This is a genomic window from Clostridium sp. 'White wine YQ' (genome assembly GCF_028728205.1).
Taxonomy (GTDB): domain Bacteria; phylum Bacillota; class Clostridia; order Clostridiales; family Clostridiaceae; genus Clostridium_T.
Window position 1 is genome coordinate 173,014 of record NZ_JAQYUU010000001.1, and the last position, 115,343, is coordinate 288,356.

Annotated in this window: 97 protein-coding genes, 1 riboswitch and 3 other annotated features (1 of these 101 running past the window's edge); of the genes, 80 read left to right on the forward strand and 17 right to left on the reverse strand. The window is 30.3% G+C overall.

The genetic code is table 11. The features are described from left to right. The 4 genes from PTZ02_RS00870 to PTZ02_RS00885 all read left to right on the forward strand — a co-directional run. Positions 1–1,956, forward strand: the 3' portion of a protein-coding gene (locus tag PTZ02_RS00870) for an AAA family ATPase (protein ID WP_274225947.1). It extends 813 nt beyond the left edge of the window; 1,956 of the gene's 2,769 nt are visible here — the last part of the coding sequence; the start codon falls outside the window, past its left edge; the stop codon is at positions 1,954–1,956. 395 nt (positions 1,957–2,351) lie between these two features. Further along, positions 2,352–2,909, forward strand: coding sequence for a rubrerythrin family protein (locus PTZ02_RS00875; protein ID WP_274225948.1), 558 nt, complete (start codon positions 2,352–2,354; stop codon positions 2,907–2,909). 18 nt (positions 2,910–2,927) lie between these two features. Beyond that, a complete protein-coding gene (locus tag PTZ02_RS00880; protein WP_274225949.1) occupies positions 2,928–3,101 on the forward strand; it encodes a hypothetical protein in 174 nt (57 codons plus the stop codon). Between the two features lie 77 nt (positions 3,102–3,178). Then, a complete protein-coding gene (locus PTZ02_RS00885) occupies positions 3,179–3,637 on the forward strand; it encodes a hypothetical protein (protein ID WP_274225950.1) in 459 nt (152 codons plus the stop codon). 64 nt (positions 3,638–3,701) lie between these two features. On the opposite strand, the gene pssA is transcribed toward PTZ02_RS00885, so the two are convergent. Next, positions 3,702–4,223 (reverse strand): CDP-diacylglycerol--serine O-phosphatidyltransferase, encoded by a 522-nt coding sequence (gene pssA / locus PTZ02_RS00890; RefSeq protein WP_274225951.1) that lies wholly within the window; start codon positions 4,221–4,223, stop codon positions 3,702–3,704. Positions 4,224–4,521: 298 nt separating this feature from the next. Here pssA and PTZ02_RS00895 point away from each other — a divergent pair, with 298 nt between their 5' ends. From PTZ02_RS00895 to PTZ02_RS00905, 3 genes are all read left to right on the forward strand, one after another. Continuing rightward, positions 4,522–5,400, forward strand: a complete 879-nt coding sequence (locus tag PTZ02_RS00895) for a YegS/Rv2252/BmrU family lipid kinase (RefSeq protein WP_274225952.1) — start codon at positions 4,522–4,524, stop codon at positions 5,398–5,400. A 49-nt stretch (positions 5,401–5,449) separates the two neighbouring features. Then, the gene (locus PTZ02_RS00900; RefSeq protein WP_274225953.1) at positions 5,450–6,136 is read left to right on the forward strand and encodes a hypothetical protein; all 687 of its coding nucleotides are present in this window, start codon (positions 5,450–5,452) and stop codon (positions 6,134–6,136) included. Between the two features lie 105 nt (positions 6,137–6,241). Continuing rightward, positions 6,242–8,581, forward strand: a complete 2,340-nt coding sequence (locus PTZ02_RS00905) for an HAD-IC family P-type ATPase (RefSeq protein ID WP_274225954.1) — start codon at positions 6,242–6,244, stop codon at positions 8,579–8,581. 31 nt (positions 8,582–8,612) lie between these two features. Here the strand turns inward: PTZ02_RS00905 and PTZ02_RS00910 are convergent, their stop codons facing one another. Continuing rightward, a complete protein-coding gene (locus tag PTZ02_RS00910; RefSeq protein ID WP_274225955.1) occupies positions 8,613–10,493 on the reverse strand; it encodes a YgiQ family radical SAM protein in 1,881 nt (626 codons plus the stop codon). 311 nt (positions 10,494–10,804) lie between these two features. Between PTZ02_RS00910 and PTZ02_RS00915 the strand changes: the two genes are divergently transcribed. The 27 genes from PTZ02_RS00915 to PTZ02_RS01045 all read left to right on the forward strand — a co-directional run bounded on the left by PTZ02_RS00915 (position 10,805) and on the right by PTZ02_RS01045 (position 43,181). Next, positions 10,805–12,070, forward strand: a complete 1,266-nt coding sequence (locus PTZ02_RS00915; protein WP_274225956.1) for a magnesium transporter — start codon at positions 10,805–10,807, stop codon at positions 12,068–12,070. Positions 12,071–12,357: 287 nt separating this feature from the next. Beyond that, positions 12,358–12,631: a binding site (T-box leader), on the forward strand. Between the two features lie 88 nt (positions 12,632–12,719). Then, on the forward strand, positions 12,720–13,631 hold the full coding sequence (cysK, locus tag PTZ02_RS00920; protein ID WP_274225957.1) for a cysteine synthase A: 912 nt from the start codon (positions 12,720–12,722) through the stop codon (positions 13,629–13,631). A gap of 21 nt (positions 13,632–13,652) precedes the next feature. Continuing rightward, complete coding sequence (epsC, locus tag PTZ02_RS00925; RefSeq protein WP_274225958.1) at positions 13,653–14,237, forward strand: serine O-acetyltransferase EpsC; 585 nt, start codon at positions 13,653–13,655, stop codon at positions 14,235–14,237. A gap of 4 nt (positions 14,238–14,241) precedes the next feature. Beyond that, entirely contained in the window at positions 14,242–15,243 is a 1,002-nt protein-coding gene (gene queG, locus PTZ02_RS00930) for a tRNA epoxyqueuosine(34) reductase QueG (protein ID WP_274225959.1), read from the forward strand. Positions 15,244–15,419: 176 nt separating this feature from the next. Continuing rightward, positions 15,420–16,124, forward strand: a complete 705-nt coding sequence (locus PTZ02_RS00935) for a lysophospholipid acyltransferase family protein (protein WP_274225960.1) — start codon at positions 15,420–15,422, stop codon at positions 16,122–16,124. A 90-nt stretch (positions 16,125–16,214) separates the two neighbouring features. Continuing rightward, positions 16,215–16,850, forward strand: a complete 636-nt coding sequence (nth, locus tag PTZ02_RS00940; protein WP_274225961.1) for an endonuclease III — start codon at positions 16,215–16,217, stop codon at positions 16,848–16,850. Positions 16,851–17,049: 199 nt separating this feature from the next. Continuing rightward, positions 17,050–17,955 (forward strand): D-alanine--D-alanine ligase, encoded by a 906-nt coding sequence (locus tag PTZ02_RS00945; protein WP_274225962.1) that lies wholly within the window; start codon positions 17,050–17,052, stop codon positions 17,953–17,955. A 486-nt stretch (positions 17,956–18,441) separates the two neighbouring features. Then, positions 18,442–19,089, forward strand: coding sequence for a phosphatase PAP2 family protein (locus tag PTZ02_RS00950; RefSeq protein ID WP_274225963.1), 648 nt, complete (start codon positions 18,442–18,444; stop codon positions 19,087–19,089). Further along, positions 19,061–19,783: a response regulator transcription factor gene (locus PTZ02_RS00955; RefSeq protein ID WP_274225964.1), complete on the forward strand. Its 723-nt coding sequence runs from the start codon at positions 19,061–19,063 to the stop codon at positions 19,781–19,783. Before PTZ02_RS00950 ends, PTZ02_RS00955 begins: the two co-directional genes overlap by 29 nt. Continuing rightward, positions 19,773–21,260, forward strand: coding sequence for a sensor histidine kinase (locus tag PTZ02_RS00960; protein WP_274225965.1), 1,488 nt, complete (start codon positions 19,773–19,775; stop codon positions 21,258–21,260). Before PTZ02_RS00955 ends, PTZ02_RS00960 begins: the two co-directional genes overlap by 11 nt. Positions 21,261–21,322: 62 nt before the next feature. Then, positions 21,323–22,336 carry a glycoside hydrolase family 25 protein gene (locus PTZ02_RS00965; protein WP_274225966.1) on the forward strand — a complete coding sequence of 338 codons (1,014 nt, stop codon included), beginning with the start codon at positions 21,323–21,325 and terminating at the stop codon, positions 22,334–22,336. Between the two features lie 199 nt (positions 22,337–22,535). Further along, positions 22,536–23,963 (forward strand): VanW family protein, encoded by a 1,428-nt coding sequence (locus PTZ02_RS00970; protein ID WP_274225967.1) that lies wholly within the window; start codon positions 22,536–22,538, stop codon positions 23,961–23,963. A gap of 161 nt (positions 23,964–24,124) precedes the next feature. Next, positions 24,125–25,060 (forward strand): AAA family ATPase, encoded by a 936-nt coding sequence (locus PTZ02_RS00975; RefSeq protein WP_274225968.1) that lies wholly within the window; start codon positions 24,125–24,127, stop codon positions 25,058–25,060. A gap of 1 nt (position 25,061) precedes the next feature. Then, positions 25,062–26,153 carry a DUF58 domain-containing protein gene (locus PTZ02_RS00980; RefSeq protein ID WP_274225969.1) on the forward strand — a complete coding sequence of 364 codons (1,092 nt, stop codon included), beginning with the start codon at positions 25,062–25,064 and terminating at the stop codon, positions 26,151–26,153. Positions 26,154–26,176: 23 nt separating this feature from the next. After that, positions 26,177–28,393, forward strand: coding sequence for a transglutaminase-like domain-containing protein (locus PTZ02_RS00985; protein WP_274225970.1), 2,217 nt, complete (start codon positions 26,177–26,179; stop codon positions 28,391–28,393). 4 nt (positions 28,394–28,397) lie between these two features. Further along, positions 28,398–29,237 carry a Cof-type HAD-IIB family hydrolase gene (locus PTZ02_RS00990; RefSeq protein ID WP_274225971.1) on the forward strand — a complete coding sequence of 280 codons (840 nt, stop codon included), beginning with the start codon at positions 28,398–28,400 and terminating at the stop codon, positions 29,235–29,237. Positions 29,238–29,390: 153 nt separating this feature from the next. Then, the gene (locus PTZ02_RS00995) at positions 29,391–29,852 is read left to right on the forward strand and encodes a tRNA (cytidine(34)-2'-O)-methyltransferase (protein ID WP_274225972.1); all 462 of its coding nucleotides are present in this window, start codon (positions 29,391–29,393) and stop codon (positions 29,850–29,852) included. A 13-nt stretch (positions 29,853–29,865) separates the two neighbouring features. Then, the gene (locus tag PTZ02_RS01000; protein WP_274225973.1) at positions 29,866–30,708 is read left to right on the forward strand and encodes a DegV family protein; all 843 of its coding nucleotides are present in this window, start codon (positions 29,866–29,868) and stop codon (positions 30,706–30,708) included. Positions 30,709–31,006: 298 nt separating this feature from the next. Further along, positions 31,007–32,035 (forward strand): BMP family lipoprotein, encoded by a 1,029-nt coding sequence (locus tag PTZ02_RS01005; RefSeq protein WP_274225974.1) that lies wholly within the window; start codon positions 31,007–31,009, stop codon positions 32,033–32,035. Between the two features lie 132 nt (positions 32,036–32,167). Further along, entirely contained in the window at positions 32,168–33,535 is a 1,368-nt protein-coding gene (gene rpoN, locus PTZ02_RS01010) for an RNA polymerase factor sigma-54 (RefSeq protein WP_274228046.1), read from the forward strand. A gap of 158 nt (positions 33,536–33,693) precedes the next feature. After that, a complete protein-coding gene (locus PTZ02_RS01015) occupies positions 33,694–34,728 on the forward strand; it encodes a sugar-binding transcriptional regulator (protein ID WP_274225975.1) in 1,035 nt (344 codons plus the stop codon). A gap of 89 nt (positions 34,729–34,817) precedes the next feature. Next, positions 34,818–35,822, forward strand: coding sequence for a type I glyceraldehyde-3-phosphate dehydrogenase (gene gap, locus PTZ02_RS01020; protein WP_202767891.1), 1,005 nt, complete (start codon positions 34,818–34,820; stop codon positions 35,820–35,822). 116 nt (positions 35,823–35,938) lie between these two features. Next, on the forward strand, positions 35,939–37,117 hold the full coding sequence (locus tag PTZ02_RS01025; protein ID WP_274225976.1) for a phosphoglycerate kinase: 1,179 nt from the start codon (positions 35,939–35,941) through the stop codon (positions 37,115–37,117). An 87-nt stretch (positions 37,118–37,204) separates the two neighbouring features. Continuing rightward, on the forward strand, positions 37,205–37,951 hold the full coding sequence (gene tpiA, locus PTZ02_RS01030; RefSeq protein WP_274225977.1) for a triose-phosphate isomerase: 747 nt from the start codon (positions 37,205–37,207) through the stop codon (positions 37,949–37,951). A gap of 150 nt (positions 37,952–38,101) precedes the next feature. Continuing rightward, a complete protein-coding gene (gene gpmI, locus PTZ02_RS01035; RefSeq protein ID WP_274225978.1) occupies positions 38,102–39,637 on the forward strand; it encodes a 2,3-bisphosphoglycerate-independent phosphoglycerate mutase in 1,536 nt (511 codons plus the stop codon). A gap of 266 nt (positions 39,638–39,903) precedes the next feature. Beyond that, on the forward strand, positions 39,904–42,429 hold the full coding sequence (locus PTZ02_RS01040) for a cation-translocating P-type ATPase (RefSeq protein ID WP_274225979.1): 2,526 nt from the start codon (positions 39,904–39,906) through the stop codon (positions 42,427–42,429). A 170-nt stretch (positions 42,430–42,599) separates the two neighbouring features. Next, the gene (locus PTZ02_RS01045) at positions 42,600–43,181 is read left to right on the forward strand and encodes a protein kinase (protein WP_274225980.1); all 582 of its coding nucleotides are present in this window, start codon (positions 42,600–42,602) and stop codon (positions 43,179–43,181) included. Positions 43,182–43,231: 50 nt separating this feature from the next. Here PTZ02_RS01045 and PTZ02_RS01050 read toward each other — a convergent pair whose 3' ends face one another. Continuing rightward, on the reverse strand, positions 43,232–43,765 hold the full coding sequence (locus PTZ02_RS01050; protein WP_274225981.1) for a nitroreductase family protein: 534 nt from the start codon (positions 43,763–43,765) through the stop codon (positions 43,232–43,234). A gap of 122 nt (positions 43,766–43,887) precedes the next feature. Between PTZ02_RS01050 and PTZ02_RS01055 the strand changes: the two genes are divergently transcribed. Together PTZ02_RS01055 and larE are read left to right on the forward strand one after the other, a co-directional pair. Then, complete coding sequence (locus tag PTZ02_RS01055; protein WP_274225982.1) at positions 43,888–44,211, forward strand: winged helix-turn-helix transcriptional regulator; 324 nt, start codon at positions 43,888–43,890, stop codon at positions 44,209–44,211. Between the two features lie 183 nt (positions 44,212–44,394). Continuing rightward, positions 44,395–45,231, forward strand: a complete 837-nt coding sequence (gene larE / locus PTZ02_RS01060) for an ATP-dependent sacrificial sulfur transferase LarE (protein ID WP_274225983.1) — start codon at positions 44,395–44,397, stop codon at positions 45,229–45,231. Between the two features lie 60 nt (positions 45,232–45,291). Here larE and PTZ02_RS01065 read toward each other — a convergent pair whose 3' ends face one another. Beyond that, complete coding sequence (locus tag PTZ02_RS01065) at positions 45,292–45,696, reverse strand: winged helix-turn-helix transcriptional regulator (RefSeq protein WP_207753627.1); 405 nt, start codon at positions 45,694–45,696, stop codon at positions 45,292–45,294. A 310-nt stretch (positions 45,697–46,006) separates the two neighbouring features. Between PTZ02_RS01065 and PTZ02_RS01070 the strand changes: the two genes are divergently transcribed. From PTZ02_RS01070 to secG, 13 genes are all read left to right on the forward strand, one after another. Continuing rightward, on the forward strand, positions 46,007–47,185 hold the full coding sequence (locus PTZ02_RS01070) for an iron-containing alcohol dehydrogenase (RefSeq protein WP_274225984.1): 1,179 nt from the start codon (positions 46,007–46,009) through the stop codon (positions 47,183–47,185). A gap of 28 nt (positions 47,186–47,213) precedes the next feature. Continuing rightward, a complete protein-coding gene (locus PTZ02_RS01075) occupies positions 47,214–48,371 on the forward strand; it encodes an aldo/keto reductase (protein ID WP_274225985.1) in 1,158 nt (385 codons plus the stop codon). A 71-nt stretch (positions 48,372–48,442) separates the two neighbouring features. Beyond that, a complete protein-coding gene (cbiM, locus tag PTZ02_RS01080; protein WP_274225986.1) occupies positions 48,443–49,426 on the forward strand; it encodes a cobalt transporter CbiM in 984 nt (327 codons plus the stop codon). Continuing rightward, the gene (locus tag PTZ02_RS01085; RefSeq protein WP_274225987.1) at positions 49,423–50,223 is read left to right on the forward strand and encodes an energy-coupling factor transporter transmembrane component T; all 801 of its coding nucleotides are present in this window, start codon (positions 49,423–49,425) and stop codon (positions 50,221–50,223) included. Before cbiM ends, PTZ02_RS01085 begins: the two co-directional genes overlap by 4 nt. Before the next feature lie 12 nt (positions 50,224–50,235). Then, positions 50,236–50,961, forward strand: a complete 726-nt coding sequence (locus tag PTZ02_RS01090; RefSeq protein ID WP_274225988.1) for an energy-coupling factor ABC transporter ATP-binding protein — start codon at positions 50,236–50,238, stop codon at positions 50,959–50,961. Positions 50,962–51,081: 120 nt separating this feature from the next. Beyond that, positions 51,082–52,371, forward strand: coding sequence for a nickel pincer cofactor biosynthesis protein LarC (gene larC, locus PTZ02_RS01095; RefSeq protein ID WP_274225989.1), 1,290 nt, complete (start codon positions 51,082–51,084; stop codon positions 52,369–52,371). After that, entirely contained in the window at positions 52,364–53,110 is a 747-nt protein-coding gene (gene larB / locus PTZ02_RS01100; protein ID WP_274225990.1) for a nickel pincer cofactor biosynthesis protein LarB, read from the forward strand. Before larC ends, larB begins: the two co-directional genes overlap by 8 nt. A 123-nt stretch (positions 53,111–53,233) precedes the next feature. Continuing rightward, complete coding sequence (locus PTZ02_RS01105; protein ID WP_274225991.1) at positions 53,234–54,145, forward strand: aldo/keto reductase; 912 nt, start codon at positions 53,234–53,236, stop codon at positions 54,143–54,145. A gap of 100 nt (positions 54,146–54,245) precedes the next feature. Then, complete coding sequence (locus PTZ02_RS01110; protein WP_274225992.1) at positions 54,246–55,334, forward strand: iron-containing alcohol dehydrogenase family protein; 1,089 nt, start codon at positions 54,246–54,248, stop codon at positions 55,332–55,334. 110 nt (positions 55,335–55,444) lie between these two features. After that, positions 55,445–56,065: a hypothetical protein gene (locus PTZ02_RS01115; RefSeq protein WP_274225993.1), complete on the forward strand. Its 621-nt coding sequence runs from the start codon at positions 55,445–55,447 to the stop codon at positions 56,063–56,065. A 188-nt stretch (positions 56,066–56,253) separates the two neighbouring features. Further along, positions 56,254–57,552 carry a phosphopyruvate hydratase gene (eno, locus tag PTZ02_RS01120; protein ID WP_274225994.1) on the forward strand — a complete coding sequence of 433 codons (1,299 nt, stop codon included), beginning with the start codon at positions 56,254–56,256 and terminating at the stop codon, positions 57,550–57,552. Between the two features lie 413 nt (positions 57,553–57,965). Continuing rightward, the gene (locus PTZ02_RS01125) at positions 57,966–58,199 is read left to right on the forward strand and encodes a hypothetical protein (protein ID WP_274225995.1); all 234 of its coding nucleotides are present in this window, start codon (positions 57,966–57,968) and stop codon (positions 58,197–58,199) included. 217 nt (positions 58,200–58,416) lie between these two features. Continuing rightward, a complete protein-coding gene (gene secG, locus PTZ02_RS01130; protein ID WP_274225996.1) occupies positions 58,417–58,647 on the forward strand; it encodes a preprotein translocase subunit SecG in 231 nt (76 codons plus the stop codon). Between the two features lie 43 nt (positions 58,648–58,690). Here the strand turns inward: secG and metA are convergent, their stop codons facing one another. The 4 genes from metA to uvsE all read right to left on the reverse strand — a co-directional run bounded on the left by metA (position 58,691) and on the right by uvsE (position 62,979). Further along, positions 58,691–59,608 (reverse strand): homoserine O-acetyltransferase MetA, encoded by a 918-nt coding sequence (metA, locus tag PTZ02_RS01135; protein ID WP_274225997.1) that lies wholly within the window; start codon positions 59,606–59,608, stop codon positions 58,691–58,693. Positions 59,609–59,773: 165 nt separating this feature from the next. Then, positions 59,774–61,129 (reverse strand): PFL family protein, encoded by a 1,356-nt coding sequence (locus PTZ02_RS01140; protein WP_202767872.1) that lies wholly within the window; start codon positions 61,127–61,129, stop codon positions 59,774–59,776. A 14-nt stretch (positions 61,130–61,143) separates the two neighbouring features. Further along, the gene (locus tag PTZ02_RS01145) at positions 61,144–61,413 is read right to left on the reverse strand and encodes an ACT domain-containing protein (RefSeq protein ID WP_202767871.1); all 270 of its coding nucleotides are present in this window, start codon (positions 61,411–61,413) and stop codon (positions 61,144–61,146) included. 48 nt (positions 61,414–61,461) lie between these two features. Then, positions 61,462–61,625, reverse strand: a binding site (T-box leader). Between the two features lie 106 nt (positions 61,626–61,731). Continuing rightward, on the reverse strand, positions 61,732–62,979 hold the full coding sequence (gene uvsE, locus PTZ02_RS01150) for a UV DNA damage repair endonuclease UvsE (protein WP_274225998.1): 1,248 nt from the start codon (positions 62,977–62,979) through the stop codon (positions 61,732–61,734). A gap of 95 nt (positions 62,980–63,074) precedes the next feature. On the opposite strand from uvsE, the gene msrA reads away from it, so the two are divergent. The 14 genes from msrA (at position 63,075) to PTZ02_RS01220 (ending at position 82,841) form a co-directional block, all read left to right on the forward strand. Beyond that, on the forward strand, positions 63,075–63,551 hold the full coding sequence (msrA, locus tag PTZ02_RS01155; RefSeq protein ID WP_274225999.1) for a peptide-methionine (S)-S-oxide reductase MsrA: 477 nt from the start codon (positions 63,075–63,077) through the stop codon (positions 63,549–63,551). A 187-nt stretch (positions 63,552–63,738) separates the two neighbouring features. Then, positions 63,739–64,722, forward strand: coding sequence for a DHH family phosphoesterase (locus PTZ02_RS01160; RefSeq protein ID WP_274226000.1), 984 nt, complete (start codon positions 63,739–63,741; stop codon positions 64,720–64,722). Between the two features lie 88 nt (positions 64,723–64,810). After that, entirely contained in the window at positions 64,811–65,077 is a 267-nt protein-coding gene (locus PTZ02_RS01165) for a DUF1294 domain-containing protein (protein WP_274226001.1), read from the forward strand. A gap of 110 nt (positions 65,078–65,187) precedes the next feature. Continuing rightward, positions 65,188–66,576, forward strand: a complete 1,389-nt coding sequence (locus PTZ02_RS01170; protein ID WP_274226002.1) for a glycosyltransferase family 2 protein — start codon at positions 65,188–65,190, stop codon at positions 66,574–66,576. 273 nt (positions 66,577–66,849) lie between these two features. Then, positions 66,850–68,799, forward strand: a complete 1,950-nt coding sequence (locus tag PTZ02_RS01175) for a DNA gyrase/topoisomerase IV subunit B (protein ID WP_274228047.1) — start codon at positions 66,850–66,852, stop codon at positions 68,797–68,799. Positions 68,800–68,815: 16 nt separating this feature from the next. Next, positions 68,816–71,722, forward strand: a complete 2,907-nt coding sequence (locus PTZ02_RS01180) for a DNA topoisomerase IV subunit A (RefSeq protein WP_274226003.1) — start codon at positions 68,816–68,818, stop codon at positions 71,720–71,722. A gap of 13 nt (positions 71,723–71,735) precedes the next feature. Next, positions 71,736–72,296: a DJ-1 family glyoxalase III gene (locus PTZ02_RS01185; RefSeq protein ID WP_274226004.1), complete on the forward strand. Its 561-nt coding sequence runs from the start codon at positions 71,736–71,738 to the stop codon at positions 72,294–72,296. 126 nt (positions 72,297–72,422) lie between these two features. Then, complete coding sequence (locus tag PTZ02_RS01190; RefSeq protein WP_274226005.1) at positions 72,423–73,631, forward strand: M16 family metallopeptidase; 1,209 nt, start codon at positions 72,423–72,425, stop codon at positions 73,629–73,631. A 9-nt stretch (positions 73,632–73,640) separates the two neighbouring features. Then, positions 73,641–75,413 carry a single-stranded-DNA-specific exonuclease RecJ gene (gene recJ / locus PTZ02_RS01195; RefSeq protein WP_274226006.1) on the forward strand — a complete coding sequence of 591 codons (1,773 nt, stop codon included), beginning with the start codon at positions 73,641–73,643 and terminating at the stop codon, positions 75,411–75,413. A 119-nt stretch (positions 75,414–75,532) separates the two neighbouring features. Continuing rightward, positions 75,533–76,585, forward strand: coding sequence for an undecaprenyldiphospho-muramoylpentapeptide beta-N-acetylglucosaminyltransferase (locus tag PTZ02_RS01200; RefSeq protein WP_274228048.1), 1,053 nt, complete (start codon positions 75,533–75,535; stop codon positions 76,583–76,585). 284 nt (positions 76,586–76,869) lie between these two features. Continuing rightward, the gene (locus PTZ02_RS01205; RefSeq protein ID WP_274226007.1) at positions 76,870–77,295 is read left to right on the forward strand and encodes a flavodoxin; all 426 of its coding nucleotides are present in this window, start codon (positions 76,870–76,872) and stop codon (positions 77,293–77,295) included. A gap of 92 nt (positions 77,296–77,387) precedes the next feature. Next, positions 77,388–80,894: a pyruvate:ferredoxin (flavodoxin) oxidoreductase gene (gene nifJ / locus PTZ02_RS01210; RefSeq protein WP_274226008.1), complete on the forward strand. Its 3,507-nt coding sequence runs from the start codon at positions 77,388–77,390 to the stop codon at positions 80,892–80,894. A 329-nt stretch (positions 80,895–81,223) separates the two neighbouring features. Beyond that, a complete protein-coding gene (locus PTZ02_RS01215; protein WP_274226009.1) occupies positions 81,224–81,847 on the forward strand; it encodes a DUF47 domain-containing protein in 624 nt (207 codons plus the stop codon). Next, positions 81,840–82,841: an inorganic phosphate transporter gene (locus PTZ02_RS01220; protein WP_274226010.1), complete on the forward strand. Its 1,002-nt coding sequence runs from the start codon at positions 81,840–81,842 to the stop codon at positions 82,839–82,841. The genes PTZ02_RS01215 and PTZ02_RS01220 overlap by 8 nt, the downstream gene beginning before the upstream one ends. A gap of 32 nt (positions 82,842–82,873) precedes the next feature. Here PTZ02_RS01220 and PTZ02_RS01225 read toward each other — a convergent pair whose 3' ends face one another. Further along, positions 82,874–83,344, reverse strand: a complete 471-nt coding sequence (locus PTZ02_RS01225; RefSeq protein ID WP_274226011.1) for a flavodoxin family protein — start codon at positions 83,342–83,344, stop codon at positions 82,874–82,876. A gap of 142 nt (positions 83,345–83,486) precedes the next feature. Here PTZ02_RS01225 and fabV point away from each other — a divergent pair, with 142 nt between their 5' ends. Together fabV and PTZ02_RS01235 are read left to right on the forward strand one after the other, a co-directional pair. After that, entirely contained in the window at positions 83,487–84,650 is a 1,164-nt protein-coding gene (gene fabV, locus PTZ02_RS01230; protein WP_274226012.1) for an enoyl-ACP reductase FabV, read from the forward strand. 43 nt (positions 84,651–84,693) lie between these two features. Next, a riboswitch (purine riboswitch) is annotated at positions 84,694–84,794 on the forward strand. Between the two features lie 92 nt (positions 84,795–84,886). Beyond that, complete coding sequence (locus PTZ02_RS01235; protein ID WP_274226013.1) at positions 84,887–85,459, forward strand: xanthine phosphoribosyltransferase; 573 nt, start codon at positions 84,887–84,889, stop codon at positions 85,457–85,459. A 342-nt stretch (positions 85,460–85,801) separates the two neighbouring features. Here the strand turns inward: PTZ02_RS01235 and PTZ02_RS01240 are convergent, their stop codons facing one another. Both PTZ02_RS01240 and PTZ02_RS01245 read right to left on the reverse strand, forming a co-directional pair. Next, a complete protein-coding gene (locus PTZ02_RS01240; RefSeq protein WP_274226014.1) occupies positions 85,802–86,617 on the reverse strand; it encodes an N-acetylmuramoyl-L-alanine amidase family protein in 816 nt (271 codons plus the stop codon). Next, positions 86,617–88,020 (reverse strand): YARHG domain-containing protein, encoded by a 1,404-nt coding sequence (locus tag PTZ02_RS01245; protein WP_274226015.1) that lies wholly within the window; start codon positions 88,018–88,020, stop codon positions 86,617–86,619. Before PTZ02_RS01245 ends, PTZ02_RS01240 begins: the two co-directional genes overlap by 1 nt. A 240-nt stretch (positions 88,021–88,260) precedes the next feature. On the opposite strand from PTZ02_RS01245, the gene adhE reads away from it, so the two are divergent. The 5 genes from adhE to PTZ02_RS01270 all read left to right on the forward strand — a co-directional run bounded on the left by adhE (position 88,261) and on the right by PTZ02_RS01270 (position 96,030). After that, on the forward strand, positions 88,261–90,855 hold the full coding sequence (adhE, locus tag PTZ02_RS01250; protein WP_274226016.1) for a bifunctional acetaldehyde-CoA/alcohol dehydrogenase: 2,595 nt from the start codon (positions 88,261–88,263) through the stop codon (positions 90,853–90,855). Between the two features lie 285 nt (positions 90,856–91,140). Continuing rightward, entirely contained in the window at positions 91,141–92,772 is a 1,632-nt protein-coding gene (gene hcp / locus PTZ02_RS01255; RefSeq protein ID WP_274228049.1) for a hydroxylamine reductase, read from the forward strand. 162 nt (positions 92,773–92,934) lie between these two features. Next, positions 92,935–93,170, forward strand: a binding site (T-box leader). 149 nt (positions 93,171–93,319) lie between these two features. Beyond that, on the forward strand, positions 93,320–93,943 hold the full coding sequence (locus tag PTZ02_RS01260) for a class I SAM-dependent methyltransferase (protein WP_274228050.1): 624 nt from the start codon (positions 93,320–93,322) through the stop codon (positions 93,941–93,943). Positions 93,944–93,968: 25 nt separating this feature from the next. Then, complete coding sequence (locus PTZ02_RS01265) at positions 93,969–95,117, forward strand: trans-sulfuration enzyme family protein (protein WP_274226017.1); 1,149 nt, start codon at positions 93,969–93,971, stop codon at positions 95,115–95,117. Position 95,118: 1 nt separating this feature from the next. Then, a complete protein-coding gene (locus tag PTZ02_RS01270; RefSeq protein WP_274226018.1) occupies positions 95,119–96,030 on the forward strand; it encodes a PLP-dependent cysteine synthase family protein in 912 nt (303 codons plus the stop codon). Positions 96,031–96,079: 49 nt separating this feature from the next. Here PTZ02_RS01270 and PTZ02_RS01275 read toward each other — a convergent pair whose 3' ends face one another. The 6 genes from PTZ02_RS01275 to rbr form a co-directional block, all read right to left on the reverse strand. Further along, entirely contained in the window at positions 96,080–97,171 is a 1,092-nt protein-coding gene (locus PTZ02_RS01275; protein ID WP_274226019.1) for a GerAB/ArcD/ProY family transporter, read from the reverse strand. Positions 97,172–97,186: 15 nt separating this feature from the next. Further along, positions 97,187–97,402, reverse strand: coding sequence for a hypothetical protein (locus PTZ02_RS01280; RefSeq protein ID WP_274226020.1), 216 nt, complete (start codon positions 97,400–97,402; stop codon positions 97,187–97,189). Position 97,403: 1 nt separating this feature from the next. Next, complete coding sequence (locus PTZ02_RS01285) at positions 97,404–98,570, reverse strand: Ger(x)C family spore germination protein (RefSeq protein WP_274226021.1); 1,167 nt, start codon at positions 98,568–98,570, stop codon at positions 97,404–97,406. Beyond that, positions 98,557–100,077 (reverse strand): spore germination protein, encoded by a 1,521-nt coding sequence (locus PTZ02_RS01290; protein ID WP_274226022.1) that lies wholly within the window; start codon positions 100,075–100,077, stop codon positions 98,557–98,559. Before PTZ02_RS01290 ends, PTZ02_RS01285 begins: the two co-directional genes overlap by 14 nt. Positions 100,078–100,186: 109 nt before the next feature. After that, positions 100,187–101,023, reverse strand: a complete 837-nt coding sequence (locus tag PTZ02_RS01295) for a methyl-accepting chemotaxis protein (RefSeq protein WP_274226023.1) — start codon at positions 101,021–101,023, stop codon at positions 100,187–100,189. 72 nt (positions 101,024–101,095) lie between these two features. Beyond that, positions 101,096–101,680 carry a rubrerythrin gene (gene rbr, locus PTZ02_RS01300; protein ID WP_238882423.1) on the reverse strand — a complete coding sequence of 195 codons (585 nt, stop codon included), beginning with the start codon at positions 101,678–101,680 and terminating at the stop codon, positions 101,096–101,098. Positions 101,681–101,877: 197 nt separating this feature from the next. On the opposite strand from rbr, the gene PTZ02_RS01305 reads away from it, so the two are divergent. From PTZ02_RS01305 to PTZ02_RS01350, 10 genes are all read left to right on the forward strand, one after another. Next, positions 101,878–102,525 (forward strand): restriction endonuclease, encoded by a 648-nt coding sequence (locus tag PTZ02_RS01305; RefSeq protein ID WP_274226024.1) that lies wholly within the window; start codon positions 101,878–101,880, stop codon positions 102,523–102,525. A gap of 16 nt (positions 102,526–102,541) precedes the next feature. After that, positions 102,542–102,718 carry a hypothetical protein gene (locus PTZ02_RS01310; protein ID WP_274226025.1) on the forward strand — a complete coding sequence of 59 codons (177 nt, stop codon included), beginning with the start codon at positions 102,542–102,544 and terminating at the stop codon, positions 102,716–102,718. A 178-nt stretch (positions 102,719–102,896) separates the two neighbouring features. Continuing rightward, on the forward strand, positions 102,897–105,257 hold the full coding sequence (locus PTZ02_RS01315) for a hypothetical protein (RefSeq protein WP_274226026.1): 2,361 nt from the start codon (positions 102,897–102,899) through the stop codon (positions 105,255–105,257). Further along, entirely contained in the window at positions 105,257–106,201 is a 945-nt protein-coding gene (locus PTZ02_RS01320) for an ABC transporter ATP-binding protein (protein WP_274226027.1), read from the forward strand. Before PTZ02_RS01315 ends, PTZ02_RS01320 begins: the two co-directional genes overlap by 1 nt. Then, positions 106,191–107,048, forward strand: coding sequence for an ABC transporter permease (locus tag PTZ02_RS01325; RefSeq protein ID WP_274226028.1), 858 nt, complete (start codon positions 106,191–106,193; stop codon positions 107,046–107,048). Before PTZ02_RS01320 ends, PTZ02_RS01325 begins: the two co-directional genes overlap by 11 nt. Next, positions 107,048–108,607 carry a hypothetical protein gene (locus PTZ02_RS01330; RefSeq protein ID WP_274226029.1) on the forward strand — a complete coding sequence of 520 codons (1,560 nt, stop codon included), beginning with the start codon at positions 107,048–107,050 and terminating at the stop codon, positions 108,605–108,607. Before PTZ02_RS01325 ends, PTZ02_RS01330 begins: the two co-directional genes overlap by 1 nt. A gap of 11 nt (positions 108,608–108,618) precedes the next feature. Continuing rightward, positions 108,619–109,596, forward strand: coding sequence for an AAA family ATPase (locus tag PTZ02_RS01335; protein ID WP_274226030.1), 978 nt, complete (start codon positions 108,619–108,621; stop codon positions 109,594–109,596). 1 nt (position 109,597) lies between these two features. Further along, positions 109,598–110,482 carry a DUF58 domain-containing protein gene (locus PTZ02_RS01340; protein ID WP_274226031.1) on the forward strand — a complete coding sequence of 295 codons (885 nt, stop codon included), beginning with the start codon at positions 109,598–109,600 and terminating at the stop codon, positions 110,480–110,482. Between the two features lie 10 nt (positions 110,483–110,492). After that, entirely contained in the window at positions 110,493–112,292 is a 1,800-nt protein-coding gene (locus tag PTZ02_RS01345; RefSeq protein ID WP_274226032.1) for a vWA domain-containing protein, read from the forward strand. Between the two features lie 11 nt (positions 112,293–112,303). Then, the gene (locus PTZ02_RS01350; protein ID WP_274226033.1) at positions 112,304–115,069 is read left to right on the forward strand and encodes a VWA domain-containing protein; all 2,766 of its coding nucleotides are present in this window, start codon (positions 112,304–112,306) and stop codon (positions 115,067–115,069) included. The last annotated feature ends 274 nt before the right edge of the window (positions 115,070–115,343 follow it).

Genomic DNA, 115,343 nt, shown 5'->3' on the forward strand with positions numbered 1-115,343 from the left:
AAAAAGTTAGCAGAAGGCATTGAAGGAGAACTCAAATCAGAAGAAGGCTTATTAGATAGAGAAAAAGTTGAGGCTATAAAAGAAGATGTAGCAGTATTATTAAGTTTTAATGAGGTTATTGAAAGTAAATTAGAAGAAGAACAAGAGATAGAAAAGGAAAGAAAAAGCATAGAAGAAATACTAGAAGACAATAAAATTATAATAGAATTAGGAAACGACTTAGAGGAAAAAACATTAAAGTTATATAAGGAAATAGAAGTTAATAAAAGTAAGATCCTAGTATATGAAGAGAATATAAAAGAGATTGATGGGTTAAAAAGCCGTTTGAATGAAATTAAACTTTCATTAGGTAAAGGGGTTAATATTGAAGGTTATGAAGATGACATAGATAGTACTATTAAAGAGTATGAAGAATTGCTTTTTATGTTAAAAGATAAAATCAATTATAGACATAAAGAGGATTTAACTAAGGAAATTAAGAAAAAAAAGAATAGTAATTTTATCATTACTTTGTTGATTATTTTGGGTATTACTTCTTCAATTGCGCTAGCATTTGTTAAACCAAGCTTTTCTATAATACCTCTATTTTTTGTTGGCTTTCTTTTAAATATAAGATTTAAGTTATCAAAAGACATTGAGAACTTAACAGATGATAAATATAGTAAAGAAAGATTAAAAGAGATAGAGGAGAAAATTATAGATAAAGAAAATAAGTTAAATGAATATGTAAACATGCTTAAGTTTTCCTCACTAGAGGAATTAGGTGTGTCTTTAAGAAAATATAAAAGGCATAAAGAAGAAATAAGAGTACTAGGTGACTTAATAAAAGAGAGAGAAGAAAAAAGTTATAATGGGGAGATAAGTGAAATAAGAACTAGATATTTAGAAGATAATAAGATGCTAAATACTATTTTTGGTTATGCAGGGTGTGATAGCTTAGAAGCGCTACTATTAAAGATTAAAGACTTAAAGGAAGTCTTATCTAGAGAAAAAATTGTGAATGCAAGGTGGAAAGATTATAGTGAAAATCTAAAATCTCTTAATAATGAAAAAGAGAGAAAAGAGAAAAATTTATACGATAAGTTAGAGGTGATAGGTTTTCAAGACATTCCACTAAATAATTTAAATTTAGAATTAGATAAGATATTAGATAAATTAAAAGAAAAAGATCAGGTACAAGCCTCGCTAAAATCAGTAGAAGAAACATATAAGGTTCTTCTTAAGGATAGGGATTTAGAAAATATAAATAAAGAGCTTGAGTATATTATTAATGACAATTTAGATTATTCCTTTGAGACAGAAGAAGAGGTTGATTTTGAAATTAAACAAACAAATTTAAAACTTATAAATATTGAGAAGGAGCTTAAAGATGTAGAAAACTCAATATATAATAGGTTTTTAGGTAAGAGAAGTTTAATTACCATAGAGGGAGATTTACAGGAAACACTAGATAATATTAACGAACTTTCATTAAGATTGAAGGGAGTAGAGCTATCTATTGAATTATTAGAGGAATCCTTTAAAGAACTTCAGAAAAATATGGGACCTGTATTAAATGAGAAGGTATCTTATTATTTTTCGAAGTTAACATCAGGTAAATACAAAGAAGTAAAGGTATCACAGAATTATGAACTTGTAGTTGTTCAGGATAAAGGCGATATCTTAAGTGGAGAATTATTAAGTAATGGAGCTTGGGATCAAGTATATCTCTCATTAAGATTAGCGCTTGTTGATATGCTTTTTAAAGAAGAAAAGGTACCTTTAATTTTTGATGATGCTTTTGTTCAATATGATGATAATAGACTTAAGAATGTGCTTGAGGTATTAAGTGAAATTAGTTATAAAAGACAGATAATTTTATTTAGCTGCCAAAAGAGAGAAGTAGAGATATTAAAAAACATGGCACCTAAAATAGAGACATTAAATACCGAAATGCAAGTGATAGAACTGATATAGAGTTTTTTATAGGAAACTTAATTTATTCTTGTTTGAAAATGTCGGTTTCTGGTCATTTTCAGGCATGAATGAATTATTAGTTGACCTTAAAACTCTATATAGAGTTTTTTATAGGAAACTTAATTTATTCTTGATTGAAAATGTCGGTTTCTGGACATTTTCAGGCATGAATGAATTATTAGTTGAACTTAAAACTCTATATAGAGTTTTTTATAGGAAACTTAATTTATAAAGGGAATCTTAAATATAGATATATATTTAAGATTCCCTTTATTTTATTAATAATTAGCATGTTGTACATAGAAGTTATGAAATTGATAACTGTAAATGTAACATTAGGAAAAATATTGAATATTTTAATAAGAGAGTAGTATTAATAAAATTAAGGAGAAATCATGGATTTAAGGGGAAGCAAAACTGAAAGAAACTTACTTAAAACTTTTGCTGGGGAGTCTAGAGCCAACACAAAATATACAATTTATTCTGAAATAGCAATACAAGAAGAATTATTGTGGATAGCAGAGATATTTAAAGAAACTGCTCATAATGAATTGGCACATGCCAGAGAAGTATATAGGAGATACTTAGAACTAGCTAAAGATACAAAAAGTAATTTATTAGATGCAATAGGAGGAGAAACAGAAGAAACTAAAAGTCTTTATAAAGAATTTGAAAAAGATGCAAGAGAAGAAGGCTTTGATAGAGTAGCTGATTTCTATAAAGAGCTTAGAGAAGTTGAAGCAAGTCATCAGAAGAGATATACAGAACTTTATAACCAGCTTAATTCTGATAATTTTTTTGAAGCGGATGGAGATAAGTTATGGAAATGCATGAATTGCGGATATATTCACGAAGGCAATGAAGCTCCAAGAGTTTGTCCACTATGTAAATATCCTCAAGGATACTTTAAGCTATATTGTGATCCTTTGTCAGAAAATGAGTATAAAGATTAATTTTAAGAGGTGAAAAGTATGTATTTTAACTATCCAGAAGAATATTTTCTTCCTGTTATTAGAGAAGAAATAATAGATATAGAGGATGGTATAATTTCTAACGGAGCAAGGGAAATTAATACTAAGACAAATATTTATTGTGATATAGATGAAGAGTATGTGGACAATTTTCTAAAATCATATACATTATAAATTGAAAATAGTATATATAAGCATAAAATCCCTTAGCATTAATATAAATTATAGAAAGCAGTACAAATGGTGATGGTATGGGATATAATGAAATAATAGGCTCCTATTATCAAGAAATTACTAATCTAGTTATATTAATGGAGAAGTACGTAAATTCATATAGATTATTAGTAGGAGCAGCAGGTGAATTAAATAATATTGCACTTGCAAAAAAAACTGATGTAAGGAAAGCACTTAAAAGAGCAGATAAGTTAGGAGATTTAATAGATGAAATATTAAAAATTCTAGAATGTACTGAATACACATACTTAAATTTTGTGAAGATTAAGAGTGATATATTGGTAATGAAAACGGAAAAAGATCTTATACTAACTGAGATAGATAATGAACTTTTATTTCAAAATAGTAAAAGATTTGATGGAAAAGATGGTAAATTTGATAGAAAATTAGACGAGGAATTTAGAGAAGAAGAGAGAACAGATTTTGATGGTGAATTTCCTACAGGATTTATTGAAGAAATAAAAGATAAAGAGTAGTAAGTTTAGGTAAGTATTAAAAGGGATCCAGTTTATACTGAATCCCTTTTAATATAAGATAAAATTATACTTTTTTTAGCTTAAACGTACTAATCATTAAGTAAGATAAAATAATCATTATTACAACTGGTATAAATACCGAAGTTTTATTATTTACAGTTACTAAAACAAAAAGTGCAACTACTGCTCCAGCAATTGTTATTGGAACCCCTGTAAAAACCCCATCAAATGTTGAGGCATTATATCTTGCTAATCTAAATGCTCCACATATAGGGAATAAAATAACGCATATATAACCTAATACTCCATAAGGACCTAAGTCTTGGAATCCATATAATACGAAAGTAAGTATTGAAGGTGCTACACCAAAGGAAACTAAATCAGCCAATGAATCTAATTCCTTGCCAAGGTCAGAAGAAACATTTAAAAAACGAGCAATCCTTCCATCATATCTATCTATTAAACCAGCAACAATTATAAAAATGGCTGCTAAAAAATAGTTATCGTTATATGTTGCAATAATTGATAGTAATCCAAAAGCAAGGTTAGCAAAAGTAAACAAGTTAGGTATGCTGCTTTTTCTCATATAATCACTCCTAAAAAAAATAATTCACTAAAATATATAATCTAGAATATATAGACCAATATTTATTATACTCTATGAAATCTAAAAAATTAAGAGGAAAATATAGATTATTTGCATAATTAATGTATTTATAAGGTAAATTTAAGAATACATTCGTAATATGACGCAAATAATTGGTTAAAATATTAGAAATTTAGATTACATATATTTGTTTGAACTGGAGATTATCTCGACAACATTTGGTAATAGTGGTATAATCATTTTTGTTTCTCGTATAAATTAAGAGGAGGATATTTTCATGAAAAAGGTTAAATTTATTTACAATCCCTTTTCAGGAGAAAATTTAATTCTTTCAGAATTAGATAAAGTTATTTCAATACATCAAGAATTTGGTTACCAAGTTGTACCTTTTAGAATTGAAAAAGGGATTACTATAGATGAAGCATTAAATGATATTGATGAATCTTTCTACTATATATTAGTAGCAGGCGGTGATGGAACTGTTGATTCATTGGTAAATGCCATGAAAGAAAGGAATATCGATATTCCTTTGGGAATTCTCCCAGTAGGAACAGCAAATGATTTTGCAAGATTTTTAGGATTACCACAGGATGTATCTACTTGTGTAAGACAAATATTATCTTCAAAACCAAAGGGTGTTGATATAGGAAAGATAAATAATAAATATTTTGTAAATGTTGCAAGTACAGGATTATTTACAGATGTATCTCAAAAAACTGATTTAAATCTTAAAAACACAATTGGTAAGCTTGCCTATTATCTTAAGGGATTAGAGCAGCTACCTAATTTTAGAAAGTTAAAGGTTAATATTAAGTCAAAGGAAGTTGAATATGATGGATATATGTATCTATTATTAGTGTTCAATGGACAAACAGCAGGAAGTTTTAACCTAGCAACAAGTGCAGATATAATGGATGGATATTTGGATGTAATAATGTTCAAGGCTATAACAATTATAGATTTAATTCCGCTGTTCATAAAAGTATTGAGAGGGGAACATTTAGATAGCCCAAATGTTCTTTACTTTAAGACTGATAATCTTATAATTGAATCACCTGAGGATATAGTAACAGATATTGATGGTGAAAGAGGTCCAGATTTTCCTCTAAATATTCAGTGTATAAAAAATGGAATTCAAGTTTTAGGAATAAAATAATAAGAAACATAATAATTATAAGTAGTAGTAATAAACATTGGGAGAAGGTATGCCAGAAGAATTTTTTCATTACTTAATATTGCTATTTATAATTATTTTTTTGTTTAGAATTCTTATGAAAATAAGAACTTCATGTCCAAGAAAACTTAAGATATATATGATTGTTTCATGCGTTTTTGCGTTATTATCTTTTGTTTCACAGTTTTATATAGCATTAGGAAATAATCAGCAGTTTATAATTTATTTTAAATCATTAATATACTTAGATAATCTAGCTACAATCCTTTTTTCTATCTTGATTTTGTATATATTACTTAGAAAGGAAAAGCTAGAGTTTAACTTTGCATATGTTTTATTATCTTTATTCACTCTTTCATATATAGTCTATATGTATATGGTAAAAGCATATGTGAAGGTAGATAATGATTATGGATTCATGGTGGTTTTGACTACAGATTTCATATATAGGATTACTTATGTATTGCTAATGCTTATATTATCTTCAAGTATAATTATTTTTTTAGACTATAAGTATGCTGTAAGGGTTCCATTAATTTTATTATTAAGTATAACAATAGGAGTAATATTAGAAAATATCTTATATTTATCTAATATACGGTTTTTTGCATATCCTATTATTAGCGAATTATTAGTGATTTTATTATTAAATTATTCTTTAAGTTTGTTTAAAGGACAAATAAAAGCAACAGGTACGCTTTTAAGGAAAAATCTTTAATTAACATTGTTAAATATGTTCGATAATGGAGAGTATATATAGTGAGTATATATACTCTCCATTTTTTATTAAGTTTCTATCAGGATGACTAAAGAAGGTGAAATTATGGAAGAAACAGATAATAAATTAGGATTGACAAAAACAGAAGTGGAACAAAGAAAAAAAGCTGGGTTAGTTAATGTTGTTGTAAGTCCTCCATCAAGAACATGGCTTCAGATAATTAGAGCAAATGTATTTACAAGATTTAGTGCGATAAATCTAGTGTTAGCAGCAATGGTGATCGTTGCAGGATCACCTAAAAATGCATTATTTGCCTTTGTGATAATAACAAATTCTATTATAGGGATATTCCAAGAAACTAGAGCGAAAAAAACAATTGAAGAACTTTCTCTCTTGAGTAAGTCTAAGGTTAAGGTTGTTAGAGATGGTATAGATGTGTTGATTAATTCAGAAGAAATAGTCCTTGATGATGTTATTATTTTAGAACCAGGTATTCAATTAGTTACGGATTCAGTTTTATTACCAATGGGAGACGTAGAAGTTGATGAATCAATGCTTACTGGTGAATCAGATTATATTGGGAAAAAGAAAGAAGACAACCTTTTATCAGGAAGTTTTATTGTTTCAGGTTATGGTTATGGGAAAGTAATAAAGGTAGGAGAAGATACCTATGCAGCTAAATTATCCAAAGAAGCTAAAAAATTTAAAGTTATTAATTCTGAAATGCAAGGAGCTATTAATAAAATATTAAAGTATATTATGTGGCTTATAGTACCAATAGGAACACTTTTAATTGTAACACAGATATTATTTACAAAATCCACTTGGCAAGAGGCATTTATAAGTGCAGTGGCAGGAGTAGTGGGAATGGTTCCAGAAGGCTTAGTTCTATTGACAAGTGCTACTTTTCTAGTAGGAGTAATTAGACTTTCAAAATATAAAACCTTAGTGCAAGAACTTCCTGCAACTGAAGTGTTAGCTAGAGTAGACACTATGTGCATAGATAAAACAGGAACCATAACAGAGGGGAAACTTAAGATAGTAGATATAATTCCCTGGAAGGAGAATGATATCAAAGATATAAAAGAGATTTTAGGAACCTTTATTAAAAGTTTCCCTGGAGGTAATGCGACTTTTGATGCTTTAAGAAAGGAAATACCTATATCTAACAAATACATAGTTAAACATATGGAACCCTTTGATTCAACAAAAAAGTGGAGCGGAATAGAAGTTGAAGGGATAGGAAGCTTTGTTTTGGGAGCACCTGAAATGATTGTGAAGAATGACTATATAGAAGTTAGAAGTATAGTAGAACAGGAGGCTGAAAAAGGAAGAAGAGTATTAATTTTAGCACATTTTAAACATAAAAATTTAAATGAAAATTTACCAGAAGATATTGAGCCAATGGCAATACTTTTGATGGAGGATGTTATAAGGAAAGATGCTAGCGAAACCCTTGCTTATTTTAGAAAACAGGGAGTGAATATTAAGATAATTTCGGGAGATAATCCTATTACTGTGGCATCAGTTTCCAAGAAAGTAGGAGTTGAAAACTCACATAAATATATAGATGCTAGAAACTTACCAGAGGATATAGAAGAACTTTCTAAAGTAATAGAGGAGAATGTTATTTTTGGCAGAGTGACTCCATATCAGAAACAAAAACTAGTAAAAGCTTTGCAGGCTAGTGGAAGAATAGTTGCAATGACTGGAGATGGAATTAATGATGTTTTGGCACTCAAGGAATCAGATTGCGGAATCGCTATGGCCTCAGGAAGTGATGCTACTAAAGCAGTAGCTCAGTTAGTTCTATTGGAATCAAATTTTGATGCATTACCAAGGGTAGTAGAAGAGGGAAGAAAGATGATAAATAATTTAGAGAGAGTATCAGAACTATATTTGTCTAAGACTGTATATTCAATTCTGCTTTCACTTATTTTTGCTCTTATTTTCTTGCCTTTTCCATATGATCCTATACAGTTAAGTTTAGTAGGTTCAATAGGCATTGGATTTCCATCGATGTTTTTAGCCTTGATTCCTAATAAGGCGTTGGTTCATAGAGGATTTTTAAAACGGATTTTATCTATATCAATACCAAATGGAATAAGCATCAGCTTAGGGACTCTTCTGGTATATCTTATTGCATATTATCAAGGAAGGCCAATTGAAGAGTTAAGGACCTTAAGTATATTAGTATCAGGATGTATTAGCCTATTAATTTTACTCAATGTTTCTAAGCCATTAAACTTATTTAAAGGAACCTTGGTTGCGCTAATGGCAATTGTGTTTTTCTTGTCTTTTGTAGTTAAGATATCAGCTGAATTCTTTGGCTTTAGTATAATTAATATTTTTGATGTAATATTAATTATTGCTGTAGTTGCAGTAAGCTGGGCAATGAATAATGTTTTTATAAAAATAGAAAAAAATATAAATAGACATCCATAATAGGATGAACTATTTATATTTTTTATTAAATTTAATGATTTTTTTTCTTTTTAAAGTTTTTATTGTTTGTTGAATGAGCTTTATTATTTTCTTTTCCAGCCTTAACCTTTGGAGGTGTAGGAGGAATTAAGCATTTAGGGCCAAAACCTATGAGATCTTCCCTACCAGCTTTTGTTAAAGCTTTTTTTACTAAATTATAATTCTTAGGAACTCTAAATTGTATTAAAGCTCTTTGCATATCCTTTTCTTCTTGAGTCTTTGGAGTATATATTTTTTCTCCTGTTAGTGGATGAATTCCTGTGTAAAAAATGGTAGTGGAAAGTGACCCAGGTGTTGGATAAAAATCTTGAATTTGCTCTGGATTATATCCCATTTCTTTAACGTATAAAGCGAGTTCTATAGCAGAATTTAAATCTGACCCTGGATGAGAGCTCATTAAATAAGGAACCAGAAATTGTTTTTTTCCTATTGATTTATTTATATCAAAGTATTTCTTTACGAATTTATCGTAAACATCTCGACCAGGTTTTCCCATTTGCTTTAATACCTTAGGAGCAACATGTTCAGGAGCAACCTTAAGTTGACCACTTATGTGATGTTCGCATAACTCTCTAAAAAACTCAGTGTTTTTATCGTGAATTAGGTAATCATATCTTATACCTGAACGAACAAATACTTTTTTTATACCAGGCAAACTTCTAACTTTCCTTAATACACCAAGATATTCAGTATGATCTATTATTAAGTTGCTGCAAGGTTTTGGAAACATACATTGTTTGTCTCTACAGGTTCCATGCTCTTCTTGCTTTTTACATGATTTGTGTCTGAAATTAGCAGTAGGACCTCCAATGTCATGAATATAACCTTTGAAATCATCTAACGTAGTTAAGATCTTAGCTTCATCTACTATAGATTCAGAACTTCTATTTTGGATGATTCTTCCTTGATGGAAGGTTAGCGCACAGAAAGAGCAAGAACCATAACATCCTCTATGTGAAGTTATAGAAAACTTAACTTCTGTTATTGCAGGAATACCCCCTTCAGAATCATAAATAGGATGAGGCTTTCTGGTATAAGGAAGATTATATGTAAAATCCATTTCTTCTTGAGTTAATGGAGCTTGAGGAATATTCTGAACTAAAAATCTATCACCATGAGGTTGAATAATAGTTTTTCCTCTAATTGGATCTTGTTCATAAAACTCAATACTATAACTTTCATTATATGCTAATTTGTCTGTTGACACTTCTTCAAAAGAAGGGACTAATATATAATTTTTTAAGCTTGAAATATCCTTAGTCAAGTAACAAGTTCCATTAACACTTGTAAGTTTTGATATATCTAATCCATAGCGTAATAAATCAGCTATTTGAACAACTGGTTTTTCACCCATTCCATATATTAAAAGATCGGCCTTTGAATCTAATAAAATACTTCTTCTTACTTTATTATCCCAATAATCATAGTGTGCAAATCTTCTCAAAGAAGCTTCTATTCCACCAATAATGATTGGAACATCCTTATAGGCTTCTTTAATTCTATTACAATATACAATTACTGCTCTATCAGGTCTATGACCAGATTTTCCTCCAGGAGAATATAAATCATCACTTCTTCTTCTTTTAGCAGTAGTATAGTGGTTAACCATGGAGTCTATATTTCCTGAATTAACTAGGAAGGCATACTTAGGCTTACCTAGTTTTTTAAAGTCGTCAGCGTTATTCCAATTAGGTTGAGCTATAATTCCTACAGTATATCCTTGAGCCTCTAAGGTTCTTCCTATAATAGCAGTTCCAAATGAGGGATGGTCTACATAAGCATCACCAGTAACAATAATAAAATCTAATTGCTCTATATTTCTCTTTATTAAATCCTGTTTATTTATGGGTAAAAATTCTTTAACTAAATTCATTAGAAAATCGACCTTTCCATTTCAGTTTCATAATCAATATATGATAACACATCATTAGAAATAATAGCAACTTAAATGCCTTAAAACTTAGTTTTTTTGTTGCTTTTTTACCTAGATATAATATAATGAATTAGGAATTAAATTATTTTGAAATGAAAGGGTGAAAAAAGTGGAGGCAGGACCGGAAGGTAGTTCGATATACAAAGTTATAACAAATGAATACATGGAAGGAATTGGTCTTCATACCCTAAGAGTATAAACATGCCTATTCCTTCTTATAAAAAGTAAAAATTAAATAAGGAGGAGTAGGCGTGAAAAAGTTAAATGTGTTTCTATACAGCTCAATTCTGAATAAAAAGGTATATGACGAATTTGATGATGTACTTGGAATTTTAAAGGATGCATATGTTACGACTGAAGAGGGATACCCACGTATTATTGGATATAGGGTGAAAAAAGGAAATGTAATGTATGAATTTGAATTTAGAAATATAGATTTTTATTTAAATGATAATAGTAAAATTGTTATTAAAACAAGAGGTAGCAAAGAAATTCTTCCTAGGAGTTATAGTTATCTACTATCTCAAAATCTATTAGATAAAAACATAGTAGATATAAATGGAAAGCAAGTAGTAAGAGTAAATGATCTTAGAATAGTTGAGATTGCAGGTGAGTATAGAGTTGTAGCAGTTGAAACAGGAACATTAGCTATCTATAGAAGAAAAGGCATTGAGAAAATGGTACAGCCTATAATGAAATTATTTCATAAAGATATAGATGAGCAAGCTATTATGTGGGATGATGTTGAATCCTTAGAATTAGTTAATGATTCACTACAGATTACAGACCCTTATCAAAAGCTATCAAAGCTACATCCAGCAGATTTAGCAGATATATTAGAAGACTTGGATTCTCAATATAGAAAAAAAATATTTGAAACACTAGATGAAGATTTAATGGCAGATACTTTAGAGGAAATGGAACCAGAATACAAGGGGACAGTAATCAAAGAGTTATCTGAACTTAAGCAGGCAGAAGTATTGGAAAACCTACCTAATGATGAAATTGCTGATATCTTGGATGAATTAGACGATGAATCAAGAGAAAAAATACTTATTTCATTAGAAAAAGGTGATGCAGAAGAAGTTAAAGAACTTCTTTCATATGAAGATGAAACTGCAGGAAGTATAATGAATAAAGATTTTATTGCTTTAAATATAGATATTACAGTAAGGGAAGCAATAGAAATATTTAGAGAAACTAAGCCGGATGATGAAGTAATGTATTCCATATATATTACTGATGGGGAAGGAAAGTTACTTGGTTCAGTTGCGTTAAAAGATCTAATTATGAATGAGGATAATGTGAAACTTTCTGAAATAATGAATGATAAAGTTGAGAAGGTAACACATAATGATTCATTAGATGAATTGGTAGAAAAGGAAAGTAAATATGACCTTTTATCCATTCCTGTAGTAGATGATGAAAATAAGCTGTTAGGAATTGTTTTAATGCACGACTTAGTAGATGAAATATTGTTGCCGTTTTGGAGAAAGAAAAATAGAAAAGCAGTTTAATTAAAGTATAAAATAAATATTATTTATAAATATAGAGGAATAACTTAAAAATGATTATTTAAACAATAATATCATTTGTAAGTTATTCCTCAAATGCTTTGAATGTAAAATATTAGAACGAGTGTGAAAATAATAAGTTTCTTCATACATTATTATTAAATTAATAAGGAATAATAGAAAAAGGTAAGGATTCAAAAAAAATAAAAATAAAAGTTTGAAAAAACTTGTTGACTTTTAGAATAAAGAGCATATAATTAAGTATATAAACCATATCAAAATAGTGGGAATTAAAAGTTGTGAAAAAGAAGAGTAACTTAGAGGAAAAGTTAAGATAACTAATTTAAGGGGATAATTTAAATTCGGTTAATCCGTTAGTTATCTAGAAAGAGAGAAGGCGGTGGTGGAAAGCCTTTACTTAAATCTTTGTGAAGTGCGCTTTGGAGCTGATATCCTGAAAAATTACTTTAGTAGGGTTATCCGGATTTCATCCGTTAAAATGATTTTAAGGTGAAGCGTTATGTGCTTAATTAGAGTGGAACCGCGGGTTATCTCGTCTCTATAATTTATTAGAGATTGGGATTTTTTTTTACCCTTTAGGAATTTACAAAATTTTAAAAAATTAATATAAAGATACATGGAGGTATATAGTATGATTTATGAAAATGCGTTACAATTAGTAGGAAACACACCCGTATTAAAGGTAAAGACTTTAACTGATGAGAATTCAGCAGAAGTTTATGTTAAACTTGAAAAGTTTAATCCAGGTGGAAGTGTAAAAGATAGAGCTGCACTTGGAATGATTGAAAAAGCAGAAGAATTAGGTTTATTAAAACCAGGATCAACAATAGTTGAACCAACTTCTGGTAACACTGGAATAGCAATTGCTATGATAGGAAAACTTAAAGGCTATAGAGTAGTTATAACTATGCCTGAAACAATGAGTAAAGAAAGAAGAGACCTTTTAAAAGCTTATGGTGCTGAATTAATATTAACTGAAGGTGCTAAAGGTATGAAAGGAGCAATAGCTAAAGCTACAGAATTAGTTGAGCAAGAAGGATACTTTATGCCACAACAATTTACTAATTTAGCTAATCCAGAAAAACACTATGAAACTACAGCAGAAGAAATATATAAGGATATTCCAGATTTAGATGCTTTTGTATCAGGAGTTGGTACTGGCGGTACTGTAACTGGAGTTGGTAAGAACTTAAAGAATAACCATAAATCTGATGTTAAAGTCATAGCTGTTGAGCCAGCAAAATCACCTGTATTATCAGGCGGAAATCCAGGACCACATAAAATACAAGGTATTGGAGCAGGTTTCGTTCCAGATATATACGATGCAAGCGTTATTGATGAAATAATTCAAGTAACTGAAGAAGATGCATTTAAAACTGCAAAAGACTTTGCTACAAAAGAAGGAGTTCTAATAGGAATTTCAGCTGGTGGAGCATTATATGCAGCACTTCAAGTTGCTAAAAAGCTTGGACAAGGTAAAAAAGTATTAGTAATAGCTCCAGATGGAGGAGAAAAATACATTTCTATGGGCCTATATGATTAATTAATGTAGGATGTGGTAAGCTTGTTTAAAAATCTAAGATATGATGTTAATAGTGTCATGAAAAATGACCCAGCTGCAAGAAGTTTTATTGAAGTACTATTGCTTTATCCTGGGATACATGCTTTGATTGCATATAGAATATCACATTATTTCTATACAAAAAAAATGTTTTTCTTAGCCAGACTTATTTCTCAGATTGCTAGATTTCTCACTGGAATTGAAATTCACCCTGGAGCTAAAATAGGCAGAGGTTTAGTAATAGACCATGGAATGGGTGTTGTAATTGGTGAGACAGCAGAAATTGGTAATGACGTTTTAATATATCATGGTGTAACATTAGGTGGAACTGGTAAGCAAAAAGGGAAAAGGCATCCTACGATTGGAAGTAATGTAGTAATAGGAAGTGGTGCAAAGGTTCTAGGACCTATTGAGGTTTCTGATGGTGCCAAAATAGGCGCAAATTCAGTAGTTTTAAAAGATGTTCCCAAAGATGCTACAGCAGTTGGTGCTCCAGCAAGGAATATTGTTAAGACTTCAGCAACTATTATTGAAATTACTGATGTCAGAGGAAAAATGAGAAAAATGTTTAATGAAATGGTGATTTGATTATATGAAAAAGAACGTTAAGGATAAGATTTTAGAGCACTGTAATTCATTAGGACTAGATTTAGTTGGATTTACGGAGTGTAGAGTTTTTGATGAGCTTAGAGGTTTTTATGAAAGTAGGAAAGAACTTTCTCTTGAAAATGAGTTTGAAGAGAAGGACATAAATAAAAGAGTGAATCCTAACCATTACTATAATAAGGGGAAGACTATAGTTTCTATAGCTTTCCCTTATCTTCATGCATGTGAATATGTTGATAATGGATTTTCTGTTTATACACGAGGGAATGACTATCACAAGGTTGTTTTAGAATACCTAGAAAAAATTGCAGGTTTTATTAGGGAGTTAGGAGGAGAAGCTTATTGTTTCGTTGATTCTAACACTTTACCTGAAAGATACATAGCATATCTAGCAGGCATAGGATTTATAGGGAAAAACAATATGCTTATAACTGAGAAATATGGTTCATATGTTTTTTTAGGCGAAATAATAACTGATCTTGAAGTAGAAAATTCTACGAACTTAACATTTGAGAGTTTAAATAAATTTATTAATTGTGGAGAGTGTAGTATATGTTATAATGAATGCCCAACAAAAGCAATTAATAGCAAAAGAAAAAATCCTAATATATGTTTATCTTATATCACTCAAAAGAAAGATATTGGGGATATCTGGTTTGATAAATTGGAAGGAAGGATTTTTGGATGTGATAGTTGTCAAAAACTATGTCCATATAATGAAAAAGCAAAAAGTAGTAGTTTGAAGGAATTCTATCCTTTAGACTTTATGAATGAGGAAGATAGCAAAAAACTAATTTACATAAATAATGAAGAGTTTAAGAATAAGTTAAAGATAACCTCCTGTGGTTGGAGAGGGAAAAACGTCATAATTAGAAACTCACTAATAAGGAATTATGAGAAAAATAAAAAGGAATTTGAAGATATTAAATTTCAATCACCATACTTAAAAGACTATTTGAATAGACTTTATGAGAAAAGTAATTTATAATTGGGGTAGAAAATTCATAATATAGGGTTTTTTATAGGAAACTTAATTTACTCTTGTTTGAAAATGTCGGCTTCTGGACATTTTCAGGCATGAATAAATTATTAGTTGAACTTAAAACCCCAATATATGTTTAAATTATGAATTTAAAACCATTTATTTAGTGAGGGGAAAAGAAAATGATATCAAAGTCTTTAGCAAAAGTTATAAATGTACTGCCTGAAAAGTGGTTCATAATCATAGCAAGAAAATTAGCAAATGGGTATATAAGCAGATATGCTCAATTAAATGTAGAAGGATTTGAAAATATTGATAGAGCTAAGGGAGCTAAGATATTTATATGCAATCATTTAAGTAATTCAGATGGATTGATTTTAAATAAACTTCTAAAGGAAAAATATGATCCGTTCTTTATTGCTGGTGTCAAATTGTCTAATGACCCAGTAACTAACTTAGGAGCAAAGATAGTTAAGACTATTAATATAAAACCTAATTCAGCAGATAAAGATGCCATTATGAATATTGTAAAGACCGTTAGAGCAGGAAATAATATTTTAATATTTCCAGAAGGAACAAGAAGTAGGACTGGTTCCATGATCGAAGCTAAAAAAGGTATTCTATTAATTGCAAGATTAACTAAAGCCGAGATAGTGCCAATTGGTATGGAGGGTAGTGAAATATTATTACCTATAAATAAAGATGGTGAAATGGCAAAAGAAAAATGGAATCACTCAAAAGTTACTGTGAAATTTGGAGAACCATTTACACTTCCATTAAAAGAGATGGATGAGGATAAACATCAATACGATGATAGAGTTTTGGTATACATTATGAAAAATATAGCTAAACTATTACCAGAAAAGTATAGAGGATTTTATTCTTAAATTTATATTATATATAATGCATTAAAGGGTTTACATGTATTACCATGAGATGTAATATGGTTTTTGTATTATATAAGTAAAGGAGGAGCTATGAAAAAAAGTACTGGAAAAATTTTAGAACTTTTAAAAGAAGCATATCCAGATGCAAAGTGTGAATTAGACCATAACTCACCTTTTCAACTTCTAGTAGCGACCATACTTTCTGCACAGACAACGGATAAGAAAGTTAATGAGGTTACAGAGAGTTTGTTTAAAGAGTATCCTGACTTAGATAGCTTTCTAACTTTAACCCATGAAGAATTGGAAAATAGAATAAAACAAATAGGTTTATATAGAAATAAAGCAAAAAATATTTACTTAATGTGTAGACAATTAAAAGAAAAATTTAATGGTGAAGTTCCTAATACTATGGAAGGAATTACATCATTAGCAGGGGCAGGTCGTAAGACTGCTAATGTTGTATTGTCAAATGCATTTGGAGTGCCTGCTATAGCAGTAGATACTCATGTTTTTAGAGTTTCAAATAGAATTGGTTTAGCAAAGGCAAATAATGTAGAAAAAACTGAAGAACAATTGATGAAGGAAATACCTAAAAATCAGTGGTCTCATGCTCACCATTTACTAATATTTCATGGTAGAAGATGTTGTACTGCGAGAAAACCAAATTGTGAAGGCTGCATTATTAACAAGTATTGTGATTACTTCAAAACTATAAATAAAGATTAGATTTTTTATGAAAGATTTCTTGAGAGTAGAGGCTTAATACTTCTACTTTTTTATTTTGTCGTAATCTATTGTATGTGAAATTTCACAATAAACAGGATTTTTTATAAATAATATAGTTTAATTAGCATACTTGTTAATTGCCAATTAAGCTTTAAAGGTTTATAATAAACAAAGATTTTATTATTTGGAGGGTTCATTAATGAAAGTTGGAGTAATTATGGGTGGTGTTTCTTCTGAAAGAGACATATCTATAGCTAGTGGTAATTCTGTAGTAGAAAATCTTGATAAAAATAAATATGAAGTAGTACCAATACTTTTGAATAGTAAAGAAGAATTAGTGGAAAAAGTAAAAGGGATAGATTTTGCATTACTTGCACTACATGGTAAATTCGGTGAAGATGGCGCTGTACAGGCTGTTCTTGAAACATTAGGAATTCCATATTCAGGATGTGGAATAATGAGTTCTTCTGTTTGTATGGACAAAGATATGACTAAAAAAGTATTAAAAGCTTGCGACATCAGAACTGCAAGATGGTTTAATGTTTCATCAATTGAAGAAATTAATTATGAAGTTATAGAGGAATTTGGATATCCAGTTGTAGTTAAACCTAATTCTGGAGGATCTTCTGTAGCAACATTTGTTGTAAATGATAAAGATAGTATTGAAGGCTGTGTAGCAGAAGCACTTAAATGGGATTCTGAAGTAATGATAGAAGAATACATTAAAGGCGATGAAATAACATGTCCAGTTATTGATGGAAAACTATATCCTATCATTGCAATAAAACCTAAATCTTCGTTCTTTGATTATGCATCAAAATATTCAGATGGCGGAGCAGATGAATTTGTGGTTGAATTAGAAGAAGAGCTTTATACAGAAGTACAGAAAATGGCATTCGCAACCTATAAGGCATTGAAATGTTCAGTTTATGCTAGAGTAGATATGATTGTTAAAGAAGGCGTTCCTTATATTTTAGAAGTGAACACATTACCAGGAATGACTAAGAATTCCCTTATACCTAAGAGTGCAGCAGGAATAAATATTGAATTTAATGAACTTTTAGATATTATTATAGATAAATCATTAAAGGTTTCAAGAAATTAAGAACTATAAATTATAACAGAGGTGTCTAAAATATTAGGCACCTCTTATATTTTTTTATTCTTTAGGAATTTATAATATTTTAAAGTTGTGGATAACATTATAAGTTTGAATTATAATCTAAGGATTTACTATAGGGTTTTAAGTTTAACTAAAAATTTATTCATGCCTGAAAAGGTCCAGAAACCGACTTTTCAAACAAGAATAAAAAATAGAATTAGTCGCCTGCCAAAGTTTCCTCACATGCGTTTGGAAAGGAAGATGCGAGAAAAAAATCGACGGCTCATAATCGCCTTGACGATTTTTTATAAGATATTAATATAATTATGGTAAAAGATAATAATAAATAAAGGAAAAGTTAGTTGTCTAAAGAAGCAATTAAGCATTTATGAGTATAATGTAATTAAGGAAATATTAAGAATTTATACTTTGTTTTCTAAAGAATTTCATATTAAAATATAATTATAAAACTACGAAGGATGGGGATTTATGGATAAGGTTAAAGATAATATTAAGCACATTTGGTTATTTGGAATATATGGAATAATAGGCTCTTTATATGGGGTTTTTAATAAACCTTGGAATGAAGTTAGTAACCTTACAACAATATTTGATATGAAGATACCCTTCCTAAAAATATTTATAATACCCTACTACAGTTGGTATGTATTTTTAGTGGGCGGAGTTTTGTTTTTGATGTTTAATGATAAAAAGAGTTATTATAAAGCTGTATACTCTTTGTGTATAGGAGTTGCTGTATGTTATGTAATATATTTATTATTCCAAACTACGTTAGTAAGACCTGTAGTAGTGGGAAATGATTTCCTATCTAGGTTAGTTAAATACACATATCAGAATGATAATCCATTTAATTTGTTTCCAAGTATACATGTTTATACAACTACTGTAATTGGGTATTTCTTATTAGGACTGAAAAATCTTAAAGCTTATCAAAAATCAATGATATTAACTTTAGCTATATCAATAATCTTATCAACAGTTTTTGTTAAACAACATCTTATTTTAGATGTAATTTCAGCATTAGGATTAGGTTACTTTGTAATAAATGGAATAAATTTATTAGAGGAAAGGATAGGGGCTTCGAAGGATGAGGAAAGAGAAGGTACTTATAGTTGATGATGAAAAGGAAATAAGGGATTTGGTAGATATATATTTAAAGGGAGAAGGCTTTGAAACTATAAAAGCTGGCGATGGAGAAGAAGCGCTTAAGATACTAAGTGATGAAGAGGTTGATCTTGTTATACTTGATATAATGATGCCTAAGGTTGATGGGATAGAAGCTTGCCTTAAAATAAGGGAAGAAAAAAATATTCCGATTATAATGCTTTCAGCAAAAACACAAGATATAGATAAAATCCTTGGATTAAACACAGGAGCAGACGATTATGTTACTAAACCATTTAATCCATTAGAATTGATTGCTAGAGTAAAATCACAATTAAGAAGATTTAAGAGACTAAATCAAGCGATTATAAATGAGGAAACCGGTTTTAAGGTAAAAGAAAATTCTAATGTTATACAGGCTGATGAATTAGTTATTAATTTAGAAAGTCATCAAATATTTTTAAATGACGAAGAAGTAAAGTTAACACCGATAGAATTCGATATACTTGCTCTTCTTGCAAAAAACAAAGGAAAAGTATTTTCTATTGAAAATATATACGAAAGTGTATGGAATGAACAATTTATACAATCCGATAATACAGTAATGGTTCATATAAGAAAAATAAGAGAAAAACTAGAGGAAAATCCAAGAAACCCTAAATATATAAAGACAGTATGGGGAGTAGGTTATAAAATTGATAAATAAAATTAATAGAAGATTAAATAGAATACTAAATATGAAGATTATGAAGCCTATAAAGATAATTTATAGGCTTTTTAACGAAAGAATGGAGAAAAGCATAAGATTTGAACTGGTTGTTGTATTCGGAATATGTTTTCTTCTTGCATTTTTTTCATATGGAGTATTTAATAAGATGTTCTCTAGAACTATAACATCCGAATACATTGAATACTATTTTAATTATGGCGAAGAATATTATCAGAACTTTGTATATGAAATAAACAAAAGTAATGTGGACATAAAAAATAAGCAGCAGATGGATACTTTCTTTGCAAAAAAAGATTTACATAATTCAAGTTTGGCAATTGTTAATGCTGACGGGAAGATATACTATAAGATGAATTACACTGCAAGTGATCAGGTGGATTTACAAGAGATATTTAAGAGTACACTTAACAATGGAGCAAATGAAAGTGAAAAAGCTTATGTATATCCAGCAAAAGTTAAAGGTGAAAATGTATTTTTAATTTTTGATGTTAAGGCTGAAAATAGGATAAATTATAAACACTACACCGTGAATAATAGTTTCTTTGCCCTGTTAGGCTCTTTAGTGGTATTCGTATTTGCATTTATTAGAATTACAAATGATAAAATGAAATATATTGAAGAGATATCTAGAGATTTAAAGATTATAGCAGAAGGAGACTTAAAACATAGGATTAATGAAAAAGGTAATGATGAACTTAAAATTTTAGCAGAGAATATTAACTATATGGCTAATAAAATAAATACAAACATTGAGAAAGAAAGAACAATTGAAAAAACTAAAAATGATTTAGTTACAAATGTATCTCATGATTTAAGAACTCCATTAACTTCAGTAATGGGATACTTAGGATTAGTTAAAGAAGGTAAATATGAAAGCGAAGAGCAAATGCACGAGTATTTAAACATTGCTTTTTCAAAGGCTGAGAGATTAAAAATATTAATTGAAGACTTGTTTGAATTTACAAAACTAACAAATGAGGGAATAAAACTTAATCCGATAGACGTTAATATAGTGGAATTCTTATCTCAGATTACGGATGAAATGATGCCTTTGTTTGAAGAAAGTGAATTGAATGTTATTCAGTCCTATCCGAATGAAAAGATCATGGTTTCATTAGATCCAGATAAAATGGTAAGGGTTTTCGAAAATCTATTAACCAATACTATAAAATATTCTTATAAGAATTCAGATGTAAAGGTATCTATCTGGAGAATAAAAGATAAGGTGTTTATAGCTGTGAAAAATAAAGGTTCTAGAATAGAGAGAGAAAAGCTAAATCAAATATTTGAAAGATTTTACAGAATGGATGAGGCAAGAACAAGTACAACCTCAGGTAGCGGCCTAGGTTTAGCCATAGCTAAAAATATTGTTTACATGCATGAGGGAGAAATATGGGCAGAATCATTAGGTGATAATATAAGCTTTATTATAAGATTAAATTGTAAAAACTAAATGTAACTTTTTAACTACTACTTGGATATCTTATTATAGAAGAAATTATTTGGAGGCAAAGGATGCAGGATAAGAATCCTCGTAGTCTTTTCGGACTAGATATTAATGAGTATACTCAAGGGGTGAATTTTCAAGTAATAGCTAGAAGTTATGATTTTTTATACTTAAGAGCATCTGGTTCATCAACAGGAACTTTTAGGGTAGATAAAAAGTTTATTGATTTTGCAAAATCATCTAGGAATTATGGAATTCCAGTAGGAGCCTATCATTATGCACTTCCATCATATGATTTAACCACAGCAGACAGTCAATGCGATAATTTTATAAATACACTTCAGCTCGGATTTGGGAATCGTGATTATGGAGATTTATTTCCAGTACTTGATGTGGAGGCACCACAAGATAAGTCAATTTCTACAGCTGGTCTTATTAATTGGGTAGATAGATTCAGAAAGAGGTTTGAAAAAAAGACTAATCGTAGACTAATGCTATATACAGGGACATTCTTTATAGATATCTACAACAATTTTTATATACCTGGTAGAGGATATCCGTTAAGTGATATGCCACTATGGATTGCAATGTATAGAGAAATCCCAGGAAATCCTCCAATTCCACCGAATGTAGGAGGATGGACTAGGTGGAGAATATGGCAATATACAGAAAAAGGAGTAGCAAAAGGAGCAAACCCACCTAATGATTTAAACTGGGGGCCAGATAATATAGCATACCTAATGCCACCGGCAATAGTTCAAGGATTATTTGCAACTATGGATAGTAATAACATATATGTTACCTGGAAACCTAACACAGAACCAGACCTTAATGGATATAACATCTTCGTAAATGGTGAATATTATACTACTACAGATAAAAATCAAAATAGAGTTGTTATACCAATAAGAAAATTAAATATCCCTCAAAATCAATCCATTAAAATAGAAATTCATGCTTTTGATAAAGACAGAGAAATATCTAAGCGAAGAAGTGCTTATATATTAAACCCATTAAGTAGAGAAAGTAAAGTTGATAATAATCAGATATATTTTAGTGGAGAGTATTTATTTTTCACTTAAACAAAAAGTAATTTTTCATGTGGATGCAACTCAAAGCATCCACTTTTTATTATGTTACAAATTTCTACAACGATTTAAATTTATTAATATTAAAGTAAAAATTCTTAAGAAAAATATAAATTTTTTGTTAGAATAAATTAGTTTATTGTATAAGTAATTTGTAGTATAATAGATTTGCGTATGTAGAGAGGAGAATATGATGAAAAAGGACTCAAAGGAAAATAAATTTAGAATAAATAAAAAAGTAGTTGTTCCAATACTAGTTATAATAGCCGTAATTTTATCCGGAACCTCAGCTTATGCATTATTTACTAATAGTAAGATAAAAGCCTGGTCAGATCAAGTATACCCAGGAGTTAAAGTTCAAGGCGTGGACTTATCTGGAAAAACAAAAGAGCAAGTACTACAAATTCTAAAAGATAATTTTGTAGATAAAATTAAAGATAAAAAGATTAACCTGAAGGTTAATGAGACAAGTTTTTCATTAGGTTATTCAGAGCTTTCTACTGAGTTTGATGTTGAAAAGACTGCAAATGATGCATTAGCAGTAGGTAAGGATTCTAGTTTTTTAGGTAAAAAAGCATGGATTGATGGTAAAAATAATAAGAACTTATCTATAGATTTTAAATATGATGAAAAAAAATTAGATGCTTTTAAACAAAAAATTACTAGTGAAATGAATAAACCTGCAAAAGCGGCATCCATTTCTGTAAGTAATGGAAATATATCAATTACACCAGAACAAAATGGTGTAAAGATAAATGAAGATGAATTAACATCTAAACTTAAAGAATCAATTAATGGTGAAATTGGTAAAGATACTGAAATTGCTATGACAACAGTTGAGGACAAACCTTCCATTACAAAGGATCAGCTTTCTAAGATAACTGGAAAAATGTCATCATATCAAACAAGTTATGCTACATCTAATCCTGGAAGATCTACAAATGTAGAATTAGCAACAAGTCATATTAATGGTAAGTTATTAATGCCGGGTGATGTTTTTAGCTATAATGAAACTGTTGGGGAAAGAACCTACGCAAGAGGATTTAAAGATGCAGCAATTTTTGTAGGAGATAAAGTGGAAGATGGTCTAGGTGGCGGAATATGTCAGGTATCAACAACTCTTTATAGAGCTGTTATGGCTGCAAACTTAAGATCCGTTGAAAGAACAAACCATTCCATGCCAACAAGTTATTCTCAACCTGGTTTAGATGCGACAGTTGTATGGGGAGTATTGGATTATAAATTTAAAAATACTTATGATTTCCCAGTTTATATTGAAGCTTTCACAGCAAGTAGAAATGTATATGTTAATATATATGGAAATGTTGAAAGCATGCAAGGAAAAACTTATCAATTAGTTGCAGAAACCTTAGAGACAATTCAACCAACAACAACTACTGTTGATGATTCTACTTTACCAGAAGGAGAAACTTCGTGGGATAAAAAACCTGTAGTAGGTTATAAAGTAAGAAGTTATCAAGTAACTTATCAAGGTGGCAAGGAAATAAATAGAGAAGCTATTGCAACAGATACCTATAAGAAGGTTGATGGAGTTTTAAAAAGAGGAACTAAAAAGGTTGAACAACCTAAGGCTCCAGCTGATACTAACAAAACATCTTAATATCTTAGCGATTAACATAAGGTTATAGATAGTAAATTAATTACTAGCTATAACCTTATTTGTTTATAAAAGTTTCCTTGTGGTAAAAATTAAAGAGGGTTATTATTGTGGAATATTATGTTAAAATATTTATATGCAATTACAGTTATAGGAGAATTAATATGAACTATAGTTATATTACAAAAATTAAAAACAACTTAAATAAAGTAATATTAGGTAAGGAAAAGGAAATAAATGATTTGTTAAAAGGAGTTATATCTGGAGGACATATACTTATTGAAGATTTGCCTGGACTAGGTAAAACTACCTTAGTTAAGGCTTTAGCTAAGAGTTTGGACTTGGATTTTTCAAGAATACAATGTACTCCAGATTCATTACCAAGTGATATATTAGGTGTATCTATTTATAATCAACATACTGGTGAGTTTGAATTTAGAAAGGGACCAATATTCTCAAACATATTATTAGCAGATGAATTAAATAGAACTTCTCCTAAAACACAAAGTGCACTTTTAGAAGCAATGGAAGAAAAACAAATAACTGAATGGAGAAATAGCTATAAATTAGAATCCCCATTTATTGTTATTGCAACACAAAATCCATTAGAGTATATAAGTACATCAATACTTCCTCAAGCTCAATTGGACAGATTTTCAATAAGAATTTCCTTAGGGTATCCTACAGAAGAAAGTGAGGAGGAGATTCTTAAAATGCAAAATAATCTAAAGCCACTAGATGAAGCCCAAAAAGTAATTAATAAAAGCGAATTCTTTGAAATAATTAAAGAAGTTGATTCTATAAGCATTCACGAAGAAATCATAAAATATATAGTAGCAATAGCTAATAAGACGAGGGAGGATGATAGGCTTTTACTAGGAGTTAGTACAAGAGCAGCATTAACATTGCAAAAAATTGCAAAAGCAAGTGCTTATCTAAATGAAAGAGAATTCGTTATACCAGAAGATATTAAAGAAAATATCTTTTTGGTTTTTAATCATAGGGTTATACCTAGCTATAGTGGAAAAAATAAAGAAGAGTATATTAATGAGATAATGAAAGATATATTAAATAGCGTTGCTATACCAAAGGTAATTTAACATGGTTAAGGTTGATTTAAAGTATTTATTATTAATAATAATTAGTGCCTTTTTAGTGTATATAGAGGGTGGAATTGTTTTTTCAAGTATATTGTATATGCTTCTAATAGCTCTTTTCTTTTCTATAATATATATTGCAGTTATGTATAAGGTTATGGATATATCTATAGAGTTAGATAAACTTGAAGTAACTACTGAAGAGAATATTAAAGCTACAACAGAGATAAAATCAAAAATTCCATTATATTTACCAATTGTAAAAATAGAAAATGAAGAAATGAGTTATATTGTGAAAAGCTATCAGGGTCATGTCTTTTCTTTCTGGAGAGAATTAAAATTGCAAGAGGAAATCGTCCCATATATTAGAGGAATTTATGATTTTGGCAGATTAAATATCACACTTATAGATCCATTAGGAATAATAAAAATGAAGTTTAAAACACACCATAAATCCATATTAAAAGTTTATGTTAAAAGGGATACAAACCTTGAAGTAAAGAAAAGTCATCATAAAATTCCAGAGATAAATAAGAATGAAGGAAATAATTTTAATAGTATGGATGAATTAAAAGAATTAAGGGAATATAGGCAAGGAGATAGTTTGAAAAGGGTACATTGGAGATTGCTTTGTAAAAGGCAGGAACTTTATGTGAAAGAGTATGAATGTAATCAAGGAAAATCAGAAATATTAATATTAGATATGAACAAAAAAATTATGGACATTGACCCTACTGGTAGAAAAGAAGAGGAATTGATTGAATTTGCTTTTAATTATATATTAAAAAAAGTCAGAGAAGGATATTCAATTAATTTATTTATAAATAATAAGAGCAGTAAAAATTTATTTATATATGACTATTTGGGAATGAAATTATTAGAAGAATACTTTCTAACTAATTTTAGTTTTGGAGATGTGGACATAAATGATTATTTGCTAAATGCAGACATAAATTCTTCTGTTACAACTCCTATTATTGTAGTACCTTTTTATGAAGATATAGATATAAGTAGAATTGAAAAAAAGTATTATATCGAAGAATGTTTATTCTACACATTTTCTAAATATAACAAAGATAATATTATTAATATTTAATATTTTACGAGGTAATTCTTTTTATGAAATGGATAAGACATCATAGATTAAATTTATTCCTGATAACCTTGAATGTAGTATATATTTTATTTTTACTAAAAAAGGCTTATAGGGTCGAAAATATAGATTATGGAAATATAGTAGGAACAATAGTCATATCAATTCTGTTAACATGGACTATATTGGGAGAAGAAGTATCGGATAAGATAACAATTCCTATGAGTATAGCTATATTTGGATGCTTGTTTTTTATTTTCTTTATCTCTAGAGGTGCGAACAATTCTATTGAAATTATAAACAGTAATTTATCCAGTGGAAAATCTACTGATTTTAAAGAATATAGGTATTTTATAATAACTATTGTCCCATTTATATATATGTGGGGAGCATATTTATCTAAAATAGGATCATTAGGAATACTTACATATTTAGATATATCCATAGTAACTATTTTATGGTTCTTAGGTTATAAAGAAGAGATAATTTATACAATGCCATTTTTACTAGCAACAATATTATTAACATTTGGCGCAAATAATTTGAAGCACTTTCTTATAAAGGAAAGTTTGGATTTTGAAGAGTGTAAAATCACTAAGTGGAAGTTAGTCTTATTTTCAATAGGGTTAACTGCTATTTTAATAGGAATATCAACTAAACTCCCATACAGAAAAGCTGGTGCATACTCTACTAAGATTAAAGCTAATTTATCTATAAATAAAACAAAATATAATGATGTTTCTGATGAGAGTTTCATAGGGTATAATGAAGGGAGAGCAGGCTTTTCGCAGGCTCAAGATAAGTTAGGCGGAAAATTGAAGCTGAATGACAAAGAAGCTTTCAAAATTACTTTTTTACAGGGAGAGATAAATAAGCAATATTATTTTAGGGGAAACGTGAGAGATACTTATATAGGGGATAGATGGGTAAGTAATCATCAACAAATTGTTTCAGATGATGCGGAAACAAGTAGTGATAATTTAGTAAGTGAAATAAAAGGCTTAGGCGGAAAAGTCATAGAAGTAAAAATATCTCCTGATATTAAAAATGAAAGTTATTACGCTCCAAAGTATTCAACAGATATTCAAGAAGAAAATAACCAAAGAATATATAAAGATGTGTTTAGCAATATATTTTTTTCTAAAGATCTAATTAATACTCCTTATATTGTTAAATTTTTAGATGATGATTTTTTAGAACAATCTATTGTTGATAATAAATTATTAAAAATTGCAACCGACGGCAAGGTAAGCAGCGAAGTTCCAGATTTTTATTTACAAATACCTAATTCTGTTACACTAAGGACCTTTGATTTAGTGAGGGAAATTACTAAAGATAAAGTTAGTCCAAAAGATAAGGTTGAGGCAATAAAAAAGTATTTGGAGTCTAATTACAAGTATTCCTTGGATGTTTCAGAAATACCACAAGGACAAGATTTCTTAGATTATTTTCTTTTTACAGAAAAAAAAGGATATTGTGAGTATTTTGCAACGGCTATGACAATGATGTGTAGAATTTCAGGAGTACCTGCAAGGTATGTGGAAGGATTTAAACTTTCAGACAAAAGAGATAATGATGGAAACTACATAGTTACTAATATGGATGCACATGCTTGGTGTGAAGTAAACTATAAGTTAGATGAAGATAGCTCTAAAATAAAACAAGATAATATATGGCTGGAGGCAGATGCTTCTCCCACTGCGTATGAATTTAGTGAAAAAGATTCTATAAGTAATTTTGCTGCAAATAGTAGCAGTAATGTTAATGCTGCAGGAAAAGTGGAGAGAACCAAATCGCAAAAAAGTGAAGATAGTAATTCAGTTAATATAGCAAACAGTAATAAATTTAAAATAGAGAATGATAAGCTCTTTAAGATTGTTGGAATTCTTTTAATATTTATGATTGTTCTAAGGATTTTGCAAATAAAGAGAAAGTATAAATACCTTAGAAAAGAAACTTCAGCAAAAAAAATATTTTTATATTATGAAAAAGGCTTGAGTTCAATTGATATACTTAAAAAAAACTATGAAACATATGGAGAATTTATTGATAGAATAGAGGATGTAACTCTAAGTAATAATCTTAAAAAGTTAATTCAATTAGTTTATTTAGAACGTTATGGAAATGAAGTTAAGTTAGTAAATGGAGAAGAGTATGTAGATTATTTTGAGGATTATCTAAAGAAAAAAGATGGAAACATGATCTATTTAATAAAAAAATTCTTCTCATTAAGAAAGGGTTAATTAGATGAAATATAAACTTATATGCATAGATATGGATGGAACACTGCTAAACAGTAGAAAAAAGATAAGTAATGAAAATAAAGAATGTATAAAAAAAGCTAAAGAGAAAGGTGTTGTAGTAGCTATTTCAACCGGAAGAATATATAATAATGCTGCTTTTTATGCTGATTATATTGACTTAAAGGCACCTATTATAGCTGCGAATGGAGCTATAATAATAGATAAGGATGGAGGAGAAATATTTAAAGGAGTTATAGGATATGATACTTCACTAAAAATACTCGATATACTTAAAAAATATAAGCTTACGCCTCACTTTCATACTCGTAATGCAATATACAGTGGAAGTGCATTTCAAAAATTATTGGGATACGTATTTTCAGCTAGAGGAATTCCAGTAGACTATAAAATTTCTCTAAAAAGTATTGTTGGAATTAATAAGTGGAAAAAGTTACTTAATGAAAAGGAAGAAGAAATACTAAAATGTATAACATTTAGTTTAAGTTTAAGAAAAATAAATAGAGCTAAAGAGGAATTAAGAAAAATTCCTGAAATAGAAGTGACGAGCTCATATCCATTTAATATTGAAATTAATGCAGCAAAAGTTTCAAAAGGAAATGGAGTAAAAATTCTAAGTGAGCATTTAGGAATTAAAAGAGAAGAAGTTATATGCGTTGGGGATAATGAAAATGATATTTCCATGATTGAATATGCAGGTTTAGGAGTAGCAATGGGTAATGCATCAACTAGTATTAAAGAAAAAGCAGATTTTGTAACCACTAGTAATGATAATAGTGGCGTTGGCTATGCCATTAGAAAGTTTATTTTAGAGGAAAAAATATAAAATTGAATTTTGACTATAAGTTAGTTATAGTGTAATATTATTTCTAGTATTTTATTTAAAAATAGAAAGTTTTTAAAAGTTTATTATAACTATTGGTATGGATTTATCTAAATAATAGTGAAAGCATCATCAGTATAAATGGAGGGAAAAAGTTTGAATATTAATATAGTATTGTATCAGCCGGAGATTCCACAAAACACTGGAAATATTGCTAGGACCTGTGTTTTAACAAACTCAAAATTGCATTTGATAAAGCCGCTTGGGTTTTCAATAGACGAAAAAAGTGTAAGAAGGGCTGGATTAGATTATTGGAAAGATCTTGATTTAGAGATTCACGAAAGTTTTGATGCCTTTATGGAGAAATACGGAACATCAAGGATTTTCTTATCAACAACTCACGCTCAAGAATATTATGATGAAATAAAATTTCAAGAAGGAGATTTTATCATGTTTGGAAGAGAAACTTCTGGTGTGCCGGAAGAAGTACATAATAAAGTACGAGGAATGAGAATTCCAATGATAAATACATCCACTAGAAGTTTAAATTTATCAAACACTGTTGCAATTGTAGCATATGAAGCATTAAGACAACTGAATTTCCCAAGTATGAAGTAAAGGAGAGTTATTAATGGAAAAAATTAAAATAATAACGGATTCCACAGCGGATTTGTCTAAAGATATATTAGAAGAAAGAAAAATAGAGTCATTGCCTCTGCTTATTAATTTTGGGGAAGAAAGTTATTTAGATGGAGTAGAGATAGATACGGCGACTTTATTCCAAAGGGTAAAGGAAGGGACTATATTCCCAACAACAGCACAAGTAACGCCACAAAGATTTTATGATTGCTACAAGAAATATTTAAGTGAAGGATACAAGATTATATCTATTCACCTATCATCAAAAATGAGTGGAACTTATCAATCAGCCTGCATAGCAAAAGAGATGCTAGAAAGTGACGATATATATGTGATTGATTCGCAAAATGTTACCTCAGGGTTAGGATTATTAGTGCTTAAAGCAGCTAAACTTATAGAAGATGGATTAGAGATTGAAAAAATAGTTGATGAAATAGAAAAAATGAAATTAGTAATTAAAAGTTCATTAGCATTTGAATCATTAGAACATTTAGTAAAAGGCGGTAGATTGTCAAAAACAGCAGGTGTAATTGGAAGTGTTCTAGGAATACGTCTTATATTAGAAGTTAATAATGGAGAAATGGTAGTAAAGGAAAAGATTAGAGGAACTAAAAAAGTAATTAAAAAGATCATTGATGATTTAATAAGTGCTGAAATAGATACAGAGGAACCTTTATTATTATTAAATTCATCAGGGGATGAAATATATTATAAATTGAAAGAATACCTAGATGACAATAAAATTGAGTATATTAAAGCAGAAGTTGGGTGTACTGTAGGAATACATGCTGGACCTGGTGCAGCAGGAATTTTCTTTATACCTAAAAATAAATAGATATAATAATGTAAAAAACTTGGACAAGCCAAGTTTTTTTGCTTTTAGGAAGTATAGGGTTTTAAGTTCAACTAATAATTTATTTATGTAAGAATAAATTAAGTTTCCTATAAAAAACCCATTTGAATCCAAATAAACCTTTAAAAAGTCCTAGGTAAATAGTGGGAGCATATTTAAAGAATTATTTATAATGCCTATATTATAATACTTCATTATAATATGTATTTTTTTTGCAAGATTTACAGCTTGAATTACAATAAAAATAGTGGAAAAACTAATGTTAAAAGGAGGTAGAGATATGAAAAGAATTGCACTCTTTCTATTATTGTCAACAAACCTTTTGGGGTATAATGACATCTATATGGAACCTTTTAATAATAATAATCAAGTTAGTTTTCTAGCTAACAATGACATAATTATGGATCATGGACGTAATGAAGGTGCATATAATGGTCTAATAAAAGCTAGCAAAGAATTTGATATTAAGATAAATGTGAAAGAAAATAAACCAAATGAAATTGATTATAAAGAGCTAGAAAAATTATATAATGACAGTGTGTTAGTTATGACAATTGGACCAAATATGAAGAAGAGTTTAGATAGGGCATCTCTAGATTTAAGTGATAAGTATTTTACCTTGATTGATGGGAAAAGTGATAATCAAAATGTAAAGTCTATTGAATTTAAAGATGAGGAAGGGGCTTTTTTAGTAGGCTTGGTGGCAGGGAGATTGACTAAAACTAATAGCGTAGGCTTTATATCCCTTAACAATCAGGAAAAAGAAAATAAATATTTATCTGGTTTAGTAGCAGGACTTAAGATCTCGAATCCTATTGCAGCAGAGAAATTAATAAATGGACAAAATACACGCAGATGGCAAAAGGAACTAAGTATAGATGAAGCTTTCTATAATGCAACAGAATTATATAACAGAGGATGCGATATTATATTTGAAACCTTAGACAAGGAAGCAGAAGGCGTCTTTAAGGCCGCAAAGGATGAAAAGAAATATGTCATCGCAACGGGAGTGAACATGGGGAAAAAGTTTCCAGAGTACTCATCACAAATACTCGGAAGCTTAATAAGAAACATTGACAAAGTTACTTATGATGCATGCAAAGAATTGGCTACAGGTACCTTCAAAAGCGGGGTAAGTAATATGAAAACTTTGGGAATAAAGGACTTAGCAATTGATTTTGAATTTACTAATCCTAAAATAATACCTGCTAATATTAGAAATGAAGTAGAAGGCTATAGAAATAAAATAACGACTGAGTTAATTAAAATTCCTAATAGCATTAATGAAGCTCGAGAATTTAAAGGTTAAACTTAAACTATTGGAATAAAATATGAATACTTTATTGTTTTTTGAAGGGTTTAAAGTTACAATAATTAATAGACGTAAATAAGATTTTAAACTATAAAAGATAAAATGTAGTATAAGGGTGATGGCATGAATATGAATTTTAATATGACATTGACTCAAGAGCAAAAGCTTGTAATGACTCAGCAAATGCAATTATCCGTTAAGCTCTTACAAATGTCATCAAATGAATTATTAGAATATATAAATAAAGAATATGCAGAAAATCCTGTAATCGATGCTAATTATGAAAAGGATTTAGAAGAAGTAAAGATGCAGGATAAGTATGATTATAAAGAGATGATAAAGTATTTTGAGTTTGATAACTATGGAAATCAGAGTTTCGGAAGTTATGACCAAGATGAAGTATCTCCATTTACTTTTATTTCTACAGAAAAAACACTAAAGGATTTTTTGTTAGAACAAATTATGGAGTTATCAATTGATGAATTCCAAAGAACAATATGTAAGTATATAATTGAGAGTTTAGATGCAAGGGGATACTTAGATATATCACTTGAAGATATTTTGGAAGAACTAAATATTTCCCAAGAAGTTGGAGAGGAAGCATTGGAGCTTGTGCAAAGCTTAGAACCTACAGGTATTGGTGCTAGAAATCTAATAGAATGTCTAGAAATCCAGCTTACTAAGCGAGGGTATGGCAACGAAAAACTTTATACAATTGTTGAAGATCATTTAGAGGACATTGCCGAGAATAGATATGCTCAAATTGCGAAGGCACTAAATATAACTCCAAAAGAGGCACAAGAATATGGAGATATAATAAAGACATTAGAGCCTAAGCCTTCAAGAGGTTTTTATACTGGAGAAGAAGTAAAGTTTATTATTCCTGATGCAACTATAAGGAAAATTGATGGAGAATATTTTATCATAATGAATGAAGGCGTCTTACCTAAGCTATCCATTAACCCAATGTATAAAGAAATATTAAATGAATCAAAGGATAATTTAGCAAAAGATTATGTGAAACAAAAAATAAGCGGAGCAATGTTCTTAATTAAAAGTATTGAGCAAAGAAAAAGCACGTTATATAGAGTTTTAGAAAAGATATTAGAAAAACAAAAAGAGTATTTTGAAAAGGGAGAAAATTACCTTAAACCCATGACATTAAAAGAGATATCAGAAGCTCTTGATGTTCATGAATCAACTGTAAGCAGAGCTATTAGGGATAAATTTATATTGATAGATAGAGGAACTATAAAAATAAAAGATTTATTTACAACTGGAATTGCTGGAGATAATGGGGAAGAGGATATTAACACAATAAAAGTTAAGAATGAGATCAAGAAGCTCGTTGATTCTGAAAGTAAAGAAAAGCCTTTATCTGATCAGATTATTTGCAATGAGCTTAATAATAATGGGTTTAATATATCAAGAAGAACAGTTGCAAAATATAGAGAAGAAATGGGAATAAAGTCATCAAGCAAGAGAAAAAGATTTTAACATTAAGTTAAAATTAGGAAAAAACAAAGTAAATATAATAACTTTTTAGAAAAAATTTCACAAAATGTCTTTTAAAAATTACTAGAGTGTTTTATAATAATAGATGTGGGACGTAAAAGTTGCAAGTGGGACATTAGTGTACCAAAGGAGTGTTGACATTGCAGAATATTCTAAGATTGCTTAAAAATATTGTTCCTGAGTTAGTTGATGTCTTAGAAAAAAGATATAATATCTTGAGAACCATATATTATTATCAACCAATAGGAAGAAGAATTTTAGCAAATAAGCTAAACTTAAGCGAAAGAATAGTAAGAACAGAAGTGAATTTTCTAAAAGCTCAAAATTTAATTCAAATAAGCACTCCTGGAATGAGCGTTACCACCCAGGGAGAAAAGGTAGTTGAGGAATTAAAAGACTTCATTCATGAAATTAAAGGCTTGGCTGATGTAGAACAAAAGTTAAGTGAAATTCTTGGACTAAGAAAAGTAATAGTAGTACCTGGAGATATAGAAGCTGATCCTTCTATTATTAAAGAGTTAGGTAAAGCAGCAGCAAACTACGCAAGAGAGATTATAAAAAACAGAGATGTAGTTGCTATTACAGGAGGAAGCACCATTAAAGAGGTGGTAGAGAATTTCCCTAAGGTGTCGAATGTCCATGATGTATTGGTAGTTCCAGCTAGAGGTGGTATGGGTAAAAAAGTTGAAACCCAAGCTAGTACTTTAGCGGCAGAATTAGCTTATAAACTAAATGGAAGTTATAAGATGCTTCATGTACCAGATAACTTAAGTGGAAATGCTTTAGATACACTCTTAAAAGAAAGAGAAATAAAAGAAATTATTGATAGTATTCATAAGTCAAATGTACTTATATATGGAATAGGAATAGCAGAAGAAATGGCTGAAAAAAGAGGTCTTACTGAAGCTGAAAAGCAGAAAATACGAGAGTTAAAAGCAGTAGGAGAAGCTTTTGGATGTTATTTTAATAAAGAGGGAGAAGTAGTTTTTATTTCTAACTCAATTGGAATTACTTATGATGTTGCTAAAAAAATAGGAACTCATATTGCTGTGGCTGGTGGGAAAAATAAAGTTGAAGCAATCTTAGCTACAGAAAATACAAACGAATATGGAGTACTTGTAACTGATGAAGGTGCTGCCACAAACATAATAAAATATTTTGAAAGTAATGAATAAATATTACTTTCACTAAGCAAACTTAAATGTGTATATAAATATTTTTGAATATTTTATATAATTAAATATCTTTTTAGGAGGTTTTTTCAATGACAAAAGTAGCTATTAATGGATTTGGAAGAATAGGTAGATTAGCATTAAGAAAGATGATGGAACATTCAGAATTAGAGGTTGTTGCAATCAACGATTTAACTGATGCTAAAACATTAGCACACTTATTCAAATATGATTCAGCTCAAGGTAGATTCAATGGAGAAATAACAGTTAAGGAAGATGCTTTCGTTGTAAACGGAAAAGAAATCAAAATAACTGCTCAAAGAAATCCTGCTGATTTACCATGGAAAGAATTAGGAGTAGACATAGTATTAGAATGTACTGGATTCTTTACTTCTAAAGAAAAAGCTGAAGCTCATATCCAAGCTGGTGCAAAGAAAGTTGTTATATCAGCTCCTGCAACTGGAGATATGAAGACAGTTGTATTCAATGTTAACCATGATATATTAGATGGAACAGAAACAGTTATTTCTGGTGCTTCATGTACTACTAACTGCTTAGCTCCAATGGCTAAAGTTTTAAATGACAAATTTGAAATCAAATATGGTTCAATGACTACAATCCATGCATACACTAATGACCAAAATACATTAGATGGTCCTCACGCTAAAGGTGACTTAAGAAGAGCTAGAGCTGCTGCTGCAAGCATCATTCCTAACTCAACTGGAGCTGCTAAAGCTATAGGATTAGTTATTCCTGAATTAAAAGGAAAATTAGATGGAGGCGCTCAAAGAGTTCCAACTATAACTGGTTCATTAACTGAGTTAGTAGTTATTCTTGGAAAAACTACAACTGTTGAAGAAATAAATGCTGCTATGAAAGCTGCTGCTACTGAATCTTTCGGATACACTGAAGATGAAATAGTTTCTTCTGACGTAATCGGAATCAGCTACGGTTCATTATTTGATGCAACTCAAACTAAGATCATCCAAGTTGGAGATAACCAAATGGTTAAAGTTGCTTCATGGTATGATAACGAAATGTCATACACATCTCAATTAATCAGAACTTTATCTTACTTTGCTAAACTTGCAAAATAATTTAAGTAATAGATTAGATATTTAGAACGTAGACAATTATAAGAGGTCTGGTTTTGTAGTTAAAAGTCTATAAGGCCAGGCCTTTTTTAACAAATATTATATTATGAGGTGAAGATATGAGTTACAATAAAAAGACTGTTGAAGATATCCAAGTAAAAGGTAAAAGAGTGCTAGTAAGATGTGATTTTAACGTTCCACTAAAAGATGGAGTTATTACTGACATAAATAGATTAACAGGAGCACTTCCAACAATAAAATACTTAGTTGAAAATGGAGCTAAGGTTATACTTTGCTCACATTTAGGAAAAGATGCTTCAAAATCATTAGCACCAGTTGCTGTAAAGTTAACTGAAATGTTAGGAAAAGAAGTTGTTTTCGCAAGAGATGAAGAAGTTGTTGGAGAAAACGCTAAAAAAGCTGTTGCAGAAATGAAAGACGGCGATATCGTATTACTTGAAAACACAAGATGCAGAAAAGAAGAAACTAAAAATGTAGAAACATTCTCAAAAGAATTAGCTTCATTAGCTGATGTATTTGTAAATGATGCATTTGGAACAGCTCACAGAGCTCACTGTTCAACAGTTGGAGTAACTGAGTTTGTTGATACAGCTGTATGTGGATATTTAATTCAAAAAGAATTAAAGTTCTTAGGAGAAGCTGTTAATAACCCAGTAAGACCATTCGTTGCAATATTAGGTGGAGCTAAGGTTTCAGATAAAATAGCTGTTATAAATAACCTATTAGAAAAAGTAGATACTTTAATTATAGGTGGAGGAATGGCGTATACATTCTTAAAAGCTCAAGGATATGAAATCGGAACTTCTTTAGTTGAAGCTGATAGAGTTGAATACGCTAAAGAAATGATAGAAAAGGCTGCTGCAAAAGGAGTTAAATTCTTATTACCAGTAGACCACAGAGTTGCTACAGAATTCAAAGATGTTGAAGCTGTTGTTACTGAAGATCAAAATATTCCAGCAGGACATATGGGATTAGATATAGGACCAAAGACAGATGCTCTTTATGCTGATGCTATAAAAGATGCTAAGACAGTAATCTGGAATGGACCAATGGGAGTATTTGAATTTGAAAACTTCAACAAAGGAACAATTGCAGTTGCTAAAGCTATGGCAGATGCAGATGCAACAACAGTAATCGGAGGAGGAGACTCAGCTGCTGCTGTTAATATCTTAGGATTTGGTGATAAAATGACTCACATCTCTACAGGTGGTGGAGCTTCATTAGAATTCCTTGAAGGAAAAGAATTACCAGGAATAGTTGCTTTAAACGATAAATAATTTTAAATATTATGCATTAAAGGTTTTTAGCTTTATATAAATTATATAGCTAAAAACCTTAATTCAAATTTTTATGAGGTGAAAATAATGAGAAAAGCTATAATTGCAGGAAACTGGAAAATGCATTACACTCCAGCTGAAGCTGTAAAAGTTGTAGAAGAATTAAAACCATTAGTAAAGGATGCTGCTTGTGATGTAGTAGTATGCCCTACTTTTGTTTGTTTAGATGCAGTATTAAAAGCAGTAGAAGGTTCAAACATAAAAGTTGCTGCACAAAACATGCACTTTGAAGAAAAAGGAGCTTTCACAGGAGAAATTGCTCCAAGAATGTTAGAAGCTATGGGAGTTAGCTATGTTGTTTTAGGACATAGTGAAAGAAGAGAATATTTCAATGAAACTGATGAAGCTTTAAATAAAAAAGTAAAAGCTGCATTTGCTCACAATTTAACTCCAATACTTTGCTGTGGAGAATCTTTAGAGCAAAGAGAAAATGGAACTACTAATGCAGTTGTTGGAGCTCAAATTAAAGCTGATTTAGAAGGTTTATCAACAGATTTAGCAGAAAAAGTTGTTATTGCTTACGAACCAATCTGGGCTATAGGAACTGGAAAAACTGCTACAGACGAACAAGCAAATGAAACAATAATGGCTATAAGAAACGTTGTTAGTGAAATGTTCGGAAAAGAAGTTGCTGATAAAGTTAGAATACAATATGGTGGATCTGTTAAACCTAATACAATAAAAGCACAAATGGCTCAATCTGATATAGATGGTGCTTTAGTAGGTGGAGCTAGTTTAGTTGCTACTGACTTTGCTGCAATAGTAAATTACTAATCCATTTTAAATTTATGCAATAGCAATAAGCAACGTTAAAAGAGTGTTTGTTGCTATTGTTTTTTTATTAACGGTAGAATATAATTAACTAGTAAAATAAAGAGAAGGTTGTTTCTTTTTATAATAATAAGTATTATTTTGGAGGTAATTATGGCAAAGAAGCCCGTTTTATTAATGATATTAGATGGTTTTGGAATAGCTCCAAAGTCAGATGGAAATGCTGTTGAAGCTGCAAATAAACCAAATTATGATAGATTATTCAATGAGTATCCTCATACCCAAATCCAAGCATCAGGATTAGATGTAGGTTTACCAACTGGTCAAATGGGAAATTCAGAGGTAGGACATTTAAATATCGGTGCAGGAAGAATAATATATCAAGAGTTAACAAGAATAACTAAAGAAATCGAAGAAGGTAATTTCTTTAAAAATGAAGCATTATTAAAAGCAGTTAAAAATGCAAAAGATAATAATTCATCATTACATTTATTAGGTTTATTATCAGATGGTGGAGTTCATTCTCACATAGATCATTTAAAAGGACTACTAAAATTAGCAAAGGATAACGGTTTAACAAAAGTATATCTACATGCGTTTATGGATGGAAGAGACGTTCCTCCATCATCAGGAAAAGATTTCGTTTTAGAAATTGAAGATTATATGAAAGCAAATTCTATAGGAAAAGTAGCTACAATAAGTGGAAGATACTATGCTATGGATAGAGATAATAGATGGGAAAGAGTTCAATTAGCGTATGATGCTATGGTTAATGGTAAAGGTGAAACTGCAAATTCAGCAGTAGAAGCTATGGAAAATTCATACCATGATAACAAAACTGATGAATTCGTATTACCAACAGTTGTATTAGAAGATGGTCATGCAACAGGAACAATTAAAAATGGTGATTCAGTTATATTCTTTAATTTTAGACCAGATAGAGCTAGAGAAATAACTAGAGCTATAAATGATAAAGTATTTGAAGGATTTAAGAGAGAAACTCTTAACCTTACATATGTAACTATGACTCAATATGATAAAACACTAGAAGGTGTAGAAGTTGCGTATAGAGCTGAAGGAATTAATAATACTTTAGGTGAATATGTAAGTAACAAAGGATTAAATCAATTAAGAATTGCTGAAACAGAAAAGTATGCTCATGTAACATTCTTCTTCAATGGTGGAGTAGAAAAACCATATGAAAATGAAGATAGAGCACTTATAAACTCACCAAAGGTTGCAACATATGATCTTAAACCAGAAATGAGTGCTTATGAAGTTACTGATGAACTTATAAATAGATTAGATTCAGATAAATATGACATGATAATATTGAACTATGCAAATCCTGATATGGTAGGTCATACTGGAGTTGTTGAAGCAGCAGAAAAAGCAATTCAAACAGTAGATACATGTTTAGATAGAGTAGTTTCTAAGGTTTTAGAAAAGGATGGTACTGTATTCGTAACTGCAGACCATGGAAATGCTGAAACTATGATTGATTTCTCAACAGGAGCTCCATTTACTGCACATACTACAAATCCAGTACCATTCCTTTGGATTAGTAATGAAGCAAAAGGAAGAGAACTTAAAGAAGGTGGAAGACTTTCAGATATAGCTCCAACTATGCTTGAAGTTATGGATTTAGAGAAACCAGCAGAAATGACAGGAAATAGTTTAATTAAGTAGTAACAAGTTTATAAAAAAGTGAAGGATAGCCTTCGCTTTTTTTTATTTTTGAGGCAAGTTTTGAGAAGGTAGGGAATGTTTATTAATTGGAATATATTAACTCTTATTATAGACTATTATTATCAATTGAAAATAAATATACTTTGGAAATCATTGACATAATCAGATTAAAAGCGTATATTTATAATTAATTCATTATCAATTGAAACAAATTGTGATGGTTAGCATATATTAAATTGAGAATGAAAATTTTATGGGGTGATATGATGAAGGATAATTGTATGAGAGGATTATCTTCAAAAGAGGTCTTAGAGTTAAGAAATAAATACGGGCTTAATGAAGTTACTAATAATGAAAAAACCAGTCCAATAAAAAAGTTTATTGGAGTTTTTAAGGAACCTATGTTTTTGCTTTTACTTGGGACTGCGACAATATATCTTATCCTAGGAGATATTAAGGAAGCATTGATAATGCTTATTTTCGTAGGATTCGTAGCATCTATAACATTTATTCAAGAATGGAAGACAGAGAAAACTTTAAATGCTTTAAAGGAATTAACGGCCCCAAATGTCAAAGCAATTAGAGACGGGAAAAAAGTAATAATAAAAAGCTTTGAACTAGTGCCGGGAGATATTGTCTTATTAAGTGAAGGAGATAGAATACCAGCTGACTGTTCTATTTTAGAAGTATCAAACTTTTCAGTAGATGAATCCATTCTTACTGGAGAAGCTGAACCAGTATTTAAAAATATCACCAAAAATGAGCAAGTTAACGAAGAATATTGGAAGAAAGATAAATTATATGCTGGAACACTTTCAGTAGTTGGAACATGCACTGCAAAGGTTGAGTTTACAGGTTATAATACTGAATATGGAAAGATAGCAAAAGTTATAAGTGAAACAAAAGAAGAACTTACTCCATTGCAAAATAAGATACAGACCTTAGTTAAGAACTTGGCCATTGTTGGGCTGATATTATGCATAACACTTATTATAGTGACATATTTTTATAATCATGACATAATCAAAAGTATACTTTCAGGAATAACTCTTGCAATGGCAATAATTCCAGAAGAATTTCCTGTTGTATTAACAGTATTTCTTTCTTTAGGAGCATTTCGTTTAGCACGAAAAAATGCTCTAATGAGAAAAATATCTGCAGTTGAAACCCTAGGTTCAGCTACAATTTTAGCAGTTGATAAAACTGGCACAATCACAAAAAATGATATGGAAGTTAAGGGCATTTTTGACGGTAGTTATGTTGATATTAATGATTTTAAGGATGAATATTTAAGTAGGTTGATGCTTTTTGCTTGTGAGAAGGATCCCTATGATCCAATGGAAAAGTCTATAATTAAAATGGCAAATGAAAGAATCAACGATACCTACATTAAAAATTTTGATTTGGCATTAAATATTCCATTTAATTCAGAAACAAAGAGAATGGCAAATATATATAGAAAAGATGATAAATTTTATGTAGCTGTAAAAGGTTCCCATGAAGCATTGCTTCATCTATGCAAAATGGATGAAATAGAAAAACAAAGAATCCTTAAAGAAGTTGATTTCATGGCAAATAAAGGATTGAGGGTTATTACAATATGTGACTGTGATGCTGAGGAGTTATACGAAGATATTGAAAAGTATGAGCTGACCTTTAGGGGATTAATTGGGCTTCAAGACCCTCCTAAGGAAGGAGTAAAAGAAGCAATTAAACTATGCAAGCAAGCTGGAATAAGAGTTGTAATGATAACAGGTGATTATAATAAAACAGCTATGGCCATAGGAAATGAGATAGGGCTGCAATTTAAGGATAGAGCAATTACTGGAAATGAGATAGATAATATGAGTGATGAGGAGTTATGCAGAGAAGTAACTAATTGTGATATATTTTCTAGAGTTATTCCAGGTCATAAAATGAGAATTGTTAAGGCATTGAAGGCATCAGGAGAAATAGTGGCTATGACTGGAGATGGGGTTAATGATGCACCTGCATTGAAGGTTGCAGACATAGGTATAGCTATGGGAAAAAGAGGGACAGAGGTAGCAAAAGAAGCAGCTCATATGGTATTAATGGATGACAATTTCACAACAATAGTGAGTTCTGTAAAAGATGGAAGAAGGATATTTGATAATATCAGAAAAGCTATGGTATATATTATGGTTATCCATATACCAATAATATGTTTATCACTATTTTCACCTTTATTTAATCTTCCTCAGATTCTATTACCAGTACACATTGTTTTACTGGAACTTATAATTGATCCAACTTGTTCAATAATATTTGAAGGGGAAGAGGCTGAACCTAATATTATGGATAAGCCACCAAGGAATCCAAAAGAGCCATTATTAACTAGAATGTTAACTTTTAAAGTTATATTGCAAGGGATATCAATGTTTGCTGCAGCTTTTATTCCATTTCATTACATGGTGGATTTAGGGCTTAATGTAGATTATGCTAGAAGTTTTGCATTGGTAGTTTTAATTGTATCTAACGTTATATTAGTTCTAGTAAATAGATCTAACACTCAATATATAATAAATATATTTAAAGAAAAGCAAAGTAAAGCAAGATTGCTTATTAATAGTCTTGCACTAATTATGGTATTTCTAATAGTGTATATACCATTTTTGAATGGAATTTTTGGAACTTCAGGGTTAGAAATAGATATGTTATTATTAGCAATAGTCATAGGTATAATATCATCAATATGGTGGGAAGTAATAAAAATAATAGGGAACAATAAGAATACAGATATTAAACTTAATATATCAGAATTTAAGCAGTGATAACTATCGTGAATATCGAGAATGAATTATAGAGTATAGAAAATTTAAATCTATACTCTATAATTATAAATCAAAATATATAAATTATTTCCCGGAAAATATTTAGTCGGTTATAGCAAAATATTTTTGAATGCATATTATGGTATAAAGTAATTTTTATGGATAATATTATGGATAAAAAGTATGATGTTAGTTTGGAACTAGATGATGAGGTAGAGGGTTTACTTAAAGAAGGAGAATATTTAGGAAGAGGACATAATGGGATTGTTTATTTATTACCAGGGAAAAAAATAATTAAAATATTTTATGATAAAAAAATATGCTTAAAAGAAGCACAAGTTTTTAAACGAGCAAAGGGTTCTAAATATTTTCCCAAGATAATAAAACATGGAGATAAATATATAATTCGTGAATTGGTTGAAGGAGTTAGATTAGATAAATATATAAAAGACAACGGATTAACTAAAGAATTGACTAAAGAATTATATAAGGTTATAAAAGAATTTAAAAAATTGCAGTTTACAAAATTAGATATTAGATGTAGAGATGTTTATGTAGATGGGAAAGGTAATATTAAGATTATTGATCCTAAGAATAGTTATACTAGAAAAAAATCATATCCAAGACATTTAATGAAGGGATTAGAAAAATTAGATGTTTTAGAAGTCTTTGTGGAAAATTTAAAAAAGACAGATACCAGAGTTGCAAAGGAATGGATGGATAAATTCAAAAAGTATTTTAAATTGAAGTAAATAAAGGATTGTAAAAATGACTCATGTGCATTTTTACAATCCTTTTTACTTTAAAGTGTTTCAAAAAATACTGTTTCAGATAAGGGTTTTCTCCTAGTATCGTGTCTATTTGGAGAAGCATTCTCAGAAGCATCCTCTTCAGGTTTTGCATATCCAATGGCTAAAATGTTAATTGGCTCAAAATTATCTGGTAATTTAAACTCTTCTCTAAGAATAGTAGGCTCAAAATGACAAATCCATACTGAACCTAAGCCTAGCTCAGTAGCTTGTAGGATCATATGAGTTGTAACTATACTTGCATCTATATCTGCAGTATCTTTATCGTCGTATCTTCGCTTCCAAGAAGTATTGTGATCTGAGCATATAATTATTGCTAAAGGTGCACCTTTAATATCTGCACTTTTCTTTAGTTTGGTTAGTCCTTCTTCTTTTTGAACTACGATTAAACGTTGAGGTTGAAAATTAGCAGCAGTAGGAGCAATTCTACCAGACTCTAATATTTTTGTTAGTTTTTCTTCTTCTACGCTTTTAGTCTCGTATTTTCTTACGGAATATCTTTTTTTAGCTAAATCCAAAAAATCCATTTGAATTTCCTCCAATAAAATTATTTCTCATGTTGACAAGTATAACACCATAACTATAAAATTGGAAGTGGTTACATTTATGACATATGATTACCTAAAAGGAACTATAGGAGTGAATTAGTGTGAGAGAAGAATTTGAAAATAATGATAAAACAATATGCTGCGTGGAAAAAGCTTTGAATGTTTTAGATGGAAAGTGGTCATTCTTAGTTATTAAAAACCTTTTTGATGGAACAAAAAGATTTGGTGAACTAAGAAAATCTCTACATAACATAAGTCCTAAAACATTAACATTAAGACTTAGGGAATTAGAACAATGCGGAGTAGTGCAGAGGAAGGTTTATCCTACTATTCCTCCAGCAGTAGAATATTCATTGACTGAAAAGGGACAAGACTTAAGAAATATAATTGATGAAATGAATATATGGGGAAAAAAGTGGTGTTAACCTAAAGTCTATGTAAATATTTAATACAGTATCATTTAGGATACTATATTTCAATAAAGTGCATTCTTGTATATAGGATTGACACTAATTATACTATAGATATGTATAGGGTTTTTGATAGGAAACTTAACTTAAAACCCTATAATATAGACAAGCCATATATATAAATTAGGAGGAGAAAATATGCTACTTAAAGAAAAATATGAATCGCTCAAAAATATAATAAAAGAACATGGCAGTGCTGCAATAGCTTTTTCGGGAGGTGTTGATAGTACATTTCTAATGAAGGTAGCACATGAAGTTTTAGGAGATAAATTGATAGCAGTTACAGCAACCTCATCAACTTATCCTGAAAGAGAATTAAATGAAGCTATAAAGTATGCAAAGGATATGGGTGTTAAGCATATTATAATTTCTTCAGAAGAATTAGATATAGAAGGCTTTGCAAGTAATCCTAAAAATAGATGTTATTATTGTAAAAAAGAATTATTTACTAAGATTGGGGAGGTAGCCTTAGAAAATGGAGTAGAATTTGTTTTTGATGGTTCTAATCTTGATGATACTGGAGATTTTAGACCAGGAATGCAAGCAGCAAAAGAGCTTGCTGTAGTAAGCCCACTTAAACTTGCTAACCTTACTAAAAAAGATATAAGAGATTTATCTAAGGAGCTTCAATTACCTACCTGGAATAAACCATCTTTTGCATGTTTATCCTCAAGATTTCCTTATGGAAACAAGATTACTATAGATAAATTAAAAATGGTTGAGAAGGCTGAGCAATTCCTACTTGATATGGGAATAACACAAGTTAGAGTTAGACATCATGGAGAAATAGCAAGAATAGAAGTGGAACCTTCTGAGAGAGAAAAGTTCTTTAGCATAGAAGTTATGGATAACATAGGAAATGAATTTAAGAAAATTGGTTTCACATATGTAACACTAGATATGTTAGGATATAGAACTGGAAGCATGAATGAAGTCCTTACAGAAAATGAGAAGAAATTAGTTCTAAAAAAATAAAAAAGGTGATAATAATAGCTAATCTAAGCTATTATTATCACCTTTCTTTAATAATGAGCATTAAATATCATTGGCATATAGTGATAAAGTGTTTTTTATATTTTCTCCGCATAAATCATATTTTAAATCATAATTAAAATAATTGTTTTTATAAGCCCAATCGCACATCATTTCAAGAATAGGTAAAACTTCCTTGCCATTCTCTGTAATAGAATATTCAACTTTAGGCGGAATTTCTGGATAAACTTTTCGTTCAATTAGTCCATTTTCTTCAAGATCCCTTAATTGTTTTGTTAGTATTTTATGTGTAATATCAGGTATTAAATGTTTAAGTTGCCCAAAACGCAAAGTGTTAATTTCACCTAAATACCATAATATGAGTGGTTTCCACTTTCCACCGATTACTTCAAATGTTACTTCAATCTCACAAGTAGCTTCCTTCAATTTAGTTATTTTCTCTTCCATGAAGTATCCTCCTAGAATAGTATGAATTTTATTGTATCTTAAAGCCCTATAGTATCTAAAAGTCATTTTATACTAGAATTATTATACTACAAATATAATATCAAAGCTATTTTATAGAAGTTAAGTTAAATTAGCAAGTTTAAAGGTTTATAGCTCAACTAATAAATTAAGTTTCCAATAAAAACCTTATAACATATGAAACACAGTATCATATTGGATACTATGTTTCAATAAAGTACAGTCTTGTAGGAAAAATTCCAAATGATATACTATATATATATACTTTTGCTAATTAATAGGAGGTCTTGTGATGAATTTTAATTATCATATACCAACAAAAGTTTTATTTGGTGCAGGCAAATTAAATGAACTTTTAAATGAGAACTTGCCAGGAAAAAAGGCATTAATTGTAACAACAGGTGGAAACTCAGTAAAAAAGTATGGATATTTAAACAGACTGGAAAGTATTCTTACTGAGAAAAAAATCGAATATGTTTTATTTGATAAAATATTACCTAATCCTATAAAGAGTCATGTTATGGAAGGGGCTGCTCTAGCCAAAAAGGAAAACTGTGATTTCATAATAGGACTTGGTGGGGGAAGTAGTATAGACTCGGCGAAAAGCATAGCTGTTATGGTGAATAATCCTGGGGACTACTGGGATTATATTGTGGGAGGTTCAGGAAAAGGATTACCTGTTAAAGAAAATGTACTTCCTATCGTAGCAATTACAACAACTGCTGGAACAGGTACTGAAGCAGATCCTTGGACAGTTATAACGAAGGAAGATACTAAAGAAAAAATTGGTTTTGGGAATGAACATACATTTCCTACTCTATCAGTAGTAGATCCTGAACTTATGCTTACAGTTCCGCCAAATCTTACAGCTTATCAAGGCTTTGATGCACTTTTTCATTCAACTGAAGGATATATAGCTAATATAGCTACGCCTATTAGTGATGCATATGCGCTTAAAAGTATTGAATTAATAGCAAAATATCTGTCTAAAGCTGTTAAGGATGGAAATGATTTAGAAGCTAGAACACAAGTTGCACTGGCAAATACTCTTTCAGGTTTAGTAGAATCTACATCCAGCTGTACATCAGAACATTCAATGGAACATGCACTAAGTGCTAATCATCCAGAACTTCCCCATGGAGCTGGACTTATTATGCTTTCAGAGACATATTACACATTTTTTGCAGAAAAATCTCCTGAAAGATTTGTAAATATGGCGAGAGCTATGGGTGTTGATGTTAATTCAATAAGTGAAAATGAGAGACCTATGGCCTTTGTAAAAGCCTTAGTAAAGTTACAAGAAGAATGCGGTGTAAGAGAACTAAAAATGTCAAGTTATAATATTACTAAAGAAGAAATTCCTAGTCTAGCCCTAAATGCCCGAGAAACAATGGGAGGACTATTTGAATTAGATCCATATAAATTATCAATTGATGAGACAATTGAAATTATGCTAAAAGCATATAAGTAAGAAATATAATTTTTGAGGGGGAATTACTTTGTTATACAGAACTTATGGAAAAACAAATGAAAAAGTTTCAGAACTTGGATTTGGGTGTATGAGACTGCCTATTATTAATGGAGATAGTACTAAAATAGATGAAGAAAAAGCTACTGAAATGATTCGTCATGCAATAGATAATGGAGTTAATTATATTGATACAGCTTTTCCATACCACGGTACAGGAATGGGAAATGGAGGAGAGAGTGAACCTTTCGTGGGAAGAGCTCTTAAAGATGGGTATAGAGAAAAAGTAAATTTAGCAACAAAGCTACCTAGCTGGTTAATAAAGACTAGAGAGGATATGGATAAATATTTAAATGCTCAATTAGAGCGCTTACAAACAGATAGAATAGATTTTTATTTAGTTCATGCTCTTAATGAAGGAGTATGGGAAAATCTTAAGAAACTAGGTATAGATGAATTCTTAGATTCTGCCATAAAAGATGGAAGAATAAGATATGCAGGATTTTCTTTCCATGATAAACTAGAAGTATTTAAAGGTATAGTTGATTATTATGATTGGTCATTCTGCCAAATACAATATAACTATCTAGATGAAAATTATCAAGCAGGTAAAGAAGGCTTGCAATATGCAGCTAGTAAGGGGTTAGGTGTAGCTATCATGGAGCCACTTAGAGGCGGAAAGATAGTTAAAAATCTACCAGAAGAAGCAATGAAAGCGTTCGATGAATATGAAGTTAAAAGATCACCAGCTGAATGGGCTCTAAGATGGGTATGGAATCACCCAGAAGTTTCAGTAGTATTAAGTGGAATGAATGATATGGATAATATCAATGAAAATATAAGAACAGCTAGTGATGCAGCTCCAAACTCTTTGTCAGAAAAAGAGTTAGAAATTATGGATAAAGTTAAAAATGTATATAAAGAAAGAGTGAAGGTTAATTGTACAGCATGTGAATATTGTATGCCATGTCCAAAAGGCGTAAATATACCAAAGAACTTCACTTATTATAATGAATATAGTTTATTTGTTACTCCAGGTACAGAAAAAGAACTAAAAGCTAGATATAGTGGAGTTAAACCTGAGGAAAGAGCAATAAATTGTGTAGAATGCGGTAAATGCGAAAGTCATTGTCCACAATCAATTAAAATTCGCCAAGAATTAAAGAATGTAACTGCATTATTTGCATAAGTTTATATTGTCATAAAAGCTTTTGCTTTTATGACAATATTTGTATTTGAATTCAAAGGAGTGTTCAACTAGTGCATATACCGGATAATTATTTAAGTCCATCAACTTGTGCTACATTTGGTGCAGCAATGATTCCAATTTGGAGAAGGGCGAGCATTAAGATTAAAAAAGAAGTAACAAGACAAAAAATGCCTTTACTTGGGGTTTCGGCAGCCTTTTCATTTTTGACTATGATGTTTAATATACCTCTTCCAGGTGGGACGACTGGACATGCAGTTGGTGGAGCTTTGGCAGCTATATTACTTGGTCCATATAGTGCTGTAATAGCTGTAACTATTTCACTTGTAATTCAGGCATTGTTCTTTGGAGATGGAGGGGTGCTGGCTCTAGGTGTGAATTGTTTTAATATGGCATTTATAATGCCATTTACAGCATATTATATTTTTAATTTTATAAAAAAAGTAGTTCCCGGAAAGAAAGCAGAGTATATTGGAGCTCTAGCTAGTGGATATATATCAGTGAATTTTGCAGCTTTATTTGCAGCAATAGAATTCGGAGTACAACCTCTTTTATTTAAAGATGGAAGTGGATTGCCTTTATATAGTCCCTATGGATTAAATGTTTCTATACCAGCTATGATAATTCCTCATTTATTAGTGGTTGGGGTTTTGGAAGCAATAATTACAGCTGGTGTGTATGGTTATGTGAGAAAAGTTTCTCCAGAAGTAATATACAAGGGTAGCGTTAGTAAGATAAGAGGGATATTTATAATAGCGTTAGTGATTATTTTAGCAACCCCTTTAGGATTATTAGCATCTGGAACTGCTTGGGGAGAATGGGATACAAGCGAGATAAGCAAGACACTAGGTTTTACACCAAAAGGGATGGAACAAGGAGTTAATTTTAATGCACCTATGCAAGGCTATGGTGTAAGTGGAATAAAAGAAAATATAGGGTATATATTATCAGCTATAGCTGGGGTAATACTAATCATAATTCTATTTAAGATTATTTCCAAAATAAATTTAAAAAAACGCACGAAAGGTGAAGAATGATAGAAGAATGGCTTTTAGTAAAAGATAGTTACGTACCAAAAGATGAAAAAAATTCATATATAGAAAAAAGTATTTTCTCCATAATTAGGATTATAGCTATAATAAGACAAAATAAGAATAGAGATGAAATTATTTATTCAATAAATCCTACAATTAAGGTTATTGCCTCAATATTAAGTGTAATTTTGATATCAATAACAAGAAGTTTTATTTTTTTATCTATATTTGATATATATTTATTACTAACTCTTTTTCTTATGGATAGTAAAGAAAGAAAAAGAATATTACTATCAAGTATGGTTTTCCCAATTATAACTTTAGTTGCATTAATACCATCTATGTTATATGGAAACATATATAATAGTTTATTACTTTGCCAAAAGATTGTAACAACAATAGTCATAATGAATTTACTGTCTCATAATACTAAATGGAGTGAAATTAGTAAGTCACTAAAATTATTATTTGTACCAGATATATTTATATGGATATTAGAGATAACAATTAAATATATTGTACTTCTAGGTGAGTATTCAATAAACTTACTATATGCGTTTAAACTTAGATCAGTTGGAATTAATAATGATAAATATAATTCCATTTCAAAAATTATTGGGAATCTATTTCTTAAATCTTATAAGATGAGTGAAGAAATGTCCTATGCTATGGAATGCAGAGGTTTCATAGGGGAGTATAAAACACCAATAAAATTTAACTTGGGAAAATTTGATTATATCTATATAATAATAAATATATTATTATTTACTATTTTTATATTTGAATTTATAGCAAGTTAAGGAGATTAATAAATGATAAAACTAGAGCATGCTTCATTTACTTACAAAAGTAAACAAGCTCTTGAGGATATTAACATTCATATAAAAGAAGGAGAAGCAATAGCAATTATAGGTCCGAACGGAAGTGGAAAATCAACTTTTTTGAAGTTATTGAATGGAATTATATCTCCAAGTGAAGGTAAGTATATTTTTGATGGAACTGAAATTAATGAAAATAAATTAAAAGATAATAAATTTTTGAAGTTATTTCATAAAAGAGTTGGATTCGTTTTTCAAAATTCAGATACTCAGCTTTTTTGCTCAACAGTATTTGAAGAAATAGCCTTTGGCCCCATTCAAATGGGATTAAGAGAAGATGAAATAAATAAGAGAGTTAATGATTGTCTTAAAATGCTTAATATTGAAAAAATAAAAGATGAGCACCCATATAATTTAAGCGGTGGAGAGAAAAAAAGAGTTGCAATTGCTAGTGTTTTGGCCTTAAACCCAGAAGTATTAACATTAGATGAGCCTATGAGTGGAATAGATCCCAAAGGTAAAAGATTCCTAAGAGATTTATTGATTGCACTAAATAAGAGTGGAAAAACGATACTTTGTGCAACTCACGACTTTCAATATGTTGATGGAGTGTTTGAAAGAGCAATTGTATTTTCAGAGAATCATAAAATTATAAGAGATGATAAATATTATAACATTATAGAGGATGAAGAATTTTTAAAGGAATATAACATAATATAGGGTTTTTATAGGAAACTTAGTTTATTCTTGTTAGAAAATATCGGTTTCTGGATATTTTCAGGCATGAATAAATTTTAAAACCCTAAATAATCTTTAAAAAAAAGTAATGGAGAGATAAATATGAGAGTATTATACTATGATTGTTTTTGCGGAATAAGCGGAGATATGAATTTAGCTGCTTTGATAGATTTAGGAGTTCCAAGAGAATATTTAATTAAAGAAATTTCAAAATTAGGGTTGGATTCAGAATATGAAATAAAATTTGAAACTTCGGCGAAAAAAGGAATAACGGGAACAAGAGTTGATGTAATACTTAAAAATGAACATACACATCATGAGCACTCAGAAGAACAGCATAATCACAGTCATATTCATGACCATAGTCATGGGCATATACATGGTCACAACCATGAAAATATTAATAAAATAGATCATGAACACCAACATAGAAATTTAAAAGATATTGAAGAAATAATTAACTCTAGTACCCTAGATGATAATATTAAAAAAATGAGTATAGAAATGTTTATGAAAGTAGCAGTAGCTGAAGCTAAAGTTCATGGGAAATCGCTTAATGAAGTACATTTTCACGAGGTGGGGGCCACTGATTCAATAGTAGATATTGTAGGAGCGGCTATAGCTATAGACTATTTAAAAGTAGATAAGATAATGGCATCTACTGTTCAAGTAGGTGGTGGATTTGTTAAATGTGCACATGGTTTAATGCCAGTACCTGCACCAGCAACAGCAGAAATACTAAAAAATATTCCAATGAATACAGGAATAGTGCAATTTGAGACAACTACCCCAACTGGAGCAGCAATTTTATCAGCTAACGTTAAAGAATTTACTGATAAAATAGATTTTTCAATAGAGAAAATTGGGTACGGCATTGGCCATAGAGACTTAGATATACCCAATATATTAAGAGTTTATATAGGGGTAAAAGAAGAACATGAAGAAATACAGGAACAATATATCATAGAAACAAATATTGATGATATGAATCCAGAATTATATGGATATATTGAGGAAAAACTTTTTGAAATAGGAGCTTTAGATGTTTATAAAACACCTATATTTATGAAAAAGGGAAGACCAGCTATAAAGTTAAGTATATTAGTTAATAATAACTGCGAAAAAGAAGTACTAGATGTAATTTTTAAAGAAAGTACTTCCATAGGAGTAAGAAAATATAAGGTTGAAAAAATAATGCTAACCAGAGAATTTTCTAAAGTTAAAACTAAATATGGAGAGGTAACTATTAAAAGCTCTTTTTATAAAGGTGAATTGGTTAAGTATAAGGCAGAATATGAAGATTGCAGAAATATAGCAATAGAAAATAATATACCAATAGAAAAAGTTTATAAAGAAGTTAATAAAACACTTCAGGAGAATGTCAATGGATAAAGAAGATATAAAGGAATTATTGGAATCAGTAAAAAATAATAAAATAGATGTAGAAGAGGCACTAGGAAAGCTTGAGGACTTACCATTTAAGGAGTTAGGCTTTGCAAAGATAGATAATCATAGAGAGCTTAGGGTAGGTTATCCAGAAGTCATATATTGTGAGGGTAAAACTGTAGAACAAGTAAGAGATATAGTAAAGTTTATGCTAACAAAAGATAACAATATATTAGGAACTAGAGCTTCATATGAGATGTACTTGGCAGTAAAAGAACTATGTAATGAGGCAGAGTATAACTCTCTAGGTAGAACAATAACTATTAAAAAGAAGAAACAAGATGTTGCTGATAGTTATATTGCTATAGTTTCAGCAGGAACATCAGATTTACCTGTAGTAGAAGAGGCTGTAGAAACAGCTAAAATACTTGGAAATAGAGTGGAAAAAATTACTGATGTAGGAGTTGCAGGGATTCATAGGCTTTTTTCTAGATTAGATATAATCAGAGGCGCAAAGGTAGTAATAGTAGTTGCAGGAATGGAAGGGGCTCTAGCCAGTGTAATAGGCGGCCTTGTAAATAAACCAGTTATTGCAGTTCCTACAAGTGTTGGCTATGGAGCAAACTTTGGTGGGCTTTCCGCACTTTTATCAATGCTAAATAGCTGTGCCAGCGGTGTGAGTGTAGTTAATATTGACAATGGATTTGGAGCAGCTTATAATGCTAGCATCATCAATAAATTGTAAATTTATATCACTGTAATAGAATTTATTAGAACTTTTAGGAGGTGATATAAAGATATAATTGTAATCGATATATATAATGTAAAAAAATAATAAATAATATAAATAAATTTGGAGGGTAATAAAATGAAACAAATTAATTTGGGTAATAGTGGACTTATGGCATCGGAAATAGTATTAGGTTGTATGAGAATAGATAAATTTTCAGTAGATGAAGTTAAAGATCTTATTAATACTGCTGTTGAATGTGGGATTGATTTCTTTGATCATGCTGATATTTATGGAGGAGGAAAGAGTGAAGAACTTTTTGGTGAGGCACTTACTCCAGCTCTAAGAGATAAAATAAAGATTCAAACAAAGTGCAGTATTAGAAAAGGATTTTATGATTTTTCAAAGGAACATATTTTATCATCAGTAGATGCAAGTTTAAAACGTCTAAAAACTGATTATGTTGATACATTACTACTTCATAGACCAGATACATTAATGGAACCAGAAGAAGTAGCAGAAGCTTTTAATGAATTATATAAGAGCGGAAAAGTAAAAAGCTTTGGCGTAAGTAACCATAATCCAATGCAAATAGAATTACTTCAAAAATATACAGAGCACAAACTTATAATAAATCAATTACAACTTAGTATTACTAACACTGGAATGATTGATTCTGGAATTAATGTAAATACAAAATTCCCAGGAGCAATAGATCGTGATGGAAGTGTTCTTGAGTATTCTAGATTAAAGGATATTACAATTCAAGCTTGGTCACCATTCCAATATGGATTCTTTGAAGGTGTTTTCTTAAACAATGATAAGTTCCCTGAACTAAATAAAGTATTAGATAAGATCGCTGCAGAAAAGAATATATCAACTTCTGCACTAGCAGTTGCGTGGATTTTAAGACATCCAGCAAAAATTCAAACAATTGTTGGAACAACTAATAAAGATAGATTAAGAGATATATGCACCGCTTCGGATGTTTTATTAACAAGAGAAGAATGGTATGAAATTTATAGAGCAGCAGGTAATGAACTACCATAATAGCTTTAAAGGCGGATTCAGAGGAATCCGCTTTTGTTATATATTTTCATAATAGGAAATTGGTATTATACTATAATTAAAAATGCAAAGGAGAATTATAATGAACAGTTTTTATATGCCAACAAAGATACTTTCAGGAGAAAATGTAATTCAAGAAAATTATAAGGAATTTGCTAAGCTAGGTAAAAAGGCTTTAATAGTTACAGGTAGGGGATCATCAAAGAAAAATGGTTCTTTAAAAGATGTTGAAGAAGCATTAAAGAAAGCTTCAATTGAATATATTATTTTTGATGAGGTGGAGGAAAACCCTTCCCTAGAAACTATTGAGAAAGCAGGAGAACTAGGGAGAAAAGAAAAAATTGATTTTATAGTAGGTATAGGTGGAGGGTCTCCGCTGGATTCTTCAAAGGTAATAGGAATATTAGTAAAAAACGCCTCAATAAGTGGGGAGGATGTATTTATAAAATCAAATCTTAAATCTGTGGATATAGTAGCAGTGCCAACAACTTCAGGTACTGGTAGTGAAGTTACACAGTATGCTATAGTAACTATTCATAAAGAAAAAACAAAAAAGAATTACGGACAGAGCATATTTCCTGTAATATCTTTCTTAGATCCAAGATATACTTTAGAGGCTCCATTAAAAATAACAGTAAATACCGCAGTAGATGCATTTTCACATCTAGTTGAGGGATATTTAAATAGAAATGCAAGTATTTTAACAGATGCTATTGCTGAAGCTGGCATGAGAATATGGGGAGAATGCATTGAGTCTTTAATATCAGGAGATTTAGATATTAAGATTAGAGAAAAACTAATGTTTGCTTCGACTTTAGGTGGAATACTAATTGCACAAACAGGAACATCTTTGCCTCATGGCATGGGATATGCACTTACCTACAATAAAGGTATACCTCATGGCCTTGCAAATGGTGTATTATACGTGGAATACTTAAGGGTATTTAAGCATAGAGAAAAGGTTGATAAAATTCCTAAAATATTAGGAATTGATAGCTATGAAAAATTTGAAAAAATATTAAGAGATCTTACAAAGATTGAAATAAATCTAACTAATGTAGAAATTGAGGAATATGCTAAAGGAATATTTGAAAATAAAGGGAAGCTCGCAAATCATCCGGAAGAAATTACTTATGAAGAATTACTAAATATATATAAAAGAAGTTTATAATAATAGGCTTAAGAAAATGATACCCAACTAAAAATCTTACTCCTATGGATATTAATATTATGCAAGGCATATATTATAGATTATGAGTTTGATTTTTGGATGTGGTTATATTGAAGAAGCGTAGTATTAATAATTTGTTTAATCTCACAAGTATTTTTATATCACTATTAGGGATAGCTATAATTGTTGAAGTTTTTTCAGGTTATCCAAATAAGATTGGTAATACTTTATTTGCATTAGCAGTGTTATTATGCAGCTGGTTTCTTCTACAGAAAAGCAGATTTATGTTACCAAGAACTATATATAATTTAATAGTTATTTTTATTTTCTTAGCCATGTTCTTAGGTAAAGTGTGTGGATTTTACAAGACATTTTATTATTGGGATAAGTTTTTACATTTGATTTCAGGAATGATTTTAGCCTGCATAGGATACTTAATTTTCTATAAACTTACCAGAGAAATAGATAGAAAAAGTTTGAATCCTCTGCTGGGTGTATTATTTTCATTGTTTTTCTCAATTACTATGGCTGGGGTATGGGAAATATATGAGTTTACAACTGATCAGCTATTTGGATTGGATTCTCAAAGATATAGTTTAATAGATACAATGGGTGATATCATCGCAGGAGCAATAGGGGGAATTTTAGTTACCTTAAGAATATATTTTTTTCAAAAGGGTAATGAATTAAGATTTATACAGAAGCTACTAAATGAAATAGATGATAAATAAATGATACTTATTATCAAATGGTTGAAATTATCAAATAAGTGGAGTATAATGTAAGCATAAAAGGAAAATAATAATAACACAAGTAAATTTTAGGTTACATAAATTAAGTAAAACTAAAAACTAGTATTATTAATTGATTATCTAGAAATAATAATAAGGCTAGTTATTTTATAAGGAGGGTATAATTAATGAAACAATATGTAGAAATTGTTGACGTAATAGGAAGACAAATATTAGATTCAAGAAGTTTTCCAACAGTAGAAGTTGAGGTAGTACTTGAAGATGGAACTACTGGTAGAGCAGCTGTACCATCAGGAGCTTCAACAGGAATTTATGAAGCCGTAGAATTAAGGGACGGTGAAAAAGCTCTATATAATGGAAAAGGAGTACTTAAAGCAGTTGAAAATGTAAATGAAGAAATAGCAACAGAACTAATTGGAATGAATGTTTTTGATCAAACTTACATCGACAAGGTATTAATTCAATTAGATGGAACTGAAAATAAAGGTAAACTAGGTGCTAATGCAATACTTGGAGTTTCACTTGCAGTAGCTCAAGCAGCAGCTAATTATTTAGGTCTTTCACTTTATCAGTATATCGGAGGAGTAAATGCAAAAGTTCTTCCAGTTCCTATGATGAACATAATTAATGGAGGTTCACATGCTGATAATTCAGTTGATTTACAAGAATTTATGATTATGCCTGTTGGTGCAGCAACATTTAGTGATGCTGTAAGAATTTCTTCAGAAGTATACCATGCATTAAAGTCAACTTTAAATGAAAAAAATTACTCAACTGGAGTTGGTGATGAAGGTGGATTTGCACCAAATCTTAAGAGTAATGAAGAAGCAATCACAGTAATATTAGAAGCAATACAAAAAGCTGGATATGAAGCAGGTAAAGATGTATTTATTGCAATTGATGCTGCATCTTCAGAATTCTATAAAGATGGTAAGTATGAATTAAAACATGAAGGAAAAACATTAACTGCAGCAGAATTAGTTGATTTCTATGCAAATTGGGTTGAAAAATATCCAATAATCTCAATAGAAGATGGTGTTGCAGAAGAAGATTGGGAAGGTTGGAAGATACTTACTGATAGATTAGGTGGAAAAATTCAATTAGTTGGTGATGATTTATTTGTTACAAATACAAGTAGATTAAATACTGGAATTCAAAAGGGAGTTGCAAACTCAATTCTTATAAAACTTAACCAAATTGGTACATTAACAGAAACACTTAATGCTATTGAAATGGCTAATAGAGCAGGATATACAGCTGTTGTATCTCATAGAAGTGGAGAAACAGAAGACACTACTATTGCTGATTTAGTTGTTGCTGTAAATGCAGGTCAAATTAAGACCGGTGCACCTTGCAGATCTGAAAGAGTTGCTAAGTATAATCAATTACTTAGAATAGAAGAAGAATTAGGAGATGTTGCAGAATATAGAGGAATAGATGCTTTCTTCAATATAAAGAAGCAATAGATATTATTTAGTTCAAAGTGCTAAAGGAGAAGTTGCAAAACTATTAAATAAATAGTTTAGCGCATCTCCTTTTTTATTTTTTAAGTATAACATTCAATTAATATTCAATCTTGAAGTAGCTTTATTTATCTACTACTGAAGAATGCGTCTTGTAAAGTTCACTAGAATTTAATCACTTAAATAATTCAGTATGATACATAATCCATTAGCATTTTTAAATATAAAATGTATCATATGAGTTTAATTCATATGCATGAATAAATATGATATACTAGTGTTGGTATGCAAATTATAAAGTAAGGGATGGATATTATATGCAATATAGTAGTGATTCTAGTATTTTTCAAGAGCAGATTGGTTAGAAGGAGCAAATGAATTTGATGCTATTTCATTTGACTTAGAAAATAATATTTTTGTTGAAAGAAGTTCCATCATACGCTATAGTTGTGGGTAATAAAGCTGAAGTAATTAAGATGAGATTTTCAGATGAAATAATAAGCGACTTACTTGAGTTAAAATGGTGGACACTTCCCCATGAAGTAATTATGAAGTTGCCATATAAAGATATTAAAGAATGTGTAAGTAAGTTGAAGGAAATACGAAAGTATCCAGGAAATTTAATGGATATTTTAAAAGATACAATATAATAATAAGTATGAAGAGCAATACATTATTTAGATTACATAAGTACATAAAGATATAATACTACTAACTATAAACATAACTATATTGAAGGAGTATAAATAATAAACTTATTGTAATAAGTTTCTAAATATGATATCATATTAAAAGGTGTTTTATACTAAGTTTTGAGGTGTTGGGAATAGTATAGCTTAGTATTAAGTTGTAATCAGGAGGTTAGGGATGAAAACAGCATTAATAATATTAGAGACAATATTAGGATTGGCAGTAATAATTTCTGTAATGCTTCAACCAGGTAAAACTGATGGATTAAGTGGATTAATTCAAGGAAGAAGTGAAACCTTTTTTGCTAAAAATAAAGGCAGAACAAAAGAAGCTATGTTAGCAAAATTAACAGCAGCAGCAATGGCTCTATTTGCGATAAATACAGTAATTTTAAATTTAGTTAAATAGAAATAACTCAGCGGATGCTGAGTTATTTTTTTTGTATATTTTATTAGTCTAATTCATTTAAATTATAAGGCGTATTTTGATAAACAAAATAATTTAGCCAATTTGAGAATATAATATTAGCGGCAGATCTCCAAGTTACATAAGGTGTTTTGGATGGATCATTATGAGGAAAATAGTTTTCTGGTATTTTAATATTAAGACCTTTAGATAAATCTCTTTCATATTCATCTTGTAAGGTAGTTCTATCATACTCTAAATGACCAGTAATAAAAACATCTCTTCCTGATTTTGAAGTTACTATAAAGACTCCAGCCTCATCAGATTCGGCTAATATTTGCAAATCACAAACCTTTTCAATATCTTCTCTTAATACCTCAGTATGTCTTGAATGAGGAGCATAAAAGACGTCGTCTACACCACGCAATAACTCGTGGTTTTTAACGCATATTTTATGTGAAAAAACCCCAAATGCTTTTTCCTTAAGCTTGTATTTTGGAATACTATAATGATAATACAGACCTGCTTGTGCCCCCCAACAAATATGAAGAGTAGAGTAAACATTATGTTTGCTCCATTCCATTATTTCTGTAAGTTCATCCCAATAATCCACTTCTTCGAAAGAAAGATGCTCAATAGGAGCCCCTGTAATAATTAATCCATCAAATTTTTCGTCTTTTATATCTTCGAAATAATTATAAAACTTATCTAAGTGCTGTGAAGATGTGTGAGACGAGGTGTATGTTTTAGTTTGGATTAATTTAATTTCGACCTGCAGTGGAGTATTTGCTAAATGCCTAAGCAACTGATTTTCAGTTGAAATCTTTGTAGGCATTAGATTGAAAATAGCAATTTTAAGAGGCCTTATTTGTTGTGTTTCAGCTCTTAAATTACTCATTACAAAAATATTTTCATCTCTTAAGATATTGAAAGCAGGCAAATCACTAGGAATTTTTAATGGCATGCTTTCACCCCCAATTAAAGTTATATGCATAAAAATGCAAGGATTTTAATTAATATATATATTATACATAAAAGAAGTATGTTAGGAAAGAACAAGTTTAGTGGGATTATTAAATAAAAAAATAGCGATAGTAATAAGCTATCGCCATTTTCATCAATAATAATTCTAATTTTTAAATGAATGAATTGGTGCTGGAATTCTTCCACCTCTTTGAATAAAATCAAAAGAAGAGTACTTGTTAATTGTCATTACTGGAGCTCTACCTAGTAATCCTCCAAATTCCACCATGTCACCAACTTTAGTACCTGGTGCAGGAATTATTCTTACTGCAGTAGTTTTATTATTTATTACACCTATAGCAGCTTCATCAGCAATCATAGCTGAAATTGTAGATGCAGAAGCGTCACCAGGAATTGCAATCATATCTAGTCCAACTGAGCAGATTGCAGTCATTGCCTCAAGTTTTTCTAAGTTTAATGAGCCGTTTAGTACTGCATCTATCATTCCTGCATCTTCAGATACTGGTATGAAAGCTCCGCTTAAGCCTCCTACATGACCACAAGCCATTACTCCACCTTTTTTTACTGCATCATTTAATAGAGCAAGAGCAGCAGTAGTACCGTGGGTTCCTACTACTTCTAATCCCATTTCTTCAAGTATATGAGCAACAGAGTCACCGACTGCAGGAGTTGGTGCAAGTGAAAGATCTACAATTCCAAAAGGTACTCCTAATCTATCAGATGCTTCTAAAGCAACTAATTGTCCCATTCTAGTGATTTTAAAAGCAGTTTTCTTTACTGTTTCAGCAACTAAATCAAAGCTGCCTCCTTTAACCTTCTCAAGGGCTCTTTTAACAACGCCAGGTCCACTTACTCCAACATTTATGATACGTTCAGCTTCACCAACACCATGGAAAGCACCAGCCATAAATGGATTATCTTCAACTGCATTTGCAAAGACTACAAGTTTAGCACAACCTAGCCCTTGAGTATCCTTTGTAAGTTCAGCAGTTCTTTTAATTATTTCTCCCATTTCCTTAACAGCATCCATATTAATACCGCATCTTGTAGAACCAACATTAACAGAAGAGCATACTTTGTTTGTTGTCGCTAAAGCTTCAGGAATAGAATTAATTAAAATTTTATCGCCTTTTGTATATCCTTTATGTACAAGAGCAGAGAATCCACCTAGAAAGTCAATTCCTAAAGATGCAGCAGCTTTATCTAAGGTTTCAGCAAATTTTACATAACTGGTTTCATTTGTAGCACCACCAATTAAAGAAATTGGAGTAACTGAAACTCTCTTATTTACTATTGGAATACCAAACTCACTTTCAATTTGTTCCCCTACCTTAACTAAGTTTTCAGCAGATTTTGTGATTTTATCATATATTTTCGCTCTAGCTTTATCTCCATCAGAGTCGATACAATCCAAAAGAGAAATACCCATTGTAATAGTTCTAATATCTAATTTTTCTTCTTCTATCATTTTTATGGTTTCTAATATATTATTTGCGTTCATATGATACCTCCATATTATAGTGTGTGCATAGAATTGAATATTTCTTCTCTTTGAATTTTAACTTCTACTCCTAAAGATTCACCTTTTTTAAGTAAACTGTTTTTAACTTCTTCAAAATTCTTAGTGGTTTTTTCTAAATCTAGCATCATGATCATTGTAAAATATCCCTGCATAATAGTTTGAGTAACGTCAAGGATATTAATTTCTAATGCTTGAAGTTCACTACTTATACCTGCTATAATGCCCACCTTATCTTTACCTATTACTGTTAATATTGCTTTCATCTTATCCACTCCTTCTAAAATTTTATATATAAAAAAAAGCCTTACCAACAAAGGGACGAAAAAATCCGCGGTTCCACCCTTTTTGGCAATAGCCCATCTTTAAAAAATTAATGCTCCAAAGCTCCTTTTACAATATCAACCTAGTTGTTTGCACCGAACACAACCTCTCTAAAAGGATAAATATTGCTACTTTTCTTTTTCATCGCTTTATATTCTATTATATTGATTATTTTATATTGTATATTAAAAATTGTCAATTTGAAAATAAAAATAAAATTTTGTTAATTAATTTATTCTAATAATAGCATTTAGTTAACATTATAATTCTTTGAAGAAATACGAATTTAATAGATAACTTTCTTGATATTTATAAGAAAGCTTATATAAATAATCTTTACATTTGATTAAATTTTTTTCTGATAATAGTTTGAAAAAATGATTTTTTTCTTGTGAAGTAGCTGAAGCTTTAAAATATCCCCATATATGTTCAAGGGTGTTAACTAAATTTCCTTCAACTAAAGGATTCTGTGTACAAGAATCTATTTTATTATATAGTTCAATTATTCCAGAATTATTCTTAATAATATTTTGACATTCTTTATAAAATTCATAATTATATGCCATAATTAAATATTTATATTTTGCCCATTCATCGTAAATTAATGATTTTGAAGCAGGGATACCACTTAGCTCATTTAGAGCATTAATTACTTTAATACTAGAAATATCTTTATCCTTAACCTCAAGCATTATATCAGGATTAAATTCTTTAACCTCATTAAAATAATCTAAAAATAGTTTAAGATTAATTGTTTGAGAATGAGATCCCTTTTTCTTATTTTTGTCCTGTTCTGAATAATGAACTTTCATATTTCCGTCTTTGCATTTCCAAGTTTTTGATACTAGTTTATATATTTCTTTATGCGTGAGGTTGTTACTGCCATGGCAATAGTTATGTAAGTTATCATAAATAACAGGTATTTCAATCTTATATGAAATATCTAAAACATCTTCAAGAGAAAAATTTTTTTCATCATTTTCAACTACAAGTCTTTGCCTTGTTGATTCTGACAAATTTCTAAAACTGGATATAAATCTCTCTTTTGCAGAGACTTTGTCACCATAAACTCCTCCAATATGTAGCACTATTTTATTCGAGTAATCAACTCCCAAGGCATTAAGAAAATCTGTGTGATATTGAAGTTCTGCAATAGAATTCTTTATAACTTCTTGTTTGGGAGAATTAATAACTGTATATTGACCAGGGTGCATTGATACTCTCATATTGTTTTCTTTGATATATGTACCAATTTCTAAAAGTTCATCTTTGAATGCTTCTTTCCACGGAAAAGTATTAATTTCATGACTTGCAAGGGGAATAATATCAGAGGAAATTCTATAGAGAAAAATATTATTCTTTTTATTATTAATTAAAATTTTCATCAAATCAGAAAGATTCTCTTTTATTATTAATCTTAATTCGTCATCAGAATAATTTTTTAATAGTAATTTTCTATTTGTTCGCGCATCCGTAGTTAATGAAATACATGCATATCCAATATTCATAAAATCACCTACCGAAATCAATATAGTTTATTGTTTACAAAGTATCGTATATATATCATAATATAAAAAAAGAATATGTTAACGAGGTGATAAATTTGAAGGAAATAGTTTTAGCTGGTGGATGTTTTTGGGGAGTTGAAGAATATATTTCAAGAATTGAAGGAGTTAAAGAAACCAAGGTTGGGTATGCAAACGGAACAAAAGAAAATCCAACATATGAAGAGGTTTGTACAGGGACTACAGGTCATGCTGAAGCCTGTTATGTAAAATATGATGAAGAAATACTTTCTTTAAATGATCTTTTGGAAAAATATTTTGGAATAATTGAACCTACAGTAGAGAACAGACAAGGACCCGATATAGGTCATCAATATAGAACTGGTATATATTATATTGATAAAAATGATCTTAATGAGATCCAAGATTATAGAGATAAAGAACAAGATAAATATGATAAACCGATAGTAACTGAAATAAAAGACTTAAAATGTTTTTATGATGCAGAGGAATATCATCAAAAATATTTAAAAAAGAATCCTGGTGGTTATTGTCATATAAATCTAAATGCTTAGTTATAGGATTTTATAAAAAAACTACAAAAGTTTGAGCTCCAAATTTAATTGTAAAATTAAGTTTTGGAGCTTTTTTCAGTTTTCTCCAATAAATTTACTTGCAAGTCTTATAAGTCTATGAAAAATTTTTGGGAAAAGCATGATATAATATATTTAAAAATATACTTTATTGATATATGAGGGGAAAATGAGTAAATTAAATAAACTAATTGAGAAATTAAAAAATAAAGAGGTTTTTATACAAACTCATAATAATCCAGATCCAGATGCAATAGCTTCATCGTTTGCATTAAAAAAATTATTAAAAGCTAAAGGAATTGAAGCAACTTTTTATTGTACTGGAGAAATAGAGAGATATTCAACAAAAAAGATGATAGAACTATTAAATATAAATGTTGAATATATTAATACTATAGGTGACCTAAATGAAGATATGGTAATCATCATAGTTGATGCTCAGAAAAACAACAAAAATGTTTCTGAAATCTCCTGTGAAAAAGTAGCATGTATTGATCATCACCCAATTTTTATGGAAGAAAAGTATATTTTTGAAGATATAAGAGACGAATATGGAGCATGTTCATCAATTATAGCAGAATATTATTTTGAAAATAATATAGAAATGGATATAAATGTAGCTACAGCATTATTATACGGTATTAAGATGGATACTTTGGATCTTAGTAGGGGAGCTTCAGAAAAAGATATAGAATATTATTGCTTTTTATACAAAAAAGCAAATATTAATATATTAAATAAAATATTAAGAAATAATTTGGAGATTAAGGAAATAACAGCTTACTCAAATGCAATTGAGAGTATTAGAGTATTTGAAGGAATAGGTTTTGCGGATGCAGGAGCAAATTGTACAGATTCCTTATTAGCTTGTATATCGGATTTTATGTTATCAATTAAAGAAATAGATTTTGCAGTTGTTTATAGTAAAAGAGAAAAAGATTATAAGTTTTCTATAAGAAATGAAATGGATGAACTTGATGCAGGAAAAATTGTAAATAATGCATTAAGTGGAATAGGAAATGGTGGAGGACATAAAGAAATGGCAGGTGGACTTATATCCTTAGACAAGACCAAGGATATAGTAATAAGTACTGAGGATGTAATAATTAATAAATTCTTAAAATCCATTAAAGAATATAGAAATATATTATAGATTTTGGTATGCTATGTGAATAGTAAGTTGTTTTTAGGACAAACTAATTTTAATATAATCAAGGTTATATATGAAAGGAATCAATAATTTGAGGGAATTGGTAATTGGTTACTTAATTGTTATAAATATTTTAGGATTTTTTATAGTATTTAAGGATAAAAGTGCGGCAAGAAAACATAAATGGAGAACAAAAGAAAAAACTTTATTTCTATTTGCCTTATTAGGTGGAAGCATTGGAGTTTTTCTTGGAATGCAAGTGTTTAGGCACAAAACAAAACACTTAAAATTTGTTATTGGAGTGCCAATAATTATTCTATTTCAGCTAATACTGTACTTGATTTTTTTATTAAGTTGAAATATAGTAATAAAGGTGCGTTAATTAAAGCGTATAAAATTAGTTATAATTGCTTAGTGTGAATAGAAAAAATAGACTAAGGATTTAAATATTATTTAGGAGTGGATAAAATGGGGAATTACATTTTTGCTGCAACAGCTGTATTCCAAATTTTTGTGTTTAGTATAACTGCGTATTATCTAATAATATCGTTATTTGGATTTTTTAGAAAGAAAGAAAATAAAAATTATGAAGCAAACAGAAAGTATGCCTTAATCGTTGCCGCTCATAATGAAGAAGTGGTAATAGGGAATTTATTAGAGAGTTTAAAGAAACTTGATTATCCCAAAGAGTTATATGATATTTTTGTAATTGCTGATAACTGTACTGACAAGACAGCACAAATATCAAGAAAACACGGAGTTAAGGTTTTTGAGAGAAATGACAAGGAAAAAAGAGGTAAAGGTTACGCTCTTGAATGGATGTTTGCAAAATTATATAAAATGGAAGAAAAATATGATGCAATTTCAGTGTTTGATGCAGATAATGTAATTGCAAAAGATTTCTTGAAAGAAATAAATGCAAAAATGAATGATGGGTATAAAGTTGTTCAAGGATATCTAGACTCTAAGAACCCAGAAGATTCATGGATTGCATCAGCATATTCGATTGCTTTCTGGTCACAAAATAGACTTTATCAATTAGCAAGAACAAACCTTGGATTGTCAAATCAAATAGGTGGAACTGGTTTTGCAATAGATGTAGAAATGTTAAAGAAGCTTGGTTGGGGAGCAACCTGCTTAACAGAAGATTTAGAATTTAGCTGCAAGCTTATTTTAAATGGAGAAAGAGTAGGCTGGGCACATGATGCTATAATTTATGATGAGAAGCCTTTAACTTTAAAGCAATCATGGGTACAACGTAGAAGATGGATGCAAGGCTTTGCAGATGTAGCTTCAAGATTTTTCTTTAAGCTTCTTAAAAAAGCTGTTAAGGATAGAGATATTAGAGCTTTCGATTGTGCATTATACGTGGTTCAACCATTTACAGTTTTATTACTTGGTATATCAGCTTTAATAACCTTTATACAAGTAAATACTACAGGAGTACATTTATATTCAATCAGCTATCTTTTTAGTGATTGGGGATGGAAGGGATTTGTAATAGTACAATTCTTAATTACTCCATATGTAATACTTAAGGATAAGAAGATAACTAATAGTTTATTCGTATTGTTTGCATTATATTCATTGAATTCATTTGTTTATCCACTTTTATTAGGAGATATTCAAAACATATATATTATAACTGGAACTCATGCACTTTATACATTAACATTTTTACTTTTAGCTTATGTATTTTTCGGTAAAAAAGGATTCTTTATTTTCTTCAGATATCTTTTATATGCGATATACACATTAACTTGGATACCAATAACTATTCAAGGAATCTTAAGAAAAAATAATAAGGAATGGAATCATACAAAGCACGTTAGACAAATAGGCATATATGATGTGTAAATAGTTTGATTAATATATAATTGATGAGAGAAAACACTATAAAATAATATTAGAGTGACTCGAAAGATGAAATATTGCTATCCGTAGTAATTAAGAGCTTTTGAGTCACTTTATTGTTTTTCAATTAATAACTAACGGAACACATGTTTGACAAATGTAGAAAGTTTATGTATATTTTTTTAATGATATAGGAAAGTATATACGATATATATAATGTATTAAAAAACTTATAGTAATTCTTCTATAAGGCTTTGAGTAATGGAGGAAAATATGATAGAAGAAAAAAATAACCAAAGTTATGATGTAAATTCATTAACTTCTCTTGAAAAATTAGAACCAGTAAGAGTAAGACCAGGGATGTATATAGGATCCACTGGAAGTAAGGGACTTCACCATTGTGTGTGGGAAATACTAGATAATGCAATAGATGAAATTTCAAATGGATTTGGAGATAAAGCTACAGTTATATTAAATAAAGATAAAAGTGTTACAATAATTGATAATGGAAGAGGGGTTCCAACAGGAATACATCCAATAAAGAAAAAATCTGGTGTGGAAATGGTATTTACTGAATTACATACTGGAGGTAAATTTGATAATGCTAATTATAAGACCTCAGGAGGACTTCACGGAGTTGGTGCAGCAGTAGTGAATGCACTTTCAAAGTGGCTTGAAGTTGAGGTTTCTCAAAATGGAAAAGTATATAGACAAAGATTCGAATATGCTTTTGATAAAGAACTAAAAAAAGATATGCCAGGTACTCCTGTTACTGCACTTGAAGCTAAAGGGAAAACAGAAATTACTGGTACCAAAGTAACATTTATGCCTGATTCAGATGTTTTTTCAACTACTGATTTTAAGGTTGATATTATAGATGAAAGATTACAAGAACTAGCATTCCAAAACAAGGGGATTAAACTTGAGTTAAGGGATGAAAGAAAAGAAGAAGCCTTTGTAAAAGAGTATTACTCAGAGAGAGGACTTCTTGATTTTATAGAGTATTTAAATGAAAGTAAAACGCCTCTTCATTCAGAAGCGATACTTTTTGAAGGTGAAAGAAGTGTTCAAAATATAAATATGTATGGTGAAGTGTGTATACAGTTCACAGACTCAACAACTGAATATATTGCAAGTTATGTAAATAATATTCCTACAACAGAAGCTGGAACTCATGAAACAGGATTTAAAACTGGAATGACAAGAGCTTTTAAGGAATGGGCAAAAAAATTAAATTTAATAAAAGAAAAAGACAAGGAATTTGAAGGCGATGACTTAAGAGAAGGAATGACAGCCATTGTTAGGATTAAGATAACAAATCCTGTTTTTGAGGGACAAACTAAAACAAAACTTGGAAACAATGAAGCTTATACTATGATGAATGATTTAGCATATACTAAGCTTTCGGAATGGATAGAAGACAATAAGACTTTAGCAACTAGTATAATAAATAATGCTTTAGATGCGGCAGCAAGAAGAGAAAAAATTAAAAAAATTAATGAAGCAGAAAAGAAAAAAATAGGAAAAGGCACAGCTCCATTAGCTGGTAAAATTGCAGTATGTACTCAAAAAGATAAGATGGTTAATGAATTTATCGTTGTTGAGGGAGATTCTGCTGGAGGTTCAGCAAAACAAGCAAGAGATAGAAGATTCCAGACAATAATGCCATCTAAGGGTAAAATAATGAATACTGAAAAGCAGAAGCTAGAAAATGTTTTGGCATCTGAAGAGTTAAAAATGTTTAATATAGCTATAGGTACAGGAACTTTAGATAATTATAAGGAATCTGATATGAAATATGACAAAATAATTATTCTAAGTGATGCAGATGTAGATGGTTATCATATAAGAACACTGTGGATGACCTATATTTATAGATATATGAGACCATTAATAGCAAATGGTCATTTATATCTAGCACAACCACCACTTTATAAGGTTTATAAGAATACTAAAAATGGAGAAGTCCATAAGTATGCTTATTCTGATGATGAATTAGAAAAGGTTAAGAAGGAAATAGGTAAAGGCTCATTGATTCAAAGATATAAAGGATTAGGTGAAATGAATCCAGAGCAGTTATGGGATACTACATTAAACCCTGAAAGTAGAACTTTATTCCAAGTTACTATAGAAGATGCAGCAAAAGCAGAAAAGATGGTTTCGCTACTAATGGGAGATATAGTTGAACCAAGAAAACATTATATGTATAAATATGGTGAGTTTTAAGGAGGACTAGAACATAATGGCAACAAAAAAGAAAAATGATATACCAAGAGATAATAATATTATAAGGATACCTATAGAAGAAGCCATGCCAGATAATTATCTTCCTTACGCCATAGAAGTAGCTAAAGAAAGAGCATTACCGGATGTAAGAGATGGATTAAAACCAGTTCATAGAAGAATTTTATACGGAGCTTATTTATTAAAAGCATTCCCAGACAAACCATATTATAAATCAGCAAGAATCGTCGGAGACATCTTAGGTAAATTCCATCCCCATGGAGATTCTTCAGTTTACGATGCTATGGTTATTTTAGCACAGGATTTTTCAACAAGAGAACCTCTTATTGATGGACATGGAAACTGGGGGTCAATAGATGGTGATGGGGCAGCTGCTATGCGTTATACAGAAGCAAGACTCTCTCCTATAGCGATGGAAATGCTTCGAGATATAGAAAAAGAAGTAGTAGAGATGGTTCCAAACTATTCAGATAGTGAAATGGAGCCTAAAGTTCTTCCAGCAAGATATCCTAATCTATTAGTTAATGGAACATTTGGAATAGCGGTTGGACTTGCTACTAATATTCCTCCGCATAATTTAAGAGAAGTTATTGGTGGAACATTAGCTTATATAGATGATAATGAGATAACTACAAAAGAATTAATGAAATTTATAAAAGGGCCAGATTTACCAACCGGTGGAGTTATTATTGGAAAAGATACATTATTATCTGCCTATGAAACTGGAGAAGGTAAGGTAGCATTAAGAGCAAAAACTTCTATTGAAAAATTAGAAAATGGAAGAATTGGTATTGTAATAACAGAATTCCCATATAGAAGAAATAAAGCTAAACTACTTCAAACAATATCAGAAATGACAGGAGATAAAAGACATGCTAAGGCGTTAGAGTCTATTACAGATATTAGAGACGAATCAGATAGAACAGGAATAAGAGCCGTAATAGAACTTAAGAAATCTGCTGATGAAGATATAGCTGATAAGGTATTAAAATACTTATTCAAAAAGACTGAACTACAATGTAATGTTAGTTTTAACATGGTAGCACTAGCTAATGGAAAACCAGAAACCTTAGGATTAAAGGCTATAATAAAACATTATGTTGAACATCAAAAAGATATAGTCACAAGGAGAACTAAAAGGGAATTAGAAATAGCAGAAAGAAGATTCCATATAGTTGAGGGATTTATTAAGGCCATTGATGTTCTAGATGAAGTTATTGCAACTATTAGATCATCTAAGTCTAAGAAAGATGCTTCTATAAACTTAATAAATAAATTTGCATTTACTGAACTTCAAGCAGAAGCAATCTTAGAACTTATGCTTTATAGGCTTACAGGTCTTGAAATTAATGTATTCAAAAAAGAATATAAAGAATTAGAAAAGGAAATAAATAGATTAAAGAAGATACTTAATGAGGAAAAAGAACTTCTGAGAGTAATTAAAGAAGAGCTTTCAGAAATATCAAATAAGTATGGAAATGATAGAAGAACTGAAATAATTCATGATGAAAGTGAAGCAAAAATAGATGTTGAAGAATTAATCGTAGTAGAGGACGTCATCGTTACTTTATCAAAAGAGGGCTTCATTAAAAGAATTCCTCTAAAGAGTTATAATAGAAGCAATTCTAATCCAGAAGATATTGAATATAGAGAAGGAGATTCCTTAGCTTATCTCTTATCAGGTAATACGAGAGAATCAATTGAGCTTTTCACTAAAAGTGGATATATGTATCAAATAAAGATTAATGATATTCCAGAAATGAAGTGGAAAGATAAAGGAATAAAAGCAGACGAAATCTTAAGAAGTCTTAACTTAGATAATGAAAAGATAGTTGGTGCATTAGTTATTGATAATTTCACACCTAATTATTCACTTCAATTTATAACTACGAAGGGCAGTATTAAAAAGAGTACGGTAGATAAATTCATTACAGGATATACTAAACTTCAAGCTCTTAAACTAAAAGAAGGTGATGAGCTGCTAAGAGTGGATCTTTTTGAAAGTGAAAAAATTGAGAGATATATAAAAATTGAAAGTGAAAATGGATTGATTTTTACTGTGAACGAGCCAAAACTTGAAGATGCAGATAGAAATATTCACCCTCAAGCATTATGTATTTTATCTAGTGAAGATTTTGTTAGAAATGCCACATATGTAGAAGAATATCATCCGATAGATTTTACAATTGGGCTAGATAAAAAAGGTCAATTAAAGGTTATAAAAGAAGGAAGAGTTCAAGCTTCATTGATGTCCTGTGTAACCAATTCCTTAAATGATGTATTAATATTTACAAGCTTAGGAAAAGTATTTAAATTTAAGAGTGCCTTAGTTGAGGAAATTGATTCAATAGAACTTAATAAGATTGTAAGTGGATTTGAACAAGGTGAAGAGGTTGTTGAGATCATTTCAGTTGATGATTATTATGGAGAAGAATATATATACTTCTTTACTAAGAATGGTTTAATAAAGAAAACGTCACTTAAGGATTTTGAGGGAGATTATAATAATACTATAGGATATAAATTAAAAACTTCAGGTGATAGGGTTGTATCAGTTTCCAAGATGGGAGATAATCCTAATATTTTGATAATAACTAAAAAAGCAATGGGCATATTATTTGAGGGTGCTAGTGTAAGTGTAATGGGAAAAGTAGCTTCTGGAGTTACAGGAATCTCATTAAAAGAAGAAGATGAAGTTATAATGGGAAAATGTTTACAAACTTTAATTGTAAATGGAGAGAAATGTGGCTATAATTATCTTAAAAAGGTAATAATTATATCTAAGAAAAAAGAGAAACGAGAAATTGTCTTAGAAGACATTAAGCTTCAAAATAGAGCAGGTAGGGGAAATAGTCTTATGATTGTTGTATTTGAGGATTTTGTGAAGGAGGTCAATTTCAAGTAGAGGGGTGATCTTAATGAAAAAAGCAATAATACTGTTAGCTGAAGGATTTGAAGAAATTGAAGCATTAACGGTGGTTGATGTATTAAGAAGAGCTGATGTAGTCTGTGATATGGTTGCACTTGGAGATACTGAGGTAACAGGTTCTCATGGTATTACAGTTAAATGTGACAGAAGTATTGTAGATGGGGAATTAAATCATTATGATGGAATTATTTTACCAGGAGGTCAACCGGGTGCTGATAACCTAAGAGAAGATGTAAGAGTTATAGAGTTAGTTAAAGACTATTTTGCAACAGGCAAATTGGTTGCAGCAATATGTGCAGCTCCAATAGTTCTTGCAAAAGCTGGAATCTTAAGTGGTAGATCAAGTACTTGCTATCCAGGTTATGAAGGACAATTAGATCATAATAATGCAATACCTAAAGAAGATTTAGTTGTAATTGATGAAAATATAATAACTAGTAGAGGGCCAGCTACAGCTTTAGAATTTTCTTATGAAATACTAAAGTACTTTGAAGAAAATGAAAAAGCAGCTTCTCTTAGAGAAGGAATGCTATATAATAAATTATTTTAGATTAGAAATTTAGAGCTTAAGAGATTTAGGATGAGGAAATAACCTTGTTTTAAATCTCTTTTTATTTAAAAGATTATTTAAAGATGATAAAATATAAGGTAAATTACTTTCTTAGGAGAATTAATGATGGAAAAAATTATTCTAGATAATGGAGTTAGAGTTTTATATAAAAAAGTAGATGGAGAAATGACATCATTTTGTATAGGTTTTGAGGCAGGGGCTAACAGTGAGGTAGGATTTAGCTTAGGAGTAGCCCATGCACTAGAGCATGTGGTGTTTAAAGGGACAAAGACTAGAAGTGAAAAAGAAATTAATGTTGAGTTAGATGGGCTTTTTGCATTTAATAATGCAATGACCAATTATCCATATGTAATTTACTATGGCACGTGTTCTAGCTATGATTTTGTAAAAGGATTCGGGTTGTTTTCAGATATAATAAATAACCCATCTTTTAGTGAAGCTGGTTTTAATGAAGAGATAAGTGTAATACAGCAAGAAGCTAATGAATGGAAAGAAGATTTCTCTCAATACTGTGAAGATGAATTGTTCATTAATTCATATAAGGAAAGAAGAATAAGTGAAACAATAATAGGAAACGAGCAATCAATTAAGTCAATATCAATAAAAGAATTGAAGGATTTTTATAACACACATTATGTTGCAGAGAATTGTGTAATTACTATTGTTTCATCTTTAGAAAAACATGAAATACTAAAAGAACTTAAAGACTTTAATATAAACGAGAAAAAATATAATAGAGTAAAGATTCCGACAGAGAAAAATATGACAGGACGTTATGAAAAAGAAGTAAGTGGATTTAGTGGCGCTAAAATTGAATATATTTTTGATATAGAAGAGCTTAATGAATTAGAAACAGAGGCCTTAAGATTATATTCTATGCTACTTGGAGAAGGGGTAAGCTCGTTGTTATTCGAAGAAATAAGAAATACAAAAGGTTATGCGTATGATATTTCAACTGAATTTAAAAATGAAAAAGGAATAAGGCTTCTTGCAATAAATACATCAACTTCCAAAGAGAATATTTGTAACACCCTAGAGAGTATAGACATTATATTAAAAGAATCAATAGAAAAAGTAAAAGAATTAACTAATAAAGAATTGGATGTTTTAGTTAAAAGGCTCATATTGAAAAGAGATTTTTGGCTTGAAAGAGGAGTAGAGCTTGCTAAGTATGTTACTACAAATGAAATAATGTATAATAAAGGAATTGAATGTTTAAATTATAAAGATATTTTGAAGGGAATCGACATTCAGTTAATTTATCAAACAGCAAAGAAGATTATTAGAGACCCATCTATTCAAATATTGAAATAAGGAGAAATAATGAACGATAAATGGACAATGAGAAATTCTTCAGAAAAGAAGAATTTTCTTTATGAGCAATTAGAAATACCAGAATATATAGGTACCATTCTTGAAAATAGAGGAATAAGTACTAAAGAACAAGCAAAAGAATTTTTATATGGGGAATTAAAAGATCTTCATGATGGAATTCTTATGAAAGACATGGATAAGGGTGTAAAATTAATTAAAGAAGCAATTATAAAAAAAATTCCTATACTTGTATATGGTGATTATGATTGTGATGGTGTTAGTTCCACTTATGTATTGCTAAGTGGGTTAAAAGCATGTGGAGCAATAGTTTCATATCATATTCCGCACAGAGAAAATGAAGGATATGGAATGAATTTAGATAGAATAAAGAAACTTTATGAAGAAGGATGCCAATTTATTATTACATGTGATAATGGTATATCTGCATATGAAGAAATTGATTATGCTAAAAGTTTAGGAATGACAGTAGTTGTGACAGATCATCACGATGTACCTTTCATAGAAAATTCACAAGGTATAAATGAAGAAAAACTTCCACCAGCAGATGCAATTATTAACCCAAAGCAAAAAGGGTGTAGATATCCTTTCAAAGTACTTTGTGGAGCAGGTATCGCCTATAAATTTATTTGTTCTCTTGCGATGGAATTAGGAATTGAGACAAAGAGAATGGATTATTTAATAGAAGTTGTAACTATAGCAACAGTTTGTGATGTAGTGGATTTGCTAGGAGAAAATAGAATTATAGTTAAAGAAGGCCTTAAAAAATTAAATAATACGGATAATTTAGGATTAAAAGCATTAATTGAAGCTAATAATTTAAAGGATAAAAATATAAATGAATATCATTTAGGTTTTATACTCGGCCCGTGCATAAATGCTACTGGAAGATTAGAAACTGCAGATGTGGCATTAGAGTTATTAATGTGCAAAGATGAAGCGGAGGCAAGTAAACTAGCTAAAAGATTACTTGAGTTAAATAGAGAAAGACAAGAGATGACAAGCGAAAGCTTAGAGAAGGTAATAGATAAAATTAAAAATGGAGGGTATGAGAAGGATAAGGTTATGCTTATATATGAACCTTCTATTCATGAAAGCCTTGCAGGTATAGTAGCAGGAAGAGTAAGAGAGAAATACAATGTTCCAGCTATAATAATGACCTCTGGTAAAGATATGCCTAAGGGGTCAGGGAGAAGTATAGAAAAATACGATATGTATAAGGAACTCTCTAAGTGTAAAGAGATAATTTCAAAGTTTGGGGGGCACCCAATGGCAGCAGGACTTTCTACTAAAGAAGAAAATTTGCCTCTTCTTAGAGAAAAGTTATTAGAGAATTGCAAGTTAACAAATGAGGACTTAGTTCCTGAAATTAAAATAGATACAAAACTATCATTTAAAAAAATAAGTTTTGAAATTATAGAAGAGTTAGAAGCGCTAGCTCCATTTGGAAAAGGGAATCCTAAACCTCTTTTTGGAGAAAAAGATATTTTTATTAAGCGTGTGTGGTTTATTGGTGCCGATAAAAATTCAATTAGAGTAAGTTTTAGCTTTGGTAATAACCAAAATATTTCTGGAATAGCTTTTAATATTGGAGAAGAGTTCAGAGAAATGCTATTTAGAAAATATGGAAAAGAAAAAGCTATTGAGATTGAGGAAAGTAGTTATTGCAATATTAAATGTGCAGTGGTATATTATCCAAGTATTAATGAATACAAGGATAATAAATCAATTCAAATTAAAATTGAGTCTATAAAATTAATGTAGAATTTTACTTACATGAGAAAAATATATATGAATATCTATTGAAATAAATTCATAATCAAAGATATATTATCATGTAGGTTTAGTTAATAAAGGGAGATGATTTTTTGTATAAGATAATTATGACGGGTGGAGGAACAGCTGGACATGTAACTCCGAATCTTGCATTGGTGCCCAAACTTAAACAAAAAGGTTTTGAGATAAAGTATATAGGAAGTAAAGATGGAATAGAAAAGGAGATAATTGAGAAGGAAAAAATACAATATTATTCAATTAGTTCTGGAAAATTAAGAAGATATTTTGATTTTAAAAATTTTTCTGATCCTTTCAAAGTAGCTAAAGGGTTGATTGAGGCATTGAGAATATTATCTAAAGAAAAACCTAATGTAGTATTTTCAAAGGGAGGATTTGTTGCTGTTCCAGTTGTAATGGCAGCAACCATAAAAAAGATTCCGGTTGTTGCTCATGAATCTGATATTACACCGGGACTTGCTAATAAATTAAGTGCTCCATTTTGTAATAAATTATGTGTTACATTTCCAGAAAGCTTAAATTATGTGAAGAATAATAAGGGTGTGCTTACAGGTTCTCCCATAAGAGACGATATAATAAATGGAGATATTGTAAAAGGAAAAGAGATTGCTGGATTTAAAACCAATAAACCTATAATATTGGTAATGGGAGGAAGCTTAGGATCTAAGGTTATTAATGATGCACTAAGAGAAAAATTAGTTGAATTATTAAAAGAGTTTAACATTATTCATATATGCGGTAAAGGAAACTTTGATAAGTCACTAGATAAAGTTGAAGGTTATGCTCAATTTGAGTATGTATCTAATGAGCTATCTCACCTAATGAAGAGCTCAGATTATGTAGTTTCAAGAGCTGGGTCTAACTCCATATTTGAATTTTTATCACTTCAAAAACCTATGTTATTAATTCCATTATCAAAGAAAGCCAGTAGGGGAGATCAAATTTTAAATGCTAATTCTTTTAAAAAAGAAGGGTTTTGCTTAGTGCTTGAAGAGGAAAACTTAAATAAAGATACCCTTTTTGAATCAATTCAGAGGTTGAAAAAAGAGGGAGATGTTCTTAAGAATGCTATGAGAAAAAGTAGCATGAGTAATGGTGTAGAAGCAATAATAAATGTAATAATGGATAACATGAAAAAATAATTGCTAGACAAATTGATTAATTTGTCTAAAAATTGAGAAAATTTAAAGAAAAACGAGTATTCCTATAAAAATATGAAATAAAGTTAAATTATTGAGCAATTTGTAGAAATTTAGGCAGAGGGTTGGTAAAATGAAGCTAGACTAGTATAAACGCTTAATATTTCTTTTAATATGAAACTTGCAAAATATTTTCCATGATATATAATTAGTATTGTGAGTTTCCATGTGGGAAATAAGCTTAAACAAACGAATTGTTAATTATTTAACAAAACGAGGTGCTTTATATGAAAAAAGTGAGTATCATTTATTGGAGTAATGGCGGAAATGTTGAAGTTTTAGCAAATGCTATTACTGAAGGTGCTAAAGAAGCTGGAGCTGAAGTGTTAATAAAGCATGTTGCAGATGCAAAAGTTTCTGATATAACAGAAGCAGACAGTGTTGCTTTAGGAAGTCCTTCTATGGATAACAACAGAATAGAGCAAAAGGAAATGGAACCTTTTGTGAATGAATTTAAATTATTACCTAATGGTAATAAAAAACTTGTCTTATTTGGTTCGTATGGATGGGATAATGGCGCATTTATGCAAGAATGGTCTAATAGAATGAAATCTTATGATTTTAATGTTATTGGAGAACTTGCAGTAAAAGAGTCACCAGATCAAGATGAATTAGATTTAGCAAAGGAATTCGGTAGAAAACTAGCCGAATAGAAAAAAGTTTTTTCTATGTTTCTAAAAAAATATTATGTTTAGAAACATAATAAAATAAATCATTTTACCATTTAGAAAGAGGGGTCAACAAAATGAGAAAAATGAAAACTATGGATGGTAATACTGCAGCAGCTCATATAGCATATGCATTTACTGAAGTTTCTGCAATATATCCAATCACACCATCATCACCTATGGCAGAACATGTTGATGAATGGGTAGCACAAGGAAGAAAGAACATATTTGGACAACCTGTAAGAGTTATGGAAATGCAATCAGAGGCTGGAGCAGCTGGAGCAGTTCATGGTTCATTACAAGCTGGAGCATTAACAACTACATTCACTGCTTCTCAAGGTTTATTATTAATGATACCAAACATGTATAAAATCGCTGGAGAAATGTTACCAGGAGTTTTACATGTATCAGCTAGAGCATTAGCTACATCATCATTAAACATATTTGGTGACCACCAAGATGTTATGGCTGCAAGACAAACTGGTTTTGCAATGTTAGCTGAAGGTTCAGTACAAGAAGTTATGGATTTAGCAGCAGTAGCTCATTTAACTGCTATTAAAACAAGAATTCCATTCTTAAACTTCTTCGATGGTTTCAGAACTTCTCATGAAATTCAAAAAATTGAAGTTTTAGAATATGATGAATTATCTAAATTAGTTGACTGGAATGCTATAAAAGCATTTAGAGAAAGAGCATTAAATCCAAATCACCCAGTTACTAGAGGAACAGCTCAAAATGCAGATATCTACTTCCAAGAAAGAGAATCTGTAAATAAATTCTATGATGCATTACCAGAAACAGTTGAAAGCTACATGGCTGAAATTACTAAATTAACTGGTAGAGAATATCACTGCTTCGATTACTATGGTGCACCAGATGCAGATAGAGTAATAGTTGCTATGGGTTCTGCAACAGATGTATGTGAAGAAACTGTTGATTACTTAAATGCAAACGGACAAAAAGTCGGTGTTGTTAAAGTAAGATTATTTAGACCATTCTCAAATGAAAGATTATTAAAAGCTATCCCATCTACTGTTAAGAAGATAGCTGTATTAGATAGAACAAAAGAACCAGGATCTGCTGGTGAACCATTATACTTAGATGTAAGAAATGCATTCTTTGGACAAGCTGATGCTCCATTAGTTGTAGGTGGAAGATTCGGTTTAGGTTCAAAAGATCCAAATCCAGGACATATTGCTGCAGTTTATGCTAACTTAGCACAAGATGCACCTAAAAATGGATTTACTATAGGTATTGTTGATGATGTTACAAACACTTCCTTAAATGTTACTGAAGATATAGATGCTACTCCAGCTGGAACTTCAGCTTGTAAGTTCTGGGGATTAGGATCAGATGGTACTGTTGGAGCAAACAAGAGTGCAATCAAAATTATTGGAGACCATACAGACATGTATGCTCAAGGATACTTCTTCTATGATTCAAAGAAATCAGGTGGAATTACAGTATCTCACTTAAGATTTGGTAAGAAGGCTATTAAATCACCATATTTAATAAACAAAGCAGACTTTGTTTCATGTTCTAACCAATCTTATGTTCATAAGTACAATGTACTTGATGGATTAAAACCAGGTTCAACTTTCTTATTAAACACTATCTGGACTCCAGAAGAGTTAGAAGAAAAATTACCTGCATCATATAAGAGATTTATTGCTAACAACAACATTAAGTTCTACACTTTAAATGCTGTTGGAATAGCTCAAGAAATAGGTCTTGGTGGAAGAATCAACATGATAATGCAATCAGCTTTCTTCAAGTTAGCTAACATTATCCCAGTTGAAGATGCAGTTAAATACCTAAAAGATGCTGTTGTAACTTCTTATGGTAAGAAGGGTGAAAAAGTTGTTAACATGAACAACGCAGCTATCGATAGAGGTATCGAATCAATGGTTGAAATTAAAATACCAGAAGCTTGGAAAACAGCTGTAGATGAAGAAGTTGTTGATACTAAGAAGAAATCAGACTTCGTTAAGAATATAGTTATTCCAATGAACAGATTAGAAGGAGATTCACTTCCAGTTTCAACATTTGTAGGAATGGAAGATGGTACATTCGAACAAGGTACTGCAGCTTTCGAAAAGAGAGGAATTGCTGTAAATGTTCCTGAATGGCAAGCAGATAAATGTATTCAATGTAACCAATGTTCATTTGTATGTCCTCATGCTGTAATAAGACCATTCTTATTAACAGATGCTGAAAAAGCAGCAGCACCAGAAGGATTAAAATTAGTTCCTGCTAAGGCATTAAAGACAGAGGAACCACTAAGCTACACTATGGCAGTAAGTCCATTAGATTGTTCAGGTTGTGGAAACTGTGCTCAAGTATGTCCAGCTCCAGGAAAAGCATTAATCATGAAACCACAAGAATCACAACACGTTGAGATTCCAAACTGGGATTATGTAACTGAAAAGGTAGCTCCAAAAGCTAACCCAATGAATAAATTAACATTAAAAGGTAGCCAATTTGAACAACCATTACTTGAGTTCTCAGGTGCTTGTGCAGGTTGTGGAGAAACTCCATATGCTAAGCTTATAACTCAATTATTTGGTGATAGAATGATGATATCTAATGCTACTGGATGTTCTTCAATTTGGGGAGGATCTGCTCCTTCAACTCCATATACTGTAAACCACAATGGACATGGTCCAGCATGGGCAAATTCATTATTCGAAGATAATGCTGAATATGGATTAGGTATGTTCTTAGGAGTTAAAGCTATAAGAGATAGAATAGCTGAAAAAGCTCAAGCTGCTATAGCTGCAGGAGACTCAGCAAAAGCTGAATTACAAGATTGGTTAGATAATATGAACGAAGGTGCTGGAACAAGAGATAGAGCTGAAAGATTAACTGCTGCTCTAGAAAAATCTGGTACTGAAATTGCTAAAGAAATATTATCAGAAAAAGACTACTTCGTTAAGAGATCTCAATGGATCTTCGGAGGAGACGGATGGGCATACGATATCGGATACGGTGGAGTTGACCACGTACTTGCTTCAGGAGAAGATGTAAATATATTCGTATTTGATACTGAAGTTTACTCAAATACAGGTGGACAATCTTCAAAATCTACACCAACTGCTGCAATAGCTAAATTTGCTGCAAGTGGTAAGAAGACTAAGAAGAAAGACCTTGGAATGATGGCTATGACATATGGTTATGTATATGTAGCTCAAGTTAATATGGGAGCAGATAAGAACCAAGTTCTTAAAGCTATTGCAGAAGCAGAAGCTTATAAGGGACCATCATTAATCATAGGTTATGCACCATGTATCAATCATGGATTAAAAATAGGAATGGGTAACAGCCAAGAAGAAGCTAAGAGAGCAACTGCTTGTGGATACTGGTCAATGTACAGATACAATCCATTAGTAAAAGAACAAGGAAAGAACCCATTCACATTAGATTCTAAAGAACCAACAGCTGACTTTAAAGAATTCTTAATGGGAGAAGTTAGATACTCTTCACTTGCTAAGGCATTCCCAGAAGCTGCAGATGCATTATTTGAAAAGACATACAAAGATGCAATGGAAAGATTAGAAGGTTACAAGAAATTAGCTAACCAATAATTATATGTAAATTAAAAGAGATGGATTTATTCCATCTCTTTTTTGTTAATTAAATTACAAAAAATAAGCTGATAAAGGTAAAAATTAGGTTATAATCACCAAAAATTCAGTAGTATTAATTAAGTTATTGTTAGCCAAACTACAATATAATAACAAAAAATCAAAAAGTAAATATTTACATATGCTAAACTAAAATTAAAATGAGTAAATTTTATCTTTTTTACATTTTCATAACTTTAATATAGAAATATTAACTTTCTTAATATAAACTTAACATTGGAGTGTTATTATTTATTAGTATGTGATAATTAAAAGGAAGGATTGGTATTATGTTTAACTTTTCACCTAAAAACGATAAGTTCTTTGATTTATTTATCGACTTTTCAGAATTAATTCAGGAGGCATCAAAGGAACTAGTAGGTTTCGCAAAAGACACAAATACTTTAGAAGAAAGAAGTTTGAAACTAAAAGATATTGAACACAAAGGTGATGATCTTGCGCATAGAATATTTGAAGAATTAAATAACAATTTCATTACACCTTTAGATAGAGAAGATATCTTAGTGATTACAAATAGGCTAGACGACGTAATTGATAATATTGAAGATTTAGCTGGAAGATATCTAATGTATAATATCAAAACTAGTAGAGAAAAAAGTTATAAAATGATTGAATTAATTGATAAAAGTGCAGTAAAATTACAAGAATTATTTGTAGCGCTTAAAGATTTTAAAAAGAATAATAATACTAAACAATCAATTGTGGAAATTAATCTTCTAGAAACAGAAGGAGATTTCGCTTATAGAGAAGCTATGAGAGAATTATTTACTACAGATGTAAAAGAAATAGAAATAATAGTATGGAAAGATCTTTATGAAAAATTAGAGAAAACTTTAGATTCTTGCGAGACTTTAGCTAACTTAGTTGAAGGAGTTGTAATGAAACATGTTTAATTCAGCATTAGTAATTACGAGTATTATAGTTATCCTTGCATTAGCTTTTGATTTTATAAATGGGTTTCATGATACAGCTAATGCTATCGCAAGTTCAGTTACTACAAGAGCATTATCTCCTCAAAAAGCTATACTTATGTCAGCATGCTTAAATTTTACGGGTGCTTTAATAAGTACAAAGGTAGCTACTACAATTGGAGGAGGAATAGTTTTCTCAGGAGGAGCACCAGAAAAAGTAGTACTAGCAGCTGTAATTGCAGCTATACTATGGAATTTGATAACTTGGTATTTCGGAATTCCAAGTAGTTCATCCCATGCATTAATTGGAGGCCTTATCGGAGCAGCAATAGCATTCTCAGGAACAGTACATATAATAAATTGGCCTACATTTCTTAAGAAAGTTGTTTTATGGCTTTTCTTATCACCAGTAATCGGATTTATAGTCGGATTTATAATAATGACATTAATTAATTGGATATTTAGAAGAGCAAAGCCAATGAAAGCAACAAAAGGATTTTTAAAAGCACAAGTATTCTCTGCAGCTTTTTTAGCATTTAATCATGGAAGTAATGATGCTCAAAAGTCTATGGGTATAATTTCTCTAGCTTTAGTTAGTGGAGGATATATAGAAACATTCCATGTACCTTTATGGGTAAAAATTGCATGTGCCGCAGCTATGGCATTAGGAACATCTATAGGTGGTTGGAAGATTATAAAGACTATGGGAAGTGGTATGGCAAAGTTAACTCCAGCTTCTGGTTTTGCAGCTGACTTATCAAGTTCTGCAGTTATATTTACAGCTACTATGTTAGATGCGCCAGTTAGTACAACACATATAGTTTCTACAGCAATAATGGGAGTGTCAGCATCTAAAAGATTATCAGCAGTAAGATGGGGAGTTGCCAAAAATATAGTATCAACTTGGGTATTAACAATACCATGTTGTGCAATCGTTGGAGGAATCATTTCCATAATAGTAACTAGGTTAATATAAAAAATAAAAACTCGGGTAACCGAGTTTTTTCTTTAATGATCTAAGAATTTTTCGAGTTTATTCATGTAACTTAATTTACTAACTTCAGATTTAGTAATTGTAACTTTAAAATTTGAATTTATATTTAGAAGTTGTTCTATAATAGAAAAAGCAGCTTCACCACCATTTCCACCTTGAGTGCAAAATAAGCTAATAGATTTAATGTCTTTTTTATAAAGATTAATAAAGGTTCTAATAGCAGGCGGTATCTTGGAAGCCCAGACAGGGAATCCTATTATAATATGCTTATAATCTTTTGGCTCTTTAGTAATTGGAGCAATCTTGGTTTCTTTCTCTTGCCTTGCCTCATATCCACTAATAATGAATTTAGTAAATCCTTTTCTTTTTTTCCAATCGATTATTTCCTCAACAGGACAATTTAATAGTTCTCCTAAATCTTTGGCTACGGTTTTAGTATTTTTTGTTCTTGAATAATAATAAATAATACTACTGTCACTTTCCATTGTAATCCCCCTAAACGTTTAACTAAAAATATTATACCAAAAAAATAATGACTAAAAAAGGATTTTGTGTTAATATAATTTATATGTAAAATATTTTGATTATCAAACTTTTTTATACGAAAATAATTGGAGGATTTTTATAATGAAAATTGAACCAAAATTTAGGGGATTTATATGTACTGCAGCCCATCCTTTAGGCTGTGAGGAAAATGTTAAAGAACAGATTGAATATGTTAAAGAAAAAGGTACCGTTAATGGAGCTAAAAATGTTCTAGTTATTGGTGCTTCAACAGGATATGGTTTATCATCAAGAATTGTATCAGCTTTTGGTGCTGGAGCAAATACTTTGGCAGTAAGTTTTGAAAAAGAATCTAATGGTAAAAGAACAGCAACTCCTGGTTGGTATAATACAAAAGCATTCGAGAAATTTGCAAAAGAATTAGGCGGATTTCATAAAAGTATTAACGGGGATGCTTTTTCAGATGAGATTAAAGAGCAAGTTATAAATGAAATAAAAAGTAATATGGGAAAAGTTGATTTAATAATATATTCACTAGCATCACCTAGAAGAACTGATCCTAAAACAGGAGAGGTATATAGTTCAGTAATTAAGACAATTGGTGAGAATTTTTCTGGTAATACTTTTGATTTTCTTACTTTTAAAATATCTAATGTAGAAGTTACAGCTGCTACAGAAAAAGAAATACATGACACAGTAAAAGTTATGGGTGGAGAAGACTGGAAGCTTTGGATTGAGGCATTAAAAGAAGCAGATGTTTTAGATACTGGCGTAAAGACTTTAGCTTATTCATACATAGGACCTAAATTAACTTATCCAATGTACAATGATGGAACAATTGGAATGGCTAAAAAGGATTTAGATATTAAGGCAAAAGAAATAAATGAATTATTAAGTGAAGTTGATGGAAAAGCTTACGTTTCAGTAAATAAAGGATTAGTTACTCAAGCGTCATCGGCTATACCAATAGTACCATTATATATTTCTGTACTTTATAAAGTAATGAAAGAAAAAGGAATACATGAAGGGTGTATAGAACAAATTTATAGGCTTTTCAGTGATAGAATTTATGGCGGGGATTTGCAATTAGATTCTGAAGGAAGAATAAGAATAGATGATTTAGAGCTTAGAGATGACGTTCAAAAGGAAGTTATTGAACGTTGGGAAAAAATAAATAGTGAAAATATAACAGAAATATCTGATGCAGAGGGATTTAGAGAAGAGTTTCTTAAATTATTTGGTTTTGGATTAAAGAATATTGATTATGATAAAGATGTAGAAATTTAAAATATATTGCTTTTTTTGCAAAAATAATATAACATACAATCAAAAGTGAATATAAACTTCAGTTCGTATATACATGGAAATATGGTCCAAGTGTCTCTAGAGATAACCTTAAATTATCTAGCTACGAACTTTAATATTGTATGTAGAACCTATGGGCTGGAGTAATAGCTTTTTCTTAAAATTTATAGAAAAAGAATACTTAAAAACCATAGGTTTTTATTTTTTGGAGGAAAGTTATGGAATTACTAAAAAAGAAGATTAGAGAAGAAGGAAAAGTTATTGGAGATAGCATTCTAAAAGTTGATGGTTTTATAAATCATCAAATGGATGTAAGATTATTCAATGAAATGGGGAAAGAATTTAAAGAAAGATTTAAAGGAGAAAGAATAGACAAGATACTCACAATCGAAGCTTCAGGAATAGGAATTGCAACTATAATTGCACAATATTTTGATTATGTGCCAGTAGTTTTTGCAAAGAAGTCATTAGCTTCAAATTTAGATAATGAGCTTTATCATTCTAATGTACATTCATTTACTAAAAATAAAGATTATGATGTGGTTGTAAGTAAGAGATTTATTAATAAGGGAGAAAGAGTTTTAATTATAGATGATTTTCTAGCAAATGGTTGCGCAGCCTGTGGATTAATAGATATTGTGAAACAAGGTGAAGCAGAGCCTGTGGCTGTTGGAATAATCATTGAAAAAGGATTTCAACCCGGAAGAAAGGTAATTGAAGACTTAGGAGTGAAAGTAGAATCTTTAGCCATTATAGATAAAATTGAAAATGGTCAGGTATTATTTAAATAAAATTTTTAAAATAAATCCTTAGCTATGAGTTGATGTAGAGCTAGGGATTTATTTTTTTAAAAAAATAATGTATAAAAGTGTTGATAAAATGAAACAATAAGCATATAATAATTATTAAATAAGAATAATTATCCAACATAAAATAAGGAGTTGATTTTAATGAGTGTAATTAAATATGTATTTTCAAAGGACTTTAGAAAAGAATATTCCAAGGATCTTAGGAATAAAGTCAACTTTGAATTCGATGCTAATGAGAAGGCTTATAGAAAAGATAGATAGATTAAAATAAGGCAGCCCATAAATGGGCTGTTTTATTTTACTTTTAGGCAATCTCTCATTTTTTTAATTATTTAACGCATGTAATATTCCATTACATAATCCTTCTGCCAATTTATTTTGATATTCCTGGTTGCTTAATAGCTTATCCTCTTCTGGATTAGACATAAAACCCATCTCTACTAATACTACTGGAACCTTTGACCAATTGAAGCCTGTTAGATCACTTCTTTCAGAAATACCACGATTACTCATACCAGCTGAAGCTATTAAATCATTTAGTATAGTTTCTCCGTACTTTCTGCTCACTGTACTTATATCTTTAGCATAACCAATTGGGGCTGGTACTAGCATTGAAGCACCTTTTACACTTCTGCTATTTACAGAATCGCAGTGAATTCTTATTGTTAAATTAGCATTATTATTATTTCCTATCTCTGCTCTCTCTATATTGCCAGGGCTTTCAATATCTTGAGTTTTGGTCATTATAACCTCAACTTGATTTTGTTCTAATAAAGCCTTAAGTTTTAATGATACATCCATAGTCACTACATATTCAGGTGTACCAGTTACTACTCCTTGTGCTCCCCCTGGATCTTTGATTTTCATGGTATTTGAATCAGGTGATATTTTTTCTTGTTCCCTATTTCCATTAGAGGAGTGACCAGGATCTATAACAACCTTTTTTTTAATTACAGGTGTATCCTTAATTATATCTTTGTTTTCTTCTTTAACGTTTTCATTTAATGTCTTAGTTTCTTCATTTGTTATTTCAACTTCGTCAGTTTGTTTTTCTAACCCCACTTCTTTTCTTTTATCTTTACAACTCGATAAAGAAAATAGGATTATTATACACAATATTCCAAGGATTAATTTTTTCATTAATATTTTTTCTCCCATTCCTGAATTAGCATATAATTGGCTATTTCATATTCATTTAAAGCCGAATCACTTCCATCATAATTTGGATTAGGAACATACCAACTTTTAGAGTTAAAATAATCCTTGAATTCATCCATCTTAAATACATAACCGTGACGTGCAAATATTTCGTTTCTAGCAATTGCTAATTCTTCTTTGCTTAACCACATTAAATCACCATCAGTTAGGTATCTTTTATAACTGTCTTCGAAGATATACTCATTAGAATTATTTGATACATTAGCAACTTGTTCTACTACTGATTTTACTTCTGTTGGAGTTCTTCCATCTTCGTAAATTTTGAACCATTTTTTTAAAATAGTTGAAGATGATGCTGTTAGATTATTTCCAACCACTTCATAAATACCATCTCTATCAATATCATCTGGCATTGTATAGTTATTAGCAATTACTGCACCTTTAAATATTATTTCTTTATTATCAAATCCAAAAACACTTGTACAAGATTCTCCAGAGCTATTACTGTAATGAATAAATGCTCCTTTTACTCCTTTAGCAAATTCATATACTCCTTGTATTTCTGAATTCCAATATTCACTAAATGTTTTAGTATCAACTACTTTATATTGTCCGTTGGTGATTTTATACAAGTCGAGTTTTGATACTGCACCATAATTGTAATTCATATTTTGCAAATGTATTATTTCATCAAAAGAATCTCCATCAAAATCATCATAGTAAACACCGTCATACTTCATAAGTAATCCTTTTGAATTTTCTAATCGCGTATTTGTTATCTTTGAAGAAATATTTAGCATAACATTGTCATAATTCACATTAGATTTAAAATCTCCGCCTAACTTATTTATCTCTACAAATTCTTTAATTATATCTTCATATCTGCCTTCAGCATAAAGTTTATTTATTCTATTTTCTTTAATCTCTCCAGCTATGCTTTGATATTCATCTTTAGATAATAAACTAGATACTTCTTTAAGTTTAGTTTCAGCAGTATCTATATCTGTTTTAGACATTTCAATTAGCGAATTTTTAAGTAAATCCTTAGCATTGCTTGTCTCTAGTGTTTTCACTGCATTTACTGCATAATCTATCTTTTTGGATGTTATTTCTGTGTTTTTATATTTATATATATAGTATTCTCCCTTTATTTTATTAAAGAACACCACAACTAATACTACAAGAAATAATAATAAACCTATTAGTATTTTTACAGTAAAGTTTGAAGATCTTTTCTTAGGAATGTTGTTTTTAGATAAATTCCTTTTCATTACCTTAGATTTTGCATCTAAATCAGGTATTTCATTTTGTGTTAGTTGTTCACATTTCGGACAAATTTTCATGTCATCGGAAATAGGACTTCCACATTTAGTACAAAATTTCATTTACATCCCCCTCATAAATAATTTTACTTTCATACGATACATTTTTTAAAATACTCTCAATTTATATACTATTAATATTTCATATAATGTTACACGAAATATTAGATACTTATACTTTAATAAAAGAGCTAAAGTGAGAAAATAAGGTTTAATTTTCTCATACTCTTAAGGAATTTATGATATTTTGAAAATAAGTAGTGAATACTATTCATAAACCTATTTAAATTTAAGGAGGGCATTATGAAAGTAACAAATTCACAAGAATTAATGGAAAAAATAAAGGAAATAAGAATAGCCCAAAAGAAATTCTCTACATACTCACAGGAGCAGGTAGATAAGATATTCAGAGAAGCTGCAATGGCGGCAAACAATGCAAGAATTCTATTAGCTAAAGCAGCCACTGAAGAAACTGGTATGGGTATAGTAGAAGATAAAGTAATCAAAAATCATTTTGCTTCAGAGTATATCTACAATCAATACAAGGATATGAAAACTTGTGGAATACTTGAAAGGGATGATCCTTTTGGTATTACTAAGGTTGTTGAACCTATTGGTGTAGTGGCTGCTATTATTCCTACTACTAATCCAACTTCAACAGCTATTTTTAAATCACTAATATCGCTAAAAACTAGAAATGGAATTATTTTTTCACCACATCCAAGAGCTAAAAAATCAACTATTGAGGCTGCCAAAATAGTGCTAGAAGCTGCAGTAAAGGCAGGAGCACCAGAAAATATTATTGGGTGGATTGATGAGCCATCTGTTGAGCTTTCACAATTAGTAATGAAGGAAGCTGATATAATTTTAGCAACAGGCGGACCTGCTATGGTTAAAGCAGCATATTCATCAGGTAAACCAGCTCTAGGAGTTGGCTCTGGTAATACCCCAGTAATAATTGATGAGACAGCACATATAAAAACTACAGTAAGTTCTATTCTATTATCAAAAACATTTGATAATGGAGTGATTTGTGCATCTGAGCAAGCGTTAGTAGTTATGGATTCTATATATTCGGAAGTTAGAAAAGAACTACAAGATCGTGGAGCATATATTTTAAATCCAGAGGAAAGAGATAAAGTAAGAGCAATAATTTTAAATGATAAAGGAGGGCTTAACTCAGATATCGTAGGTCAAAGTGCCTATAATATTGGTAAACTTGCGGGTATTACAGTGCCAGAAGAAGCTAAGGTTTTGATAGGTGAGGTGGAATCGGTAGAATTAGAAGAACCATTCTCACATGAAAAATTATCGCCGATTTTAGCTATGTATAAAGTAGAAAATTTTGATGAAGCCTTAGTGAAAGCTGTTAGATTAATTGAACTAGGCGGCTTTGGTCATACCTCAGTTTTATATACAGATCAAATTAGATCTAAAGATAGAATTGAAAGGTTTGGAGAAACAATGAAAACTGCTAGAACTATAATAAATATGCCTGCTTCACAAGGGGCTATTGGGGATATTTATAATTTCAAATTACCTCCTTCTTTAACACTAGGTTGCGGGTCATGGGGTGGAAATTCTGTTTCAGAAAATGTTGGGCCTAAGCACCTTTTGAATATAAAGAGTGTAGCTGAGAGGAGAGAGAATATGCTTTGGTTTAGAGTGCCAGAAAAAATTTACTTTAAGTATGGTTCATTAGGAGTGGCCCTTAGAGAATTAGCAGACATGGGTAAAAAGAGGGCTTTTATAGTAACTGATAAGGTTTTGTATAATTTGGGATACACAGATGAATTAACCAAAGTACTTGAGGAAGGCGATATAGACTTTAAGATATTCTTTGATGTTGAACCTGATCCAACATTAGCTACAGCAACTAAAGGTGCTGATGAGATGGAAAGCTTTAAACCAGATGTTATAATTGCGCTAGGTGGAGGTTCTCCTATGGATGCAGCTAAAATAATGTGGGTAATGTATGAGCATCCAGAAGTAAGATTTGAAGACCTTGCCATGAGGTTTATGGATATTAGAAAGAGAGTTTATAAGTTCCCTACAATGGGAGAAAAAGCATATTTTGTTGCAGTACCAACATCAGCAGGAACTGGTTCTGAAGTAACTCCATTTGCAGTAATTACTGATGAAAAAACTGGAGTAAAATATCCGCTTGCGGACTATGAACTAACCCCAGATATGGCAATAGTAGATGCAGAGCTTATGATGAAGATGCCAAAGGGTTTAACTGCTGCATCAGGTATAGATGCTTTAACCCATGCAATTGAAGCCTATGCTTCAGTTTTAGCATCAGAATATACTAATGGATTAGCATTAGAGTCTATTAGATTGATATTTAAATACTTGCCAGAGGCATATAATAACGGAGCTACTAGTGTTAAAGCAAGAGAAAAAATGGCACATGCTGCTACTATGGCTGGAATGGCTTTTGCTAATTCATTCTTGGGAATATGTCATTCTATGGCCCATAAGCTAGGCTCAATGCACCATGTTCCTCATGGAGTGGCAAATGCGTTGTTAATTGATGAAGTTATAAGGTTTAATGCGGTAGATGATCCAAGAAAACAAGCAGCATTTCCACAATACAAATATCCTAACGTTAAATGGAGATATGCTGTTATAGCAGATTATTTAAATCTGGGAGGAAACACTGAGGAAGAAAAAATAGATAGACTCATTAAAAAAATAGATGTTTTAAAAACACAGATAGGAATGCCTAAAACAATAGCAGAATATGGAGTTACAAAAGATAGATTTTATTCTACTTTAGATGAAATGGTAGAGCAGGCTTTTGATGATCAATGTACAGGTGCAAATCCAAGGTATCCATTAATGAGTGAAATTAAGCAAATGTATATAAATGCCTATGAAGGTACAGGTAAATAAATAATATTAACTAATTTAAGAATAAAGAGATAATGTTTGGAAAAAATCTTACTATTTTAGTAAGATTTTTTTTATTGGTAACTTTAGTTACCGAAAATCTTTTCAAATGCAAATATAATTAACTTGTGATCAAGAGAGAACAAAAATAAAAATTAATAGGGTTTCAAGTTCAACAATTAATTTATACATGCCAGAAAATGTCCAGGTACCGACATTTTCAAACATTAAAAATTATGTTTCACTAAAGAAACCCTATAATATAAATGGAGGAATTAAAGAATGAGTATGTTTTGTTATCAATGTCAAGAAACCGCTGGATGCAGTGGATGTACAATAAAAGGAGTTTGTGGAAAGACTCCAGAACTTGCAGGTTTACAAGATGTTTTAATTTATGCAACTAAAGGGCTTTCAGAAGTCACTACAAAAGCAAGAGAAGAAGGAATAAAGATTGCAGCAGAAGTAGATCATTATGTAACAATAAATCTATTCACTACAATCACAAATGCAAACTTTGATAATGAAGTATTCTACAAGAGAATAAAAGAAACCCTTAATATAAAAAATGAACTAATTGAAAAGTTATCAAATAAAGCTGATTTAAGCGAAGCTGCATTATGGACAGCTACAACTAATGAAGAAATTGATGCAAAAGCACCAACAGTTGGAGTATTAGCAACTGAAAATGAAGATGTTAGAAGTTTAAGAGAATTAATTACTTATGGATTAAAAGGTATGTCTGCTTACTTAAAGCATGCTAATGCTTTAGATTATGACAATTCTGAAATTAATGCATTCTTACAAAAAGCGTTAAGTAAAACATTAGATGATAAATTATCAGCAGAAGAATTAATAGCTTTAACATTAGAAACTGGTAAAGTTGGAGTTGACGCTATGGCGTTACTAGATGGGGCAAACACTGGAACTTACGGAAATCCAGAAATAACAAAAGTAAACATTGGAGTTGGAAAGAACCCAGGAATACTTATTTCAGGACATGATTTAAAGGATATAGAAGAATTATTAAAGCAAACAGAAGGAACTGGAGTAGATGTATACACTCACTCAGAAATGTTACCAGCTCACTACTACCCAGCATTTAAGAAATACTCACACTTCGTAGGAAACTATGGAAATGCATGGTGGAAACAAAATGAAGAATTCGAAAGCTTTAATGGACCAATACTGATGACAACAAACTGTATTGTACCTCCAAGAGCTTCATATAAAGATAGATTATTTACAACTGGAGCATCAGGTTTTGAAGGTTGCAAGCACATTGAAGCAGGAGTTAATGGACAAGCAAAAGATTTCTCAGAAATCATTGAATTAGCTAAAAAGTGTCAAGCTCCAACTGAAATAGAAACAGGAGAAATTATCGGAGGATTTGCACATAACCAAGTATTTGCGTTAGCAGATAAGGTAGTAGATGCAGTTAAATCAGGTGCAATTAAGAAATTCTTCGTAATGGCAGGTTGTGATGGAAGAGCTAAGAGCAGACAATACTATACTGATTTTGCAAAAGCAATCCCTAACGATACAGTTATCTTAACAGCTGGATGTGCTAAATATAAATATAATAAGTTAGAATTAGGCGATATTGGAGGAATTCCAAGAGTATTAGATGCTGGACAATGTAACGATTCATACTCATTAGCATTAATAGCATTAAAATTAAAAGAAGTATTTGAATTAGAAGATATAAATGAATTACCAATAGCATTCAACATTGCATGGTATGAACAAAAGGCTGTAATAGTATTATTAAGCTTACTATACTTAGGTGTAAAGAACATTCACTTAGGACCAACATTACCAGCATTCCTTTCACCAAATGTAGCTAAAGTTTTAGTTGAAAACTTTGGTATCGGTGGAATAACAAATGTAGAAGATGATGTTAAAATGTTCATGGAAATGTAATTAAATAAATTAGTCCATATAATCCCTTACAAATATACGATGGTGTCTCATATTATTTGAGACACCATCTTTTTTGCATTAAATAGATAAATTTATATTATAAAATTATTGACAAAAACAGCTCATAGGCATATACTATATATCATATAGGAATTGTATGAAATAAAAGTGATGATAAGAATTAGTACTTTAAGAAAAACTATCAGAGAGATTTTCCCTTGGCTGAAAGGAAGATTTGGGATGACTTAAAGGAATGCATCTTTGAACTCAAAGCTGAATTTATAGTAAGCAATGCAGGGGCGTCTGTTACTACGCTAGAGTATGATATGTACTTTAATTAAGTTAATCCTTTTGTAAGGATTTAAGAAGAGTGGAACCGCGGACTTACTGCCTCTTTAGGTGATGAGTTCTTTTTTTATTTGATTTTAAAATTTAAAGGGTTTTATGCAGAGCTATATTTAAAAACATGCTAGATTAATATTTTATAAGGTCTAGTATCATAAACTAAGTTTCGCAGTTACAAGCCCTTAAGGAGGGTTAAGATATGATGAACTCAGTTAATTATTTTAATAGTATTGCCAGCTCTTGGAATGAAATTAGGACAGGTTATTTTAAAGAAGAGGTTCGAAATGTAGCATTAAGTAAGGTAGATATAAAGGACAAAATAGTAGCAGATTTAGGATGTGGAACGGGATTTATTTCACTAGAAGCAGTAAAAACTTCAAAGATAGTTTTTCCAGTAGATATTTCTAAGAATATGCTGAAAGAACTATATAGCTTTGCTAAAAGCAAAAACTACAACAATATTTTTCCTATAAAAGGTGGAATGGAGGAAATACCTTTATTCGACGAATCGATAGATGTGGTCTTTACTAATATGGCACTTCACCATGTAGAAAATCCATTTAAAGCAATTGAAGAGTTTAATAGAATATTAAAGCAGAATGGAAAAGTTGTAATTACAGATGTAGAAGAACATCATGGAGAATGGGCTAGAGAAGAAATGTTTGATATTTGGTTAGGTTTTTCACATGAGCAGATAGAAGAATGGATGGTAAAGGCAGGATTTAAAAATGTTAGTGTAAACTCAACGGGGCTAGAATGCAAAGGTGTATCTTCAAAAGGTGAATATACACAAACAGGAATTTTTTTAGCATATGGGGAAAAATAAATATTATACAAATTAGGAGGAAATTATGAAAATTGATTCATTAGTAATTCACGGAGGAATTTCATCAGACAAGGCAACAGGAGCGGTAAATGTACCAGTATATCTTTCTTCAACATTTAAACAACCAGAATTTGGGGTAAATCTTGGATATGAATATGCAAGAACAGGTAACCCAACAAGAGAGTCAGTAGAAAAGTTAATAAGTGACCTAGAAGGTGGAGTAAGAGGGTTTGCATTTGCTTCTGGTATGGCAGCTACATCTACTGTATTAAATTTATTTAAATCAGGAGATAGAATTCTAATTAATAATAATCTATATGGAGGAACTTTTAGAGTAATAGATAAAGTATTTTCAAACTTTGGGCTTAAATATGACATAGTTGAAGATTTTAATACTTTTGATTTTTCTACTATATCAGAGGATGTTAAAGGAGTATTTATAGAAACTCCGACCAACCCATTATTATCTATTACTGATATTAAGAGAGTTGCAGAAGAAGCTAAAAAGAGAAATTTAACTGTTATAGTTGATAATACTTTTATGACTCCATATTTTCAAAATCCACTAAGTTTAGGAGCAGACATCGTAGTACATTCTGCTACAAAATACTTAGGAGGACATTCAGATGTAGTTGCAGGTCTTGCAGTTACAAATAACACTGAAATTGCTGAAAGATTAGCCTTTTTACAAAATTCAATTGGAGCAGTACTTCCTCCATTTGATTCTTATTTATTAGTAAGAGGAATAAAAACATTAAGTGTTAGATTAGATAAGCATGCAGATAATGCTCAAAAGATAGCAGAATATCTTAAAGCACATGAGGCTATTGAAGAAGTATTTTATCCAGGTTTAAAGGATCACCCAGGTCATGAAATACAAAAAGCTCAGGCAAGAGGTTTTGGAGGAGTTGTTTCATTTAAGTTAAAAGAAGGATATGATTTTAAGAAATTTATTAATTCATTAGAATTAATAACATTTGGAGAAAGCTTAGGAGGAATTGAATCATTATTATGCCATCCTGCTTCCATGACTCATGCAGCACTACCAGTTGAGCTTAGAGAAAGAATAGGAATAAAAGATAATTTATTAAGAATTTCAGTTGGAATAGAAAACTTTGAAGATTTAAGAGATGAAATTGAACAAGCAATAATTAATAGTAAAGAGGAAAAATAAAATGAAGTATGCTAATAGTATTGTTGATTTAATAGGAGATACACCGTTAATTAAAATTAATAATTTTGATATAAAAGATGGTGTAAATATTTTTGCTAAACTAGAAGGACAAAATCCAGGAGGAAGCACAAAGGACAGAATTGGATTATATATGATAGAAAAAGCAGAAAAAGAAGGCATATTAAAACCCGGAGATACTATTATAGAAGCAACTGCAGGGAATACAGGAATTGGAATAGCTATCGGTGCATTAAACAAGGGTTATAACATTAAATTTGTTATACCTGAGAAATTTTCAGTTGAAAAGCAAACAATATTAAAAGCTTTAGGAGCAGAACTAATCATTACTCCAAAGGAAGAGGGAATGACAGGTGCCTGTGAAGTGGCTGAAAAATTACTGAAGGAAATTCCAAACAGTATTTCGTTAAAGCAGTTTGAAAATGATGCTAATCCAATCGCTCATTATGAGACAACAGGAAAAGAAATTTATAGAGATCTAGAAGGAAATATAGATTACTTTGTAGCTGGTGCAGGTAGTGGAGGAACTTTTACTGGAGTATTAAAATACCTTAAAGAGAAAGATCCAAGCATCAAGGGAGTACTAGCTGATCCATATGGCTCCACTATTGGTGGAGGAGAAGAAGGATGTTATAGGATAGAGGGAATAGGAAATAATTTTATTCCTAAAACCTTAGATAAGCATTATATAGATTTAGTAAAAAAGATAAGTGATGAAGAAGCCTTTTATTATACAAAAGAACTGGCTAAAAAAGAAGGAATATTAGTTGGCTCATCATCAGGAGCAGCAATGGCAGCTGCATATAAACTTTCACAAGAAATAGAAGAAGGAAATATAGTGGTAATTTTTCCGGACAGAGGAGATAGATATTTCTCCAAAAATATTTATGATTAGTTAAGAAGAAGTGAAAATATAAGATTTTAATCTTATATTTTCACTTCTTTTAATTATTTGTGATAAGTTTTGATTTCTTCTTTTCAGCAACTAATAAAACAAGGATAGGAATTATAACTTGAAATGGAAAAGCATAATATTGATATATATTTAAGGCCCAAAAAACCATTTGCATTATATTTCCATAAATAAAATATGAGAAGTAAGCCATAAGTAACCCTAATTGAAAAACTATTGTTTTATAAGAACTTAATCCAAACAAAGCTTTTAATCCATTGCTAGCAGCCATTAAACAAATGCTAATCTTAATAAATACAGAAGAAACAAAAGTTATTGAAACAGATACTTCAATTCTTTGAAGAAAGTCACCAACATGAATTCTACTAACAGCTATATATGAAGGGAAATAGGTATTAGTTAGGTTATTTGGACCTAAAACTAATATATTTCTAAAGGCTATAACTAATATAAGAAGACCTGAACCTAAAATAGAAATTAATAAAACCTTAAATGGTTTAACCTTCTCTTTATAAAAATAAGGTAAACCAATAAATGCTATAATTTCTGCAAAAGGAAAAGAAAAAGCTGAAAAGGCTCCTGAAAGTACGGGATTCCATCCGTTCTTAAGTATAGGCTTTATATTAGGTAATGACTCTTTTGAGAGTGCAAGAAATTGTATTATTACTATTACTACAATGCAAGTCAAAAAAAGAATCTTAGAACTTCTACCTACTGCCTCAAGTCCGGATTTAACTGCCCAAATACATAAAAGTGTTAATGTAATAATAGGTACAAGCATCGGTGTTTCAGGCATAGCTTGAGTAGTTAAAAATTCTCCAAAATTACGGAGAACAAGTACACCAAGATGAAAAAAGTACCAAGTATATATAGCGGTAAGAAGTTTTGCAATTACTTTACCAAATAAGATGTTAAAAATATCGAAAATATTCTTATCAGGGAATAATGATATTATTTTGCTATAAACATAAGTTATTGGAATTACCAATAATATTGCTAAAATAATTGAAATCCAGTTATCATTTTTTGCTTGCCCTCCAGCACCTAGTAATAAGGTGCTTCCCATTAGAAATAAATTCATAGTGCATATAGCTTGGGTATTAGATAAGGTTTCTTTATTCATAGTTTTCCCCTTTTCTTATTTTATCCATCTAAATAAGTATTTTATAAAATCTGCAATAGGTTTTGCAGGAGATGGGATCTTAACATCAAGTGATAATAAAATTGCTACTACAAATGAGGTAATGCATAAAATTAAAGCGACATAAAAATCTCTTTTTATATTATTTTTATATAGTTCGATTAAGTCAAAGAAGACTATCACAATATAAGAAAAAATTACTATTGCTATCATATTAGTCCCCCATCTCGATTGGAGTATTTGTAGTTGCACTGTTTTTTATTTTAATATCTGATTTTACACTTACCTTTAAGTTTTTAAACTTATTAGGCCAGTCATCTTTAATACTGTTCCATACATTAGGCATATCCTTTTCAATTTTTTCCCCAAATCCGAAAACATCCGCATCATACTCTTGTTGCAGTCTTTTTATTACTCCCTCAACATTATTTTGAAGCATTATATTTGCCCTTTCTTCTATTTCTTTTCTTACCTCTTCAGAGGAGAATTGTTCGAAGTATTCAATTTCAGCTAAAGCTACTTTAGTTTTTATAAGAATTTGTATCTCTACTTCATTATTTGATAGTATTGGTTTAACTTTAGATTTGTTTTTAAATATTTCTAAAGATATTGAACGAGCTTCATCTTCAGGAGTTCTCCCTAGGGTTAAAATTCCTCCTTTTACCTTATCATTAGCAAATAATAAGTATTGAGAGCTTTCTCCGCTAATTGTTGCTATTAATTTATCAGCTTTAAATATGGCTGTTCCATCAACGTAAGGAGTGGCTTCTTTACCTTTACCTTTTAATTGAACAGTGGGAAGTATAGCATTTCTTCCTTCTTGTTTCAAATCGGAAATATAATCCCATAAATCGATTAGAGGAGCAGTAGATACGCTATTTTCATTTTTCAGAGTACTTGCTAGCTCAAAAGACACAATTGCTTTTGTAAATGCATGGGCAAATAATATTTCTTTTGCAGTTTTCTCTTTTGATACGCATACATAGATATCTGTTCTAGTTTCAGCATCACGTACATACCAATCTATAATCTTAGCTAAGCCTTCTCTAGCAATAGTTTCACTTAAAATCATTACCTGTGCATGACTCCAATATGCACGTTTGCCGGAAATAGTTATTAATTTTCTTGCAATCTCAAACATGGTATCCCCAGAAATAGTAATTGTTTTTGGTTCAGTTTTTATTTCTTTACCTGATTTAATATCTACAAATTCTGTAGTGACTTCAATTTTGTTGGTTTCAGGATTTTTATCAATGGCAATACCAGAAACTACTATCAGTGATTCAATTTCTCTATAATTCCAGCAGCCAGAGAGAGTGGAGGTAAATAAAAATATAGAAAGTAGTAAAGCAAGTAATTTAAAGGATTTAATTTTTACCACCCCTTTTCTTTTTATGCTTTATTGAAATGAAAAATGGATGTACTGTTGAATACCACCAAGGAGTTCTAACAATTACGTCTTTAATATACTCTGGCTTTATTGATCCAATAGTTAGCATATAAGGTACGCCAAAGGATTTTATACTCATCAAATGTATAATTAGCCCTAAAAGAGTGAAAATATATCCATATATCCCTAAAAAGGCTGATGACAATAAAAAAATAGCTCTTAGTAGTACGGTAGCAGCACTATTTTTAATATTTAGGAGACCAGTTATTCCAGTTAAAGCAACAACTATAACAATAGGAGCGCTTACTAATCTTGCATCAACAGCCGCTTGCCCCAATACTAATGCCCCAACAATACTAGTTGTTTGACCAATAGCGGAAGGAAGTCTTGTACCAGTCTCCCTTAGTATTTCAAATACTAGGAGCATTAGGATACATTCTACAACTGTAGGAGATGGTATACTTTCCCTAGAAGAGTAAATACTCAAAAGTAAGGGAGTAGGTATCATTTCTTGGTTATAAGTAACAAAGGATAAATATATTGCTGGTACGCTCACAGTTAAAAAGGCTGCAATTATTCTAAGTATCCTATTAAAAGACATATATATATAGTTATTATAATAATCTTCATTTACTTGGAAATATTCGATAAATAAAAATGGAATTGTTAATGCAAATGGAGTACCATCAACTAAGATAGCAATTCGTCCTTCTAGTAGTTTACCAGCTACAGTATCAGGTCTTTCTGTACTACCAACAGTTTCAAAAGGAGAAATACGAGCATCGTTTAAAAATTCCTGAATATATTGGGAATCTAAGATGCTATCAAGATCTATTTTACTTAATCTAGAGTTTAATTCATCCAAAATTTCTTTTGGAGCAATTCCATCTATATAACAAATACAGGCCTTTGTATGAGTTTCTGTTCCAAATTTTCTAAATTCAAATTTAAGACTAGGATTCTGAATTTTTCTTCTAAGCATAGATAAATTAACAACTAATGACTCTCCAAAACCTTCTCTTGGCCCTCTAACAACTTTTTCTGTATCGGGTTCTGATATTGGCCTTTTTTCCCAATCCCTCGAAGATATTACAAGTGCATCACTATATCCATCTAAAAGAAGGGCAGTATCTCCAATAAGGATTGCTTCTAGAATTTTATCAAGTTCATTTGTTTTTTTTATGGCGTTAGAAAAGATTACTTTAGTTTCAAGTAAATCTACAAAATTTGCATTACTATCAGGTTCATTAAGTTTTAAGAATGGCTTTATAATACTTTCACTTAAATAATCACTATTAATCATACCTTGTATAAAAAATAAGCAGCCCTTCAACTTGCTATTGGAGTAATTCTCTATTCGCCTAGTAATCAATGTATCATCATTCTGAAATATTCCTTTAATTAGTGTAATATTATTATCTAAAGATTTATCAAGTATCCTATTGTCAGTAAGTAAGGATTCATTAGAGGATTTACTCTTTTTGGAGTTTTTCACCATACCACCTCCTTAAATTTGTATATAGTTAGTTTGTAAAACTTTAAGATTAATATACATATAAAAAAGACTTATACAATTTGCTATATAAGTCTTGTGAATTTATTTATTATTATATTTTCTCAGATAGATTAGTAAGAACTTGAGAAGAAACATTTAATTCTTCTATAGATGCAGCAATTTCTTCAAGAGTTGCTACTTGATCTTGAAAAATGTTATTTGATTCAGTTACCCTGCCATTTATTGCAGTAACTGTTTCATTTATGCTTTTTAAAACCGTATCTATTTTTCGTATAGATTCACTAGTAGAAGATGAGAGCTTCCTAATTTCAGTAGCTACCACTGCGAATCCCCTACCAAGTTCTCCAGCCCTTGATGCTTCAATAGCAGCATTTAATCCTAACATGTTTGTTTGATTTGAAATTCCTTGTATGAATTTTAAGATATCATCTGTATCCTTTGATGAGGCATCAGCTTCTTGAACCATTTGAGAAATATCAGTGTTCATATTCACCACATCCTGAACTCCAGTTGAAAGAGTACTAACTGCTTGCGATATTTGACTTAAAGAGGATGAAAGTGTTTTTGCAAGAGAAACGACTTCATTCTTTTTGGCTAAGCTTCTACCTATAAGAAGACATCCAACAACTTCATTGCTTTCATTTTTTATTGGGATTGCATAAGATCTAAAAGCAACCCCATATACTTCTTTAGGTACATCTTTTACAAGAGTTTGTCCAGAACTAATTGCGTCATAAGCGCCACCACTATTTGGTATCTTGTCTCCCACGGTGATTCGTAAGTCTAGTGTAGGTGAACTTTGATATTTTAAATATGTAGTAGTGTCTGTAATTCCAAGTGCAACATCATCATCAAACATACTTGGTAAGTATGGGAGAAGTAGATTGAAGGAATTTAGTATTTCATTGTCAGAGATTGGATTATTCATGAATTTCCTCCTAAAAATATGTATTAAAATATAAGGGTGGAGTAAAAAATTTACTTCACCCAAAAAATCTTCTTAATAATTTTCTTCTAAAATTCTAAAATACTTTTGGTCATGTAAGCAAGCAGGGCATTTAAGCGGAGCTTTCTTTCCTTCATATATGAATCCGCAATTACTACACTTCCATAACACTGCCTCATCTTTTTCAAATACTTGGCCTTTTTCAATACTTTCAACTAATTTTCTATATCTTTTTTCATGGAAATTTTCTACTTTACTAATATTATCGTAAGCCAAAGCTACATCTTGAAAACCTTCTTTTCTTGCAATCTCAGCAAACTTAGGATATAAATCTGTCCATTCTTCATTTTCACCAGCAGCAGCAGATTTTAGGTTGTCCACTGTTTCTGTAGAAAGTGAAACTGGATATGAAGCTGTAATTTCAATTGCTTCATCTTTATAATCTTCTGCTAAAAACTTAAAGAATCTTTTAGCATGTTCTTTTTCTTGTTCTGCAGTTTCAAGAAAAATTTCGGCAATTTGAAGATATCCTTGTTTTTTTGCAACACTTGCATAATAGGTGTACCTATTTCTTGCTTGTGATTCCCCTGCAAATGATGCAAGTAGATTTTTTGCTGTTTCTGTACCTTTTAATGACATAAAATCTCCTCCTAACATTTATATAAAAATTATTGAACCTAAAATAATTATACAATAAATTCAAAATAAATACAAAAATCAACATTTGAACCAAATATGTTTATAGATTTTTGATTGAGGCCAAAATATTGTATATAATTATCTCTGGAAAGAAATATAATGACGGTGTTATATAATTAAACTAGAAGGTGTTACTAATGAAAAGAAGATTAAATAAAATACAAAAGATGCGAAGATTTATTATATTTTTATACTTAATAATTTTTATATATTTTTATATATACAAAAAACAGAAAGTGTTACCTATAGTTGCGTTAATTCTAATTATTCTATTTTATGTTAATTTCAAAAATAGAAGAATTGAGAAACTAAGAAATGCTACTTTTAATGAAATTGATATTATGTCTGGGGAAGAATTTGAAGAGTATCTTCAAGTGAAATTTAAGGATTTAGGTTACAAATGTAAATTAACCCCTAGAACTGCTGATTATGGTGCAGATCTTATACTGAAAAATTTTAAGGGGAAAAAGGTTGTTCAGGCTAAACGTTGGAAAAGTATAGTTGGAGTAGAAGCAATTCAGCAAGTTGTGGCATCAATGAGATATTATAAAGCTACAGAAGCTATGGTGGTTACTAATAGTTACTATAGTGAAAATGCAAAAAAACTAGCCAAGGTGAATAATGTATTACTTTGGGATAGAAGAGATATAGATAAGTTAATTAAAGAAAAATATGAGGGTGAATGTCCAAGTTGCGGAGGAAAACTAGTATTAAGAAAGGGACCATATGGAGAATTTTTAGGTTGTTCCAATTACCCCAAATGTACATATAAAGAAAAAATATAAATTAGGAGTGAATGATATGGAAATAAGAGTATATATAGTAGGGAAAAAAGAACCAATAACTTATACAGGAGATAGAATTGATGTATTAGACTTAGAACTAAACGGAGTTCAATATAAACAGATAAGATATTTTAGAAATGGTTTTAGTAAAAGTGAATTATTAAAAAAAGATTTAGTGAAAATTATTAAATAGTTATAAATATATAATTTAAACAGGTGGATATGTAAAAGTGTAAAAGAAAAATAGTATATAGATTTTGAGAACCATTAAAAATTCGTACTTATTGTAAGAAAATTTTAATAAATTCCTTCGTTAAATGTAGAAATAAATGTTTACAATAATATTACAGGAAGTTTTATGAGGTGAGAGGATGAAGAAAAAAATTTCTATATTAATGCTTTTTCTGTTTATATTAACGGTAATAATACCTTCAAGTTTGGTAAAGGCGGAGGAAAGTAGTGTAAAAATAAAAGCTGACTTTGGGGTTCAAGGAGTATATAAATCCTACAGAGAAATGCCAATAAACATAGAAGTTGAGAGCGAGACAAAAGACATACAAGGAGAGATACAGGTAACATATCCACTTCAAGATCAGAGGGGAGTAACTATTTCTCAAGAGATATCCTTAGCTAAAGGGGATAAAAAGAACATTGTATTAAGTATTCCAGTTGGAGAATCATTAAATAAGATAGTAGTTTCAATTTATAACAAAGGGAAAAAAGAATATGAAGAGGAATTGAAAGTTGGAAATAGTAAAAGACTTTCTCCAAACAAGCTTTTAGTTGGAACCTTAACAGAAGATCCAAATAGCTTAAGTTATATAGAGTCATTAAATATAAATATAAAAAATGTAAAAGGGTTAAGTTCAGATACAACATTGGTTAATATACCTGAGGGCTTTTTAAAAGAAAATTCAAAAGTTCTAGATGTATTTGATGTAATAGTAATAGATAATTATGATACATCAAAATTATCTAAGGGTCAGATAGATACCCTTAGGAAATGGGTTGAAGGTGGAAGAGAACTTGTTATTGGTACTGGTGTTTATGGAAAGAAAACGCTTGGTATGTTCAAAGATGATTATATAAAGATAAATAGTCAAGAATTAAAAAAGGTTGGGGAATATCAAGTAATGCCATTAACAATTGAGACATCTAAAAATATACTTGATGAGTCAGGATATTTTCAAAAGATACAAAAGGGTAATGGTAATATAATCTTTAGTTCATACAGTTTAGGTTCTGAGCCATTTAATAAATTAATTGGCAAAGATTCAATTAAGAATATAATTGATGATGTTATCCCAGCAAAGCTTTTAGAGCCAAATAGCTCAATGAGTGGAATGGATTATAGAATTCAAAACATGGTTGGAAATGTATTAGGATTAAAGCTGCCAAATACAAAGATTCTACTATTAATTCTTTTACTATATGCTTTAATAATTGGACCAGTAGGTTATTTCATATTTAAAAAGCTTAAAAAAAGTAGTTTGTTGTGGATAGGAATACCAATAGCAGCAGTTATATTTACTGTTATTATTTCTATAGTAGGTGGAACAACTAGACTAAAAAATCCTATTATGAATATCAAAAACTTCATATTAGTGGACGATCAAGGCAAGGGAAATGTTAATTCACTAGTTGGTGTCATTTTTCCTTATAAAAGTGATCTTGAAATTCAAGAGCCTGAATCATCAAAGTTAGAAACTATTATGGATAGTTTAAATTATAATAATAGAAGAAGTGGAGATTTTACTAAAAATGTTGTCCAAAAGATAAACTATGTTGATGGAAAAAGAATTTATGAAAATAAAGATATGTCACCATTTTCTCCAGCATATTTTTCTCTAAGCGGTGGAGAAAAAACTATTGGAAAGTTAAATGGTAATCTAAATTATAACGGGGGAAAAATTCAAGGGAACCTTATAAATAATTTACAATATGATTTAAACAATTCATATTTAATAACATCTTCAGGAATATATGAATTAGGTGGTATAACTAAAGGTAAATCAATGAATATCACCGATACAATGAAAAAATACAGAAATATTAATGATTTTATAAGTAATTCTGTAGCAAATTCAGCACCTATGACTGAGGCTGAAATGCAGGAGCAAACTAGAAAAAGAATTGAATTTTCAGATATTGAATATTTCCTAAATAGTTATTTAGGTATTTTTACAGGCAATTCAGTTCTAAATAAAAATTATATTATTGGATATATAGATGATAATTTTGCAGAAAATTTATCTATTAACAATAGGAAAGTAGATAAAAAAGAAAAGACATTAGTTGCTTTTCCAGTAGACTTAAGTTATGAGCACAATGGAATTGTTGAATATCCATTTGGATTGATAACTCCAGAGTTAGATGTAAAGAGTCAAGTAAATGGAGTTGATTTAGTTAACGGAGAAATATATGAAGCAGGTGAATTAGAATTAGAATATACAATCGAAGGAATGGCTAGTATGGATAAGATTTACTTCATAGAGGATCTTGCTAATAGCCGAAATGGATTAAAGTATTCAGATATAGGAAAATTTGAAATATATAATTATAAAACTTCAAAGTATGATGAATATAAGTTGAGTTCTGATAAAAAAGAATTTTCACCAGAGATGTATAGCTCAAAGAATAAAGTTAAAATTAGAGTTACGGCAGATAATACTGAAAATGGAAAAATGCCAACAGCAATTCCTCAAATAGCAGTAACGGGGAGGGCTAAATAATGTTAGTAATTAAAAACTTAGAAAAGTCTTATGGAAGATTTAAAGCTCTAAACGGACTAAATTTAGAAATTAAAAAAGGTGAAATATTCGGATTTGTTGGGCCAAATGGGGCAGGAAAGACTACAAGTATGAAGATTATATCAGGGCTATTATCTCCTGATTCAGGTGAAGTGTATATTGAAGGCATAGATGCTATTAAAGATAACAAGGTGCTTAAAGAAAAGATTGGGTATATGCCAGACTTCTTTGGGGTATATGATAATCTTACAGCACTAGAATATCTAGAGTTTTATGCATCTATATATGGAATACTTGGTGAAGAGGGAAGAAAACTTTCATTAGAACTATTAGAATTAGTGAATTTAGCAGATAAAAGAGATTCAAATGTAAATGGATTATCAAGAGGAATGAAGCAAAGATTATGCTTGGCAAGATGTTTGGTACACAATCCAGAATTATTGATTTTAGATGAACCTGCATCTGGAATGGATCCAAGAGCAAGATTTGAAATGAAAAATATTCTAAAGAATCTCAAGGACATGGGAAAGACAATATTGATATCTTCTCACATATTACCTGAACTTGCAGAGATATGTACAAATCTCGGCATTATTGAAAAGGGCAAATTAATAGTTCAAGGTACTGTTGAAGAAATAATGATAAAAATGAATCACTCTAGGCCAATTAAATTGAAGGTATTAAGTAAGGTAGAAGAAGCTATTAGTATTTTAGCTGAACTGCCTAATATAGATAAACCTATTCAAAATGAAAATGAAATTCTCTTTGGATTTAAGGGAAAAGAAAAAGAAGTACATGAAATACTAAAGCAATTAATTGACAGAGATATTGATGTTATATCTTTTACTCAAGAGAATGGAAGTTTAGAAGATGTATTTATGAGAATAACAGAAATGAGTAATGGAGGGGATTTTAATGAAAATTAATCCTGTATGGAGAAAAGAATTAGTAGTAACTATGAGAAGTATTAGATTTCCTCTTACTCTTGCAATATCTTTAGGGATAATAAGTGCATTGCTTATATTAGTTTTTGATGGAATACTCACCCAAATAAAGTTTTATGGAAACTTAACAAGTTTAGTAGGGCTATATTTTATTACAACATTAATAGAGTTCGTGATAATTGGGCTTATTGCACCAACTCTTACTGCACCTGCGATATGTGGAGAGAAGGAAAGAGGAACCTTGGACATTTTATTATCAACAAAGATGTCACCGCGTTCAATAATATTAGGAAAGCTATGGGCATCCTTAAGCAAGGTTATTTTACTTATTGTAGCATCTACTCCTATATTTGCAATAACTTTATCTTTAGGTGGTGTAAGTATAACTAATATTTTTGAAATGATACTTTTATATATTGCTACTGCAATTTTTTGTGGTAGTGTTGGATTGTTTTTCTCATCATTTTGTAAAAGTACAAAAGGTTCAATAGCATCTACTTATGTATTTTTAATAGCAATTGCTTTTGGGACTATAATAGTAACATTAATATACTATAGCTTTTTAGTAAATAAATATGCTTTGTTAGGTAAAAACTTAGATCCTGTAATACCAGCGTGGCTATATTTAAATCCAGGACTTGGATACGGATCAATTATATACAATCAATTAGGTGCAAGTGCAAATTCTATATTGCCATTTGGACAGATTGCTGGAATAGAAAAAGCATGGATTATAAATTTAATCCTAGAAGGTGTAATGACAGTAGGAATGTTATTTGCAGCAACATATATGTTAAATCCTTTGAGAAAAAGGGGAATTAAAAAATAATGGATAATAAAGAAAAACAAATTATATATTTTATAAAAAAGGCTGGAAGAAGAATTAAGATACAAATAGTATTAAATAAAGTCACTAAAGGATTATTAGTAGCATTAGTATTAAGTACTTTATTATGTTTAATATCTCTTTTCGTACCCTTTTATGAAAGTGTTTTTCTTAGCTTATTTTTCATATCAGCGAGTTTAATAGGAGGGCTAATAATAGCCCTTTTTTATTTTCCGAGTATCAAAGAGCAAGGGATAATACTTGATTCTATAGGACTAGAAGAGAGAGCATCTACAGCTCTTGAATTGATTGGAAGAGATGAAGATTATGCAATTATTCAAAGAGAAGATGCATTAGAGTGTTTAAAAAAGATTGATATTAAAAAAGGACTGCCATTAAGAGTTAATAAAAAATTATTACTAAGCATAGGAGTGTTTTTAATATTATTTATTACATTTATATTAGTGCCAACTCCAGCAAAGGGAGTTGCAAAGGATGCTCACGAGCTTGAAAAAAAGAAAAGTGAAGTAAGTAAAGTTCTGCAGGAAGAAAAGAAAAAGATAGAAGATAATAAAGAATTAAGTAAAGAGGATAAGAAAAAATTAAGCGAGATAATTGAAAAGAGTAAACTCGAAATTAATAAAGCAAATAATGAAAGTGAGCTTAAAAAGACATTAGAAAGAATTGATAAGAAATTAGAGCAGTTAGAAAAAGAAAAAGATAATAATAAAATTAAAAATCCCCTTGAAGAATTAAGAAATAGGCTGAATCCAAAGGCAGCAGAGGAGAGAAGTGTTAATAATAAAAAAGATATAGAAGCAATAAAGGATAAGTTAAATAGTAGTGAAAAAACAAAGGATTTAGCCAAAGCTATTGAGAATAGCAATGATCAGGAAGTTAGCAAAGCATTAAATAATCTTAGTAATTCCCTTAAATCAATGGGAGATTTAGAAAAAGGTGAAGTCTCCAAGGCATTAGGTGATGCTGCTAATTCGGTATCTGACGAGGATTTGAAAAATCTATTAAATAAAGCATCAGAAGAGGCAATGGCAGGAGAGATATCTTCAACTACCAAAGATCAACTAAATGATGCATTGAAAGAAGCAAAAGAAGGTGCATCCGTATCAAATTCTCAAGGAAATTCTAATGGAGAATCATCATCCCAAGGTGAAAATGGAAATGGAAATAACTCGGGAAATAATTCTGGAAATGGCCAAGGAAGTGGGCAAGGTTCAGGGGGGGCTCAAGGTAATGGAAATGGAGTAGGATGGAATAATGGTAGTAAAAACGGGCAAGAGGTAGATGCTGCTAAAGGAGACGAGGTTTATATTCCAGACAGAAATTCTGGTAATGATGAAAATTTAACTGGTCAGAAGAATAAAAGTGGCAATTCTCAAGTACAAAATTCTAGTGACGGAGTAAATGAAAGAGGAGAATCAGTTGATTTAGATAGTGTTATAGGAGATTATTCAAAAGATGCTATTGATGGTCTTGAAGGAAGTTCCATGCCAGACTATCTAAAAGATATTATAAAGGATTATTTTGAGGAACTAGGTAAATAGGAGGAGAGAGTATGGAGAGGGACAAGATACAAGAGCTTCTAGAGAAAATACAAGAATGTAAAGAGGAAATATCTAAGGGGATAATAGGTCAAAAGGATATAGTAAATGGGGTTTTAATTGGGCTTTTTTCGGGTGGAAATGTGCTATTAGAAGGGGTTCCCGGGCTAGGAAAAACTCAATTAGTTAAAACCCTTTCTAAAGTATTGAATCTTTCATTCTCAAGAATACAATTTACACCAGATTTAATGCCAGCTGATGTAGTTGGTACCAATATAATTATAAATGAAGATGGAAAAAATCAGTTTGAATTTCAGAGGGGACCAGTATTCACAAACTTACTTTTAGCAGATGAAATTAATAGAGCTACCCCAAAAACTCAGTCGGCACTATTAGAGGCTATGCAGGAAAAAACCGTAACAGTAGCAAATGAAACTTATAAACTTCAAGAGCCTTTTATGGTGCTTGCAACACAAAATCCTATTGAGATGGAAGGAACATATCCACTTCCAGAGGCACAATTAGATAGATTTCTTTTTAAACTTAAAGTTAATTTTCCTACATTAAAAGAGCTTATGGAAATAATGGATATTACAGTTACTAATAGGGACATTAGGTTGAACGAGATACTCACATTAGAGGATATAATGGAAATAAAATCTATAGTAAAGGAAGTACCAATGGCTGAAGGGGTAAAAGAATATGCTCTAAAAATCATATTAGCCACGCATCCAGAATTAGATGAATCACCTGAATACGTTAAGAAGTATATTTCAGTAGGTTCAAGTCCAAGAGGAGCTCAAGGAGTTTTTATTGCAGCGAGGGTTTTAGCTTTTATGGATGGAAGATACAATGTAAGTTTTCAAGATATTAAAGATGTTGTTTATCCAATATTAAGGCACAGAATTATATTGAATTTTGAAGGTGTTTCAGAAGGAATTACTGCTGATATGGTTATAGACAAGATTATAGAAGAAATAAAGGTTATTTAATATGAGAGAAGACTTATTTAATGAAGAATTTTTTAAACAACTTCAAAATTTGAAGTTAATCTTAAATACACCTATAAGTTCAGGCTTCACTGGTGGGAGAAGATCTAGGGAAAAAGGAGTTAGCGTAGAGTTTTCAGACTATAGAGAATACTCTCCTGGTGATGATTTTAGAAGAGTTGATTGGAATGCTTATGGAAGATTCAATAAACTTTATTTAAAACTATTTATGGAAGAAAGAGAAGCTATATTCAACATATTTATTGATACAAGTAAGTCAATGGATTATGGAGTATTTAACAAAGCAGAACTTGCCCTAAGGTTATCAGGGGCATTGAGTTACATGATATTAAATTATAATGACAGAGTTAAAATACATGAGATCTCAGAGGAAGTTAAATATGGCAAAATAAATATTTCTGGGAAACTAGGTGTTAGTAAGATATTGTGTGCATTAAAGGGTATGGAGTTTAGAGGAAAATCATCACTCATTGAAAGTGTTAAAAGAGCAGATATTTTGGGTAGAGGAGTCAGCATATTAATATCTGATTTTTATAATATGGAAACTTTGAGGGATACTTTAGTTTATTTAAGACATAAAAAACAGGAAGTTATACTAATTCAAATACTTTCGAAAGAAGAATTGGAACCATCTATAAGGGGAGATATAAAATTAAAAAATATAGAGGATATGCAGGAAAATTTAGATATAAGCATTTATGGTAAAGCTTTAAGTTTATATAAAGAAAAATTAAAAGATTTTAAAGAAGAAGTGCAAAGAATCTCTAAAAAATACGGAGTAAAGTATATATTTACATCTTCAGAAAATTCATTAGAAAAAATTATATTTAAAGAGCTTGCAATCAAAGGTGTAATTAACAGGGGATAGGAGGGATAACATGACCTTGGGAAGATTATGGCCTTTAGTATTTTCCTTAGCTTTAGTAGGAATAATTCTACTTTATATGCTTAAGCAAAAAAGAAAAAATGAAGATGTTCCATCTTTAATATTGTGGAAAGAAGTATATAGAAATATTAAGGCAAAATCCCCTTGGGAAAAGCTAAGAAAGAATATTCTAATGATATTACAACTAATAATTGTGGCATTACTTATTTTTTCTCTTCTTGAACCAATTACACTTTTAGGTGGCAAGGAGTTTAGAAATTTAATTATTGTTTTCGACATAACTGGGAGTATGAAAGCAAAGACTCAAGAAAAATCTAAATTTCAGATAGCACAAGAAGAAATGGAAAAACTAATTTCTTCCACAAAGGAAGGTGCAAATGTAACAATATTAACAAGTGGAAAATATAGCAAAGTTGAACTCTCTAATGAAAGAAATAAAAGTGTAATATTAGATAAAATTAAGGATCTATCACCAGAAGATACAACAGGGAAAATAGAAGATTCCCTCTCATTGGTTAAAAGCTTATGCAATTCTGTAGAGGGTAGTGAGGTTGTATTTTTAACGGATAAGGATTTTTCACTTGAAGGAATAAATGGGAGTATTATTAATTTATCCTCAAAGGGTAATAATGCATCAGTGGATTTAGTTAGTTATAAGGAAACTGATAAGGGATTATCAGTGATTTCAAAGATTACAAATAGGGGAACTTACGAGTATAAAGGTGATTTCTCATTGTATGGAGATGATAAATTATTAGCAGTAAAAGAGATAGATCTTTCTAAGAATGAAAGTAAGGTGCTAACTTTTGAATTAGAAAGTAAGAATGTAAGCATTTTAAAAGGGGAATTATCTGAAAAGGATGCAATATTAGAAGATAACACTTATTACACATTTGTAAGAAGGGAAGAAAATCAAAAAGTTTTATTGTTATCAGAGAAAAATTTATTTATAGAAAAAGCATTGAAGACAGTTAAAGGAATCGAGGTATCAAAGGTAGATTCGCTTCAGAATTATAACCCAAAGGATGAATATGATATATATATATTTGATGGAATAATTCCGGATAAACTGCCGGAGAAAGGAAATATAATATTTATTAATGCTCCTTCAAATGAGTATTTTAAAGTTTCTAAGGAAGTAGAAGGCGGAAATGGAAATGCAAAAGCAGATACTCCATTAACGGATAAAATTAAGAACTTAAAGTTTGGGGTAAAGAGTATAAATGAGATACAGAAGGAAGGATATTTAAAAGGATTTTTATCTATAAAGGATAGAGAAGCAGCCTTTTATGGAGAAAAAGATGGAAGAAAGTTAATAGCTATTCCCTTTAAGTTAAATGATAGTGATATTGTTCTTAAACCAGAGTTCCCTATCATGATTCATAATTTTATTAACTTTTTAAGCTTAGGGGGAATATTAAGTTCAGGAGAATTTTCTTCTGGGGAAAGTGTTCCTTTAAATCCTAATATTGATGGAGGAGATATTAAAATAATAAATCCTGAAGGAAAAGAGAAAAGTATGCCAATTAGATTTCCTATGAAAGAGTTTGATGAAACCAATAAAGTTGGTATATATAAAGTTACTCAGGATATTAAAGGTGAGAAGAAAGAGGAAAGGTTTGGAGTTAATTTTCCTTCAAGTGAGGAATCTGATGTAACAGAAGGTGGAAGTGAAAAGGGAGATAATAAAGAATTTAAAGTTAGAGGAGGAAGAAATCTAACTGAATATATAGTTATACTTTCTTTAATTGTTCTAATGATGGAATGGTTTATTTATACCAAAAAGAAATAGGAGGTGAAAGAGTGTCAATTGAAGTATTAAGACCTATTTATCTAATATTAATTCCTATACTTATGATATTTATTATTTATTTAGGCAAAAGCATAATTGAAGATAAGAAAAGAAAAAGATTAATTATTATCATAAGATGTATTATTGCTATACTTTTAACTCTTTCGCTGGTAAATGTTACGGTGAATAAAATAACAAAAGACACCTCAACAATATTCTTACTAGATTTATCTCATTCCAATGAGGAGTTTAAAGAAACCGGACAAGATTTTATTAAAAAAACTCTAAAAGAAATGGGAACTAGCGACTATGCAGGAGTAGTGGTGTTTGGACAAGATGCAAAGGTTGAAAAATTTGTATCAAAGAGCAAGACAATTAACACTATAGAAAGTAAGCCAATAGCTTCAGCAACGAATATTGAAAATGCAATTAATACTGGAATATCACTTTTCCCATCAGATAAAGCAAAAAGATTTGTATTAATTACAGATGGAGAAGAGAATATAGGAAAGCTAGAAAAAACGATTCCTTCTTTAAATGAACAAAATATTGATATGAAAGTATATAAGGTGGAAAAAAGCTTCAAAAAAGAAGTTTATGTGGATAATTTAAAATTACCTGACAAAATAAATATTGGAGATGAATTTTCAATAGGAGTTGGAATTTATTCTAATATACAAACAAAAACAAAGGTATATCTATATGAGGGGAGCACATTAAAAGCTCAAAGTGAAGTTTCCATTACCAAAGGAATGAATAACTTTACCTTTAAGGACATACAAAAATCAGGAGGAGTTAAGAATTACAAGGTAGTAATTGATCCTGCTGAGGATACAGAAGTTAAAAATAATGAATATATTGGATATACAAATGTTTTAACAAAAGAAAGAATATTTATAGCTGAAGGGAAAAAAGGACAAGGAGACAATATTGCAAATATCCTATCTTCACTTGGATATTCTTACGATAGGGGAAGTGGTAAAGAGCTTCCTAATGCATTAAAGGATATGTTAGCCTATAAGGGAATTATATCAGTGGACGTTCATGGAGAGGATTTCCCAAAAGGATTTAAAGATTCACTAGATAGTTATGTTAAGGAATATGGTGGAGCATTTATTGCTACAGGAGGTGAGGACTCCTATGCATTAGGTGAGTATACCAATACTCCTTTAGAAAAAGTACTTCCTGTAAATATGGACATGAGAGGGAAAAAAGAGATACCCAAGATGAGTATTGCACTAGTAATTGATCATTCAGGAAGTATGGGAGGAGGAACTGGAGAGGTTTCTAAATTAACCTTGGCAAAAGAAGCTGCTCAAAAAGCAGCCGATACATTGAGAGAAAATGATGAAATTGGAGTAATAGCATTTGATCAAAGTTATTCTTGGATTGTTAAGGGGGAAAAAGGAAGTAATAAAGAAGTTGTTAAAGATAAGATTGGTCAGATACAGGTAAATGGAGGAACAAGTATTTATCCAGCCCTTAAAGAAGCATACGAATATGTAAAAAAATCTGATGCAAAGATAAAACATATAATTTTACTTACTGATGGTCAAGATGGTTTTAGGCAATATGATGATATTATAAGCGGTCTAGGGGAAAATAATATAACATTATCTACAGTATCTGTAGGAGAAGATGCTGATACAAAGTTATTACAATCGCTAGCAGAGTCTGGAAAAGGAAGAAGTTATCATACTGATATTTATACAGATTTGCCAAGGATATTTGCAAAAGAAATTTTTATGGCTTCAAAAGCATACCTAAATAATAGGGAATTCACACCTAAGCTTGTAAATTCACATGAGATTTTAGATGGAGTTATAAGCGACGGGAAGATTCCTAATCTGCTAGGATACATTGGTACCTCACCAAAGGAGAATGCTACAGTAGTTTTTAATTCTGATGAGGATGATCCTATATTAGCACTTTGGCAATATGGTCTTGGAAGAAGTATTGCCTGGACTTCAGATGTAACAGGAAGATGGGATGCTAATTATACTAATTGGAACGGATATAAGAAGCTATGGGGAAATATCTTAAATTGGTCATTAGAGGATTACACTAGCGGGGAAAGTAACTTAAATATTTCTGTGCAAGGAAATGAAGCTCATATCGAGTATAAATCAAATTCCATTAAGGATAATACTAAATTAAGTGGAATATATACTAAAAGTGATGGTTCACAAGGGGATTTCAACTTAGATATTAAAGCACCAGGAGTCTATGAGAAGAATATTTCACTAGATGAGAGCAGCTTTTATTCAGTAAGTGTTAGAGAAGAAAACGACGGTAAGATTACATCAGTAAAAAATGGAGTAATAGCCTTACAATATTCATTAGAGTATAAGCTTATGGGAGATACAGGAGCATTAGATTCTCTTGTAGAAGGTACAAATGGTAAGTTTATTAAATCACCTAAGGAAATATTTAATGGCGAAATAAAGAAGGTTAAAGGTGGAATAAATCTTTCTTTGCCTCTTACAATACTAGCATTAATATTATTAATGTTTGAAATAGCTTATAGAAGATTAGATTTTAATATAACTTTACCTCAATTCTTTAAAAGAATTGATTTTAAGAAAAAAGCAAAAAAAGCTTCACCAAAGAAAGAGAGAAACTTAGTAGAAAGTAAAGTAGAATTTACCCCTAAGGTTACAGAGAATAGTCAAGTTCCAAAAGAAAAAGTTAAAAAAGATAGAGAAAAGCAAAATGAAAAGGCAAAACTAAATACTGAATTATTATTAAAGAAAAAGAAAGATAGAAGTAATGAATAAAATCTCCATAAAAGAAAAAGATAAACATAGTAAATTGGAGGTGAATTTATGGCAAAGAAAGACCAAGAATCTTCATGGAATAGCAAAAGATTTAAGGAACCAAAAAAGAATACAGTAACACCTGTACCGGAAATTCAAGGTAAAGAGAAGACTAAAGAATAATGAGTAGTGTGTTTGGATGTAATCACCAAACACACTACTTTTTCGTGAATTATAATTAACAATACTTTCATAAAATCTTATTAGTATTTACATATTTCGAATTATGTAAAGT

Coding starts and splice junctions, on each gene's coding strand:
- PTZ02_RS00895 (WP_274225952.1), top strand. CDS start 4,522: ATGAAAAAGGTTAAATTTATTTACAATCCCTTTTCAGGAGAAAATTTA.
- PTZ02_RS01110 (WP_274225992.1), top strand. CDS start 54,246: ATGAACAGTTTTTATATGCCAACAAAGATACTTTCAGGAGAAAATGTA.
- nth (WP_274225961.1), top strand. CDS start 16,215: ATGAAAAAAAGTACTGGAAAAATTTTAGAACTTTTAAAAGAAGCATAT.
- PTZ02_RS00990 (WP_274225971.1), top strand. CDS start 28,398: ATGAAATATAAACTTATATGCATAGATATGGATGGAACACTGCTAAAC.
- PTZ02_RS00955 (WP_274225964.1), top strand. CDS start 19,061: ATGAGGAAAGAGAAGGTACTTATAGTTGATGATGAAAAGGAAATAAGG.
- PTZ02_RS00965 (WP_274225966.1), top strand. CDS start 21,323: ATGCAGGATAAGAATCCTCGTAGTCTTTTCGGACTAGATATTAATGAG.
- PTZ02_RS00900 (WP_274225953.1), top strand. CDS start 5,450: ATGCCAGAAGAATTTTTTCATTACTTAATATTGCTATTTATAATTATT.
- PTZ02_RS01205 (WP_274226007.1), top strand. CDS start 76,870: ATGAAAAAAGTGAGTATCATTTATTGGAGTAATGGCGGAAATGTTGAA.
- PTZ02_RS01065 (WP_207753627.1), bottom strand. CDS start 45,696: ATGGAAGAGAAAATAACTAAATTGAAGGAAGCTACTTGTGAGATTGAA.
- PTZ02_RS01220 (WP_274226010.1), top strand. CDS start 81,840: ATGTTTAATTCAGCATTAGTAATTACGAGTATTATAGTTATCCTTGCA.
- PTZ02_RS01145 (WP_202767871.1), bottom strand. CDS start 61,413: ATGAAAGCAATATTAACAGTAATAGGTAAAGATAAGGTGGGCATTATA.
- PTZ02_RS01105 (WP_274225991.1), top strand. CDS start 53,234: ATGAAACAAATTAATTTGGGTAATAGTGGACTTATGGCATCGGAAATA.
- gap (WP_202767891.1), top strand. CDS start 34,818: ATGACAAAAGTAGCTATTAATGGATTTGGAAGAATAGGTAGATTAGCA.
- PTZ02_RS01025 (WP_274225976.1), top strand. CDS start 35,939: ATGAGTTACAATAAAAAGACTGTTGAAGATATCCAAGTAAAAGGTAAA.
- PTZ02_RS01000 (WP_274225973.1), top strand. CDS start 29,866: ATGGAAAAAATTAAAATAATAACGGATTCCACAGCGGATTTGTCTAAA.
- PTZ02_RS01280 (WP_274226020.1), bottom strand. CDS start 97,402: ATGATAGCAATAGTAATTTTTTCTTATATTGTGATAGTCTTCTTTGAC.
- eno (WP_274225994.1), top strand. CDS start 56,254: ATGAAACAATATGTAGAAATTGTTGACGTAATAGGAAGACAAATATTA.
- PTZ02_RS00910 (WP_274225955.1), bottom strand. CDS start 10,493: ATGAATTTAGTTAAAGAATTTTTACCCATAAATAAACAGGATTTAATA.
- gpmI (WP_274225978.1), top strand. CDS start 38,102: ATGGCAAAGAAGCCCGTTTTATTAATGATATTAGATGGTTTTGGAATA.
- PTZ02_RS00935 (WP_274225960.1), top strand. CDS start 15,420: ATGATATCAAAGTCTTTAGCAAAAGTTATAAATGTACTGCCTGAAAAG.
- PTZ02_RS01290 (WP_274226022.1), bottom strand. CDS start 100,077: ATGGTGAAAAACTCCAAAAAGAGTAAATCCTCTAATGAATCCTTACTT.
- PTZ02_RS00975 (WP_274225968.1), top strand. CDS start 24,125: ATGAACTATAGTTATATTACAAAAATTAAAAACAACTTAAATAAAGTA.
- PTZ02_RS00885 (WP_274225950.1), top strand. CDS start 3,179: ATGGGATATAATGAAATAATAGGCTCCTATTATCAAGAAATTACTAAT.
- PTZ02_RS01260 (WP_274228050.1), top strand. CDS start 93,320: ATGAACTCAGTTAATTATTTTAATAGTATTGCCAGCTCTTGGAATGAA.
- PTZ02_RS01265 (WP_274226017.1), top strand. CDS start 93,969: ATGAAAATTGATTCATTAGTAATTCACGGAGGAATTTCATCAGACAAG.
- PTZ02_RS01140 (WP_202767872.1), bottom strand. CDS start 61,129: ATGAACGCAAATAATATATTAGAAACCATAAAAATGATAGAAGAAGAA.
- PTZ02_RS01325 (WP_274226028.1), top strand. CDS start 106,191: ATGAAAATTAATCCTGTATGGAGAAAAGAATTAGTAGTAACTATGAGA.
- PTZ02_RS01050 (WP_274225981.1), bottom strand. CDS start 43,765: ATGGATTTTTTGGATTTAGCTAAAAAAAGATATTCCGTAAGAAAATAC.
- PTZ02_RS00875 (WP_274225948.1), top strand. CDS start 2,352: ATGGATTTAAGGGGAAGCAAAACTGAAAGAAACTTACTTAAAACTTTT.
- PTZ02_RS01180 (WP_274226003.1), top strand. CDS start 68,816: ATGGCAACAAAAAAGAAAAATGATATACCAAGAGATAATAATATTATA.
- PTZ02_RS00980 (WP_274225969.1), top strand. CDS start 25,062: ATGGTTAAGGTTGATTTAAAGTATTTATTATTAATAATAATTAGTGCC.
- adhE (WP_274226016.1), top strand. CDS start 88,261: ATGAAAGTAACAAATTCACAAGAATTAATGGAAAAAATAAAGGAAATA.
- PTZ02_RS01240 (WP_274226014.1), bottom strand. CDS start 86,617: ATGAAAAAATTAATCCTTGGAATATTGTGTATAATAATCCTATTTTCT.
- rbr (WP_238882423.1), bottom strand. CDS start 101,680: ATGTCATTAAAAGGTACAGAAACAGCAAAAAATCTACTTGCATCATTT.
- PTZ02_RS01190 (WP_274226005.1), top strand. CDS start 72,423: ATGGAAAAAATTATTCTAGATAATGGAGTTAGAGTTTTATATAAAAAA.
- PTZ02_RS01005 (WP_274225974.1), top strand. CDS start 31,007: ATGAAAAGAATTGCACTCTTTCTATTATTGTCAACAAACCTTTTGGGG.
- PTZ02_RS01245 (WP_274226015.1), bottom strand. CDS start 88,020: ATGAAATTTTGTACTAAATGTGGAAGTCCTATTTCCGATGACATGAAA.
- fabV (WP_274226012.1), top strand. CDS start 83,487: ATGAAAATTGAACCAAAATTTAGGGGATTTATATGTACTGCAGCCCAT.
- larC (WP_274225989.1), top strand. CDS start 51,082: ATGAGAGTATTATACTATGATTGTTTTTGCGGAATAAGCGGAGATATG.
- PTZ02_RS01330 (WP_274226029.1), top strand. CDS start 107,048: ATGGATAATAAAGAAAAACAAATTATATATTTTATAAAAAAGGCTGGA.
- PTZ02_RS00880 (WP_274225949.1), top strand. CDS start 2,928: ATGTATTTTAACTATCCAGAAGAATATTTTCTTCCTGTTATTAGAGAA.
- tpiA (WP_274225977.1), top strand. CDS start 37,205: ATGAGAAAAGCTATAATTGCAGGAAACTGGAAAATGCATTACACTCCA.
- PTZ02_RS00985 (WP_274225970.1), top strand. CDS start 26,177: ATGAAATGGATAAGACATCATAGATTAAATTTATTCCTGATAACCTTG.
- larB (WP_274225990.1), top strand. CDS start 52,364: ATGGATAAAGAAGATATAAAGGAATTATTGGAATCAGTAAAAAATAAT.
- PTZ02_RS01185 (WP_274226004.1), top strand. CDS start 71,736: ATGAAAAAAGCAATAATACTGTTAGCTGAAGGATTTGAAGAAATTGAA.
- rpoN (WP_274228046.1), top strand. CDS start 32,168: ATGAATTTTAATATGACATTGACTCAAGAGCAAAAGCTTGTAATGACT.
- PTZ02_RS01085 (WP_274225987.1), top strand. CDS start 49,423: ATGATAGAAGAATGGCTTTTAGTAAAAGATAGTTACGTACCAAAAGAT.
- nifJ (WP_274226008.1), top strand. CDS start 77,388: ATGAGAAAAATGAAAACTATGGATGGTAATACTGCAGCAGCTCATATA.
- PTZ02_RS01270 (WP_274226018.1), top strand. CDS start 95,119: ATGAAGTATGCTAATAGTATTGTTGATTTAATAGGAGATACACCGTTA.
- uvsE (WP_274225998.1), bottom strand. CDS start 62,979: ATGAATATTGGATATGCATGTATTTCATTAACTACGGATGCGCGAACA.
- PTZ02_RS01215 (WP_274226009.1), top strand. CDS start 81,224: ATGTTTAACTTTTCACCTAAAAACGATAAGTTCTTTGATTTATTTATC.
- metA (WP_274225997.1), bottom strand. CDS start 59,608: ATGCCATTAAAAATTCCTAGTGATTTGCCTGCTTTCAATATCTTAAGA.
- PTZ02_RS01320 (WP_274226027.1), top strand. CDS start 105,257: ATGTTAGTAATTAAAAACTTAGAAAAGTCTTATGGAAGATTTAAAGCT.
- PTZ02_RS01070 (WP_274225984.1), top strand. CDS start 46,007: ATGAATTTTAATTATCATATACCAACAAAAGTTTTATTTGGTGCAGGC.
- PTZ02_RS01295 (WP_274226023.1), bottom strand. CDS start 101,023: ATGAATAATCCAATCTCTGACAATGAAATACTAAATTCCTTCAATCTA.
- PTZ02_RS00950 (WP_274225963.1), top strand. CDS start 18,442: ATGGATAAGGTTAAAGATAATATTAAGCACATTTGGTTATTTGGAATA.
- PTZ02_RS00970 (WP_274225967.1), top strand. CDS start 22,536: ATGAAAAAGGACTCAAAGGAAAATAAATTTAGAATAAATAAAAAAGTA.
- PTZ02_RS01335 (WP_274226030.1), top strand. CDS start 108,619: ATGGAGAGGGACAAGATACAAGAGCTTCTAGAGAAAATACAAGAATGT.
- PTZ02_RS01090 (WP_274225988.1), top strand. CDS start 50,236: ATGATAAAACTAGAGCATGCTTCATTTACTTACAAAAGTAAACAAGCT.
- PTZ02_RS01310 (WP_274226025.1), top strand. CDS start 102,542: ATGGAAATAAGAGTATATATAGTAGGGAAAAAAGAACCAATAACTTAT.
- PTZ02_RS01225 (WP_274226011.1), bottom strand. CDS start 83,344: ATGGAAAGTGACAGTAGTATTATTTATTATTATTCAAGAACAAAAAAT.
- PTZ02_RS01040 (WP_274225979.1), top strand. CDS start 39,904: ATGAAGGATAATTGTATGAGAGGATTATCTTCAAAAGAGGTCTTAGAG.
- PTZ02_RS01305 (WP_274226024.1), top strand. CDS start 101,878: ATGAAAAGAAGATTAAATAAAATACAAAAGATGCGAAGATTTATTATA.
- recJ (WP_274226006.1), top strand. CDS start 73,641: ATGAACGATAAATGGACAATGAGAAATTCTTCAGAAAAGAAGAATTTT.
- PTZ02_RS00905 (WP_274225954.1), top strand. CDS start 6,242: ATGGAAGAAACAGATAATAAATTAGGATTGACAAAAACAGAAGTGGAA.
- PTZ02_RS00945 (WP_274225962.1), top strand. CDS start 17,050: ATGAAAGTTGGAGTAATTATGGGTGGTGTTTCTTCTGAAAGAGACATA.
- pssA (WP_274225951.1), bottom strand. CDS start 4,223: ATGAGAAAAAGCAGCATACCTAACTTGTTTACTTTTGCTAACCTTGCT.
- PTZ02_RS01200 (WP_274228048.1), top strand. CDS start 75,533: ATGACGGGTGGAGGAACAGCTGGACATGTAACTCCGAATCTTGCATTG.
- PTZ02_RS01315 (WP_274226026.1), top strand. CDS start 102,897: ATGAAGAAAAAAATTTCTATATTAATGCTTTTTCTGTTTATATTAACG.
- PTZ02_RS01340 (WP_274226031.1), top strand. CDS start 109,598: ATGAGAGAAGACTTATTTAATGAAGAATTTTTTAAACAACTTCAAAAT.
- PTZ02_RS01345 (WP_274226032.1), top strand. CDS start 110,493: ATGACCTTGGGAAGATTATGGCCTTTAGTATTTTCCTTAGCTTTAGTA.
- PTZ02_RS01275 (WP_274226019.1), bottom strand. CDS start 97,171: ATGAATAAAGAAACCTTATCTAATACCCAAGCTATATGCACTATGAAT.
- hcp (WP_274228049.1), top strand. CDS start 91,141: ATGTTTTGTTATCAATGTCAAGAAACCGCTGGATGCAGTGGATGTACA.
- PTZ02_RS01235 (WP_274226013.1), top strand. CDS start 84,887: ATGGAATTACTAAAAAAGAAGATTAGAGAAGAAGGAAAAGTTATTGGA.
- larE (WP_274225983.1), top strand. CDS start 44,395: ATGCTACTTAAAGAAAAATATGAATCGCTCAAAAATATAATAAAAGAA.
- queG (WP_274225959.1), top strand. CDS start 14,242: ATGAAAAAGAACGTTAAGGATAAGATTTTAGAGCACTGTAATTCATTA.
- PTZ02_RS01045 (WP_274225980.1), top strand. CDS start 42,600: ATGGATAAAAAGTATGATGTTAGTTTGGAACTAGATGATGAGGTAGAG.
- secG (WP_274225996.1), top strand. CDS start 58,417: ATGAAAACAGCATTAATAATATTAGAGACAATATTAGGATTGGCAGTA.
- cysK (WP_274225957.1), top strand. CDS start 12,720: ATGATTTATGAAAATGCGTTACAATTAGTAGGAAACACACCCGTATTA.
- PTZ02_RS01160 (WP_274226000.1), top strand. CDS start 63,739: ATGAGTAAATTAAATAAACTAATTGAGAAATTAAAAAATAAAGAGGTT.
- PTZ02_RS01170 (WP_274226002.1), top strand. CDS start 65,188: ATGGGGAATTACATTTTTGCTGCAACAGCTGTATTCCAAATTTTTGTG.